This is a genomic window from Micromonospora xinjiangensis, from assembly GCF_056150165.1.
Window position 1 is genome coordinate 57,672 of sequence record NZ_JAXCFO010000010.1, and the last position, 111,261, is coordinate 168,932.

At 71.4% G+C, this 111,261-nt stretch carries 89 protein-coding genes, 1 tRNA gene, 1 rRNA gene and 3 pseudogenes (1 of these 94 cut by a window edge); 39 read left to right on the forward strand and 55 right to left on the reverse strand.

What is annotated here, in order from left to right:
- Positions 1–431: the 3' portion of a PfkB family carbohydrate kinase gene (locus SM573_RS27290; protein WP_474617366.1), read on the forward strand. Its footprint begins 508 nt before the window's first position; only the last 431 of its 939 coding nucleotides appear in the window; its start codon lies beyond the left edge, outside the window; it ends in the stop codon at positions 429–431.
- A 424-nt stretch (positions 432–855) separates the two neighbouring features.
- Here SM573_RS27290 and SM573_RS27295 read toward each other — a convergent pair whose 3' ends face one another.
- Both SM573_RS27295 and SM573_RS27300 read right to left on the reverse strand, forming a co-directional pair.
- Positions 856–1,014 (reverse strand): hypothetical protein, encoded by a 159-nt coding sequence (locus SM573_RS27295; protein WP_474617367.1) that lies wholly within the window; start codon positions 1,012–1,014, stop codon positions 856–858.
- Positions 1,015–1,214: 200 nt separating this feature from the next.
- On the reverse strand, positions 1,215–1,622 hold the full coding sequence (locus SM573_RS27300) for a hypothetical protein (RefSeq protein ID WP_474617368.1): 408 nt from the start codon (positions 1,620–1,622) through the stop codon (positions 1,215–1,217).
- A gap of 274 nt (positions 1,623–1,896) precedes the next feature.
- On the opposite strand from SM573_RS27300, the gene SM573_RS27305 reads away from it, so the two are divergent.
- Together SM573_RS27305 and SM573_RS27310 are read left to right on the forward strand one after the other, a co-directional pair.
- Positions 1,897–2,571 carry a cytidylate kinase family protein gene (locus tag SM573_RS27305; RefSeq protein ID WP_474617395.1) on the forward strand — a complete coding sequence of 225 codons (675 nt, stop codon included), beginning with the start codon at positions 1,897–1,899 and terminating at the stop codon, positions 2,569–2,571.
- Positions 2,572–2,787: 216 nt separating this feature from the next.
- Positions 2,788–3,267, forward strand: coding sequence for a GNAT family N-acetyltransferase (locus SM573_RS27310; protein WP_474617369.1), 480 nt, complete (start codon positions 2,788–2,790; stop codon positions 3,265–3,267).
- 101 nt (positions 3,268–3,368) lie between these two features.
- On the opposite strand, the gene SM573_RS27315 is transcribed toward SM573_RS27310, so the two are convergent.
- Positions 3,369–4,526 (reverse strand): carboxypeptidase-like regulatory domain-containing protein, encoded by a 1,158-nt coding sequence (locus SM573_RS27315; RefSeq protein ID WP_474617370.1) that lies wholly within the window; start codon positions 4,524–4,526, stop codon positions 3,369–3,371.
- A 385-nt stretch (positions 4,527–4,911) separates the two neighbouring features.
- On the opposite strand from SM573_RS27315, the gene SM573_RS27320 reads away from it, so the two are divergent.
- The 7 genes from SM573_RS27320 to SM573_RS27350 all read left to right on the forward strand — a co-directional run bounded on the left by SM573_RS27320 (position 4,912) and on the right by SM573_RS27350 (position 16,948).
- Positions 4,912–7,866, forward strand: coding sequence for an ATP-binding protein (locus tag SM573_RS27320; protein WP_474617371.1), 2,955 nt, complete (start codon positions 4,912–4,914; stop codon positions 7,864–7,866).
- An 81-nt stretch (positions 7,867–7,947) separates the two neighbouring features.
- Entirely contained in the window at positions 7,948–8,100 is a 153-nt protein-coding gene (locus SM573_RS27325; protein ID WP_474614114.1) for a hypothetical protein, read from the forward strand.
- Between the two features lie 15 nt (positions 8,101–8,115).
- Positions 8,116–14,301: a S8 family serine peptidase gene (locus SM573_RS27330; RefSeq protein ID WP_474617372.1), complete on the forward strand. Its 6,186-nt coding sequence runs from the start codon at positions 8,116–8,118 to the stop codon at positions 14,299–14,301.
- Positions 14,302–14,780: 479 nt separating this feature from the next.
- Positions 14,781–15,377 (forward strand): sulfite oxidase-like oxidoreductase, encoded by a 597-nt coding sequence (locus SM573_RS27335; protein ID WP_474614112.1) that lies wholly within the window; start codon positions 14,781–14,783, stop codon positions 15,375–15,377.
- Positions 15,347–16,087 carry an FAD-binding oxidoreductase gene (locus tag SM573_RS27340; RefSeq protein ID WP_474614111.1) on the forward strand — a complete coding sequence of 247 codons (741 nt, stop codon included), beginning with the start codon at positions 15,347–15,349 and terminating at the stop codon, positions 16,085–16,087. Before SM573_RS27335 ends, SM573_RS27340 begins: the two co-directional genes overlap by 31 nt.
- A 2-nt stretch (positions 16,088–16,089) precedes the next feature.
- A complete protein-coding gene (locus SM573_RS27345) occupies positions 16,090–16,383 on the forward strand; it encodes a DUF6510 family protein (protein WP_474617373.1) in 294 nt (97 codons plus the stop codon).
- Between the two features lie 154 nt (positions 16,384–16,537).
- Positions 16,538–16,948: a GNAT family N-acetyltransferase gene (locus SM573_RS27350; protein ID WP_474617374.1), complete on the forward strand. Its 411-nt coding sequence runs from the start codon at positions 16,538–16,540 to the stop codon at positions 16,946–16,948.
- A 209-nt stretch (positions 16,949–17,157) separates the two neighbouring features.
- Here SM573_RS27350 and SM573_RS27355 read toward each other — a convergent pair whose 3' ends face one another.
- Positions 17,158–18,075, reverse strand: a complete 918-nt coding sequence (locus SM573_RS27355) for an NADP-dependent oxidoreductase (protein ID WP_474614108.1) — start codon at positions 18,073–18,075, stop codon at positions 17,158–17,160.
- A 478-nt stretch (positions 18,076–18,553) separates the two neighbouring features.
- On the opposite strand from SM573_RS27355, the gene msrB reads away from it, so the two are divergent.
- From msrB to nhaA, 5 genes are all read left to right on the forward strand, one after another.
- Complete coding sequence (gene msrB, locus SM573_RS27360; protein WP_474617375.1) at positions 18,554–19,033, forward strand: peptide-methionine (R)-S-oxide reductase MsrB; 480 nt, start codon at positions 18,554–18,556, stop codon at positions 19,031–19,033.
- 9 nt (positions 19,034–19,042) lie between these two features.
- On the forward strand, positions 19,043–19,549 hold the full coding sequence (gene msrA / locus SM573_RS27365) for a peptide-methionine (S)-S-oxide reductase MsrA (protein WP_474614106.1): 507 nt from the start codon (positions 19,043–19,045) through the stop codon (positions 19,547–19,549).
- Positions 19,550–19,875: 326 nt separating this feature from the next.
- The gene (locus tag SM573_RS27370; RefSeq protein WP_474617376.1) at positions 19,876–20,532 is read left to right on the forward strand and encodes a TetR/AcrR family transcriptional regulator; all 657 of its coding nucleotides are present in this window, start codon (positions 19,876–19,878) and stop codon (positions 20,530–20,532) included.
- A gap of 446 nt (positions 20,533–20,978) precedes the next feature.
- Complete coding sequence (locus SM573_RS27375; protein ID WP_474614104.1) at positions 20,979–21,407, forward strand: OsmC family protein; 429 nt, start codon at positions 20,979–20,981, stop codon at positions 21,405–21,407.
- Positions 21,408–21,501: 94 nt separating this feature from the next.
- A complete protein-coding gene (gene nhaA, locus SM573_RS27380) occupies positions 21,502–23,391 on the forward strand; it encodes a Na+/H+ antiporter NhaA (RefSeq protein WP_474617377.1) in 1,890 nt (629 codons plus the stop codon).
- Positions 23,392–23,560: 169 nt separating this feature from the next.
- Here the strand turns inward: nhaA and SM573_RS27385 are convergent, their stop codons facing one another.
- Positions 23,561–24,211 (reverse strand): DUF4396 domain-containing protein, encoded by a 651-nt coding sequence (locus tag SM573_RS27385; RefSeq protein ID WP_474617378.1) that lies wholly within the window; start codon positions 24,209–24,211, stop codon positions 23,561–23,563.
- A 313-nt stretch (positions 24,212–24,524) separates the two neighbouring features.
- The gene (locus SM573_RS27390; RefSeq protein WP_474614101.1) at positions 24,525–25,067 is read right to left on the reverse strand and encodes a YkgB family protein; all 543 of its coding nucleotides are present in this window, start codon (positions 25,065–25,067) and stop codon (positions 24,525–24,527) included.
- 223 nt (positions 25,068–25,290) lie between these two features.
- Between SM573_RS27390 and SM573_RS27395 the strand changes: the two genes are divergently transcribed.
- Both SM573_RS27395 and SM573_RS27400 read left to right on the forward strand, forming a co-directional pair.
- The gene (locus SM573_RS27395; RefSeq protein WP_474614100.1) at positions 25,291–25,776 is read left to right on the forward strand and encodes a carboxymuconolactone decarboxylase family protein; all 486 of its coding nucleotides are present in this window, start codon (positions 25,291–25,293) and stop codon (positions 25,774–25,776) included.
- 356 nt (positions 25,777–26,132) lie between these two features.
- On the forward strand, positions 26,133–28,322 hold the full coding sequence (locus SM573_RS27400) for a HelD family protein (RefSeq protein ID WP_474617379.1): 2,190 nt from the start codon (positions 26,133–26,135) through the stop codon (positions 28,320–28,322).
- A gap of 212 nt (positions 28,323–28,534) precedes the next feature.
- On the opposite strand, the gene SM573_RS27405 is transcribed toward SM573_RS27400, so the two are convergent.
- From SM573_RS27405 to SM573_RS27415, 3 genes are all read right to left on the reverse strand, one after another.
- Positions 28,535–29,563 carry an aldo/keto reductase gene (locus SM573_RS27405; protein ID WP_474614213.1) on the reverse strand — a complete coding sequence of 343 codons (1,029 nt, stop codon included), beginning with the start codon at positions 29,561–29,563 and terminating at the stop codon, positions 28,535–28,537.
- 335 nt (positions 29,564–29,898) lie between these two features.
- The gene (locus tag SM573_RS27410) at positions 29,899–31,125 is read right to left on the reverse strand and encodes an RNA polymerase sigma factor (RefSeq protein ID WP_474614098.1); all 1,227 of its coding nucleotides are present in this window, start codon (positions 31,123–31,125) and stop codon (positions 29,899–29,901) included.
- Positions 31,122–31,475: a YciI family protein gene (locus SM573_RS27415; RefSeq protein ID WP_474617380.1), complete on the reverse strand. Its 354-nt coding sequence runs from the start codon at positions 31,473–31,475 to the stop codon at positions 31,122–31,124. The genes SM573_RS27410 and SM573_RS27415 overlap by 4 nt, the downstream gene beginning before the upstream one ends.
- Positions 31,476–31,777: 302 nt before the next feature.
- On the opposite strand from SM573_RS27415, the gene SM573_RS27420 reads away from it, so the two are divergent.
- Positions 31,778–32,188 (forward strand): DoxX family protein, encoded by a 411-nt coding sequence (locus SM573_RS27420; protein ID WP_474614096.1) that lies wholly within the window; start codon positions 31,778–31,780, stop codon positions 32,186–32,188.
- 40 nt (positions 32,189–32,228) lie between these two features.
- A complete protein-coding gene (locus SM573_RS27425; protein ID WP_474614095.1) occupies positions 32,229–32,669 on the forward strand; it encodes a hypothetical protein in 441 nt (146 codons plus the stop codon).
- A gap of 288 nt (positions 32,670–32,957) precedes the next feature.
- Here SM573_RS27425 and SM573_RS27430 read toward each other — a convergent pair whose 3' ends face one another.
- A complete protein-coding gene (locus tag SM573_RS27430) occupies positions 32,958–33,425 on the reverse strand; it encodes a GbsR/MarR family transcriptional regulator (protein WP_474617381.1) in 468 nt (155 codons plus the stop codon).
- 64 nt (positions 33,426–33,489) lie between these two features.
- On the opposite strand from SM573_RS27430, the pseudogene SM573_RS27435 reads away from it, so the two are divergent.
- The 11 genes and pseudogenes from SM573_RS27435 to SM573_RS27485 form a co-directional block, all read left to right on the forward strand.
- Positions 33,490–33,906: pseudogene (locus SM573_RS27435) on the forward strand (ATP-binding cassette domain-containing protein); the annotation flags it as partial.
- A 133-nt stretch (positions 33,907–34,039) separates the two neighbouring features.
- Positions 34,040–34,399: a hypothetical protein gene (locus SM573_RS27440; protein ID WP_474614219.1), complete on the forward strand. Its 360-nt coding sequence runs from the start codon at positions 34,040–34,042 to the stop codon at positions 34,397–34,399.
- Entirely contained in the window at positions 34,392–35,180 is a 789-nt protein-coding gene (locus tag SM573_RS27445) for an ABC transporter permease subunit (protein WP_474614093.1), read from the forward strand. Before SM573_RS27440 ends, SM573_RS27445 begins: the two co-directional genes overlap by 8 nt.
- A 307-nt stretch (positions 35,181–35,487) precedes the next feature.
- A complete protein-coding gene (locus SM573_RS27450) occupies positions 35,488–36,378 on the forward strand; it encodes an ABC transporter ATP-binding protein (protein WP_474614092.1) in 891 nt (296 codons plus the stop codon).
- Between the two features lie 65 nt (positions 36,379–36,443).
- Entirely contained in the window at positions 36,444–38,012 is a 1,569-nt protein-coding gene (locus SM573_RS27455; RefSeq protein WP_474617382.1) for an ABC transporter permease, read from the forward strand.
- Positions 38,013–38,266: 254 nt separating this feature from the next.
- The gene (locus SM573_RS27460) at positions 38,267–38,911 is read left to right on the forward strand and encodes a hypothetical protein (protein WP_474617383.1); all 645 of its coding nucleotides are present in this window, start codon (positions 38,267–38,269) and stop codon (positions 38,909–38,911) included.
- 266 nt (positions 38,912–39,177) lie between these two features.
- Positions 39,178–39,345, forward strand: a pseudogene (locus tag SM573_RS27465) (ATP-binding cassette domain-containing protein); the annotation flags it as partial.
- A gap of 224 nt (positions 39,346–39,569) precedes the next feature.
- The gene (locus tag SM573_RS27470; RefSeq protein ID WP_474617384.1) at positions 39,570–42,599 is read left to right on the forward strand and encodes a family 43 glycosylhydrolase; all 3,030 of its coding nucleotides are present in this window, start codon (positions 39,570–39,572) and stop codon (positions 42,597–42,599) included.
- An 86-nt stretch (positions 42,600–42,685) separates the two neighbouring features.
- Positions 42,686–45,097 (forward strand): family 43 glycosylhydrolase, encoded by a 2,412-nt coding sequence (locus SM573_RS27475; protein ID WP_474617385.1) that lies wholly within the window; start codon positions 42,686–42,688, stop codon positions 45,095–45,097.
- Positions 45,098–45,133: 36 nt separating this feature from the next.
- Complete coding sequence (locus SM573_RS27480; RefSeq protein ID WP_474617386.1) at positions 45,134–45,766, forward strand: hypothetical protein; 633 nt, start codon at positions 45,134–45,136, stop codon at positions 45,764–45,766.
- Positions 45,767–45,825: 59 nt separating this feature from the next.
- Positions 45,826–46,887: a hypothetical protein gene (locus tag SM573_RS27485; protein WP_474614085.1), complete on the forward strand. Its 1,062-nt coding sequence runs from the start codon at positions 45,826–45,828 to the stop codon at positions 46,885–46,887.
- Between the two features lie 60 nt (positions 46,888–46,947).
- Here the strand turns inward: SM573_RS27485 and SM573_RS27490 are convergent, their stop codons facing one another.
- The 8 genes from SM573_RS27490 to SM573_RS27525 form a co-directional block, all read right to left on the reverse strand.
- The gene (locus SM573_RS27490) at positions 46,948–47,937 is read right to left on the reverse strand and encodes a LacI family DNA-binding transcriptional regulator (RefSeq protein WP_474614212.1); all 990 of its coding nucleotides are present in this window, start codon (positions 47,935–47,937) and stop codon (positions 46,948–46,950) included.
- Positions 47,938–48,232: 295 nt separating this feature from the next.
- A complete protein-coding gene (locus SM573_RS27495) occupies positions 48,233–49,960 on the reverse strand; it encodes an IlvD/Edd family dehydratase (protein WP_474614084.1) in 1,728 nt (575 codons plus the stop codon).
- A gap of 78 nt (positions 49,961–50,038) precedes the next feature.
- Positions 50,039–50,923, reverse strand: coding sequence for a carbohydrate ABC transporter permease (locus tag SM573_RS27500; protein WP_474614083.1), 885 nt, complete (start codon positions 50,921–50,923; stop codon positions 50,039–50,041).
- Positions 50,923–51,864, reverse strand: coding sequence for a carbohydrate ABC transporter permease (locus SM573_RS27505; protein ID WP_474614082.1), 942 nt, complete (start codon positions 51,862–51,864; stop codon positions 50,923–50,925). Before SM573_RS27505 ends, SM573_RS27500 begins: the two co-directional genes overlap by 1 nt.
- A 78-nt stretch (positions 51,865–51,942) precedes the next feature.
- Positions 51,943–53,289, reverse strand: coding sequence for an ABC transporter substrate-binding protein (locus SM573_RS27510; RefSeq protein ID WP_474614081.1), 1,347 nt, complete (start codon positions 53,287–53,289; stop codon positions 51,943–51,945).
- Positions 53,290–53,499: 210 nt separating this feature from the next.
- Complete coding sequence (locus SM573_RS27515) at positions 53,500–55,677, reverse strand: alpha/beta hydrolase-fold protein (protein ID WP_474617387.1); 2,178 nt, start codon at positions 55,675–55,677, stop codon at positions 53,500–53,502.
- Between the two features lie 184 nt (positions 55,678–55,861).
- Positions 55,862–56,875 (reverse strand): LacI family DNA-binding transcriptional regulator, encoded by a 1,014-nt coding sequence (locus SM573_RS27520; protein WP_474614079.1) that lies wholly within the window; start codon positions 56,873–56,875, stop codon positions 55,862–55,864.
- 371 nt (positions 56,876–57,246) lie between these two features.
- Positions 57,247–59,652: a glycoside hydrolase family 3 N-terminal domain-containing protein gene (locus tag SM573_RS27525; RefSeq protein ID WP_474617388.1), complete on the reverse strand. Its 2,406-nt coding sequence runs from the start codon at positions 59,650–59,652 to the stop codon at positions 57,247–57,249.
- A gap of 659 nt (positions 59,653–60,311) precedes the next feature.
- Between SM573_RS27525 and arfA the strand changes: the two genes are divergently transcribed.
- Complete coding sequence (gene arfA / locus SM573_RS27530; protein ID WP_474614077.1) at positions 60,312–61,835, forward strand: arabinosylfuranosidase ArfA; 1,524 nt, start codon at positions 60,312–60,314, stop codon at positions 61,833–61,835.
- 218 nt (positions 61,836–62,053) lie between these two features.
- Here the strand turns inward: arfA and SM573_RS27535 are convergent, their stop codons facing one another.
- From SM573_RS27535 to SM573_RS27565, 7 genes are all read right to left on the reverse strand, one after another.
- A complete protein-coding gene (locus tag SM573_RS27535; protein WP_474614076.1) occupies positions 62,054–63,631 on the reverse strand; it encodes an alpha/beta hydrolase-fold protein in 1,578 nt (525 codons plus the stop codon).
- Positions 63,632–63,965: 334 nt separating this feature from the next.
- Positions 63,966–65,480 carry an aldehyde dehydrogenase (NADP(+)) gene (locus SM573_RS27540; protein WP_474617389.1) on the reverse strand — a complete coding sequence of 505 codons (1,515 nt, stop codon included), beginning with the start codon at positions 65,478–65,480 and terminating at the stop codon, positions 63,966–63,968.
- Positions 65,477–66,688, reverse strand: a complete 1,212-nt coding sequence (locus tag SM573_RS27545) for a fumarylacetoacetate hydrolase family protein (RefSeq protein WP_474614074.1) — start codon at positions 66,686–66,688, stop codon at positions 65,477–65,479. The genes SM573_RS27540 and SM573_RS27545 overlap by 4 nt, the downstream gene beginning before the upstream one ends.
- Positions 66,685–67,866 (reverse strand): mandelate racemase/muconate lactonizing enzyme family protein, encoded by a 1,182-nt coding sequence (locus SM573_RS27550; RefSeq protein ID WP_474614073.1) that lies wholly within the window; start codon positions 67,864–67,866, stop codon positions 66,685–66,687. Before SM573_RS27550 ends, SM573_RS27545 begins: the two co-directional genes overlap by 4 nt.
- An 8-nt stretch (positions 67,867–67,874) precedes the next feature.
- Positions 67,875–68,705, reverse strand: a complete 831-nt coding sequence (locus tag SM573_RS27555) for a carbohydrate ABC transporter permease (RefSeq protein WP_474614072.1) — start codon at positions 68,703–68,705, stop codon at positions 67,875–67,877.
- Entirely contained in the window at positions 68,702–69,655 is a 954-nt protein-coding gene (locus SM573_RS27560; protein WP_474614071.1) for a carbohydrate ABC transporter permease, read from the reverse strand. The genes SM573_RS27555 and SM573_RS27560 overlap by 4 nt, the downstream gene beginning before the upstream one ends.
- A 75-nt stretch (positions 69,656–69,730) precedes the next feature.
- Positions 69,731–70,978: an ABC transporter substrate-binding protein gene (locus tag SM573_RS27565; protein ID WP_474614070.1), complete on the reverse strand. Its 1,248-nt coding sequence runs from the start codon at positions 70,976–70,978 to the stop codon at positions 69,731–69,733.
- A 165-nt stretch (positions 70,979–71,143) separates the two neighbouring features.
- On the opposite strand from SM573_RS27565, the gene SM573_RS27570 reads away from it, so the two are divergent.
- On the forward strand, positions 71,144–71,986 hold the full coding sequence (locus tag SM573_RS27570; protein ID WP_474614069.1) for an IclR family transcriptional regulator: 843 nt from the start codon (positions 71,144–71,146) through the stop codon (positions 71,984–71,986).
- Between the two features lie 76 nt (positions 71,987–72,062).
- Here SM573_RS27570 and SM573_RS27575 read toward each other — a convergent pair whose 3' ends face one another.
- Complete coding sequence (locus tag SM573_RS27575; protein WP_474614068.1) at positions 72,063–73,097, reverse strand: LLM class flavin-dependent oxidoreductase; 1,035 nt, start codon at positions 73,095–73,097, stop codon at positions 72,063–72,065.
- A 319-nt stretch (positions 73,098–73,416) separates the two neighbouring features.
- On the opposite strand from SM573_RS27575, the gene SM573_RS27580 reads away from it, so the two are divergent.
- Positions 73,417–74,031: a dihydrofolate reductase family protein gene (locus SM573_RS27580; RefSeq protein ID WP_474614067.1), complete on the forward strand. Its 615-nt coding sequence runs from the start codon at positions 73,417–73,419 to the stop codon at positions 74,029–74,031.
- Between the two features lie 59 nt (positions 74,032–74,090).
- On the opposite strand, the gene SM573_RS27585 is transcribed toward SM573_RS27580, so the two are convergent.
- Both SM573_RS27585 and SM573_RS27590 read right to left on the reverse strand, forming a co-directional pair.
- The gene (locus SM573_RS27585) at positions 74,091–74,510 is read right to left on the reverse strand and encodes a hypothetical protein (RefSeq protein ID WP_474614066.1); all 420 of its coding nucleotides are present in this window, start codon (positions 74,508–74,510) and stop codon (positions 74,091–74,093) included.
- A 22-nt stretch (positions 74,511–74,532) separates the two neighbouring features.
- Positions 74,533–74,928 (reverse strand): VOC family protein, encoded by a 396-nt coding sequence (locus SM573_RS27590; protein ID WP_474614065.1) that lies wholly within the window; start codon positions 74,926–74,928, stop codon positions 74,533–74,535.
- A 249-nt stretch (positions 74,929–75,177) separates the two neighbouring features.
- Between SM573_RS27590 and SM573_RS27595 the strand changes: the two genes are divergently transcribed.
- Together SM573_RS27595 and SM573_RS27600 are read left to right on the forward strand one after the other, a co-directional pair.
- Positions 75,178–75,642 (forward strand): hypothetical protein, encoded by a 465-nt coding sequence (locus SM573_RS27595; RefSeq protein ID WP_474614064.1) that lies wholly within the window; start codon positions 75,178–75,180, stop codon positions 75,640–75,642.
- A gap of 102 nt (positions 75,643–75,744) precedes the next feature.
- A complete protein-coding gene (locus tag SM573_RS27600; protein ID WP_474614063.1) occupies positions 75,745–76,227 on the forward strand; it encodes a hypothetical protein in 483 nt (160 codons plus the stop codon).
- Positions 76,228–76,328: 101 nt separating this feature from the next.
- Here the strand turns inward: SM573_RS27600 and SM573_RS27605 are convergent, their stop codons facing one another.
- The 10 genes from SM573_RS27605 to ald all read right to left on the reverse strand — a co-directional run bounded on the left by SM573_RS27605 (position 76,329) and on the right by ald (position 85,632).
- Complete coding sequence (locus SM573_RS27605) at positions 76,329–76,733, reverse strand: hypothetical protein (RefSeq protein WP_474614062.1); 405 nt, start codon at positions 76,731–76,733, stop codon at positions 76,329–76,331.
- Between the two features lie 72 nt (positions 76,734–76,805).
- Positions 76,806–76,879 (reverse strand) — tRNA-Pro (locus SM573_RS27610).
- A 242-nt stretch (positions 76,880–77,121) separates the two neighbouring features.
- The gene (der, locus tag SM573_RS27615) at positions 77,122–78,528 is read right to left on the reverse strand and encodes a ribosome biogenesis GTPase Der (protein WP_474617390.1); all 1,407 of its coding nucleotides are present in this window, start codon (positions 78,526–78,528) and stop codon (positions 77,122–77,124) included.
- A 76-nt stretch (positions 78,529–78,604) separates the two neighbouring features.
- Positions 78,605–79,285: a (d)CMP kinase gene (gene cmk / locus SM573_RS27620; RefSeq protein WP_474614060.1), complete on the reverse strand. Its 681-nt coding sequence runs from the start codon at positions 79,283–79,285 to the stop codon at positions 78,605–78,607.
- Between the two features lie 191 nt (positions 79,286–79,476).
- On the reverse strand, positions 79,477–80,241 hold the full coding sequence (locus tag SM573_RS27625) for a pseudouridine synthase (protein ID WP_474614059.1): 765 nt from the start codon (positions 80,239–80,241) through the stop codon (positions 79,477–79,479).
- The gene (gene scpB, locus SM573_RS27630; RefSeq protein WP_474614058.1) at positions 80,228–81,190 is read right to left on the reverse strand and encodes an SMC-Scp complex subunit ScpB; all 963 of its coding nucleotides are present in this window, start codon (positions 81,188–81,190) and stop codon (positions 80,228–80,230) included. The genes SM573_RS27625 and scpB overlap by 14 nt, the downstream gene beginning before the upstream one ends.
- Before the next feature lie 5 nt (positions 81,191–81,195).
- On the reverse strand, positions 81,196–82,356 hold the full coding sequence (locus SM573_RS27635) for a segregation and condensation protein A (RefSeq protein WP_474614057.1): 1,161 nt from the start codon (positions 82,354–82,356) through the stop codon (positions 81,196–81,198).
- Between the two features lie 41 nt (positions 82,357–82,397).
- Positions 82,398–83,321: a ParA family protein gene (locus SM573_RS27640; RefSeq protein ID WP_474614056.1), complete on the reverse strand. Its 924-nt coding sequence runs from the start codon at positions 83,319–83,321 to the stop codon at positions 82,398–82,400.
- Between the two features lie 189 nt (positions 83,322–83,510).
- The gene (locus tag SM573_RS27645) at positions 83,511–84,503 is read right to left on the reverse strand and encodes a site-specific tyrosine recombinase XerD (RefSeq protein WP_474614211.1); all 993 of its coding nucleotides are present in this window, start codon (positions 84,501–84,503) and stop codon (positions 83,511–83,513) included.
- 13 nt (positions 84,504–84,516) lie between these two features.
- The gene (gene ald, locus SM573_RS27650) at positions 84,517–85,632 is read right to left on the reverse strand and encodes an alanine dehydrogenase (RefSeq protein WP_474614055.1); all 1,116 of its coding nucleotides are present in this window, start codon (positions 85,630–85,632) and stop codon (positions 84,517–84,519) included.
- A gap of 224 nt (positions 85,633–85,856) precedes the next feature.
- Here ald and SM573_RS27655 point away from each other — a divergent pair, with 224 nt between their 5' ends.
- The gene (locus SM573_RS27655) at positions 85,857–86,204 is read left to right on the forward strand and encodes a TM2 domain-containing protein (RefSeq protein ID WP_474614054.1); all 348 of its coding nucleotides are present in this window, start codon (positions 85,857–85,859) and stop codon (positions 86,202–86,204) included.
- 62 nt (positions 86,205–86,266) lie between these two features.
- On the opposite strand, the gene SM573_RS27660 is transcribed toward SM573_RS27655, so the two are convergent.
- The 9 genes from SM573_RS27660 to recN all read right to left on the reverse strand — a co-directional run bounded on the left by SM573_RS27660 (position 86,267) and on the right by recN (position 99,104).
- Positions 86,267–86,872 (reverse strand): NUDIX domain-containing protein, encoded by a 606-nt coding sequence (locus tag SM573_RS27660; RefSeq protein ID WP_474614053.1) that lies wholly within the window; start codon positions 86,870–86,872, stop codon positions 86,267–86,269.
- Complete coding sequence (locus SM573_RS27665; protein ID WP_474614052.1) at positions 86,869–88,608, reverse strand: CTP synthase; 1,740 nt, start codon at positions 88,606–88,608, stop codon at positions 86,869–86,871. The genes SM573_RS27660 and SM573_RS27665 overlap by 4 nt, the downstream gene beginning before the upstream one ends.
- Positions 88,609–88,768: 160 nt before the next feature.
- Complete coding sequence (locus SM573_RS27670; protein WP_474614051.1) at positions 88,769–91,285, reverse strand: hypothetical protein; 2,517 nt, start codon at positions 91,283–91,285, stop codon at positions 88,769–88,771.
- Positions 91,285–92,454, reverse strand: a complete 1,170-nt coding sequence (locus SM573_RS27675; protein ID WP_474614050.1) for a glycosyltransferase family 4 protein — start codon at positions 92,452–92,454, stop codon at positions 91,285–91,287. The genes SM573_RS27670 and SM573_RS27675 overlap by 1 nt, the downstream gene beginning before the upstream one ends.
- Positions 92,451–94,160, reverse strand: coding sequence for a murein biosynthesis integral membrane protein MurJ (gene murJ / locus SM573_RS27680; protein WP_474614049.1), 1,710 nt, complete (start codon positions 94,158–94,160; stop codon positions 92,451–92,453). Before murJ ends, SM573_RS27675 begins: the two co-directional genes overlap by 4 nt.
- Position 94,161: 1 nt before the next feature.
- Positions 94,162–95,028: a hypothetical protein gene (locus tag SM573_RS27685; RefSeq protein WP_474614048.1), complete on the reverse strand. Its 867-nt coding sequence runs from the start codon at positions 95,026–95,028 to the stop codon at positions 94,162–94,164.
- A 49-nt stretch (positions 95,029–95,077) separates the two neighbouring features.
- Positions 95,078–96,022 (reverse strand): copper transporter, encoded by a 945-nt coding sequence (locus SM573_RS27690; RefSeq protein WP_474614047.1) that lies wholly within the window; start codon positions 96,020–96,022, stop codon positions 95,078–95,080.
- Between the two features lie 26 nt (positions 96,023–96,048).
- On the reverse strand, positions 96,049–97,227 hold the full coding sequence (steA, locus tag SM573_RS27695) for a putative cytokinetic ring protein SteA (protein ID WP_474614046.1): 1,179 nt from the start codon (positions 97,225–97,227) through the stop codon (positions 96,049–96,051).
- A 119-nt stretch (positions 97,228–97,346) separates the two neighbouring features.
- Positions 97,347–99,104, reverse strand: coding sequence for a DNA repair protein RecN (recN, locus tag SM573_RS27700; RefSeq protein WP_474614045.1), 1,758 nt, complete (start codon positions 99,102–99,104; stop codon positions 97,347–97,349).
- Positions 99,105–99,194: 90 nt separating this feature from the next.
- On the opposite strand from recN, the gene SM573_RS27705 reads away from it, so the two are divergent.
- A complete protein-coding gene (locus SM573_RS27705) occupies positions 99,195–100,178 on the forward strand; it encodes a TrmB family transcriptional regulator (RefSeq protein ID WP_474614044.1) in 984 nt (327 codons plus the stop codon).
- An 85-nt stretch (positions 100,179–100,263) separates the two neighbouring features.
- Here SM573_RS27705 and SM573_RS27710 read toward each other — a convergent pair whose 3' ends face one another.
- From SM573_RS27710 to SM573_RS27730, 5 genes are all read right to left on the reverse strand, one after another.
- The gene (locus tag SM573_RS27710; RefSeq protein WP_474617391.1) at positions 100,264–103,989 is read right to left on the reverse strand and encodes a S8 family serine peptidase; all 3,726 of its coding nucleotides are present in this window, start codon (positions 103,987–103,989) and stop codon (positions 100,264–100,266) included.
- Positions 103,990–104,214: 225 nt separating this feature from the next.
- Positions 104,215–105,099, reverse strand: a complete 885-nt coding sequence (locus SM573_RS27715; RefSeq protein ID WP_474614042.1) for an NAD kinase — start codon at positions 105,097–105,099, stop codon at positions 104,215–104,217.
- 91 nt (positions 105,100–105,190) lie between these two features.
- Positions 105,191–106,045, reverse strand: a complete 855-nt coding sequence (locus SM573_RS27720) for a TlyA family RNA methyltransferase (RefSeq protein WP_474614041.1) — start codon at positions 106,043–106,045, stop codon at positions 105,191–105,193.
- A 17-nt stretch (positions 106,046–106,062) separates the two neighbouring features.
- The gene (locus tag SM573_RS27725) at positions 106,063–106,332 is read right to left on the reverse strand and encodes a hypothetical protein (RefSeq protein WP_474614040.1); all 270 of its coding nucleotides are present in this window, start codon (positions 106,330–106,332) and stop codon (positions 106,063–106,065) included.
- On the reverse strand, positions 106,329–107,021 hold the full coding sequence (locus SM573_RS27730; protein WP_474614039.1) for a phasin family protein: 693 nt from the start codon (positions 107,019–107,021) through the stop codon (positions 106,329–106,331). Before SM573_RS27730 ends, SM573_RS27725 begins: the two co-directional genes overlap by 4 nt.
- Before the next feature lie 118 nt (positions 107,022–107,139).
- Here SM573_RS27730 and SM573_RS27735 point away from each other — a divergent pair, with 118 nt between their 5' ends.
- The gene (locus SM573_RS27735) at positions 107,140–107,478 is read left to right on the forward strand and encodes an SCP2 sterol-binding domain-containing protein (RefSeq protein ID WP_474614038.1); all 339 of its coding nucleotides are present in this window, start codon (positions 107,140–107,142) and stop codon (positions 107,476–107,478) included.
- 84 nt (positions 107,479–107,562) lie between these two features.
- On the opposite strand, the gene SM573_RS27740 is transcribed toward SM573_RS27735, so the two are convergent.
- Complete coding sequence (locus SM573_RS27740; RefSeq protein ID WP_474614037.1) at positions 107,563–108,582, reverse strand: HAD-IIA family hydrolase; 1,020 nt, start codon at positions 108,580–108,582, stop codon at positions 107,563–107,565.
- 394 nt (positions 108,583–108,976) lie between these two features.
- Positions 108,977–109,712 (reverse strand): annotated as a pseudogene (locus tag SM573_RS27745) (tetratricopeptide repeat protein); the annotation flags it as partial.
- Between SM573_RS27745 and SM573_RS27750 the strand changes: the two are divergent.
- Positions 109,668–111,071: a hypothetical protein gene (locus tag SM573_RS27750; RefSeq protein WP_474617396.1), complete on the forward strand. Its 1,404-nt coding sequence runs from the start codon at positions 109,668–109,670 to the stop codon at positions 111,069–111,071. The pseudogene SM573_RS27745 and the gene SM573_RS27750 sit on opposite strands and share 45 nt — an antisense overlap.
- 92 nt (positions 111,072–111,163) lie before the next feature.
- On the opposite strand, the gene rrf is transcribed toward SM573_RS27750, so the two are convergent.
- Positions 111,164–111,261, reverse strand: a 5S ribosomal RNA gene (gene rrf / locus SM573_RS27755); the annotation flags it as partial.

The following is a 111,261-nucleotide window of genomic DNA, read 5'->3' on the forward strand; positions in this document are numbered from 1 at the left end:
CGCTGGTCGCCGAGATCCCCGCAACCGTCCTCGCGTCGGCCTGGGAACGCGCCGACTGGTGGAGTTGCAACGAACGGGAGGCGCGGATTCTCACCGACCACGCCGACCCGCAGGCAGCTGCCGCGTCGCTCGCGGCGCGCAGCGCGCGTGCCCGGGTGGTGGTCCGTACCGGGCCGCAGGGCGCCGTCCTCGCCACGGCCGGCCAAACCCTGCGTGTGCCGGCCTTCCCGGTGACCGTTGTGGACACCAACGGTGCCGGAGACGCCCACGTGGGCGCCTTCGTCGCGGCCCTCGTGCACGGTCTCGACCCGGTCCAGGCCACCCGTCGCGCGAACGCCGCCGCGGCGCTGGCCGTCACGCGGCAGGGACCGGCAACCGCGCCCACCGCCGTGGAGGTTGACGAGTTGCTGGCGAGAACCCCAAGCGGGTGACCGCACGCCTCGCGGGCTGAACGCCGAGCGACGCCTTGGTCCGCCGAGTCCAGTCGTCGGTCAGCACTTCGATCTCCCCTGCCGCCAGGCCATCGAGTGCAGCACGGGCGATGTCGGCCGGGTCGCTCGTGAAACCGTCGTACCCGCTGCCCATCTCGGTGTCGATCGCGCCGGCGCGGACGCCGACGACCCGCGTGCCGCTGGCGGCCAGCTCGAGCCGGATGCCGTTGGTCGTCGCCCACCCACGGCGCAGCGATCGCAGCACCAGCGGCAATCCCGCTTATGCGCACGACCGGCCACGCGAGGTCCTGTCACGCGGAAACGAACAAATTGATCATCGTGCGAGCTTCGCCTTCTATACCAGGTCTTGCGGGTTAGCGGCCCGCCTGACTCGGCGCACCCGCGCGCCTCGTCGGCCCCCACGTCAGAGGTCGTCGCGCCGGTCCTGCGGCGACTCTAGATCCTCCGACGGTGATTGCGGCTTCTTCTTCCGCATGAACCCGGACTGCACCAGCCAATAAACGATGGCCGCCGCGAGGAGGAGGACCAGGAAGACGCATGCTATGCCCCCGGTGATTCCCATACCGCGAAATTATCGTGTCGCGCACACCGGGGGACCCGGTTCTCGGGACTACTCGATCAGGTGAACAGCGCTCGAGCATCACCAGCTGGATCATGGGCATCCTCGCGTGGTGAGTGTGGCCCCGCACGGGTTGGTGCGGGCCACACTTCGTTCAGGTCGCCACTACTCCGACAGCCGCAGGTCCCGGGTGGGGTCGCCGACTACCAGGCAGAGCTCTCACATGCCCTGTCGTAAACGGGGTAGTCGTTCCCGAAGTCGTCTTCCCAGTAGCCGCTCACCACAGTGCACCACTGCTGGTTGCCGCTCTGATTCGTTCCGACAGCGGTGTCGCTGATGTGCGGTGCCGTGTAGCCAGTCGAGGAGTAACCCCGCTCGGCGCCGTTCATCGTAAGCGTCACTTCGATCTTGGCATAGGCGTACGGGCTGCAGTAGATGTGGCCGGTCGCGTAGACATTCGGGCTCCTGTACCAGGGCACGTCCGCGCTCGCGTAGCAAGAGGCTGCGACGGCCTCCTGGCTACCGACTTGCGCCTGGGCGGTGCCAGGCGCACCAACTATGGCGACCGCCGCCCCCATAGCGATGATGCCCGACGCTACTTTCTTGATCACTCGCTGTCTCCTCTCGATCAGCCGACGGTGATCAGCCTATCGGGCCGTGAGGAGTCTGTGGGCCCCGACTGTCTACTAGGGAGTCTCGGATGTCCTTTATGGATCGACAGGGTGGGGGCGCGACACGTCATCCGAGGCCGCCACGAAGGGCCGGGTTCTCGCGTCAACGCCCGGTCCGTAGGCGACCTGCTCCACGCGTACGCTCCACACGTCGTTGGCGACTCCGCCAGCGAGCGGCTCGATGCGAGCGACGCCCCCAACCCCTGGGAAGAACATGGAGCAAGGTACCCGTGACGAGATGATCGGCCGCCTGGCGGAGGCGATCGGGTCCGTCGCGGTCGCGCACCCGACACGGGTCGCCATCGACGGACCGCCCGCCGCCGGCAAGACCACCCTCGCCGACGAACTGGCCGCCGTCCTGCGCGAACAGGGCCGCCACACCATCCGGGCGACGATCGACGATTTCCTCTTCCCCCGCGCGCAGCGCTATCGACGCGGCGAGTTCTCGGCTGAAGGCTGCTACTTCGACACCCACGACCACGCGGCGCTGAACCGGGTCCTGCTCGATCCGCTCGGCCCGAGCGGCGACCGACGCTTCCAGCTCGCGGTCTACGACCGCACCGCGGACACCACGCTGTCCCCCGTGGTCACGACTGCCCCCGCCGACGCCGTGCTGCTCTTCGACGGCGTCTTCCTCATGCGCCCGGAACTGATCCATCGGTGGGACCTGCGCGTCTTCGTGTCGACCGCGCTCGAGAAGACCGTCGATCGCGCCGTCATCCGAGAGCACCGGGTAGCGTCTCGGGCCGACGTCGAACGGCGCTGGCGCGAGCGTTACATCCCCGCCCAACTGCTCTACTTCGCCACGGCCCACCCAACCGATCACGCCGACATCATCGTTTACCACGACGAACCCCGGCAGCCGGTCTGGCAGACGCGAACCCAGTGACCGGCCGGACGAGCACGCTCTTGACGCATGAGACGGTGGCAGCCCGGTCGAGCCGGGCCGCGCCCGTGGGGGGACGCCTCTCCGCTCACTGGCCGTCCCAAGCCACAGCCCCGAGCGGACGTCGGCAGAAGCGGACGTCGGCCGCTCACCCACTGTCCGACGACGCTGATATGTTCAGCGCCCTGACCGGTGCTGGAGAAGGCTTTGGGGGCACACGTGGCTGAGGTGGCACTGCGGCCGGTTGACGACTCCGACCTCGACGCCCTGTACGAACAGATGCGGGATCCCGAGTCGGTCCGGATGGCCGCCTTCGTGGCCGAGAATCCCGACGACCGGACCGCGTTCGACGTCCACATGGCGAAGATCAGGACGTCCCGCGACGTGACCATCCGCGCGGTCACCCTCGATGGACGGCTCGTCGGGAGTGTCGGCAGCTTCGTCGTTGACGGCGATACCGAGGTCACGTACTGGATCGACAGGTCCTTCTGGGGGCAGGGCATCGCCGGCCGAGCGCTCGCCCTGCTCCTGGAGTCGATTCACGTCCGGCCCCTGTTCGCCCGCGCCGCGAGCGACAACGTGAGATCGCTCAAGGTGCTGCACCGGGCAGGATTCACGACCATCGGCACAGAGACCTCGTTCGCCAATGGGCGGAATGCGCAGATCGAGGAAACCATCCTGCGTCTCGACCAGCCGTGAAGACCGCGCCCTCCCAGGTGTCGAGCGCAGAGAGACAGACGTGATCTCGGCAGAGCCGTGAGCGGCTGGGGGGGGGGAAGCGACGAACCGCCGCGGCGGCGTCAGCGGGCCGACCCGCCGTACGGGTCGTGGCTGAGCTGCTGGATGCCGCCCTGCGGGGGTCCGCTGTACGGGCCGGGGAACCCGTCGGCCGGCGGCCTCGCGTGCAGCACCGCGGTCGGTGCGTCGCTCATGCCCGCTCCGGCCGGCGCCGTCAGCTGAGTCGCCCCGTGCGGAGCCGGCATGTCCGGCGTGTTCCGGCGGCGGTGCACCAGCAGGGCCAGTGCGCCCAGGCCCACGGCGACCAGCAGGCCGCCCAGGATGAACGGCAGCGAACCGCTGCCTTCGTCGCTGACCGCGACGAGGGCGGGGGGTGCCGTCGCGGCCACGGTGGTCTCCGGCTCGGGAGCGTCGTCCGCCGCCACCGTCGCGATGGGCGACGGCGGGGTCGTGGCGGGCGCGGCCACGGCGGCCAACGTCAGCCGCACACTCACCGTGTCACCGGCGGAGCCCGGTACGGTCGTACGGGTGGTGCGGTAGCCGTCCAGGGCCGCGACGACCGTGATCCGGCCCTCGGCGATCGTCTTGCCGGCGCCCGACTTGATCGAGAACCGGCCGCTCCGGTCGCTCGTCGTACGGTATTCGTGCCCCGCGCTGTCCCGGACGGTCAGGGCCACGCCGCCGACCGCCTCGCCGTTGGTGTCGCGAACCTGGCCGGACACCCCGTCCACCTCGGACGATGGCTCTTCCGCACCGGGTCGCGGCGCGCCCGGTTGCGACGTGCCCCCGCCGGGCTGCGACGTGCCCGGGCCGTGGATGTAGACCATCTTGTAGTCGAAGCTGTTCTGCCCGTCGAGCCGTACGGCGACCGAGATGTTGAGACCGAGGGTCTCGCCCGCGTTCACCTGGGGCGCGACGACGGTGGCCTGGAAGTCCTGGCTCTGGCCGGGTTTGAGGTTCGGCTCCGCCCGGCAGCCGGTGGTGCACCGCAAACCGCCACTCACCACCACGATGGCCGTTTCGGCCCCGCTCCCGTTGTTCGTGACGCGGAACTGGACGCGAACCTTGTCGCCGGGCTTCACGTTCTCCGCCGACACGCTCAGGATGTTGATGGGTGCCGGGGCGCCCGCCACGGGCGCCGCGGACACCGCGAGGGTCCCCATGGCCAGCGCGGTCAAGGCAACAGCCCGGGCCCACCGGGCGCCTGAGCGCGTCGTCACTTCCTACCACCCTTTCCATGGGCAGGCGACATCGGCCGATGACGCCGCGGGACACTATGCCCTGTCGGCGCTGGGTTGCGCGACTCGCGGGCCCCTACGGGCCTCTCGCAGAAGGACCTCGCGCCGGGCGCCGCTTGATATCCGGCCTGGTGACCGCCGTACGTCTGCGGGCGGACGGCTACGTGCCGAGGAGGGTGAGCCTCGGCCTCGGCGGTCGCCCTTCTCGTCGCCGGCCTTGGGCTCCGGAACCTCTTGGCGTGGGTTCTGGTGACCACTCCGACCGCCGACGCCCCAACCAGGAGCCTCAGCCCGTCGTTGACCGGTCCGGGCTCGAGTCGCCGCGAGGGTACTTGCGCCCGCGCCGCGAGGAGCGAGATCATCACGCATGCTCGACCCCTCGCCCGAGGACGACAGAACTTCACCCAGGGTTTCCACGCCGCACTTCGTGGGCCGTGATCGGGAGATGGCGGCGCTCCGGGCCGCCCTGACCCGGCCACCGGCGATCGTGCTGGTGGAGGGCGAGGCGGGAATCGGGAAGAGCCGACTGCTGCGGGAGTGGTTGGCCGCGCCGGACCGCCGCACCGCCCTGGTCTCGGTGTGCCCACCGCTTCGCGAGTCGCTGACGTTGGGGCCGATCGTCGACGCGTTCCGTGGGATCGACCGCCCGGTGTCGCGATTGCCGCTCACCGCGCTTGCGGGTGCGTTACGGCCGCTGTTCCCTGAATGGTCCGCGGACCTGCCGCCCGCACTGCAGCCCTTGGACGACGCGAAGGCGGCACGGCATCGCCTGTTCCGCGCCCTGGAGGAGCTGCTGCGGGCTCTGCGTGTCGACGTTCTCGTGCTCGAAGACGCTCACTGGGCCGACGAGGTGACCTTGGAGTTCCTGCTGTTCGTCACCTCCCGGCAGCAATCGGACGGGCCAAGCCTCGTGATCTCCTATCGGCCGGAGGAGGTGGACACCGGGTCGCTGTTGCTGCGGCTGACGTCCCGCCTGCCCGCCGGCGTGACCCAGCTGAGGATCGCCCTGGCGCCGATGCGACCCGACGACACGGCAGCGCTGGTGTCCTCGATGCTGGACGGCAACCCGATCTCGCAGGAGTTCGCGACGTTCATGCACGAGCGGACCGGTGGCGTTCCGCTGGCGCTGGAGGAGTCGGTTCGCCTCATGTGCGACCGCGCCGACCTCGTCTTCCGCGACGGGCAGTGGGTCCGGCTGAAGCTGCGCGAGCTACGGGTGCCGCCGACGGTGCGCGACTCCACCAGAGAACGGGTGAGCCGTCTGTCGCCGACGGCGCAGCAGGTGCTACGAGCCGCGGCCACGTTGGCGCAGCGGTCGTCGGTGGCGACGATCGCGATGACCGCCGGCCTGTCACCCGCTGCGTGTCGAGACGCCATCGCGGAGGCCGCCGATGCCGGCGTTCTGGACACGGACGACCGCGGCCAGTGGCGATTCCGGCATGTGCTGGCCGCCACGGCCGTCTACGAAGCGATCCCCCTGACCGACCGCAGACACTTCCACCTGCTGGCCGGCCGGGCCCTGGAGAACATCCACCCGCCGCCTGTCGCGCGCCTCGCCCACCACTTCCGGGAGGCGGGCGAGACGCAGTCCTGGGCGCGCTACGCCGAGCAGGGTGCCGAGCTGGCCATCGCCTCGGGTGACCACACCAAGGCGGTCGACCTACTGGTCGATCTGTTGTCGTGGGCCGTGTTGCCGCCGGCGGACCGGGCGCGGGTCGCGCGCATCGCCGGAGTCGCCGCACTGGGCCGTCGTGAACCGGTCGACGAGGTCCACCACCGCGTGATCCGTACCCTGCGCGCGGTGCTGGAGACCCCCGGTCTCTCCGCCCGCCAGCAGGCCGAGATCCGCAACCCCCTGGGTCGGCTCCTGATCACCGCGGGCGAGGCGCAGGCCGCGCTCGGCGAGCTCGAGCAGGCGGTGGCCAGCCTCGACCACGACCCGGTCGAGGCGGCCCGGGCGATGACCTACCTCGGGTGGGCCTACGCGGGACCGTGGCCGGCGTCGACCCATCGGCGTTGGCTGGACCGCGCCGCTGAACTCGCCGCCGAGGTCGACTCTCCCGCAGAACGGCTGAACCTGGCCGGCAACCGGGCCGCCGCGTTGCTCATGCTCGGCGACGAGGAGGCCTGGGACGTCGTCGCCGCCCTGCCTGTCGACGGCAGGACCTCGGCGGAGCGTCTCGACGTGGCCCGTATCCACGCGAACGTCGGGACCGGCGCGCTGATCTGGGGTCGGTACGCCGACGCGGAGAAGCACCTCGCCGTGGCCATGCGCCTCGCCGAGGCCGAGCAGGCGTCCCGGTTGCACCACAACGTTCGACTCGAACAGGCCAACCTGGCGTGGCTCACCGGCCGGTGGGAGGGTCTGGCGGAGCGAAGCGCGGCCCTCGCCGACGCCGACCGGGACCGGCCGGCGCACTACCTCGGCAGCATTCGCCTCGCGGCCCGGCTGGCCGCCGCAGCCGGACGGCGGCGCGCTGCGGAGGAGCAGTTCCGGCTGGTCCTGGAGGAGTCCGCCCGTCTCGGCGCCGCCGACGACACGATGGAGGCCGCCGCGGCGCTGGCCAGGCTGTGGCTGACGGACGGAAACAGCGGCCGGGCGCTGCAGGTCACAAACGAGCCGATGGACACCGTCCGGAGAAAAGGCATCTGGGTCTGGGCGACGGACCTCGTCCCCGCCCGGATCGAGGCGCACCTCGCCGCAGGCGACCGTGCGGCCGCGACACGCCTGAGCGTTCAGTTCGCCAGAGGACTGCGTGGTCGTACGGCGCCTGCGCCTCGCGCCGCCCTCGCCGTGTGCCGTGCCCTGCTGCTGGCCGCGGCCGGAGACCACTCCCGCGCGGCGGCGGCATACGATCGGGCGGCGCGCGCCTGGAGCGCGTTGCCGCGCCCCTACGACGCCATGCTCGCCCGCGAGCGTCAAGCCGAGGCGCTCATCGCGGACGGCCAGGTCGAGCACGGCCGGGGGCTGCTGGCCACACAGTACGAGCACCTGTTCAGGCTCGGAGCCCGCGGCGACGCGGACCGGGTCGCACAGCGCCTTCGCGAACACGGCGCCGAGGTTCCCCGACTGTGGCGCGGCGGTCGACGGGGCTACGGTGACCAGCTCTCACCTCGTGAGCTCGATGTGGTCCAACTGGTTGTCGCCGGCAAGACGAACCGGGAGATCAGCCGGATCCTGGCCAAGTCGCCGGCCACCGTGGATCAGCAGCTGCGTGCGGCGATGCGCAAGTTGAAGGTGACCTCCCGCACCGCGCTCGCGGTCAAGGCGGTGGAGGCCGGGGTGTTCGCGGAAGAGGAAACGCTCGGCGACGCGTCGTGAAAATTGACGTATCCGCCGGATAGCGAGGATCCCTCGGTCCCGCCGAGCATGACCCCATGATCCATAGCCCTGGGGCGATGCATGCCTGAGCGTTCTGTCGCGCGCGACGACGCCGCCGTCGCGCACCCGCCACCACCCGAGCTGTCCCGCGAGCCGCGTGTCAACGCCCCCGACGCCCCCGACGCCGACGGTGCCGACGACCCCGAGAGCCACGACCCCTACCAACCCCTGTAGGCCGAAGGACCCCACATGAGACTCAAAGCCCTCGCGGCTTCGCTGGCCGTAGCGGTCGGCCTGAGCATGATCCAACCGCCACCGGCGTCCGCCGCTGAGCCGGATCCCGGCCCCACCGCCAGCAAGATCGCGTCGAACCTGAAGGACCGCTTCCGCACGCAGCCGGCGTCCGACTTCTGGATCAGGTTCGACACCAACGCCGACCTCGGGCCGGCCAAGAAGATCACCGACTGGGCCGCTCGCGGCCGGTTCGTCTACGACGCGCTGACCGCGGCGGCGCAGAAGTCCCTGGCCTCCGTGGCCACCGACCTCGACCGGGCGGGCGTCAAGTACACCTCCTACCCGATCGCCAACGCCGTGCTCGTCAAGGGGGGCACCGAGAAGCTCGCCCTGGACGTCGCCTCGAAGGTGCAGGTCGCCGAGATCCACGCGACGCCGCAGGTCGCGCTGGTGGAACCCGTGGACCAGCAGAGCCCCGCTGACAGGGCTGCCCGCCCCGCCGCCGCGAAGGCCGCCGAGGAAGGCCTCGTCTCGTGGGGTCTGGAGGCCATCCACGCCCCCGAGGCCTGGGCCATGGGCGCCACCGGTGCGGGCATCACCGTGTCGAACCTCGACTCGGGTGTCCAATTCGACCACCCCGCCCTGGCGCACCAGTACCGGGGCACGAAGCCCGACGGCACCGTCGACCACAACTACAACTGGATGGCCACCCGGGGCACGTGCGCGGGCGCGCCGTGCGACGACAACGGGCACGGCACGCACACCATGGGCACCATGGTCGGCGACGACGGCACCAACCACGTCGGCGTCGCCCCGGACGCGCAGTGGATCGCGACGAACGGCTGCTGCGACAGCACCGGCGTCGAGTCGCTGCTGCGGTCCGGCTGGTGGCTGCTCGCCCCGACCGACGTCCAGGGGAACAACCCCGACCCGTCCAAGCGCCCCCATGTCATCAACAACTCGTGGGGCCAGACCGCCGAGCACGCCTTCGACGACTTCTTCCGGGCCATCGACGAGGCCTGGAGCGCCGCCGGCATCTTCAGCGTCTGGTCGTCGGGCAACACCACGCCGTACGCGGCCTGCGACACCGTCTCCTCGCCCGGCTCCGCCGAGAGCGCCTACTCCGTCGGCGCCTACTCGTCGGACGGCACGCTCGCGTCGTTCTCCCGCAAGGGCGAGGGTGAGGGTGACCGGATCAAGCCCGAGATCTCCGCTCCGGGCGACGCCGTCCGTTCGTCCTACCCGAACGACAGCTACACCGAGATGTCCGGCACCTCGATGGCGGCCCCCCACGTCGCGGGCGCCGTCGCGGCGCTGTGGAGCTACGACCCGACCCTCATCGGGCAGGTCGAGCAGACCCGCCGCCTGCTCGCCGAGTCGGCCGTCGACGTCGACGACACCGAGTGCGGCGGCACCGCCGCGTTCAACAACAAGTACGGCGAGGGCCGGCTGGACCTCGTCCGCCTGCTCGAGCTCGCACCGCGGCAGGGCGGCACCCTCACCGGTGTCGTCACCGCCGACGGCGCCCCGGTCCCCGCCGCCGAGGTGACGATCAGCGGACCGTTCAGCCGGTCGATCGGCACCGACAAGGACGGCCGGTTCACCACGAACCTCCCGGTCGGCGACTACCAGCTCAGCACCAAGGTCTTCGGCTACCTGACCGCGACCGCCAACGTCACGATCTCCCTCGGCCAGGACACCTCCGTCACGCTGCCGCTCACGGCCGCCGCGAGGCACGACATCAGCGGCAGGGTCGTCGACGACAAGAAGCAGCCCGTGCCGAACGCCGACGTCTCCGTCAAGGACACGCCGCTGAAGCCGGTACGCACCGATGCCAACGGCGCGTTCACGATCACCGCTGTCCCCGAGGGCCGGTACGCGCTGAACGTCACGCCCAACGCCTGCTTCTCGCCCGCGACGGTCCCGCTGACCGTCGGCGCGCAGAACGAGTCGCCGGAGATCCCCGTCGGGCTCGTCGTCGACAAGGGCGGCTACAGCTGCGCCGTCTCCGACGGCGAGTACCTGCGCGGCACCGACCCGGTCGCGTTCACCAGCGGCGTGTGGGCGACGGTGAAGCTGCCGTTCCCGATCGCGCTCTACAACGGCAGCCACGACACGCTCGGTGTCGGCCTGCGCGGCGTGATCTCCCCTGACCCCAGCACCGGACCCGGCAGCGGCGGTGCGGGCATCTTCCCGTTCTACGTCCAGACCCCCGTCGAGTTCGCCCCCGGCGGAGGAGTCTTCACGGCGGCCACCAAGGTCAACGGCGAGGACGCCTTCGTCGTCGAGTACCGCAACGCCAAGCTCTGGGCCTATCCGACCCGGACGGAGTACACCGAACCGGTCAGCTTCTCGGCCACGCTCACCCGCTCCGGGACCGTCATCTTCGGCTACGGCGACGGCGTCGGAGCCGACGACCCGGTGACCGCCGGCGCCCACGCCGTCACCGGCATCCAGGGTTGGGCCGGCGTCGACGGCATCCGCTTCTCCGACAGCGCACCGGTGCTGCGCGACGGCATGATCGTCACCTACGACATGCCTGACTTCGGGTACCTCGACGCGACCGTCGTCGACCAGAACGACGGGCTGCCGGTGGCCGGGGCCAAGGTCTCGTTCTCGAACAAGACCGGGCTCGTCGAAACCGTCACGACCAACGGGACCGGCGTCGTGCATCGCCAACTTCCGGTCGGCGACTACACCATGACGGTGGACGCGCCGAACTACACGACCGCGGCATACCCCTTCTCCCTCGACAAGCTCTACGCGAACGCCAAGATCGACGCGCGGCTGACCACGGGGGTCGCCGGCCTGAAGGGCGACGGCCTCGACGCGCTGTTGGGCACCGACCAGAACGGTGTGGGCTCGCTGACGCTGACCAACACCGGCTCCGCCCCGCTCACGTACAACCTGGGTGAGGCCGCGCGCCACCCCGAGCTTGACGCCGCGGGCGCCACCGCGCGCACCGGGAAGGGTGCGGACAGCAGCATCGACCTCACCGCGTGGAAGACCGGTGCGAGCGGCATGAAGCCGTCGAACGTCGACGGCAAGGCGGCCACGGCGAGCGCCGCGGAGGCACAGGCGGCCGGCAAGGTCGGCCCGACCTCCGGCGGTGACGTCATCACCCGGATCGCCATCCCGGGCAAGATCGAGCAGAAGGAGCCCTCCGGCATCGGGTACGACGGCGACGTCTGGGTCCACGACTACAACGCGCGGACCAACACCGCGTACACGGTGACGGGCAAGCCGACCGGGAAGGTCTTCGACGCGTCGTGGAATCCCGCGTACCGGGCGTTCGACATGGCGCTCGACACCAGGACCGGTGACATGTGCCAGATGGAGGACAGCCCGGCCAGCTACATCCACTGCTTCGACCGCACGACCGGGAAGGAGACCCGGCAGATCAAGGGTGACTGGTCCACGCTGCAGCTGACCGGGCTCGCCTACAACCCGGCGGAGGATGTGTTCTACGTCGGCGGCCGGGCGAACGGCATGATCGGCACCGTCGCCGGGACGTCGCACGACAACCCGGGCGCGCTGCTGTCCTTCTGCGCCCCGCCACTGCCCGAGGTGATGGGCCTGGCCTACAACCAGGCGTCCGACACCATCTGGTACACCGACCTCACCTCGAACCGGCCCACCCGTCTGCTGCAGGTCGACCCCGACGACTGCTCGCTGGTGAACGCGTGGTGGTTCCCCGGCCAGAAGGCGGGCCAGGGCGGCGGCCTCGAGACCGACTCGACCGGGGCGCTGTGGGCGGCGGACCAGGTCGCCGACGACGTCGTGCTGGTCGACGTCGAAGACGACCTGCTCACCGACCTGCCCTGGTTGTCGCTCTCCTCGACCGGCGGCACCCTCGCCCCGGGTCAGTCGACGACCGTCAAGGTCTCGATCTCCTCGAAGGACGCCAAGCCCGGAGTCCTCGGCGCGAACATCGTGGTCAGGTCCGACTCCGGACGGCAGTCCAAGACCTACGTCCCGGTGACGCTCACGACCTCGAAGTACCAGGTCGGCGTCAACGCCGGTGGCCCGAAGGTCACCGACGGCTCCGGCTACACCTGGTCCGGCGACCAGGCCACCCGCGACGGGGCGTGGGGCTACGAGGGGAAGACGAAGGTCGCCACCACGAAGGCCGCGATCGCAGGCACGACGGACGACACCCTGTTCCAGTCACAGCGCACCACGGCGGACAAGCAGTTGTTCTACCGCTTCCCCGACGCACCCAAGGGCACCTACGCGATCGATCTCGGGTTCGCCGAGATCGAGAAGGTGGCCAAGGGCAAGCGGGTGTTCGACGTCGTCGTGGACGGATCGCTGACGGAGTACGCGTACGACACGGCCGCGGCCGTGGGGCCGGACACCGCCGACTGGCGCACCGCCGTCGTGACGCACGAGGGCGGCCCGCTGACGGTGGAGCTGCGCGGATCGAAGGGTCTGAAGCCGCCGAGCATTGCCGCGCTGCGTGTGACGCTCGACCCGCGGGCGGAAACGGCGGAGCCGGAGCCCCAGCCCGAGCAGCCGGACCCGGGCCCCGTGCCGGTGGCCCCCGCCGGTCGCTCGTACTCGGTGAAGGTGACCGACGGGCTCTACCGCCAGGGTACGGAGGAGTCCGGGTGGCACGGCGATGACGTCTGCGGCGTGCTGTGGTTCGACTCCAGCTTCCTGTTCCCGTTCTACGACACGGCCTGGGACGGCGTGTGCGTGACGACGAACGGCACGCTGGTCTTCGACCGCGCCAGCACGCTGGGGAACAACACGGCGCTGCCGTCGCCGTACCCGATCGACGCGATCTACCCGCTCTGGGACGACCTCGTCGTCGACGACGAGGCGGGCATCTACTTCGGCAGGACCGAGGTGGACGGCCTGACCGCTGAGGTCATCGAGTGGCGCGACGTCGCCTTCTACAGCGACCGGACGGCTCGCGTGAGCTTCTCGGTCACCCTGATCGCGGACGGACGGATCCAGATCGGGTACGGCGACGGCGTCGGCGGCGACAACCCGCTCACCCGGGGGTCCTCGGCGACTGTGGGAGTGGAGAGCCTGACGCGCAACCCCGCGAGCCAGCACTCCTTCAACCAGCCCGTCCTGAAGGCCGGACTGGGGCTGGAGTACACCCTCCCGGCCGCCGGCACGATCGAGGGCACGGTCACCGACGCCAACGACGGCAAGCCCGTCGAGGGCGCGATCGTCACGCTCGGGGGCCCGGCCGGTGAGCGGGTCATCACGACCGACGTGAAGGGTCGGTGGAAGGCTCAGGCGCTGGTCGGTGAGAACACCGTGCAGGTGTCGGCGCCGAACTACGTCACCGCCAGCCACCCCGTGACCATCGCGAAGAAGGATCAGGCCGAGGTGGTCGACACGGCGTTGACCACGGGCGTCGCCACCGTCACCGCCGGGGAGCTCGACTGGCTCGTCGGCCCGGACCAGAAGGCGACGGCCGACGTGACCGTGACCAACAGCGGCTCCGCCCCGCTCGAGGTGCGCGTCAGCGAGCAGAAGCGCACCAGCGACGGCGGGCACGAGGCCGCCGACCTTCCGTGGCTGGCCCTCACGGGCGCGGCCGCAACCGGCACGGTCACGCTCGCGGCCGGCGAGTCCACCACGGTCACCGCGACGGCGGACAACGCGGACGTCGAGCCCGGCGTGCTCGTCGGTGACCTGCTCGTGGCGTCGAACGCCGGCAAGGGCGAAGCCCAGCTCAAGCCGGTCCGCCTGGCGACCTCGGCCTACTGGAGGGGCGTCGACGTCGGCGGATCCGGGTACGTCGGTGCCGACGGCTTCGTGTGGTCTCCCGACCAGGAGCTCGGCAAGCGGCCGTGGGGCTACGTCGGCGGCAAGGCCCGTACCACCAAGGCCGACATCGCCGGTACCGAGGACGACGCGCTGTTCCGCACCCAGCGGACCGGCGAGACGTTCAGCTACGTGTTCAAGAACGCCCCCGCCGGGACGTACCGGATCGGCCTCGACTTCGCCGAGATCGAGAAGGTCAAGGCCGGCAAGCGTGCCTTCGATGTCCTGGTCGACGGCAAGGTCGTGCTCTACGACCACGACGTGCAGGCGAAGGTGGGTGCGCTGACCGCGGACATGAACACGGTCACCGTCGAGCACACCGGCGGCGATCTGAAGATCGAGCTCAGCCGCGAGAAGGGCGAGGGCGACCCGATCCTCAACGCCCTGAGGATTCAGGAGGACCCGCGCCGCTGAGCTGACCGCGCCGATCCGTTGACAGTGGTCAGAGCCTCCTCGGGAGACATCGCCGGGGAGGCTCTGACCACGACCACCAAACAGCACGCCCTCGGCGCCCGACCGGCGGCGGGTTGCGCGACGTCACCTCGACCGGCCGGGAATTCGTGGACGATACAGTCCATCGATCCGCAAAATCGGAGAAGGTCGCCGGAAGAGCACACGCCGTGACTGCCGCAGGGCACGCTGTCGCCGCCGAGGCCACCGCCGCCCGGCTAGGTTTGCCGGCAGGGGCCATGCCAGCATAGTGTGGACGCGATGGTCCAGTTAACGTATGCCGGAGTGCAGGCGACCACGCCCCCACCGAGGCGAATCTCATCACCAGGGCACCCGCTGACCACGACGCCGTGGGCGGGTGCCCCATCGACATCCACCGGCCGATCGGACGCACCGACGGCAGCGGGATCCCGGCCGTCCGGCCGCAACGGGAGCAGGGGCGCATGGCAGTGATCACACGCGGTTTCGGCGGCCGCAGACGCGACGACGCCGATCTCCCACCCGGCCAGTACCGCACGGACGACTTCCCGGTGCTGTCGGCGGGACCGACCCCGCGCATCGGACTCGACGAGTGGGAACTCGCCGTCGTCACCGAGACCGGCGAGCGGAGCACGTGGTCATGGGCGGAGTTCACCGCCCTTCCCGCCGACGAGCCGACCGTCGACATCCATTGCGTCACGCACTGGTCGAAGTTCGGCACGCGCTGGCGGGGCGTCTCGGTGGACACGCTGCTGGGCGACGTCGAGACCGCGGCCGAGTACGTCGTCGCCCACTGCTACGGCGGCTACACCACGAACCTCCCGCTCGAGGACCTTCTCGACGGCCGAGCCTGGGTGGCGTACGAGTTCGACGGCGAGCCGCTGGCACCGGTGCACGGCGGTCCGGCTCGTCTCCTCGTTCCCCACCTGTACTTCTGGAAGAGCGCGAAGTGGCTGCGCGCTCTGGAACTGCGTCTCGACGACGAGCCCGGGTTCTGGGAGACCGCCGGCTACCACAACTACGGTGACCCATGGCGCGAGCAGCGGTACCGGGCAGACTGACCTGGCAGCCGGCGACCGTCACGGCCACCCGGGCGGAGACGGCGACGGCACGGACCCTGGTCCTCGACGTCGAGGGCTGGACGGGTCACGTGCCGGGCCAGCACGTCGACGTCCGGCTGACAGCTCCCGACGGCTACACGGCGCATCGCAGCTACTCGATCTCGTCGGCCCCGAGGCCCGGCCGTCTTGAGGTGACCGTCCAAGCCGTGCCCGACGGGGAGGTCTCGCCGTACCTCGTCGACGTTGCCGAGCCGGGTGACCAGCTCGAGATCCGTGGGCCACTCGGCGGCTGGTTCGTACGCCCACCCGGCGATCCGCGCCCGGCGTTGCTGGTCGGCGGCGGGTCGGGAGTGGCGCCCCTGATGTCCATGGTGCGTGCGGCGACGGCGCCCACCAGGCTGCTCTACTCGACCCGATCCCCGTCGGACGCACTGTTTACGGCGGATCTCGCAACCGCAGCAGCCGGAGGCGACGGTCGCGTCGCCGTCACTCACGTCTACACCAGGGTCACCCCCGCCGGCTGGCCGGTGCCACCCCGACGACTGGACGCGGACGCCCTGGCCCGCGTCGCCTGGCCGCGCGATGCCGACGCCGTGGCGTTCGTCTGCGGGCCCACCGGATTCGTCGAGACCGTGGCCGACCTACTCGTCGGCGTCGGCCACAACCCCGCGAACATCCGCACCGAGCGTTTCGGACCCACCGGAGGATGACCATGTCGACCACCAACGTCGGAGCGGACGAGCCACCCTGGGTGGACGGTAACGCCCTCGCCGGACCGCTCGGCGAGATCCTGGGGACCGACCTCACCGTCGCCGAGCTCACCTGCGCCGGCTGCCGGACGACCCGTCCGCTGGCCGCGATGCGCGTGTTCAACCGGGCGCCCGGCCTCGTCGCCCGATGTCCCGGCTGCGAGCACGTCGTCATGTGCCTCGTGCGCACGGCGGGGCGGGCCCTGGTCGACCTGCGTGGGTCGCTCGTCATCAGCCTCTCGGTGCCGAATTCCTGATCACCGAGAATCCGGTCGACCGCGGTGAACCGGATGACGTCGACGTCTCCGACGTCGATCAGGCAACAGTTCTAGGCGGGACCTGCCTGCCACCTCATCCGACCCGACCGGGCACTGCCGGGTCGCTGACCAGACCCGAGATTCAGGAGGAAACGTGGCGGACAACGCCGAGGACATGATCACGCTGAGCAGCGTCGAGAAGGATGCGGATGGCTCGAACCTGTCGGTAGCCGCCCCGCCCGACGCAGGAGACTTCGTCATCACCAACAACAGCGCGCTCGGCATCTACGAGGCCGCGGTAGGGGGCCGGACAGCCGCAGGGCTGGTCTACAACACGGTCGGCAGCCGCGTCATCCTGTCGGCGACGTCCGTGTTCCCCGAGTTCCGGGGGAAGGGAGTAGCCACCAGGCTCATCGGTGGCGTCCTCGACGAGCTGCGCAGGCAGGGCAAGACCGCTACCGTGACGTGTCCGTTCGCGGCGGCATTCGTCGATGCCCATCCGGAGTATGCCGACGTCCTGGACCCGGCGTTCCCTCGGTCGCACACCGCCGGGCAGAGGCATTGAGCAGGCGTCGTCGCGTCTGAACACCGGTCCGGGCGAGCTTCCGCCGTCAGTGCGGGCGGGTCCCCCCGATGGCTGCGGGCTGCGGACGCGGACGGGCACGTCCGCAGCCTCACCGGCGTGACCCGGAAGTCGCGTGCCGAGGGCCAGCTGCCGCCGGCCACGACACCGGCCACGCCGTTGACGGTGATCCAGAACCGTTCACCGGATCATCACGAGCGAGCGCGGATGATCGTCTTCCCGGTGAGCCGCTCGGTCGGGTTGAGGGCGGCGACGGCGTCGTCGAGGTCCGCGACCTTGCCGATGTTCGTCCGCAGTCGCCCATCCCGCACCCGCTGGACGATTTCACCCAGTTGGGCGCGATCGGACGTCACGACGAAATCGACCGCCAGGCCGTTCGCGGGCCGCGCCTCGGGCGGCCCGACGACGGACACCAGGGTTCCTCCGGCTCGAATCAGGCCCGCGGACCGCTTCCCGATGGCGCCGCCGATGACGTCGAAAACCAGATCTACTCCACCGACAGCCTCGAGGTCGTCGTTCTCGAGGTCGACGAACTCCCGCGCGCCGAAGTCGAGCGCCTTCTGACGGTCGGCGGCGCGCCCGGTGCCGATGACGTAGGCACCGAACTCGCGTGCGAGCTGGGTCACCATCGAACCGACCGCGCCGGCGGCGCCGTGCACGAGGACGCTCTGCCCCGTCTGAAGGCGGCCGTGCTCGAACAGTCCCTGCCACGCGGTCAGGCCAGAGATCGGCAGGCTGGCGCCGACCGTGAAATCGACGTCGCCGGGCAGCGGCGCGAGGTTGCGTGCCTCGACGGCCACATACTCCGCGAGGGTGCCGTCGCGAGTCCAGTCGGTGAGGCCGAACACCCGCTGTCCCACCGACAGTCCCGTCGTGCCATACCCGAGAGCGGTGACCACTCCGGCCAGCTCGTGCCCGGGAATCGACGGCGTCCGGTCGCGGCCGAGGCGATCGGTCCAGGTCGAGGGCCATGCCATCTCGGTGGGGACGAATCCCGACGCATGAACCTCGACGACGACGTCGTTGATCGCCGGTTCCGGCTCAGGCCGCTCCACCAGCCTCATCCCGGCCGTCCCGGCAGCCTCGTCCGTCACCACGATCGCCTTCATCCGGTACCTCCTTGTATCCAGTCCTCGTCTGCACCTGTCAGGAGGAGCAAGTCCGTTTCCCCGGCATTGGCGGCGCCAGGCCTCCGCGTCCGGGCACGCTGATCGGTAGCGATTGGGGCGGGAGGATGTCACCGGAAGTGGCGGGACGTCCGTCGACATCGGCGCCGGGGACAAGTCGGACAGCTCGTCGCACCGGAGGCACCAGTCGGCGCTCCGAACCTAGTCGCGGAAAAACTGGTCTGTCAAGTCCACTCTTGAGGCGCCAATAGCCGCCGCTGAGTTGACTGGAACCCCAGCTCATCCCGCATGTTGAGACCTCCGACCGAGTCCGAACAGGCCCGCCTTCAGGGTCGTGGCGGTCCAGAAAAGGTGGAGCGTGCGGGAATACAACCGGCCCGGAGAGTGTCTGAATGTGCGTGTCCAGGTGCGCTTCACCTGGTTCCGCCACTTCGCGTCCCGAGGCCGTGATGGGAGAGCTGTGCCCCCGCAGACCCAGTACCACAAGAGCCAGGAAGCCGTTTCGCGGCTCGACCCAGAGCAGTACCGCGTGACCCAGCAGGACGGCACCGAGCGACCGTTCGCCAACGCCTACTGGGACAACCACGAGCCCGGCATTTACGTCGACGTCGTGTCCGGCGAGCCGCTGTTCGCGTCGGTCGACAAGTACGACAGCAACTCCGGCTGGCCGAGCTTCACGAAGCCGATCACGGCGACGAACGTCGTCGAACGCGCAGACGCCAGCCACGGGATGATCCGGACCGAGGCTCGCTCGCGGTACGGGGACAGCCACCTCGGCCACGTCTTCAACGACGGCCCCCGCGACAAGGGTGGGCTGCGCTACTGCATCAACTCCGCGTCGTTGCGCTTCATCCACCTGGACGACCTGGAGAACGCAGGGTACGGCGAATACCGCACGCTGTTCACGAGTGACACCAACACCGGCACCGACGACAAGTAGGGAGACGACGTGACCACCGAGAAGGCGATCCTCGCCGGCGGCTGTTTCTGGGGTATGGAGGAGTTGTTCCGCCGTCAGCCCGGCGTCGTGTCCACGCGCGTCGGCTACAGCGGCGGCGACGTCCCGAACGCCACCTACCGCAACCACGGCACCCACGCGGAGTCCATCGAGGTCGTCTACGACACCGAGAAGACCGACTTCCGCGCACTGCTCGAGTTCTTCTTCCAGATCCACGACCCCTCGACGAAGAACCGTCAGGGCAACGACATCGGCACCAGCTACCGCTCGGCGATCTTTTACACCAGCGACGAGCAGAAGCGGGTCGCCGAGGAGACGATCGCCGACGTCGACGCCTCGGGGCTGTGGCCCGGCAAGGTCGTCACCGAGGTCACCCCGGCAGGCGACTTCTGGGAGGCCGAGCCCGAGCACCAGAACTACCTGCAGACCTACCCCAACGGTTACACCTGCCACTTCCCCCGCCCCGGCTGGAAGCTTCCGAAGCGGGCGACGGCCTGACACCTCCGGCGCGCGGACCCCGGGTCCGCGCGCCGGCCCGGGCCCGAGGCGGTCGGCCTGGACGAGGAGTCGACCCCGAGCGGATGCGGCCCTCTCCGGCGGCGCTCACGACGCTGGCCGAGCGCTCCTGAAGCCCGATTCACGAATGGGACTAGACGGTCCAGGAAAGGCTCGCCCTAACGATGATCTGGCACGGGTTCGCACCACCGTCGACGAAGCTTATGGCGCATCCGTACGCCGTTCGGCACCGGACGCGACACGACCGAGAATGGACTGCACGGTCCCATTCTTCCGACATTATCTAGCGCGCTGGATACACTTGACAGATGAGCGACGAGCAGGTGGCCGCGCCGACGAATAGGCGGAGGATCAGTCAACGGGGCATTGCGACCCGAGAGCGGATCCTCGACGCAGCGAACCGGCTGATGCTCGTACGCGGAGTGAACGCGACAACGCTCGACGACATCCGCCAGGCAAGCCAGACGAGCAAGTCCCAGCTCTACCACCACTTCGCCGACAAGCAGGAGCTCGTCCGCGCGTTGGTCAAATATCGAGGCGCGCTCGTGCTTCAGCGCGAGCGCGCAGGGCTCGAACGACTGAGATCGTTCTCAGGGCTGGTCCGGTGGCGCAACGCGCTGGTCCAGGCCAACTCGCTGAACAACGGCAAGTACGGGTGCGGCCTCGGGTCGATGGCTCTCGAGCTGTCCGACCAAGACGAGCAGGCTCGAACGGTGCTGTCGGAGACGTTCGCGGCGTGGGAGAAGCTGATCAGTGATGGCCTGCACCGGATGCGCGACAGCGGCATACTGCGCCGGGACGCCGACCCGGAGAAGTTGGCCACGGGGTTGATGGCGGCGTTGCAGGGCGGCTACCTGCTGGCGAACGCCGCGCACGACGTCGCACCCATGGAAGTCGCCCTGGACATGGCGCTGGACCACATCAAATCGTTCCTCGTAGAGCCGCCCGGTGAGCCGACCCGCTGATCGGGACCTCCAGCCGTGATCAGCTACGGGTGCGTGCACAGCATCGACCCGCCGGCGGCGCCCGAACCCCGGCCGGCGACTCGTCGTGCGGTCCGTTTCGAGTCCACCCGAGCCGCGGTGGCGACGGGGCACGGACCCCGCGCCTCCGCCGTGATGGACTGTTTAGTCCATATAGCGGCTTGACGCATAACGAGTCCCATTGAGGACCACTTGGGCCTGATCGCTTTTCAGCGCTGACCAACCACCGGTCTGCCATGGCTCACCACGGCCAGAGCGACCCTGTCGGCGAGCGGCGAGTTGGACTATCTAGTCCGTGAAGGCTAGCCTGCGGGGGTACTCGGTCGTGAGGTGATTCGCCTGGCCACAGCCCCCGCTCAACCTGCGGCTCGGCTGCCGCTGGGTCCGTATACCTGGACCGCACTGCTGGATCTAGGAAGGCACAGCTGATGGAAACCGATCAGGATCATGTCGTCGCGTCCGCCCGCGTTGTCCTTCCGGCCACTGAGCGCCGACGCACGGACATGACCACCCGCGACTTCACGTTCGTCGCCGACGAACCGCACAACGGCGCACCCGGCGAAGGCCCGACGCCGACGGAGTACCTGCTGATGGCGCTCGCGTCGTGCACTGCTCAGACGCTGCGGCAGTATGTCGACTACAAGTTCGACACCGCCGGTGACATCACCGTTGAGATCGACTACCACGAGCCCGAGCAGGAAGGCGCGGAGCGTTACCTCCAGCGCACGATCACGCTCAGCGAGGACCCCGACCCCGACGACCTGAAGGTGATGCACGACATCGCCGAGAAATCCCCGGTGACCCTGCTGATTCAGTTCGCGTGGAGCGTGAGGACCGAGTTCGTCGGCCCGCGCTGACATCAGGCCGCTTGCTGCTCGGCGATCACGGCCGTGCAGCAGGCGGTTGCCGTCGCGTCCAAGGCGGCGACAGGGGTTCCGCGGAAGGTGACGTGTGACTGAAACCAGGACCGGCCGAACGATCTGGAGGCGGAACCTGCCGTCACCGCTGCGAGCATTTCTACGAATCGAGTCCGGCAGCGCCGGCGTGCTCGTGGCCGCCATCGTCGCCGCACTGATCTGGGCCAACATCGACATCGGCTCGTACGACGCCGTATGGCACACCCAGCTGTCCCTGGGGCTCGGGCACCTCGAACTCTCCCGCGACCTGCACACCTGGATCAACAGCGGCTTGATGACGCTGTTCTTCCTCGTCGTCGGCCTGGAGGCGCGGCGCGAGTTCGACCTCGGCGACCTACGCGACCGGCGACGTTTCGTGCTGCCCAGCGTGGCCGGCGTGATCGGCATGCTGATCCCGGTCCTGATCTTCCTGGCGATCAACCACGGCGGACCGGGCGCGCACGGCTGGGGCGTGGCCATGTCGACCGACACCGCGCTCGCGTTGGGCCTGCTCGCGCTGCTCGGCCGGGGTGTGCCCGACCGGGTCCGGATCTTCCTGCTCACCGTGTTCGTGGTCGACGACCTGATCGCACTCATCGTCATCGCCCTGGTCTACAGCGACGACATCAGCGTGATGCCCCTCGTGGTGGCGGTGGCGGCGTTCGCGGTCATGCTGGCCATCCGCGCGGGCGGCGTCCAACGGGGCTGGGCGTACGTGCCGGTCGCCATCGTGATGTGGGGCGCGCTGCTGGTCAGCGGAGTCGACCCGGTGGTGGCCGGACTGGCCATCGGGCTGACCGCCTTTGCCTACTCCCCCGGCCGAGCTGAGCTCGAGAAGGTCAGCGGGCTGTTCCGGTCGTTCCGTGAGCAGCCGACGCCCAAGCTCGCGCGTACGGCGTCGATCGGCCTGACGAACACGCTATCGCCCAACGACCGCCTTCAGCGCATCTACCACCCATGGTCCAGTTACGTCATCGTGCCGCTGTTCGGCCTGGCCAACGCCGGCATCAGCATCGACGGTCCGTTCCTGGGCCGGGCGTTCGCGTCACCTGTCACCTGGGGCGTGCTGCTCGGGTATGTCGTCGGCAAGCCGCTCGCCGTGGTCGGCACCTCGGCCGGGCTCACCTGGATCTCACACGGGCGCATCCGTCCGGCCGTGGGCTGGGCGGGCGTGCTCGGCAGCGGCACGATCGCCGGTGTCAGCTTCACGGTGTCGCTGCTGATCGCCAGCCTGGCCTTCAGCGGCGACCAACTGGCCGAGGCCAAGATCGGGGTGCTCAGCGCCGCGGTCGTCTCCTCGGCGCTGACCTGGATCGCGTTCCGCGTCACGAACACGCTGCCCCAGGACAAGCGCATCCGGGCGCTCTTCGGCGACATGACGGAGCTGACCGATCTCGCCCCAGCGGTTGACGAGCAGCGGGACCACATCCGCGGCCCAGTTGGCGCGTCGGTAACGCTGGTGCAGTACGGCGACTTCCAGTGCCCGTACTGCGGGAAGGCCGAGCCAGTCGTCCGGCAGTTGCTCGGCGACGCCGACCTGCGTTTCGTGTGGCGTCACCTGCCTCTGTCAGACGTGCATCCGCAAGCCCGGCTCGCAGCGGAGGCCGCCGAAGCAGCGGCCGCCCAGGGCAAGTTCTGGCAGATGCACGACCTGTTGCTCGCCCACCAGGACAAGCTGGACATCAGCGCTCTCATGACGTACGCCGACGACCTCGGTCTGGATCGGAAACGGTTCCAGGACGATCTGACGAGCCACGCCCACGCCGGCCGGATTGACAGCGACATCGACTCGGCCGACAACAGCGGAGTGTCCGGCACCCCGACGTTCTTCATCAACGGCCGCCGCCACTACGGCGCCTACGACATCACCGCCTTGACCGCGGCGATTCGTATGGCCCGAGCCCGGGCCCGCCTCGACCGCGAGGTACCAGCCAACCGCGCCTGACCGCGTTCTGTTGGCACGCCGGTCGGCCGTCAGAGCCGCCCGCGAGCACTCGTGCCGGACGCGAACCGATGGCAGCGTCGAGAGGCCCCCGGCACCTCATCGCGGCCGCGCGGAGGCCCCGGCGGGCCATGACCCGAGGCGCCGCCCACGGGCGTCAGCGCAGCACCGCCTACTGCGGCGTGCCCCCCAGCGGGTCCGCCTTGGCGCCGCGGCGGACCAGCCACAGGGTTGGCGGCCATGCGGCGAAGAAGCCGATGATGAACCCGACCTGGACAATGAACCAGAACACCGGGCTACCAGGCTGCAGGGTCTCGTGGAAAACCATGAGCTCCATCAGCGCCAGCCAGGCCAACAGGGCGAACTCGAAAACGGACACGCTCAGCAGGTCTCCCCTGAGGAATCTGCGTACGGCCGCCCACGCCCTTCGACCGCCGGTGCCAGCCTGGGTGAAGTAGCGGAACGCAAGTCCCACCACTACCGCGGCTAGGTAGTCACCGATGAATTCCGGCCACATTCTCTTGTCGAAGATTTCGAGGCTCAAGCCGAAGACGAAAAGAGTCGCGATTATGGCGCCCATGACGCAGTGCGTCGCGCAGTGCAGGGTTTCAATGATCGTAGCGGCATGTCGCGGCTTCCTGGGCGGGGCGGAGTGCCGCTTCAACCACCGGGGAGACTGGGGTCTCCCCCACTGCCGGTAGGCCAGGAGAGCTGCCGGGCCGAAGTAGAGGGCGGTTGCCGGCCAGACGATCTCCATGAGCCTGGTCGGCTGACGGTACCGCAACACGAAGTGGTCGACAACGATGACGACGGTGCTGGCCAAGCCCACAAGAAGCACAGCCCACGAGAGCGCTACGAGCCATGTCGGTTGCAGAACCGTCTCCTTCGCATCAGGCGACTCAGAGCGATGCCGGTGGGGAAGCGGTGAAAGCTTCGCCTGCGCGCGCGGAACGTGAGAGCCTCACCGGGTCACGCGGCGTCCCTTACCGTGCGACGGCTGCGGGGCGCGACCCGGTACGCCGCCAGAAAGCAGCGACGACCACGACCAAGCGTGCGACGGTGGCGCCCCCTTCGCCCCCGCCGATCCCGGCCAGCAGTGACAACGACGAAAACTCCTTCGGGTGGGCCCAGGCGGCCTACCGTCGTGTCCACAGGGAGCGGGAAGCCGCGTCAAGCCAGGCCAGGCCTCTGGAGTGACACCGTGGCGGGCGTGTCCCCGGGCCGGCCGCGTGCAGCGACTCGGCAGCTGTCAGGAGAGCGGCGCCGAGAAGCACCGTGTCTTTCAACAGGAACTGCCCCAGCTGAGAAAGGCTCCATACTCCCTGCCCTCGCTGCCGAGCCTCAGGCGTCGTGGGCAGGAAGCTGAGCGTGGTGAGGAACATCCCGATCGCCCCGACGCTACCGATCGCCGACGCTCTGGGCACAAACGGCTTCGCGGCAATCAGAGAGCCCAGGCTGATCTCCGTGACGCCGATGAGTCGGTTGAGCTTCTGTGCGCCCAGCTTCGCGCGCAGCCGCGAGAACAGCGGACTCGAGGTGAGCAGTGGCTCGTCGTTCTCGACCTCGTACTGCTGGAACTTGAGCGCACCGATCCACAGGATGTTCGTCGCCAACGCGCAACGCAGGACCGAGAAGCCTACGAAGGCGAGGTTATCGGCGCAGTCGTGTCGTGTGCCCATCGCTCGCTCCCAGTTCGCTGTGTCGGCGGTCGGCACGTGCTGGGGGCCATTACCCGCTAGGAGCAGCCACACGCACCGGGGGCGCGGTCCGCCGGCTCGACGGAGCACGAGCGTTCGTCCCGGATGCCGCGCCTATGCCCGCCGGGAGTCCCGACACGGCTGTCCACCGAGGTGGACGTCCCCACCACCGGTCTTGTCGTTGTGCCCCACAGGAGGTCATCTCTTGGACACCAGGATCCAGAACGCCAGGCTGGACGCGACGGCAAACGAGCAGCTCATGGCGCTGGCAAATGCCGGGGCAGCCGCCTTCGGCCACACCGCCACACTCCAGGTGGACCAGGCCCTGGCCCAGCTTCTGCGGTTACGCGTCGCACAGATCAACAATTGCAGCTACTGCCTTCTGGTGCACCACGCCGCCGCGCGCAGCGCCGGCATCCCACCGGCCAAGGTCGAGACCCTCACCGCGTGGTGGGAGACACACCTGTTCAGCGAAGCGGAGCAGGCCGCGCTGGCCTATGCCGAGGCGTTGACCCGAGCCGCCGACACCACCGTCAACAACCGGCTCCAGGAGGCACACGACCGGATCTCCGCGCACTTCACGGACGACGAGATCCTGGAGATCGTGGCCGTTGTCATCAACATGAACATCTGGACGCGACTCAAGCTCGCCGAGGGGGCCATGCCCACGACGGCGCCTCCGAGTGAGTGATACCCGGTCCTGTCATCGCAGCAGGCATCGCGGCCGTCCGGCCGTCCTATTGGCGACCTCCACCTCGTCGTCGAGGCGCTCGGAGTGCCCACCCCCGGTGCGGTGGTCGTAAATCCGCCGGCATGGGCGACGTGTGGCTGGTCACGACGCACCCGCGGATCAGACAAGGGTCGAGCTGTCAATAAGCGAATCACGATTGGGTGCGGCCACACGCGACCCGGAACCTCAAGGAATTGAGAGTCCCATCTCTGCCGGCAGAACTCCTGGCCGATGAGGAGAAACCAGCTCTATGCTTGCCGCCGGAATACGCTGCGGCGTATCCGGTCCGAACGGCACACCAATACAAGGATTTGCGAATGCGCCGAAATTCTGCTCTGAGCAACGGCACTGCTGACGGCAGCGAAGCAGCACCGAACGGCGCACGGCCGACCGCCACCGCGCAGGGCGCCGCGCTCCGCTCCGCGGTCGCCGAAGAACAGGCGTTTCTCGACTTGGCCGCGGCCCGGCGCGACGGGTTGGCCGACCACCTCGAGGCCGAGCTGTCGTCAGAGGCCCGGGACGCGTTGGAGCGGGCCCGGCAGCGCATGCTCCGCCAGCAGTACGAGGAGCTACGGCGAGCCCGGGAAGGGTTGGTCTTCGGCCGCCTCGACAGCCTTGACGGCACCGTGCGACACATCGGCCGCATCGGTCTCCGCACCGACGGCGAGGACGGTGAGCCACTGCTGGTGGACTGGCGCGCTCCGGCAGCTCGGCCGTTCTACACCGCGACCGCTGTCGACCCACAGGGTCAGGCGCGGCGCCGTCACATACGCACGAGCGGGTCAACAGTCGTCGGTGTGGACGACGAGCCACTGGACGGGACCATAACGGCGGAACTCGTCGGTGAGGCGGCTCTCCTGGCCGCCCTCGACCAGCGGCGTACCGGCCGCATGTCGACGGCGATCGCCACGCTGCAACGCGAACAGGACGACATTATCCGCGCCGAGGCGACCGGACCGCTGATCGTTCAGGGCGGTCCCGGCACCGGCAAGACCGTGGTTGCCCTGCACCGCGTCGCCTACCTGCTGTTCGCCCACCCCGCGATGGCCGACCAGGCGGTCCTGGTCCTCGGCCCCTCGCCGCGGTTCCTTCAGTACATCTCCCAGGTCCTGCCCGCGCTCGGCGAGACCGCCGTCGTCTCGGCGACCTGCGACACTCTGCTGCCCGGGATCCGCGTGGGCCGCGACGAGAGCCGGGTGCTCGCCGAGATCAAGGGCCGCGCCCTCTGGCAAGCCGCGCTCGAAAACTACGTCACCTCGCTGCTCCCCCGGCCCCGCGAGCTGAAGCTGCGCTGGGAGGGCGAGTTCTACCTCATCCCCGCCGCAACAGTCGCGCAGGCGCTCGCCTCGGCGGTGCAGGGACGCCCGTACCACCGCGCCCGCACCGCGTTCGCCGAGCAGCTGCACCACATCCTTGCCGAGGCCGTCGCCGACCAGCGCGAGGCGTTGATGAACGAGATGGAGGAGGGCTTCGAGGAGATCCTCGCCCGCGTCGACAGGGACATGCGGCATGACCACCACTCGGGCAGGAGGCCCACCGGCAGTGACGTCGACGGAATGCTCTCCGAGGACGAGATAGAGAGCCTTCGTGATCGTATCGCCGAGAACGCCACCATCGCCCGGTTCATCGAGGCATGGTGGCCGACCCTCGACGCCGGAACCCTGCTGGGTGACCTCCTGACCGACCGCACCCTGCTGGCCCGGTTCGCCCCGCGGCTGTCCCCAGAGGAGATCACCGCCGTCTCGGCCGAGCCCGCCCTGTGGGCGTCGAGTGACATTCCTTTGCTCGACGCCCTCGCCGACCTGCTGGGCGAGGGCGACGCCCCGCAGCCACAGGGCGAGTTCGTCGCCGACCGCGCTCGCCGGCAGCGCGACTGGGTGTACGGCCACGTCGTCATCGACGAGGCGCAAGAGCTGTCCGAGATGCAGTGGCACATGGTCCTCCGGCGCTGTCCCAGCCGCTCCATCACCGCGGTCGGTGACATCGACCAGGCGGAGGCAGCGCACCGGCACACCAGCTGGGCACAAGCGGTGCAGGCTGTACTGGGAGACCGTTGGACCGCCGCGGAGCTGACCATCTGCTACCGCACCCCGCGCGAGGTCATGGACCTCACCGAACCCGTCCTGAGAAGGGCCGGCAGCCACAACACGCCGCCGCGGGCCGTACGTTCCTCCGGCATCGTCCCCTGGGAGCTCACCGTCACGCCCGCCGAACTCGTCGACGCCGCCACCCGAGCGGTGCGACAGCTGCGGCAACGGTGGCATGGCGGCACGGTCGGCGTCATCGCCCCCGCCGACCGCGTCGCCGAACTCCAAGCCGGGCTGAGCGACGTGCCGGTGCTCACCCCGGCCCAGGCCAAAGGGCTGGAATGGGACGCGACGCTCCTCGTCGACCCCCACCGCATCGCCGCCGAACCGCGCGGCTGGAACGGCCTCTACGTCGCGCTCACCCGATGCACCCAGGAACTCGGGCAGGTGATACTCACGCGGCAATCGCCGCACCCATGACAACCCGCCGCCGGCAGCCGGATGTGCTTCTGGAACTGGATGGGGGCTGTGCGAAAACCCACAGATCCCGGCGTCGTGAAATCCCGACCTGCCCGCCAGCGGGGGACGGCGCCGGACAGCCGGCCGGAACCTCCACGTACGCCGACGAATTCTCGTGGCCCGGCCGCCTGGTTGCGCCGGGAGCTGGTGTTCCCGGCGCAACCGAGGCCATCTCAGGCCGCGGAGCGCTCGGCGAGCGGCCGGCGGCGCAGGTTCACGTCCGAGACGGCCGGCGGTATGTAGGCAGCCTGGTTGGGGCCGGCGTCGGTACCGGGCGGGGCGATCTCGTCGATCCGGTCGAGGATCTCGTCATCCAGGGTGACATCGGCGCCGGCGAGCAGGTCGTCGAGCTGTTCCATGGTGCGTGGCCCGAGGATCGCCGAGGTCACGCCCGGGTGGGCGATCGCGAACGCCATCGCGAGGTGGGCCATCGGCAGGCCGGCCTTCTCGGCGAGCGGAACGAGCTGTTCGACCACCTCGAGCTTGCGTTCGTCGCTGAAGTACTGCGGCGTATAGCCGGACCGGTGGGTGCCGGTCTGCTTGCCCTTGCGGTGTCGGCCGGTGAGCAGGCCCTGGCCGAGCGGGCTCCACACAAGGGTGCCCATCCCGTAGCGCTGAGTGGTCGGCAGGACCTCGCGTTCGATGCCCCGGTTGACGATGGAGTACGGCGGCTGCTCGGTGTGGAAGCGCTCGAGGCCGCGCCGCTCGGCGACCCACTGCGCCTCGACGATCTCCGAGGCCGGGAAGGTCGACGTGCCGATTGCCCGGACCTTGCCGCTGCGGATCAGGTCGGACAGCGCCGACAGTGTCTCTTCGATGTCCACCGTCGGGTCGGGGCGGTGGATTTGGTAGAGGTCGAGGTGATCGGTCTGCAGGCGGCGCAGGGAGTTCTCGACGGCGGTGATGATCCAGCGTCGTGAGTTGCCCCGGTGGTTCGGGTCCTCGCCCATCGGGTAGTGCACCTTGCTGGCGAGGACAACGCCGTCGCGGCGGCCCTTGAGTGCCTTGCCCACGATCTCCTCGGACTCGCCCTGCGAGTACACGTCGGCGGTGTCGATGAAGTTGATCCCCGCGTCCAGCGCCCGGTGGATGATCCGGATCGAGTCGTCGTGGTCGGGGTTCCCCAGGGCACCGAACATCATGGTGCCGAGGGCATAAGGGCTGACCCGGATTCCGGTCCGGCCCAACGAGCGGTATTTCATGGTTGTTTTCTCCCGTAGAGGCGAGGGTGAGTGGCCAGCGCTGGCGCTCGGCGCAGAAGAACCCGACGCCGAGGACGGAAAGCCGACCAGACGACGGACGAGACGATGAGACCGTTCCCTCAGGCCCGGGCTGCCCAGGGGCATTCTTTCCCCTCGGCGCGGTGGTGGAGTGCCCACCGACCGGCATTCCTTGCCTCCCGTTTTGCCAGCACCGGTCCGGATCCCCGTGTCCGTTCCGGTTAGTTATTCCAGCAAAACAAAGCCGCAGACCCCGTGCTAGTAGAATCGTCTTGGGTGATTGCACGATCCTCTTCGCTACGGCGTTTCCCTCCGGGTTACCGGGATGCGAGTCGCGCCTGGCGGAGTAGGTATTCCCGCTCCGGGATGCTCGCCGTCTGCTGCGCGGCGGCGTGGTACTGGGCGGCGGCTGCGTGGTGGTCACCAGCTTGGTGGAGCAGGTGGGCTCGTACGGCGGCGAGGCGGTGGTTGCTCGTCATCCGGGAGTCGGATTCGAGCGTTTCCAGCAGTGTCAGGCCGGCCTCGGGTCCGTGGACCATGGCGGTGGCGACGGCACGGTTGAGGGTGATGACGGGGTTGTCGTCGAGAAGCTCGAGCATGTCGTACAGATCGAGGATGTGCGGCCAGTCGGTGTCCTCGGCGCGGGCGGCTTGGTTGTGCGCCGCGGCGATCGCCGCCTGAATCTGATAGGGGCCCGGCCGGCGGAGTGCCAGCGCGGCGGTGAGCAGCGTGACGCCTTGGTGGATCATCCGGCGATCCCAGCGGCTGCGGTCCTGCTCTGCCAACGGCACCAGTTCACCTCCAGGACCGGTGCGCGCCGCCCGGCGGGCGTCGGTGAGTAGCAGCAGGGCGAGCAGGCCGGCGGCCTCGGCGTCGTCAGTGCGGGCCTCGTGGAGGGTACGGGCGAGCCGGATCGCCTCGGTGGCCAGGTCCGTGCGCTGCAGGGCGGTGCCGGAGCTCGCCGTGTGTCCTTCGTTGAAGATGAGGTAGAGCACGTGGAGTACCGCCCGCAACCGACCGTCGTAATCGTTCGGGGTGGGGGGTTCGAACCTGCCGCCGGCGTCCTTGATGCGCTGCTTGGCGCGGCTGATTCGCTGTGCCAGCGTCGCCTCGGGTACGAGCAGCGCACGGGCGATCTCCGCCGTGGTCAGCCCGCCCACCGCTCGCAGGGTCAGCGCGATCTGCGAGGGTGCGGTGAGCGCGGGATGGCAGCACAGGAACAGCAGCGTCAGGGTGTCGTCGGACGGTGTGGCGCCGATGTCGGCCGCCGGAGCCAGCCAGTCGGCGGACGGTACCTGCGCCGCGAGTGTCGCCTCGCGGCGCGCCCGGGACTGCTCGCTGCGCAGGTGGTCGATCAGGCGGCGGGAGGCGACGCGGATCAGCCAGCCCCGCGGGTTGTCTGGTACGCCTTCGGCGGGCCATTGCGTCGCCGCGGCCAGCAGTGCCTCCTGAGTGGCGTCCTCGGCCTCGTCGAAGTGGCCGTAGCGGCGCGTCACCGCCGCCAGGACCTGTGGCGCCAGTTCGCGCAGCAGGTCGGCGCTCATCCGTGCACGGGTCGTAGTTCGACGCGGGTGGACACAACGCCGGCGAACCGGGCCGCCAGCTCCACGGCCCGTTCGTGGGTCGCCACATCGATGATGCCGAACCCGGCGAGGAACTCCTTCGTTTCGGCGTAGGGCCCGTCGGAGACCACCGGCGTGCCACCGTGGACGTCGACCGTCTGCGCGGATGCCGGTTCGGACAGCCCGAAGGCGGTAACCAGCTCGCCGGTGGCGGCCAGTTCCTTCTGCAACGCCCGCATCGCTTCGAAGTGGGCGGCGATCTCCGCGGGTGACATCGCATTCGGGCCGGTACCGGCCAACGCTTCCCAGGCCGACGGGCCGCCGTAGGTCATCACCATGTACTTCACCGTCACCTCCGCGTTCGCCCGATCGGACATTGATATCAGATAGCGGCCGGCTATAGCCCCTGGTCGCGGGCCTACGGGGTGCGGTGTGCCTCCGTCACGGGCCACAAGCCCGATTTGGTGGCGCGAGGCTCACCATGAGGCCCACCGGTCGCATCCGCCCTCCCAGCGCCGCCGTCGCGCGGCCCGGCGAAAAGATCTTCAAAAGAATCTCCACCGGCGTGTAGAGAACCGGTGGCCGGCTCCGACGTCCCGGGCACAAGAACGACGATCCGACGAGGAGAGCCCCGATGACCGCCACCGCCACCACCCGTTCCACCAGCCGCTCGACCGCACTGCGCCGCACCGGATCGATCGCCCGATGGGTCGTGCAGGTGTTCCTCGCCGTGCAGTTCGCCTCGGGCGGGGTACTCAAGCTCATCGGCGACGCGCGGATGGTCGACCTGTTCACCGATGTCGGGGCGGGGCAGTGGCTGCGCTATCTGGTCGGCGTCTGCGAAGTGACCGCCGGCATCAGCCTGCTGGTTCCGCGGTTGGCCGCGCTGGCCGCCCTCGGCCTCACCGGGCTCATGGGCGGGGCCGTGGTCACCAACCTGCTGATCGGCGCGAACCCCGCGATGCCAGCCGCCTTCCTGCTGGCCGCGGCCGTCATCGTCTACAGCCGCACCCGGCCGCGCCGCCCCACCGCCCCCACCCGCTGACACCCCGACCGCGCACCCACTCGGTGAAAGGACCACCGCCATGACCGACGAGATCCTCGACGACACCCCGTCCGCCAACACTCCGCACCCGACGCTGAAGACCCTCGACGTGCTGGTCGGCACCTGGCACGTGTCCGGGCCCGGGCACCACGGCACCGTCACCTACGAGTGGATGCCCGGCGGTCACTTCCTGGTCCAGCACGTCGACCTGGTCCAAGACGGCCGTTCCACCACCGGCGTCGAGTACATCGGATACGACGCCGAGAGCGGCACCCTGAAATCGCACTTCTTCGGCGGCGACGGGGACATCCTGGAGTACGTGTACGAGATGACCGGCCGGGAGCTGACCATCTGGTTCGGCCAGCCGGGCTCGCCGGCACGCTACCGCGGGACCTTCGACGCGGAGGGCACCAGCGCCACCGGAGCGTGGGCCTGGCCCGGCGGCGGCTACGCGTCCGCCATGACCCGCGTCCTCCCCTGAACCGGCACCCACGGAATTCCCGAACTTCGATCCCGCGCCTCCCGCCCCGGTGGGGCTAGGCCGGATCGAGGCGGGCCAGGTGAGCGCGGACGACTTCAGCCGGTCTGCTCGTCCTCGGTTTGGTCGACCCCGAGCGCATGATCTGCCGCCGCACCCGCCAGCACGTCGGCGCCCGCCCCTCGGTGGTCTGGGGGGATTATGGCGAGTGGTCGACGGCGAGTATCTTGCCGTCAGGTGTGACGGGGGTCGCCCGCTTGAGTCGGGGTGGCGGCCCGGAGCCTTATGGCCCTACCTCTGGGCCTTCCACCGGTCGATCAGGGCCGGTAGCTCCCGCCACAGGTAGTCGTAGAAGTCCCGCATCTCGGCGAGGCGGCGACCAGCCGGGCTGTCCTCACCGGTGGCCGCGATGCCCTGCTCAGCGGCCTCGCGCATCACCTTGACCAACTGATTCTGCTCGGACATCAGGGTGGCCCAGGCGCCTTCACGGAAGCGGAAGTGTTCCCGGCGGCTGCCGGGGGCGGGCACCTTCTCGATCAACCCGACAGAGGTGAGTGACTTCAACGCGGTCGAGACGCTGCCCGAGCTGATGGTGAGCAACTCGGTGATCTCGCCCGCTGTGAGCGTGTCCCGTTCCGTGAAGAGCAAGGCTGCCAGCACTCGTGCGGTCATCCGTTGCATGCCCCCTTGGGTGAGGGTCAAGGCGAGTCGCTCGGCCGGATCGCGCAGTGCCGACACTTCGGTTCTCCTGTCACTCATTTTGACGAAATCTTAACAGCTCCGAATCTTCAGAGATCTCTGAAAGCTCGATACTGTGGCAGCCATGGCAGATGTCATCCAGCTGGAGAAGCTGACCAAGACGTACGGAACCCGCCGAGGGTTGGTCGAGCTGGACCTCGCGGTGGCCGAGGGTGAGGTGTTCGGCTACCTCGGCCCGAACGGTGCCGGGAAGTCCACCACCATCCGGCTGCTGCTGGACCTCATCCGCCCGACGAGTGGTCGGGCCCGGTTGTTCGGCCGTGACCCCCGCGAACACGCCGTCGAACTCCACCGCCGGATCGGGTACCTCGCCGGCGACTTCGTGGTCAACCCCCGTCAGCGGGTCGGCGAGTGCCTGGCGTTCCTTGCCGACCTGCGCGGCGACGTACCGCGGGCACGGATCGAGGAACTGGCCGCCCGCCTCGATCTCGACCTGGCCGCCCGGATCAAGGCCCTCTCCAAGGGCAACCGGCAGAAGGTCGGTCTGGTCCAGGCGTTCATGCACCGACCTGAACTCCTGATCCTCGACGAGCCGACCTCCGGGCTCGACCCGCTCGTCCAACAGACCTTCCTTCACCTCGTCCGAGGCCAAGTCCGCCGGACAGACCGTCTTCATGTCCTCGCACATCATGGCCGAGGTCGAAGCCGTCGCCGACCGGGTCGGGATCATCCGCGAGGGCCGGCTCGTCGCCCTCGACACCGTCGCCCGGCTCCGCGACCACGCCCTACACCGGTTCGAGATCACCTTCACCGGCCCGGTCGACCAGGCCGACCTCGCCACGCTTTCCGGCATCTCCGACCTGACCGTTGACGGTTCGACCGCCCGGTTCGCCCTGGCCAGCGACCCGAACGAGTTGATCCAGCTCCTCGCCCGACACCGGATCGCCAGCCTGCGGGCCACCGAGCCCGACCTCGAAGAACTCTTCTTCGCCTACTACCAGCCCAGCGGCGCCAAGGAGCCCAGCCGTGCCTAACGTCCTGACCAAAACCCTCTGGGACTCCCGCCGCAGCCTCGTCGGCTTCGCCGCCGGCACCGCGCTAGTCGGCACGATGTACGCCGGCTTCTACCCGCAGGTCTCCGGCGGGGCCATGGGCGAGGCCGTCGAAGGCTTCTCCCCCGCCCTGCGCGAAGCCCTCAACATGGAGGACATCGCCAGCGCCGCCGGCTACCTCGGCTCCAGCGTCTTCGGCATCATCGTGCCGCTGATCGCCGTCATCTACGGCATCGCCACCGGTACCCGCGCCATCGCCGGTGACGAGGAGGCCGGCTACCTCGATCTCCTCCTGGCCCACCCGGTCAGCCGGACGCGACTCCTGCTGCACCGCAGCGCCGCGCTCGCCATCGGTGCCTTCATCCTCGCCGGCCTCGTCCTGCTCGCCATGCTCGCCGTCCGTCCCAGCGCCCAACTCGACACCATCAGCGTCGGCCAGTTCGCCGCCCAGTGCGTGGCGCTGGCACTGCTGTCCACCGTCTTCGGTACCATCGCGATCACCATCGGCGCCGCCAGCGGCAGCCGCGCCGCCGCGCTCGGCGGCAGCGCCGCCGCCGGCGTCCTCGCCTACGCCGCAAACACCTTCGCCACCCAGATCGGCGCCGACGCCGCCCGCTACGCCTCCCCGTTCCACTACTACATCGGCCACGAGCCGCTGCGAAACGGCTTCCAGTGGGCCGACCTCGGCGTCCTCACCGCGGCCGTCGGCGTACTCGTCCTCATCGCCAACGCCGTCTTCAACCGCCGCGACCTGACCAGCTGAACCACGCCCCGACCCGCCGACCCACGCGCAGGCGGGTCGGTGACATCCTCCGCACCCCGACAGCCGGCGACGTACCGCTACTCGCCGCAGCGGTCCTCACTCTGATCTGGGCCAACTTTCCAGGGGTGGCGCGAACCGCGCCTGGACAGCATGGGGTTCGCCCCGCCTCGCCGCATCTGAATGCGCTGACGGCCCTGCGTCTGCCTGACACGCTTCCTACCGGTGGCCTTCGGGCGTACGCTCCGCTGTGGAGCGCCGGGAAGTCTGGTCGGCAGTCGTCACGTCACGTCGACCGAAGAAGGCTTCCGTGGATACATTCGCTGTTCGCACCGAAGGCCTCACCAAGCGCTACGGGCGGCTCCTCGCGCTCGACGCACTCGACCTCGCGGTGCCCACCGGTTCGGTATTCGGGTTCCTCGGCCCGAACGGTGCCGGCAAATCCACCACCATCCGCCTGCTGCTCGGCATGGCCCGACCGACAGCGGGACATGCTTGGATCTTCGACACCGACGCCCGGAATGTGCGTGCCGCCCACCGGTCGTTGGCGTATGTGCCGGCCGACGTCGCGCTGTGGCCGCAACTGACCGGCGCCGAGACCCTGGAGCTGCTGGGCCGAACCGGGCCCGGTGTCGACCGGGTGTACCGGGACGAGCTGGTCGAGCGGTTCGCGCTGGACGTGTCGAAACCGGGCCGGACGTATTCGACGGGGAACCGGCAGAAGGTGGCCCTGGTGGCGGCATTCGCCACCCGCGCCCCGCTGCTGGTGTTCGACGAGCCGACCAGCGGCCTGGACCCGCTGATGGAGCGGGAGTTCCAGCGGGCGGTGGCGTTGGCCCGCGAGCGGGGGCAGACGGTGTTCCTCAGCTCTCACCAACTCGCCGAGGTCGAAGCCGTGTGCGACCGCGTCGCGATCCTGCGCGCCGGCAAGCTCGTGGAGATCGCCGACGTCGCGGACCTCCGGCGGCTGCACCGCGGCCAGGTCGAGGTCACCTTCTCCGGCACCGCACCACAACTGGACGGGGTGCCCGGTGTCGAGGCGGTTGAGCGGGTCGGGCCCGCGCGTCTGCGCTTCACCCTCACCGGCCCGCCCGCACCGGCACTGCGGGCCCTGGCCACCGCAGACGTGACCGCGCTGGCGATCCACGAGCCGACACTGGAAGAGATCTTCCTCGACTACTACAGCGAGGTGTCCCGGTGACCGCCGTTGACGCGCCGGCACCGCGGGTCGCCCGAGTAACGGGCGACGCCGGCGCGAGGCACGCGGTGACCCAGCTGGCGGTCCGCCAGGTCCGGCGCGGGGCGACCATCGTCATCGTCCTCGCCGGCGGCATGTCGGCGACGGTCGCCGCCACGTACGCCAGCACCGTCGGTGACACCATGGACGCCGCCGCCCTCACCGTACTGGCCGAGAACCCGGCGATCCGTACCCTGTTCGGGCAGCCGGTCGCCCTCGACTCCGCAGGCGGGTTCACCGTCTGGCGCACCGGTACGGTCCTCGCCGTCCTGGTCGGGATCTGGGCCCTGCTCGCCGCCACCCGGATCACCCGCGGCGCGGAAGAGGCCGGACACTGGGAGCTGCTGCTGGCCGGCAAAGTCCCCTTGCCGACCGTCGTCATACGCCACGCCGCGGCGGTCGTCATCGCCGCACTGCTCGCCGGGCTCGCCACCGCGACCGCCCTCACCGCCGCCGGCACCCCACCCGCCGGCGCCGCCCTGCACGGCGCCGGTGTCGCGCTGGTCGGCGTGTTCTTCGCCGCCGCCGGAATCCTCGCAGCGCAGATCTTCCCGAGCCGCCCCGGCGCGAGCGGGGCCGCCATGGCGCTGCTCGGCGCCGGGCTGCTGATCCGCATGATCGGTGACGGCGTCGACGCACTCGGGTGGCTGCGCTGGCTGTCCCCGTTCGGACTCACCGCGCTCTCCCGGCCCTACCACGACAACCGGACGCTGCCGCTGGTGGTTCTGGCCCTGGCCGTGTCCGCCCTGCTCGCCGCCATCCCCGCCGCCGCCACGCGCCGCGACGCTCGGGGTGGTTGGCTCAGAGCCCGCACTGAACGCCCGCCACGGCTACACCTGCTCGGCTCGATCCCCGCGTTCGCCCTCCGGCGCCTGCTGCGCCCTCTCGCCGGCTGGACCGCGGGCGTCGGCGCCTACTACCTGCTCATCGGACTTCTCGCGGTCTCCATGACCGACTTCCTCGCCGACAACCCCCGGTTCGCCGACCTCGCCGCGCAGGCCGGGTTCGCCGGGCTCGGCTCAGTCGAGGGCTACGCGGCGGCCATGTTCGCGCTGCTCGCCATCCCCGCCGGCATCTTCACCGCGGTACACGTCGCCGCCACCGCCGCCGCCGAAACCGACCGCCGGCTCACCCTCATCTACGCCGGCCCCGCCACCCGGATCCGACTCCTCGCGGCCGAAGCCGCCATCACCGCAGCCGGTGCCGTGACACTCACGACCGCGGCCGGGCTGGTCACCTGGATCGGGGCGCAGAGCGTAGGCGCGCCCCTCCATCTGGGCGCGGCGCTCACGGGCGCGGTGAACGTCCTGCCGGTCGCGGCTCTCTGCCTCGGTGCCGCGATCCTCGCCCTCGGTTGGCTCCCCCGCGCTGTCGCGCTCGTCGGTGCCCTTCCCGCCGCTGGCGGTTTCCTCCTCCAGGTCATCGCCGACAGCACCGGCGCCCCACACTGGGTCGGCACGCTATCCCCATTCGCACACCTCGCCTCCGTGCCAGACGTCGCGCCCGACTGGCCCGGAGCCATCGGCATGATCATCATCGCCGCCACCCTCGCCGTCGTTGGCGCCATCGGATACCAACGCCGCGACCTGCGCACCTGAGCAGGCACACCACAGGCCGCTCCGATCCGGGCGGTGTCACCGATCACCGCGCGGGCTCTTCTGAACCAGCATCGACAGCCGGGCCTGCGGCATCAGCCCGCCCGTGGCCGTACCAGCACGGCCGGATGCGCGAGCACCTTCACCGGGTGCGCCGACGTGGATTGCACCTTGCCCGCCGGGCGCGCGTGATGCGCGGCTCTGGTCCCTAGATCGTCTTGTTGTAGCGTGTGCAAGCTCATGGGAGGGGGCGACGCATGTCGGCAAAAGGTTTGACCGCTCGATCACGGCCCGTCGTGACTGCCGGCGTGCTGGCCTTGGTCGGCTTGCTGGCGACGGCCGGCTGCTCGGGACTTGCCGAAGGCATCGACGCCACCGTCCCTGAACTGCCGGCCTCCTCCACACCGATGCGCCTCGACCGACCAGACAAGCTTCTCGGCAGCTGGCATGAGTCGGTCGACCGACGGCTACGAACGGCCGCCCAGAAGAACATGGGCGCCTTCAAGGAACTCGTCGAAGGAGAACCGACCAGCGCGGTGGGCACCGCCTACGTGCCCGTCGAGGAGAAATACTCCCGGGAGCTCGGGATGTACCGCCCTGGTGACCAACGCGTCATCCTGATCAGCGGGGTGTCAGGCAAGACCACTGACCCGAGCACGACACTGGGCACCGTGTTCAGCGGGCTGCCGTCCGTCTCCGACGTCGAGCCGATCGAACCAGGACCGCTCGGCGGCCTCGCCCGATGCGGTATCAGCCAGGACGACGCGGTACATGTGGATGTCTGCGCCTGGGCCGACGACCACACCATCGGCATGGCTACTTTCGTCGGTTTCCCCCAGACCGAGAATCCGCCAGACCTGTTCCAGCAGATCCGCGCGCAGCTCGAACACCCCGCCGAGTGACAACTACACAAGGCACTCCAACACCGGGCTGACGCGGCCGACGGAGGCGTCCGCCGTAGGCCTGCGACGTCAGGCGCCTCCGGCGGCAGGGCGGGGATCGGCGCGTCCGTGAGTGGATGTGCCGGTTGACGGATCGAGACGATGGATGGTCTCGCTACTACGATCCGTGACGGACCGCGATCGGACCGTACCCTGACTCGACCGGTGGCGCCTGACGCACCACACCGTGGCGCCACGCCCCATGAGCCTGCCCGAGACCGCACGGTGTGCACTTCGACGTGGCCCGGGACAGCATCTTCGCCCTGCTCGGCTCCAACGGGGCGGGCAAGACCACGCTGGTGAGGATCCTGTCGTTGTCGAAGGCGGACGCGGGGACGGCCAGGGTACGACGGTGCTACTCACGGAGCCGCGCCGCCCGGCGCCGACGACCGGTTCAGGAAGGCGTGCGGTTGCCGTGGCCAGGTTCCACCCCTCCGCCGGGAGAGTGTCGAGGGCCGTCGCGAGCGTCGGACATCACCGGCACAGATCGACCGGTGACACTTCATTCCCCAACGGAACGGCTGTTTCGTGGGTGTTTCGTACCTGTGGCGTCCCGCTCTTGACTCGGGTTGTTAGCGCTAACAAAATGGGTCTCCCCACTCTCGCGCCTGGAGCTGCCATGCCAAGTTCCACCGGCTCGTCCCTGCCCGATCTCCGATCCGCCCGGCCGGCCGCCGTCCGGGATGGACTCCCGCGCCTCGCCCCCTCCCGGGGGCCGGCGAGGCGACGCCCCGCCACGTCGGGCCGGCGGCGTGCCCTGTCGCTGGCGACCACCGTCGTCCTCCTGTGCGCCGGCCTCGTCGCCACCGGCGGCCCGGCGCACGCCGACGAGGAGTGGTCGCCCCCGTCGTCGTACACATCGACCGATCGTGGTGACGGCACCTACTCCGTGCCGCTGCTGCGATCGGACGTGCCCGACATCAGTGTGGAGCGGGTCCCGGCCGCCGAGAACGACGAGGGTCGGGACATCTACTACATGATCAGCACGACCATGCACCTGAGCCCGGGCGCGCCCATCATGAAGTCCTACGACCTCGTGAACTGGGAGATCGTCAACTACGTCTTCGACCGGGCCAGCATCGGCGACTCGTTCTCCCTGCGCAACGGCCAGAACTCGTACGGTCAGGGCCAGTGGGCGTCGTCGCTGCGCTACCACGACGGCATGTTCTACGTCGCTTTCAACACCAACAACCTCGGCGGCGCCTACATCTACCGCACCGACGACATCGAGAACGGCGCCTGGCAGCGCACGGCACTCGGTCGAGGGTTGCACGACCCGTCGCTCTTCTTCGACGTGGACGGCACGCCGTACATCTTCTACGGCTCCGGCGGCACGAGCGCGGTGCGGCTCAACTCCGAGCTGACCGCCATCACGCAGGACTATCCGAACATCTTCACCGCCGGTGACTACGCCGGGCAGCCCTTCATCGGCGGCCTGTTCGAGGGCGCGCAGTTCTACCACATCGACGGCTGGTACTACGCGGTCATCATCACCTGGCCCTCCGGCCAGGGGCGGCAGGTCGTGATGTTCCGGTCCCGGGAACTGCTCGGCCGCTACACGGCCGAAGGCGGTGTGAACACCTACGAGGCCCGCGGCGTGCTCAACTCCAACGGCTTCGCGCAGGGCAGCCTCGTCCCGATCTCCCGCGAGACAGGTGCGACCGACTGGTACGGCATGTTCTTCCGGGACACGTTCCCGATCGGGCGCATCCCCGCCCTCATCCCCGCCACCTGGAACGACGGCTGGCCGACCTTCGGCGACGACGGCGTCGTGCCGGTCGACGGCGGGTTCGCCAAGCCGATCTCCCTGAGCCCGCAGGAGCAGCTGTTCGAGCGGCAGAAGAGCATCGTCGCCTCGGACGACTTCGCCAACGACGCCCCGCACAAGGCGTACCAGGACGAGGAGTGGACGATCCCACCGCCACCCGACATCGACGAGTCGTTGATCGGCGTGCAGCTGCTGGAGAACGCCGGATTCGAGTCGGGGGATGTCTCACCCTGGTCCGCTCAGTACGGCGCGACGCTCACGCTCGACTCGACCGACCCCGCCACCGGATCCTCGGCGTTGAAGGTCGGCAACCGTACGCTCAACGGCTCCGGCCCGAACCAGCTCCTCACCGGCAAGATGCAGCACGGGGTGACCTACACCGTGTCGGCGAGGGTCAAGTACACCTCCGGTCCGAGCAGCGTACGGTTCAACCTCGCCGCCGACTGGGGCTCCGGGGTACAGGTGATGACCTCCGGCACCGTCCCGATCGGGCAGTGGACGACCGTCACCGGCCAGTACACCGTGCCGGCGTCAGCCAACCTGAACAACTTTAAGTTCGCCGTGGAGACACCGTGGGCCAACCCGCAGCCCCCGTCGTCGAGCGTGGAGTACCTGATCGACGACGTGTCGATCGTCGGGCAGCCGTCGACCGCCGAGCACCCGACCGAGGCCGAGATCAGGCCCAACGGGTCACGGCTGGACGTGGCCTGGGAGTGGAACCACGCGCCGGACAACCGGTACTGGTCGCTCACCGACCGGGACGGCTGGCTGCGGCTGACCACCGGCAAGGTCGTGACAGGCGGCTACGTCTACACCAAGCTCTCCAACCGGGCGGAGCTGGCCTGGTTCGAGGAGGCCCGGAACACCCTCTCGCAGCGCACCTTCGGTCCCCGGCAGTCCGTCGAGACCAAGATGGACATCACCGGGATGAAGGACGGTGACGTCGCGGGCCTCGCCGCCTACAACCGCGGCTTCTCGTACGTGGCGGTCAAGCGAGCCGGCGGTGTGAACACCCTCGGCGTGGTCAACCGGGGCCAGCCGTTCGCGGTCGACCTCGACCAGGCGACGCTGGAGAGCTTCCTCCCCGGCACGACCGTCGACCTCGGTGACGCGACCGAGATCCACGTGAAGGCGGACCTCGACTTCGCGTCGCAGACCGGCCAACTGTGGACCACCTTCTTCTACAGCCTCGACGGGTTGTCCTGGACACAGCTGGGCAGCCGCGTCGGCCCGCAGACCCTGGACGGCAGCCTCGCTCACTTCATGGGGCACCGGGTCGGGCTGTTCAACTACGCCACGCAACAGACCGGCGGGCACGTGGACTTCGACCACTACCTGCTCAGCGACACGCTCACCGCCCAGAACCGGCCGCTGGAGACCGGCCGGCTCGACGCCGCCATCGCGTACGCGGCGACCCTCGACGAGTCGGACTATCCGGCGGACGCGTGGGCCGCGATGCGGGCCGCGCTCGCCGCGGCGACGACGGCGCGGGCCGGCGTGTTCGGCACGCAGAACCAGATCGACGCGCCGGAGCGGGCGCTCAGCTACCAGTTGGCGCGGCTCGGTGTGCTCCGCACCGCGGAACCGCAGCTGCCGGTGACGGTGAGCGCGCAGACCCGCTGCGTGGCCGGAACGGCGTACGTGGCCGTACAGGCACGCAACGACCACGACGCACCCGTCGACATCGTGCTCGAAAGCCCGTACGGCCACCGCTCGGTGACCGACGTCGCCCCCGGCGCGAACGCCTACCAGCAGTTCACCACCCGCGCCACCACCGTCACCGCCGGCACCGCCACCGTCCGGGCCACCGCAACCGTCGACGGCAGGACCGTCACCACCACCCGCACCGCGGACTACACCGCCACCACCTGCGGCGGCTGACGCCCACGGATCCGGCCCGGCACGCCACACCCCGGCGGCGCCGGGCCGGACGCAACCCATCGCCCGCCAGCGCCAAGGAGGAACTCGTGACACAGCGTCTGCGAAGGGCGCCCCGACGACGGGTCGCCGCGATCGCAACGATCGGCGCCATGCTCGCCGCGGGACTCGTCGCGGCAGCACCCGTCCAGGCCGCCGAGACCAATCTCATCGTGAACGGAGGATTCGAGGACGGCCTGACCGGCTGGTTCGTCAACAACGGCAACTCCACCGACCGGGCCACGCTCTCACCCACGACCGACGCCTACTCCGGATCGAGCGCGGTACTGGTCAGTGACCGGGCCACCACCGGCTCCGGACCAATGCAGGACCTCTCCGGCAAGGTACAGGCCGGGCAGACCTACTCGCTCACCGCCCGGATCAAGTACGAGAACCCGGACGGCCCCGCCACGAAGCAGTTCTTCGCCACGATGCACTACGGTGCGGCCACCTACACCAACCTGGTCAGCGTGGTGGCGACGAAGGGCCAGTGGGCACAGTTCAACGGCCAGTTCACGATCCCGACGGGGCAGAACGTCTCGACCGCCCGTCTCTTCTTCGAGACACCGTGGACCAGCAACCCGTCCTCCGACCCCAGCCTGCACCTGATGGACTTCACGCTGGACGACGTGTCGGTGGTCGGTGCCCCGCCGCCCCCACCGCCGTCGAAGACCATCGAGGTCGTCGGGAAGCTGCCCGGCGAACACAACCCGTTGATCGGGCACAAGTTCGGCGCCGATGGCTTCGGCTTCGTGCACGACGGCCGGGTGTACATGTACATGACCAACGACACCCAGGGCTACGCCCCCGACCCGGTCACCGGGGTGTCCCCCGGCATCAACTACGGCCAGATCAACCAGATCACGGTGATCTCCTCCGAGGACCTGGTGAACTGGACCGACCACGGCGAGATCCAGGTCGCGGGTCCGAACGGCGTCGCGCCGTTCACCGGCAACTCCTGGGCACCGGGCATGGCCCGGAAGGTGGTGAACGGCCAGGAGAAGTTCTTCCTCTACTACGCCAACGGTGGCGGGTCGAGCAACGTGATCACGGGCGCGTCGCCGCTCGGCCCGTGGACCAGCGAGCGGACGAGCACGCTCATCGACGGCCGCACCCCGGGCGCCGAAGCCGTCGCGTGGAAGTTCGACCCTGCTCCGCTGGTGGACTCCGACGGTGAGGCGTACCTCTACTTCGGTGGCGGTCCGGCCTCGACGAGCATGCCGCCGGCGGAGCGCTTCAACAACCCCAAGAACCTGCGGGCCATCAAACTGGGCGACGACATGGTGTCGACCGAGGGCACGGCGGAGGTCGTCGACGCCCCGGTGGCGTTCGAGGCGGGCCACGTCTTCAAGCGGGGTGACAAGTACTACCTCTCGTACTCCTCGCACTTCGGTGGCAGCGACTTCGGCGGCCCGCAGACGCCGCTTCCGGGCTACCCCGGCGGCGGCCAGATCGGCTACCTCATCTCCGACGACCCGATGTCGTGGCCGAAGGAGACCTACGCGGGTGTCCTGTTCCCGAACCAGTCGCAGTTCTTCGGCGCCGGCACCGGGGGCAACAACCACCAGTCGGTCTTCGAGTTCCAGGGCAAGTACTACTTCACCTACCACGCCCCGACGTTGAACAAGCGCATCAACGGCAACACCACCCAGGGCTACCGCAGCCCGCACATCCAGGAGCTGACGTTCAACCCAGACGGCACCATCCAGCAGGTCGTCGGCACCTACGCCGGTGTGGAGCAGGTCCGGGACTTCGATCCGTACCGGGTGTTCGAGGCGGAGACATTCGGCTGGAGCAAGGGCGTTGCCACCGCCAAGGTCGACGGGGCGTCCGCGCAGTTCGGCGACGGGGCGCCGAACCTGGTGGTGCGTGACATCGACAACTCCGACTGGACGGCGCTGTCGGCGGTGGACTTCGGCGCCGGCGCCGGCACCGTGACGGCGAAGGTCCGCCCGCTCGTGTCCGGTGGCCAGATCCAGATCCGGCTCGACGAGGCCACCGCGCCCGTGGTGGCGACCATCCCGGTCGACGGGCCGGTCGGCGAGTGGACCGAACTCTCCGCCGAGTTGGACGGGGTGACCGGGGTGCACGACGTGTACTTCAGCTACGCCGGCCCTGCCGGTGCCGACCTGTTCGAGCTGGACACCTGGGCTTTCGAGACCGCCGCCGAGCTGCCGGTGTCGGTGAGCGCGCAGACCCGCTGCGTGGCCGGAACGGCGTACGTGGCCGTACAGGCACGCAACGACCACGACGCACCCGTCGACATCGTGCTCGAAAGCCCGTACGGCCACCGCTCGGTGACCGACGTCGCCCCCGGCGCGAACGCCTACCAGCAGTTCACCACCCGCGCCACCACCGTCACCGCCGGCACCGCCACCGTCCGGGCCACCGCAACCGTCGACGGCAGGACCGTCACCACCACCCGCACCGCGGACTACACCGCCACCACCTGCGGCGGCTGATCTGTTCACGCCATCACCAACGACACGGAGATTCACATGAGCACATACAGTCGTGGTCGCCTGCTCGCCGCGGGCGCCGCTGGAGCCCTGCTGGTCGGGTCGGTGGCCGTGCCGTCGCCGGCTCTCGCCGAGCCGGGAGGCAGCGCCGACGTCGAGGTCACCGTCGACATCGAGGAGATCCGCGAGCCGGGGGTGCTGGCCATGTCGGTCGCCGCCGACTCGGTGGCGCTGTCCGAGGACGGCTCGACGCTGCTGATGCGTCAGTTCGTCGGCACCCTGCCGACGGTCACGGTGACCGACACCCGCACGGCGGACGAGGTGCCGCCGGGCGCGGCGTGGGCCGTGCTGGGCAGCGCGACCGACTTCGTCGGCAGCGCCGGTCAGGCGCCGATCAGCGCCGGGCACCTCGGCTGGAAGCCGCGCTTGATCGACGGTGGCGACACGGGCCTGGTCAGTGAGGGCGAGGAAGTCGTGACGGTCCTGGACGAGCCGACCCAGCCGGGCAACAACGTGGGTCTGGTCGACCAGGAACTGCTGGTGTCGACGTTCGACTCGGGGGCGGTCGCCGGTGACGCGTACACCGTGGACGCGGACCTGTTCCTGCGTACCCCGGCGGACGTCGCCGCCGGCGAGTACACCTCGACGCTGACCCTGTCCCTGTTCGAGTAGCGCACGGCGGGGGCCGAGCCTTCTCGGCCCCCGCCACCCCTCACCCGGAGGTCGACGTCATGACCCGAACCTGGTCCCGAGCGTGCCGGCGGGGGCTCGCCGCGCTGGCCGTGGTGCTTCTCACCCTGCCGGCGGCGCCCGGCAGCGCCCGGGCGCAACCGGCGACTCCGACCGTGACCTGGGCGGTCCAGCCGGCGAAGCAGGACGGCCCGGACGGCCGCCGGTGGGTGGAGCACACTCTGGATCCGGGGCAGCGTGTGACCGAGCACCTGGCGGTGCGGAACTTCAGCGACTCCCCCGTGGTGTTCTCGCTGAAGGCGGCCGACGGCTATCTGACCGACAAGGGGCGGTTCAACATGCTGCCGTCCGATCGGGCGTCGGTGGACGGAGGCACCTGGATCGCGGTGCAGGAGAAGGTGACCGTCGGGGCGAAGGCCACGAAGGTGGTGCCGTTCACCATCACCGCGCCGCGGGATGCCACCCCGGGCGACCATCCGGCCGGAATCGCGGCCACGGTGACCAGCAGCGGAGGCACCGTGGCGGTGGAGAGCCGGGTGGGGTTCCGGGTGATGCTGCGGGCCAGCGGCACCGTCACCGCGGCCGTGTCGGTCACCGGGCTGGCCGCCACCTACCGCCAGTCGTGGAACCCGTTCTCGGCCGGAAGCGTCCGCGTGCGGTACACGGCCGGGAACGACGGCAACGTCGCGGTGACCGCCGCCGGCCGGGCGAGCGTGGCCGAGCTCTTCGGCGTTCTCGACAGGCGCGCGCTGACCGACGTCGAAGAGCTGTTGCCGGGCGGCGACCACGAGGCAGAGGCCCGCGTGGACGGCGTCTGGGGCCTGGGGCGGCTGAAGACCACCGTCGAGCTGACGCCGTCCGTCCTCGGCGGTGACCCGTCGAGCGCCGAGATCCGGCCGGCGCGGGCGACCGTGACCGTGTGGGCGGTGCCCTGGGCGCGGCTGGCCCTCGCGGTCGTCCTCGCCGTGCTCGTCCTCGGGTTCCGCACGGTCATCCGGCGACGCCGGCGGCGGCTGGCGGCCCTGCTCGACCGCGCACGGAACGAGGGCCGGGCCGAGGGCCGCGAGTCCGCCCTCGCCGGCGGCTCACCCGGGCGAGGATGACAGCGCGCGCCGTCGTCCCGGCGCGGTGGCCGCACTCGCGCCACGCCCGCTCCCGGCGGCTCAGCGCCGCGGCGGCGGGCCCACACTGTCGCGGGAGACCAGAACCGGCGCGATCGTCTCCCGCAACGGGCTGGTGACCTGCGACTCGATCTGGGCGAGCAGCAGGTCCAGGCTCGTCCGCGCCACGGCGGCGAAGTCCGGCCGGACGGTCGTCAACGGCGGGATGAAGAACGCGGCCTCCGGCACGTCGTCGAAGCCCACCACGCTGACGTCGTCCGGCACCCGGCGGCCGTGCTCGTGCAGCGCCCGGAGCACACCCAGCGCCAGATGGTCGTTGGCGGTGAAGATCGCGGTCACCTCGGGCATCCGGGCCAGCATCTGCCCGCACCGGTAGCCGGAGGCCGCGGACCAGTCCGCCGGGACCACCGGGTGCACCTCGGCGCCCGCCGCCAGCAGCGCCTCCCGCCACCCGTCGATCCGACCGGCGCTGTCGAACCAGTCCGGCGGGCCGGACACGTGCCACACCGTCGCGTGCCCGGCGTCGAGGAGGTGCTGCGTGGCGGCGCGGGCGCCGGCGACCTGGTCGATGGTCACCAGGGAGACCGGCCTGCGCGGGTCCCCGTCGACGGTCACCAGCGGTACGTCCTGGGGCAGCCGATCGAGGGCCTCGCCGGCCGACTCGACCGGCGCGATGACCACGATCCCCGCGACCCGGTGCGCCAGATGCCGCTCCACGGCGGCGGAGATGGAGTGGTGGTCCAGGTCGTTCACGCTGCCGACGCTCACCGCGAAGCCCGCCTCCGCGGCCGCCTGCTCCAGCGCCGCGAGCAGCGACGCCGGGCCGTAGAGAGTCGTGTTCTGCGCGACGACCCCGATCGCCTGGGAGCGGCCGGTGACCAGCGCCCGGGCCGCCCGGTTGGGCCGGTAGCCCAGTTCGGCGATCGCCGCCTGGACCCGGAGGCGGGTCTTCTCGCGCACGTTCGGATGCCCGTTGAGAACCCGGGACACCGTCTGATGGGAGACGCCCGCGACACGAGCCACGTCCGTCATCGCCGGAGCACGCATGGCCATCCCACTCCCCGCTGCCCGTCGGCGGCTCCGGCGGTCGACCTCACCGCCGCGACCGCATTGCGCGAAATCCGTCCTCCGGCCGCCGGCCCGGTGGCCGGGCCGTGGCGGAGATCAGAATGCTAGACAGTCTATGCGGAGCGCCATTGGGACATCGGGCATGGTTTCCCTGCCAACCGGGCGGAGCGTGACGGTCAGGACATCTCCGTGACCGGATCGGGTCTCGCCTCGCACACCGTGCCGGGCCCGGACCCACCTCCGTCATCGGTGATCCCGTTCAGTGGGAGTGGCGGGGCACCGCACCGCCGCTGCCCCCGACGAGGAAGTCCAGGTCCGCGCCGGCGTCGGCCTGCAGGACGTGCTCGCTGTACAGCCGTACCCAACCCCGGTCGGCGACCGGGGGCGGCGGCTGCCAGGCGGCCCGGCGTCGTTCGAGTTCCGGCTCCTCCACCAGGAGGTCCAGGCGCCGCGCCGGCACGTCGACCCGGACCAGGTCGCCCGTACGCACCAGGGCCAACGGGCCCCCCACCGACGCCTCCGGAGCCACGTGCAGGATGCAGGTCCCGTACCCGGTGCCGCTCATGCGGGCATCGGAGATCCGCACCATGTCGGTGACCCCGTCGGTGAGCAGCCGCCGCGGCATGGGCACGTTGCCCACCTCCGGGAAGCCGGGGTAACCGCGGGGGCCGGCGTTGCGGACCACGATGACCGTGTCGGGGGTGACGTCCAGGTCCGGATCGTCGGCGGCGACGACGTAGTCCTCGATCCGGTCGAAGACGAGCGCCGGCCCGGTGTGCGCGAGCAAGTGGGCGGAGGCGGCGGAGACCTTCAGCACCGCCCCGGACGGCGCGAGCGACCCACGCAGCACGACGGTGCCCGAGCCGGCGGGCTGGAACGGCTCCGCCAGCGTGCCGATCACCTCACGGTTCCAGCACCGGACACCGCCGATGTTGTCGGCCACGCTCTTCCCGCTGACGGTGACATGATCGAGGTGCAGCAGTGGCGCGATCTCCTTCATCACCGCCGGAACCCCTCCCGCGTAGGCGAAGTCCTCCATGAGGTACGCCCCGGAAGGCATCAGGTTGACCAGTACCGGCACGTCGGCGGTGAGGGTGTCGAAGTCCTCCAGGGACAGCGTGACGCCGAGACGCCCCGCGATCGCGAGCAGGTGCACCACGGCGTTCGTGGAGCCGCCGATCGCGGCGTTGACCCGGATGGCGTTCTCGAACGCCTGCCGGGTGAGCACGGAGGACAGCCGCTGGTCCTGCTCGACCATGGCAACGATGCGGCGCCCGGCGGCGTGCGCCAGCGCGTACCTGCGCGAGTCGACCGCCGGCACGGCGGCGGCCCCCGGCAGTTGCACGCCCAGCGCCTCGGTCACGCAGGCCATCGTGGAGGCGGTGCCCATGGTCATGCAGTGCCCTCGGCTGCGGGACATGCACACCTCCGCCTCCGCGCAGTCGGCCGCGGTCATCCGGCCGGCGCGCACCTCCTCGGTGAAGCGCCAGACGTCGGTGCCCGACCCGATGTCCCGGCCGCGGAACTTGCCGTTGAGCATCGGACCGCCGGTGATCATCAAGGTCGGCAGGTCGACGCTGGCCGCCCCCATCAACATCCCCGGAGTGGTCTTGTCGCAGCCGGAGAGCAGCACCACCCCGTCGAGCGGGTTGGCCCGGACGAGCTCCTCGAGCTCCATCGCCAGCAGGTTGCGGTAGAGCATGGTCGTCGGTCGCATGAGCGGCTCACCGAGGCTCATCGCCGGGAACTCCAGCGGCAGGCCGCCGCTCTCCCACACCCCCCGCTTCACCGACTCGGCCAGGTCACTGAGGTGCGCGTTGCACGGGGTCAGCTCCGACCAGGTGGTGGCGACGCCGATCACCGGGCGACCGTCGAAGACGTCGTCCGCGAACCCCTGGTTTCGCATCCAGGAGCGATGGATGAAGCCGTTGCGCCCCTCAGCGCCGAACCACTGCCCACTGCGCAGCGGCCGATCGGTCGTGGACACGAGCACACCTCCGTCATCTACCCGGCCGCGGGAGCGCGGCGATCGAAGTGGTTGTCGGCCGACGGCGCGGGCGGGGGGCTACCGGAGGCCTCCCACCGACAGGCCGCCGCGCCAGTGCCGTTGAAGGGTGAAGAACGCGATCACGAGCGGGATCACCGACACGAGCGAGCCGAGGATGATGAGGCTCCAGAGAGAGGTACTCCCCGAGTTGTTCGCGGAGGCGATCCCCTGCCAGAGGCCGAGGCCGACAGTGACCGGGAAGAGGCGGTTGTCGGAGAGCATGGCCAGGGGCAGGAAGTAGTTGTTCCAGGACGCCACCGCCGACAGCAGCAGCACGGTGACCACCGCGGGTCGCATCAGCGGAAGGGCGATCCGCAGGAACGTGCGTAGCTCCCCCGCACCGTCGACCCGCGCCGCGTCCAGCAGTTCGTCGGGGACCGCGTCGCGCGCGTACACGTGCATCAGATAGACGCCGAAGGGGTTGAGCAGTGACGGGAGGATCACCGCCCAGATCGTGTTCGTCAGCCCCAGCCGGGAGAACATGATGAAGGTCGGGATGACCAGTGCGGTCGCGGGCACCATCAGCGCGCCGAGGACGACGGCGAAGCTGAATCGCCGCGCGGCGAAGCGGTACTTGGCGAATCCGTAGCCGGCCATGACGGCCAGGACCGTCGCCCCGATTCCGCCCGCCAGCGCGTACAGGGTCGAGTTGAGGATCCACCGGCCGTAGATGCCACCGTCGTAGGTGAACAGCTGCTGGAGGTTCCCGAGGTAGTCGATCCGGTCGGAGAACCACAGGGTGTTACCACCGCCGAACAGGCCCGGTGCGTCCTTGGAGCTGTTGACGATGACCCACCAGAAGGGCACGAGGAAGTAGACGACCAGGAAACCGAGGAGTATCTGCAGGGGGAGGAAGCGTTGCGGGCGGCGAGGGCCGGCACCGGCGCTGGCGCGGTCGGTCATCAGAGGAAGCTCCTCCGCTTGCGGGTGAGGAACAGGAACGCGTACACGCAGATGAAGACGACCCCGCCGAGGGCGAAGGAGATCGCTGAGCCGTAGTTGAAGTTGGCGAGTGAGAACGCCTGCTGGTACGCGTACATGTTGGGGGTGAAGTCCGCCCCGATCGTGCCCGCGGCGAGGTACCGCAGGATCTGGGGTTCGTTGAAGAACTGCAGGGTGCCGATGAGTGAGAAGACCAGGATCAGGATCAGCGCCGGCGCGATCAGCGGGATCTTGATCCGGAGCGCGATCTGCCACCTCCCGGCGCCGTCCATGCGGGCGGCCTCGTAGAGGGTCGGGTCGATTCCCTGCAGCGCCGCGTACAGAATGATCATGTAGTAGCCGGCCCACTGCCAGGTGACGACGTTGAGCAGGCCGTAGAAGATCAGGTTGCTGCTCAGGAAGTCGGGCGCGGTGGCCCCGAACAGGCCGAAGACGTCGGAGAGCGGCCCGAAACTCCTGCTGTAGAGGAACCCCCACATCACGGCCCCGATGACCGTCGGGATCGCGTACGGGAGAAAGATCATCAAGCGGGAGAAGCGGGTGAACAGGGAGGTCACCGCATCCAGGATCAGCGCCATCGCGAGCGCGACGACGATCTGCAGCGGAATGGCGACGAGCGAGAAGCGGATGACGAACCACGCCCCGGACAGGAAACTCGGATCGGTGAACGCCTTCACGTAGTTGTCGAACAGGACGAAGCTGGTGCCGCCGATCAGCTTCTTCTGGAAGAGACTGAGATAGAGCGCGTACGCCAACGGTGCGATGAGGAAGGCGAGGAAGACGACCGCGAAGGGCCCGACGAAGAGCCACCCCATCAGGTGCTCACGCAGGTGCACCTTTCCGCGGATCGTACGTCTCTCGTCGTGAGCGCGCGGCGCGCGCTTCTCGGTCAGGAGTGTCATCTTGGGCTCCGGGACGTGGGCACGGGGTCGACGGGTGGGCCGGCCGGCGACGGGCGGCGACGCGGCCCACCCTCGCGGTCACTGAACGGTGAAGCCTTGCTCCTCGGCGTACTTCGCCACGTCCTCCTGAAGCCGGTCGGCCGCCTGCGAACCGGTGACGGAGCCCTTGATGATCTCGCTGACCTGCTTCGTCATGGCATCGAAGTAGTACTGGCCGAAGGGGCTGTAGGCGACGCCCTTGTAGGCGTTGGCGGCGGGGACGTAGACCTCCTTGTTCGCCTGCTGGCCGTTGAAGAACGCCACCTTCAGGTCGACGAACGCGGGGTCGTTGAGCGCCGTGAGGTTGAGCGGGAAGATGATCTGGTTGGTCCAGCCGTCGGTGAGCGACTCCTTGTCGGCGTACAGGCCGTAGGCGACCTTCGCCGCGAGCTCCGGCTTCTTGGCCTGGCTGGTCACCGAGAAGGCCGAGCCGCCCCAGTTCACCTGCACCGGATTGTTCGGGTCCCACTGCGGCAGCGGGGCCACCGCGAACTTGCCGGTGTCCTGACCCTTGCCGACGCCCGCTCCGGTGAGGTAGCCGGGCGCCCAGGCCGCGGAGATGTACGTCGCGTAGTTCCCGTTGATCACGCCGGAGATGTACTCCGGGGTGAACTGGTCCTGCGTACCGACGAGGCCCTTGCGCGCGAGGCCGCCCCAGTAGTCGAGCACGTCCTTGGAGGCCTGGTCGTTGAGCTTCACACCGATCGACTTCGGCTGCGCGGGGTCGTAGGTGAACGGAGTGGCGCCCTTCTGGATCTGCAAGGCCATCGTGAGCGCGGACACGTTCGCGCCGAAGTCACCGAACTGCGGGCCGCCGGCGTCCTTCACCTTCTGCGCCGCCTGCTCGTACTCGGCCCACGTCTTCGGCGGCGTGATGCCGTACTTGTCGAAGATGTCCTTCCGGTAGATCATCGCCACCGGTCCACCGTCGACCGGTACGCCGTAGATCGCGTCACCGACCGAGACGTCCTTCCAGGCGCCCTCGCCGTAGTTGTCCTTGACCGCGTCGAAGCCGTACTTCCTGATGTCGACGAGCGCATTCTGGATCTGGAAGGTCGGGATCCGGTCCATCTCAATCATGATCACGTCGGGCGCGCCGGTGCCCGCCGAGATGGCCGTCTGGAACTTGTCGTACTCGTCGCTGCCCTGCCCGACGTTGGTCCAGCACACCTGCACCTCGTCGTTCTGCTTGTTGAAGTTGTCGACGACGAGCTGCATGTTGGGGTACCAGCCCCACATCGTCACGACCGGCAGGTTCTGCTTCGTGATCGTGTTCGTACAGTTGCTGGCGTCGCTTCCGCCGCCGTCCCCGCCGGAGGAGCAGGCGGCGAGCCCGCTCCCCGCCGCGAGCATGGCTACCGTGGCGAGTATTCGTTTCCTCTTCATCGACGAGATTCCCTTCGGGGATCGCGGTGCACAAGGGTCCGTGCGCCGTCAGTGAAGGCCGGCGATCGGCGGGGACGGGCAGGGGTGGAACACCCAGGAGCCCGTCCTCCCGCCGACCCCCTTCCGGAGTCGCGACACACGCCCGCGTCTGGTGAGCGCCACCGGGGCAGGGGACCCCTGCTCCGGTGGCGCCGCCCCCGCAACGGGCTCCTAGCGCTTGAACAGACGCGGCGCCAGGTCGATCAGGTTCTTCTGCCACACGTCCCAGCCGTGCGGCCCGGGGGTCACCCCGTCGAACTCGTAGCGGATACCGAGGTTGTCCAGCGTGGTCAGGGACGCCATGAAGCTCGGGTACACGAAGTCGGTCTGGTCACCGACGTACAGGCGCAACATCCTGGTCCCGTTGTTGATCGCCTCCACGTCGACGCCGGTGCCGCTGCCGAACCCGGCCGAGAAGGCCGCGACGTAGGCGAACTGGCCCGGGTACGCCTTGAGCACTCCGAACGCGTGCCCGCCGCCCATCGACAGGCCGGCGATGGCCTGCTGCGACGGCGCACTGGAGATGTGGTAGCGGGCACGGGCCGTCGGCACGATGTTCTCCAGCAGTTCCCTGTTGAAGTCGGACACGTTGCCGTTGCCCATCACGACCACCATGGGGACCAACTCGCCGTCGAGGAACTGGTGGTCGAGGATCTGCTTGGCACGCCCCATCTCGACCCAGTCCGTATAGCTCTGCCCGCCTCCGTGCTGCAGGTAGAGGACGGGGTACGGCTGGGCCCGGTCGGGGTCGTAGCCCGGCGGGGTCCACACCAGCGCGGTGCGGTCCTGGCCCACGACGGTGCTGCGGTAGGTCATGCTCTCGACCGTCCCGCCCTGCCCGGCCGGCACGTCCGACAGCAGGCGGGCGCCCGGCCCCGGGATGAGGAAGGTGCTCCACGTCGGCTCGGTGGTCACCCTCGTCGGATTCGAGGCGTCCTTCACCGCCACCCGGTCCACGATCAACCGGTAGTAGTAGAACCAGGGGTCCAGCGGGCCGACGGTCGCTCGCCACCGGTCACCGTCCCGCACGAGCGGCACGCGCAGCCAGCTCCCACCCGGGGCCACGTTGGCCCACACCGTGACGTGCTGGGCAGCGGCGAAGTCCGTGGTCGTCTCGAAGGTGACGAACCCGTCCTCGGTCACGAACGGAGTCGGCGTGGTCCCGCTCGGCGGTGGGGTGAACTCTCCCTTCAGCGGCTGGTGACCGGGGCTCGGGCCACGGTCGGACACGTCACGGAAGAGCCGCGGCACGAAGTCGACCAGGTTCTCCTGCCAGGTGGTCCAGTTCCCGCCGCCGTCCGGGTTGACCCCGTCGAACTCGAACGTGACTCCGGCACGGCCCAACGCCTTCGTCAGCCGGTAGGTGGCGTTGTGCGCGGGATCCGTGACATTCCCCGTGTACAACCGCAGCGTTTTCACGTTGCGATTGGTCTCCCGGGTGTTCTTCCGGTCGACGTCCGCGCCCAGGAGGCCGGAGAAGGAGCCGGCGTAGGCGAACCGGCTCGGGTTGGCGAGCGCCGCCTTCACCGCCTGCGATCCACCGTCTCCCACACCCGCGATCGCCTGGTGCGCCGGGTCGCGCAGGACCCGGTAGGCGCCGTGGACCGCCTTGCGGAGGTCCCTCAGCTCCTGGTCGTCCGCACCGCCGTCACTGATCACGACCACCATCGGCCTCATGGCGCCCTCGGCCGAGAGGTTGTCGAGGATCTGCCTGGCTCGTCCGAGGTCGAGCCAGTCGGTGGCGGTCCGACCCTCGTCCGACCGCAGGAAGAGAACGGGGTAACCCTTCCGGCCCGTCGCCGGGTAGCCCGGCGGCGTCCAGACCAGGGCCGAGCGCTGCTCCTTCCTGACCCGGTAGGTCAACGTCTCGATCTGGCCGCCGGTCCCCTGGGGTACGTCCGCCAGCCGACGCGCCTCGGCACCGGGGACGAGGAAGGTGCTCCAGAGGGGCTGGGACGCCACACCGGTGCTGTTCGTCGGGTCCTTGAAGCTCTTGGTGTCGTCGCCGGTGACCTGGTACTGGTACAGCCCCGGCTTGAGCGGGCCGAGGACCCCGGACCACACGTTACCGCGGCGGGTCAGGCCGAACTCGGCCCAGGTGGCGGAGGGTCCGAAGTTTCCCTCGACGACGATCTGCGACACCGTGCCCACGTGCTCCTGCACGTAGTCGGCCGGAACGCTGAACGACGCGTAGCGGTCCTCGGAGACGTTCAACCACGGCGTCTCCGCCGCGGCCGGGTGCGGCCCGAGGAGTACCGCCGCGGCCGCCACGACTCCGGCGGTGAGTGCCGCCGAGAGCCGGCGCACGCCGGTACCGCGTAACCGCCCGTGGTACGATTCAGTTGTCACGCTCCACTCCTTTCATGTGCCGGCAGCGGATGCGACCCGACTGCCGGCTCAACTCATCGGTGGATGCCCCCGTAGGTTCTGCGCCCTCACCTCCCTCTTGGATCTCGACCGGCGCGCCCGCGGTGATCGCCCGGCGCAGCTGGGTGGTCGGCGCGATCGCCCGGTCGCACCGACGGGTGTGCGGTCACGGTCCGGCCGGCGGCGCGGTGGAGCCCCGGACCACGAGGCTGGTCGGAAGCACTATCTGTCGAGGCCCCTCCCAGTCGTCGGTCACCAGTGACTTCAGCATCCGTGCGGCCTCGTATCCGAGCTGGTACATCGACTGGTCCACGGTGGTCAGCCCCGGCTCGGTCAGGGCCGACTCCGGAATGTTGTCGAAGCCGACGACCGACAGGTCACCGGGCACGGAGATCCCCAGCTCCGCCGCGACCTCCAGGACCTTGAGGGCCATGCCGTCGCTCGCCGCGAAGATCGCCGTGGGCCGGTCCGCCCGTTGCAGCAGGGCGCGCGCCAACGGAACCGCGGACTCGGGGTTGAAATCGCCCCTGCCGATCAGCGTCGGGTCGACCGGAACGCCCGCTCCGGTCAGCGCCGTCCGGTATCCCTCCTCCCGGGACCAGGCCGCCGCCAGGCTGGAACGACCCGCGATGAAACCGATGCGCCGGTGGCCCAGGTCGAGCAGGTGCTCGACCGCGGTGGTGGCGCCCGCGAGATTGTCGGCCGTCACCGAGGGCGCGGTGGAGTCCCTCGCGGGGTCGATCGCCACGACCGGCGTCCGGCTCCGCACCTCGCCCCAGGGCGTGACCACGATGCACCCGTCGGTGAGGGTGCCGGACAGACGTGTCAGGTGCCGCTGCTCCCAGCCCTCCGAATAGGAGCCGTAGAGGTCGCTGTTGGCGTAGATGATCAGGTCGAAGCCCGAACGACTCAACGCCTTCATCACCCCCTTGAGCACCTCGGCGGTGTACGACTGGAAACTGTGGGTCACGAGGCCCAGAACGTTGGTGCGGCTTCGCCTGAGGCTCGTGGCCACCAGGCTCGATTCGTAGCCGAGCTGCTCGATGGCGGAACGGACCTGGGCGACCGTCCGCGCGCTGACGCCGTAGTGCCCGTTGACCACGCGCGAGACGGTGGCGGTGGAGACGCCGGCCGCACGGGCGACATCACTCATCGTCACCGGCGCATTGACCTCAGTCATGCCGCTCCCTCTGGACTGCAATCGTTATCGGTTACGTTTCCAGGGTGTTGTCAACGTAACCGATAACGATTACAAACACAAGGCCTCATCGTCCTCACACGACTGCCGGGAACGTCCCGACCGGACACTCGCGCAGCCACCCCGAACCACCGCACGACGGCTGCCGAAAGGCCAAAGGGCGGGCGCACTGCCGCCGTACCGGCGGCCCGTTCCCCGACGGGTTAATCAGCCCGCCGACGACAAGAGGCCGCCGTCCGGCAAACGAATTCCGCGCAGCCTCGGACCCGGCGCGTGCGGCGATATGCGCTCACCCGGCGACCGATCATGCTCACACGCGTCGCAGCCCGCCACCGACCCAATTGCCGTCATTCTCAGTCGAGCGTCGGCACGAGGCTCTCTTCGGACAGGGCCCGGACCTCCGCCGTCCCCGAATAGGCCTTCTGCGCCAGCGCCCCGTCGGGACCCGCATTGATGACGAACGTGCCGGCCGCGATGGTGTCCCGGGAGGAGAAGCCGACGTACACCTCGATGTGTCCGGGCTCGACGACGTAGGTCATGCTCCGGTCGTGGAAGCCGAGCTGCCCCGTCGGCAGCTCGAACCGCACGGCCACCCGCTGCCCCGGACCGGCCGAGACCCGGGCGAAGTTCTTCAGTTCGAGCACGGGTCGGGTGACCGTCGCCTGCGGGTCACGGATGTAGAGCTGGACGACCTCCTCGCCGGCTCGCTCACCCGTGTTGGTGACCGTCACCTCGACGCCGACGCTGTCTCCGGCACCGACCTCGGCGCGGTCGAGGACGGCCGCGTCGATCGTGAACGGCGCGTATCCGAGGCCGTGCCCGAAGCAGTATCGCGGCGTCACCGGCGAATCCACGTAGTCGCCGTGCCAGTGCGACCGCCCTCCGGAGACCTTGTGCCCGTAGAAGACGGGAATCTGGCCCACCGTGCGGGGATAGGAGATCGGCAGCTTCCCGCTCGGGTTCACCTCGCCGAGGAGCACCTCGGTGATCGCCCGCGCCCCGGTCTGCCCGGGCAGCCAGGCCATCAGCACCGCGGCGCACTCCTCGTGCAGGAAGTCGCTGCCGACCGGCCGACCGGCGACGAGCACCGCGACGACGGGAGTGCCGGTGGCGACGACGGCACGGACCAGGTCCTCCTGCACGCCGGGAAGGTCGAGACTGGACCGGTCCCGTGACTCGCCCGTGGTGGCCCCCGGCGTCAACCCCGAGCGATCGCCCAGGACCAGCACGGCGACATCGGCCTCGGCGGCGACCGCCACCGCCTCGTCGAACCCGTCCCTCGACGGATCGACCACGTCGCATCCCGGCGCGTAACGCAACCGGTCGCCCAGGCGGGCGGTGAGCTCGTCACGCACGGTGGGCACCCCGTCCGTGCTCTCGTCGATCTCCAGGTCGTCCGGGATCGTCATCATCTGGCCGAGCAGGCCCCGCCGCTCGCGTGCCTCCGTCAACGCCTCGATGTGCGCCGCGAAGGAGTAGTCCCCGAGCAGGTGCCGGGCATCGTCGGCGTTCGGCCCGATGAGGGCGACCGTCGCGGCCTCCGAAGCCAGGGGCAGCACGCCGTCGTTCTTGAGCAGGACGAGGCTGCGGCGGGCGATCTCGAGCGCCACGTCCCGGTGCCGCGGGGAGTTGACCGTCACCACGACCGCGTCCTCGTCGACGTAGGGGTTCTCGAAGAGCCCGAGTTCGATCTTGTGCCGGAGGACCCGCGCGACCGCCTCGTCGAGGCGACCCTCGCTGACCTCCCCGGCATCCAGCGCGTCGGCGAGAGCCCCCGCGTACGCGTCCGTGGCCGGAAGCTCGACGTCCACGCCGGCGCTGAGCGCCAGTGCCGCCGCCTGCTGCTTGTCCGGCGCGAACCGGTGGTACGAGTGGAGGTCGTCGACGGCGAAGTAGTCGGAGACCACGCTGCCCGTGAAGCCCCACTGCCGGCGAAGGACGTCGGCCAGCAGCTCCCCGTTGGCGTGACACGGAATCCCGTCCAGCTCGTGGTAGCCGGCCATCACCGACTGGAGGCCGGCCTCGCGGACCGCGACCTCGAACGGATACAGGTACACCTCGCGCAGCAGTCGGGGCGGGAGGTGGGCCGGCGCCCAGTTCAGCCCGCCCTCGGATGCCCCGTAACCGACGAAGTGCTTGGCCGTCGCGATGACGCCGGTCCGCAGGTCGGCGCCCTGGAGGCCTCGGACGAACGCCGCACCCATGCGCGAGACCAGATACGGGTCCTCGCCGTAGGTCTCCTCCGTCCGGCCCCACCGCGGGTCGCGCACCACATCCAGGACCGGTGAGAGTCCCTGGTGGCTGCCCATGGCGCGCATCTGCGCGCGTACGGCGTCCGCCAACCGTTCGTTGAGAGCCGGCGCCCAGGTGCTCGCGACGCCGATCGCCTGGGGGAAGATGGTCGCCTCTCGCGCCATCACCCCGGAGCAGACCTCCTCGTGCACGATCGCCGGGATCCCCAGCCGGGTCTCGGTCACCAGGAATCGCTGGACCGCGTTGGCGACCCGCGCCACCTGCCCCGGCTTCAGGCTGGTGGAACCCGCGACTCGGGTCACATGCCCCAGGCCGTGCCGAAGGACCGTCCGCGCCCGCTGCGCCGAGAACCGTCCGGCCTCCAGCAACGCGAACGCCCACGTGCTGCCGAGTTGCGCGAGCTTCTCCTCCCGGGTCATCCGCGCCAACAGGTCCGACACCCGTTCCCCGACGGGCGCGTCCGTGTCCGCGTAGATCGCCCTGGTCTCCGGCTTCACACTGGTCATCCGGTCACCCCAATCACCGTCACCAACCTGCCCTCCGGCCTCGTCGGACACGAGGCCGTGTCGTCCCTGGACCCCCGAGTGGGGATCACTCCGGGGCGCCGACCGCTGCCTCCGCCTCCCTGCCCCGCGACGCCGTCGGGCCCCCCGCGACGACGGTGTCTCACCCACTGTCGACCGACGGTCGCCAGGACCAGAACCGGGCCCGGCCCAGACCGGGCTCACGAACGGGTTCCGGCCCCGGCTCTCCACCCGTCGGCCGCCCGACACCGGGTACGGCCACTCCACCGCCCGGCGATCGGGCCGCAGCGCCGCGGGCGAGGGCCGGGATCAGTCGGGGGCGGCACTGGAGGGCCCGGCGAAGACATTGATCATCGGCAACCTGTCCCCTATCGTAAACGTAATCGGTAACGTTTACATAGATCGTTGGCCCACATCGGTGGCGATCGTCCTGTCCAGACTCGCACCGACCCCCACCACCCCTCGGCTCCGGGCGTCGCGGCGGCATCCCGACGACCGGGCCACGCACGAAGGGAGCCAGCCCTGAACACCCACCTTCACGGGACGCCGCGGCACCTGGCCGACACCCAGAAGCCCCTGCCCCACCGCGGGCCGCCGGCCCGCTCGCGGCGAGCCGAGGCGGCGACCAGCGGGGAGGCGTCGTGAACACGGCCCGCCTGATCGTGGATCCACGCCGGCGGGTCGCGCCGGTGCCGCGACGACTCTTCGGCTCGTTCGTGGAGCATCTGGGCCGCTGCGTGTACGGAGGCATCTACGAGCCCGGGCACCCGACGGCCGACCCGGACGGGTTCCGGAGCGACGTCCTGGCGCTCGTGCGCGAACTGGGCGTCACCGTGGTCCGCTACCCCGGCGGCAACTTCGTCTCCTCCTACCGTTGGGAGGACGGCGTCGGCCCGGTCGACCAACGACCCGCCCGGCTCGACCTCGCCTGGCACAGCCTGGAGCCCAACGCGTTCGGGCTCGACGAGTTCATGCGCTGGGTCACCAGGGCGGGAGTCGAACCGATCATGGCGGTCAACCTCGGCACCCGCGGCACCGCCGAAGCGGTGGACCTGCTGGAGTACGCCAACCACCGCGGCGGCAGTCACCTCGCCGACCGGCGCCGCGCCAACGGCGCGCCCGACCCGTACGGGATCAGGCTGTGGTGCCTCGGCAACGAGATGGACGGACCGTGGCAGGTGGGCGGGCGGACGGCACCCGAGTACGGACGCCTCGCCGCGCAGACCGCGAAGGCGATGCGCCGCTTCGATCCCGACCTGGAGCTCATCGCCTGCGGCTCGTCACACTCCGGCATGCCCACCTTCGGCAGCTGGGAGCGCGACGTCCTCACCGCGGCGTACGAGGACGTCGACCTGATCTCGCTGCACGCCTACTACCACCCGGTCGACGACGATCTGCCCAGCTTCCTCGCCTCCGCCGAGGACATGGACCGGTACATCGACGACGTCACCGCCATCGCCGACTCCGTCGGCGCGATCCGCAGGTCGACCAAGAAGATCATGATCGCATTCGACGAGTGGAATGTCTGGTACCAGTCGGCCGCCCCGTCCACGCCACCCAGCGGGGACGACTGGCCCGTCGCGCCGCGGCTGCTGGAGGACCACTACAACGTCGCCGACGCCGTGGTCGTCGGTGGCCTGCTCATCAGCCTGCTGCGGCACAGCGACCGGGTGACGGCGGCCTGCCAGGCCCAACTGGTCAACGTCATCGCCCCGATCATGACCGAACCGGGCGGCCCGGCCTGGCGCCAGACGATCTTCCACCCCTTCGCCCGCACCGCCCGGCACGCCCGGGGGACCGTCCTCGACGTGCTCCGCGACAGCAGCACCACGACCACCGACCGCTACGGCGAGGTCGCCACGGTCGACGCGGTCGCCACCTGGGACGACACCACCGGCGGGATGACGGTGTTCCTCGTCAACCGCGTCACCACCGCGCCCGCCGAGGTGACCATCGACATCAGTGGCGCCCGGTTGACCGGGATCGTCGAGTGCCTCACCATCGGCGGCACCGACCTCGGCGCCAGGAACTCGCCCGACGGCCCGGACCACGCCACTCCACGCCCCAACGACACGGCACGTCAGGCGGGATCGGCGCTCCGGCTGGCGCTTCCACCGGCGTCCTGGACCATGGTGCGGCTGAAGGCCACGGCAGAGGTCCCGTGAGCGTCCGCTGAGCCATCGGCCGGTGCCGTCCTCCTCGGACGGTGCCGGGCCGGCCGCCGCGAGACCGTCCGCTGCCGCGCGGGGCGCCCTGGGGCGCGCGTCCGGCCAGCCGCACCGCAGGTGCCGACGCGGAGGCGCCCCGGCCGCTCGCTCCTGGGTCACCAGGGCGGGCGGCCGGGGCTCCCGCCACACCTAGCGAGGTGGCGGCGGGCCTGGTCTCACCGGGCGTCGACCGGCGCGCTGCGCGAGCCGTTGAAGAGCCGGTCGCCCTGGTAGTGGGCGACCACCGGCGCGTCCAGTCCGCCGTGGACGGTCTTCTTCAGCCGGGCGACCCCGTTGTGCACCGGGGCGGAGCCGAGGTACGTGTCGCCGGCGTAGAAGTCGACCTTGCCGGAGGGAGCGGAGGTGCTGGTGCTGACCGCGTCCACCGTCGCGGTCGCGGTGACCTTGGTGTTGTCCGAGGTGCCCGCGGGTGCGGCCGCCACGTCGAGGCCGGTCGTGGTGGCCCGGAACGCCAGGGCGCGCAGGTAGTGGTTCAGCAGCGGGCGCCAGACGTGCCAGGTGTGCACACCGGGCACGTTGTACTCGTCCAGCTCCACGCCGGCCGCACGGAGAGCGGCGGCGTTGCGTTGCGAGTTCTCGGCGATGTTGCCCAGGCGGTCCTGGAGCCCGGTGCCGATCATGATGCCGCCGGCCACCGCCTTCATGCGGTCGATCTGCGCCGGGGTGGCGGTCGGTCCGCCCGCGCTCCAGGCGGCGTGGTAGCCGAACAGACCGGTGTGGTTGTACATGATGGTGTACGCCCGGCTGCCACCGGCGGAGAAGCCGCCGAACGCGCGGTCCTCCGGGCGGGTGGAGACGTGGTAGTTCTGCTCGACGAACGGGAAGATGTTGTTCCGCAGCTCGTTGACGTAGCCCTCGTTGCCGCCCGGCAGGCCGTTGAAGTCGGTGGACACGATCACCATGGGCTCCACGGACCGATCCTTGATCGCGTTCTCCAGGATGAGGTGTGCCACGCCCTGCATCGTCCAGGCGGTCGAGTGGTCACCGCCGCCGTGGCTCAGGTACAGGGTCGGGTACGGCGTGGCCCGGTGGGGGTCGTAGCCGTGCGGCAGGTACACGACGATGTCGTGCACGCCCGGCGGGTTGGTCGACAGCGGCGAGGTGTACCGCCGGGACTCCAGCGTGCCGAGCTTGGCGACCGGCGCCTGGTAACCGGTGTCGTACGTCGGGAACTTCTTGCTGGCCGGTACGTAGATCGTGCTGCGGACCGCACCGGGGGCGCCCGGGTACTGCGGCTGGATCTGCCAGGGGTTCGCCGGGTCGTCGTGCAGGGTGCAGCCGGTGGCGAGCTCGTTGGTGCAGTCGTGGGTGAACGCGTAGCGGAAGGTGCCCGCGGGCAGCGGTGTGGTGAACGTCCACACGCCGTCGGAGCCCTTCTGCATGGCCTGGATGTGCCACGGCGTCGCCGCGACGTCGCCGGGCTGCCACTGGGCGGGCGGCCGGGCGTCGCCGCAGTCCTGGCACGGGATGTTCTCCGGCCGCGAGTAGAACCAGTCGCCGTAGATGTGGACCTGCTGGACGTCCTCGGGTGCCCGGTACCTGAAGGTGACCGAGTACCCCGTCGGCGGCTGGTCGGTGCGGATGACGGTCGGGCCCAGAGGCGCGGGCGGAGCGGCCGACGCCGCCGGGGCCGCGGTCGCCGCGACCACGACGGTGGCGACAGCCAGCAGTGCGAGCATCAGCCGCCGCCTCGGCGCCGGCGTCAGTTGGGGACGGGGAATTGCAACAGGCATGTTCCTGCTCCCTCTTCGGCACGCGGTCAGACCGAATCGAGCGGTCCGACCGACCATTCGATGGTGAGGTGAACGGATACCAGCAATGAGCGATGTCCTCGCATTGTGAGCGCTAACATCGTTCCCTGTCGAAAATGGAACCATGAACTGCGATGAGGGTCAAGACACGACCGTAAATATATTCGACAAATCGCGATCGAAAACAATTTATGGCAGGATTGAGCGGCGCCAGAAGTTTCTGGCGCGCGAATCCATCTGGGGTCAGCCGCAAAAGCGATCACGAATTACTACGAATACGGACCGCCCGTGACCAGCGGCGCTACGGCCGTGACATCTACTCCCCTGGTTGCAACCTCCCATCGACCCGCCGGGGGATAGCCGTGAATTCGTCTCGCAGCTCCTCGGGCAGAATCCATTCCGGAGCGTCCTGCCACGCCAGCGGGCGAAGGAATCGGCGGATCGACGTGGCGCCCACCGAGGTGTGCAGGGCATTGGTCGACGGCCAGGGCCCACCGTGGTGCTGGGCCCACGAGACGCGGACCCCGGTGGGATAACCGTCGAAGACGATGCGACCCGACCGGGCCGACAGCGCGTCGACCAGCCCGCGCACCACGGTGACATCGTCAGCCGGTCCGCGGTGGACGGAACCGGTCAGCGACGGCGGCACGACCGCGAGCGCGGCGTCGAGCTCGGCTACCTCGCGGTACCGGACGACGACCATGAGCGGGCCGAAGCACTCGTCAGTGATCTCGCCGGTGAGCTCCGGCAACCCGACCTCCAGGAGAGTCGGCGGGACCGTGAATCCCGCACCGGGCTGCACCCGCGGCCGCGCGGACACGCGCGCGCCGGCGCGCTCGAACGCCGCGGCACGGCTCTCGAACGAATCCCGGATGCGCTCGTTCAGCAGCACCGCGCCGCCCGCGGAGCCCACTCTCGCTCGCAACCCCTCGACGAGGCGGTCGCCGCCCGGATCCGACGGGATGAACGCCAGCCCGGGCTTCGTGCACAGCTGGCCCCCGGAACCGGTGAAGGAGGCGAACAAGCCGTCGGCGATCTGCTCAGCCCGATCGGCGGCCGCCCCGGGCAGGACCACGATCGGATTCACGCTACTCAGTTCGGCGTAGAGAGGGATGGGATCGGGTCGTTCGTCGATCGCCGCCTGGATCGCCCGGGCAGCACCGACGGATCCCGTCAGGGCGGCCGCGCGGACCGCGGGGTGGCGCACCAGCCCCAGGCCGGCCGCCTCCCCGTACACGAGCGCGATCACACCGTCGGGCCCACCCGTGTCGCGGATGGCCGACGCGATCGCCTCCCCGGAGGCGTACGACGTCAGCGGATGGGAGGGGTGAGCCTTCACGATCACCGGAGAGCCGGCGGCGAGAGCGGAGGCGGTGTCGCCGCCCGCGACCGAGAAGGCGAACGGGAAGTTGCTGGCCCCGAAGACGGCGACCGGCCCGAGGGGGACGAGCATCCGCCGCAGGTCCGGGCCGCGCCCGAGCGGCGTGTCGGCGGCGTGATCGATGGCCGCCTCGAGGTAGCCGCCGTCGCGCAGCACGTCCCCGAACATCCGGAACTGGACCGCCGCCCGGGTGAGTTCCTGGTCCAGTCGCGCGCGGCTCAGCCCTGTCTCCGCCTCCGCGGCCCCGACCAGATCCCCGCGACGGGACTCCAGTGACGTGGCGATGGCATCCAGCATCCGGGCTCTGCCGAGCCTGCCCAGACCGGCCAGCCACTGCGCAGCTCGGGAAGCCCCGGCGGCGATCGCCGCCAGCCGCGACTCGTCCGTCTCGATGAGATCGGTCGGGCGAGTCCGGCCATCGCGCGGATCGACCGTGGTGACCACGTTCACAACAGTCCCCTCCTGACCAGGTTGCCCATGAGATCGCGGACGCCGAACTGCCAGGGCTCGCACTCCTCCGCGTGCCGCACCCGGTTGACCAGGGTGCCCAGCGCCGGGCAGCTGATCCGCACCACGTCGTCGACCTTGTGGGTGAATCCCTCACCGGGGTGGTCCCGGTCCTGAATGGGCGCGAACATGGTCCCGAGCATCAGCACGGCCCCGTCGGGATAGTGGTGGTGCGGGCCGATGAGCTGCCGCACCAGCGCCTCCGGGTCCCGCGACATCCGGGTCATCTCCGAGATCGCCTCCAGCTGGAAGCCGTCGACGCCGCGGACCTGCAGGCACACCTCCAGCTCGCGCACCCGCTCCAGGCCGAACCGCTCGTCGAAGAGCCGGATCAGGGGACCCAGCGCACACGACGCGTTGTTGTCCTTCGCGCGGGGAAGCAGGAGCGCCGAGCGTCCCTCGACATCCCGCAGGTTCACGTCGTTGCCGAGTGTGGCGCCGACGATCCGGCCGCTGGACTGGACGATGAGCGCGACCTCGGGTTCGGGGTTGTTCCAGGTCGACGCGGCAAGCACGCCGACCGGGACGGCGGTGCCGACGGCGGAGAGGATCTGCCCCTTGGTGAAGATCTCGGCGTCCGGTCCGATCCCCACCTCCAGGTACTGGCTCCAGACACCCTCGGCGACGAGCAGATCTTTGAGCCGCTCCGCCTCCGCCGATCCGGGTGCGAGGCTGTGCAGGTCAGCGCCGATGTCGGCGAGCATCCGGTGACGGATGTCCGCCGCCAGCGAGAGATCTCCCCGGGCCCGCTCCTCGATGACGCGCTCGATCATCGACACGGGGAAGGTCACACCGGCGGCCTTGAGTGCCTGCAGGTCGACCGGGGCGAGCAACCAGGGACGGCTCCGGTCGCGGGGCTCGGCGCCCGTGTTGGCCAGGATCTCCCCGAAACGGCCCACCCGCGGCCCGTCGATCCCGGCCACGGCGGCGGCGGGGTCGGGCAGCTCACAGATGTCCCGTACGGTCGGGAAGTGGCGGCTGAGGTCGAAGACCTCGCCGTCCCGGACGACCACGGGTGACGGGCCGTCGACGGACGGGTCCCAGATCCGGCCGATGAGCACGCTGTGCTCGGCGTCGTCCGGGAGCGCCTCGGTGGCGGTCCCGAACCAGCGTGGATCGCCGGCCAGCGCCCGTGGATGTGGCACCGTCATGAACCGCTCTCCAGGTTGAAGAAGGACCGCTCGTCGCGGGGACGGATGTCGTAGACAGCGTCCTGGAACATGCGCATCGGGTGCGGTGTGAACGGGTGGCGCTCGATCGCCGCGAGGTCCAGCTCGATGCCCAGCCCGACGCCGGACGGGATGAGCACGTCACCGTCGTCTGTGAGGACCAGCCGTTCGTTGGTGATCTCCGGACGCCACGGCACGTCGGTCGCCATGATCTCGAGGTACCGGAAGTTCGGCAGCGTCGCCCCGAGCTGGAGCGTCGCGGCCGTGCTCAGCGGACCACTCGGGTTGTGCGGCGCGAATCCCACGTAGTTCGTGGCCGCGAGCGTCGAGATGAAGACGAGCTCCCCGATCCCTCCGGCGTGCGTCACATCCGGCTGGACGAAGTCCACCGCCTGGCGCGCGAGCGCCGGCGCGAAGCCCTGCCGCCCGAACCACCGCTCTCCCGCCGCGATGGGCACGGGCGACGCGCGACGGACGTCGACCAGCGCGTCGAGGTTGTCCGGCGGGCACGGCTCCTCGAACCACACCGGGTCGAACTGCGCGATCTCCTTCGCGACCTTGATCGCGTGGCGGACGTCGAACCGCCCGTGCCCCTCGATGAACAGCTCCACCTCGCGACCCACCGCGCCACGGACGGCGTCCACCTGTGCCAGCACCCGGTCGAGCTGCCTGGTCGTGATGGTGAGGTCGTAGTTCTCGAACGGATCCCACTTGAGGCCACGGAAGCCCGTCTCCACCGTCTTGCGCGCGGCGGCCGCGTAGTCCTCCGGGGTGACGGCCCCGGAGAACCAGCCGTTCGCGTACGCGCGGACGCGGTCGCGGGTCGCACCGCCGAGCAGCCGCGAGACCGGGACGCCGAGGTCCCGCGCCGAGATGTCCCACAGCGCCATCTCCAGCGCGCTCAGCGCGGTCATGATGACCGGGCCGCCACGCCAGTACCAGTCCCGCGCCAGTTCGTAGAGGATCTTCGAGATCCGGGTGGGGTCCAGGCCCTCGACCGCTTCGGCGAGCTCCGCGATCGCACCCTGGACGGCCCGCTCCTTGCCCTCCAGGGTGGCCTCACCGAGCCCGACGATCCCCTCGTCGGTGTGGACGCGCACGATGACGAGGTTCGTACGGTAGAAGTCGACGACCAGTGTGTCGACGGAGACAATCTTCATTCCTCGGGTCAACCCTTCACCGCACCGGCGGTCATGCCGGAGACGACGTACTTCTGTGCCAACAGGTAGAAGGCCACGGCCGGCAGCGTGAACAGGAAGGCGACGGCCATCACCGTCTGGATCGGCGTGCCCAGTTCGCCGATGAAGTTCGCGATGCCGACGGAGGCCGGCTGCAGCTCGGGATTGAAGATGAACGTCACCGCGAACACGTACTCGTTCCACGCGTGGAAGAAGGCGATGACCGCCGTCGCCGCGATCGACGGGGCGATCAGCGGCACGTTGATGCGAGTCAGAACGGTGAACGGCCGTGCCCCGTCGGCGCGCCCCGCCTCCTCCAGTTCTCGGGGGATGCCGTCGATCGCGCCCTTGAGGATCAGCGCGACGATCGGCAGGACGAAGGCCGAGTTCACAAGCACGAGCCCGGTCAGCGAGTCGAGCAGGTCGAAGCGGCGGAAGAGCGCGAACAGCGGTACGACCATCAGCGCCTCGGGGAGCATCTGGGTGAACAGCAGCACGACGGTCAGCAGGGCCTTGCCCCGGAACGAGAACCGGGACAACGCGTAACCGAGCGGGATACCCAGACCGACGGAGAGCACCATGGTGCCCACGGCGATGACCAGGCTGTTGAGCAGCCAGCCGGCCGCCTTGCCCTCGGCCAGCGCCTCGACGAACACCCCGAACCGGCCGATGTCCGGGGTGAGCCGGGGCCGCTCCGCGAACAGGTCGCCGTTGCTGGACAACGCCGTGACGAGCATCCAGTACAGCGGAAAGACGGCGACGCCCAGCACGACGAGCACGGCCACGATCCGCGCGGTGAGACCGAGACGGAACCGCCTCATCGGACGTCCTCCTTCTCCACGGCACGGGCGACCAGCCGGCTGCCGGTGATGACGATGAGCGAGATGACGACGCCGACCATCCCGATGGCCGCCGCCGAACCGAGTTCCTTCGAGTCGAAGGCCTGCGAGTAGAGATCGATGACGAGCGTCTCGGTGGCGCCGACCGGCCCGCCCTTGGTCATGAGCCAGATGAGCTCGAACCGCCGCAGCGACCAGATCGTCATGAGCAGCGCCAGCAGCCCCACGGTCGGCTTGATGACCTGCCAGGTGACGGCTCGGAAGGTCGCCCACCGCCCCGCGCCGTCCACCGTCGCTGCCTCGTGGAGGTCCTGCGGCACAGCCTGCAACGCGGAGAGCAGCACCACGGAGGTGAACGGGAACAGTTGCCAGATGGTCGTCGCGAGCACCGCCGGAAGCGCGTAGCGCGGGCTGTCCAGGATCGCGCCGCCCGGGACGCCGAGACCGATCGCGTGGAGGAGCCGGTTCACGATCCCGTACTGCGCGTTGAGCATCCACGTCGCGATGAGCGCGACCGCGATGCCGGGGGCCGCCCAGGGAACGGTCACCAGCGCCCGCGCCACGCCGCGACCCCGGAACCCCTTGTTGAGCAGGAGCGCGACGACCAACCCGGTACCGACCGCGCCGACGACACACGCGATCACGTAGACGAACGTGGTCAGCAGGGTCCGGTGGAAGTCGGGGTCGCCGAAGATCCGGTTGAAGTTCTCGAGCCCCACCCACTGGCTACGGGTGGGATTGAGAAGAGTCGTCCGGGTGAAGCTGAGGTAGACCTCCTGGGCGAGGGGCACCGCCTGGAAGACGAGGATGAACACCGCGGCGGGAAACAGGAACAGGTACGGGGTCCACTTGCTGCCCAACGGGCTGGGTCGGCGCCGTCCCCCGGATCGGGGGGTTGTCTTCGGTGCTCCGGTCTGCTCGAGCACAGTCATCGGGTTCGATCCTTCTGAGGTAGGACGCCGCCGGCGCACGGACCGTCGCGCCGGCAGCGTCGCCGTGTCGAGCTGTCAGCCGACCAGTTCGGTCGCCTGCTGCTGGGCGCGATCCAGCGCGGACTTGAGGTCCGCCTTGCCCTGCAACGCCGCGATGACGTTCTGCACGACCACCTTGCGGATGTCCGGCGTCTTGGCCTCGAAGCCCAAGACGATCTGCGGCAGGCTGCTCTCGGTGAGCTCGTCGAAGACGGTCAGGAACGGGGTCTCCTTGAGCGACTCCGCGCTACGCTGCGTGGTCGTGGCGACGCTGCTCGCGCCGAGGATCTCCTGCAGCTTGACCTGGTTCTGCGGCTCGAGCGCCCAGCGGATGAAGGTCGCCGCCTCCTCCTTGGCCGGGCTCGACTCGTTGATCACGATCGGTGCGAGGATGGCACCCTGCTTGCGCACCGGGAACGGGATCGGCGCGACGCTGAACTTCAGGTTCGGGTTCTGGCCGCGGGTGGCGGTCACGTACCCCCCGTTGTTGAGCTCCATCCCGACCTTGCCCTCGGCGAACATCCGCCGGAACGTCGCGGCGTCCGCGCCGCGCGGGATCACGTTCGCGTCGTACAGGTCCTTGTACGCCTGCAGGCCCTTGAGGTTCTCCGGCGAGTTGATCGTCAGGTTCTTGCCGTCGGACCAGGCACCACCGAAGCCGTAGACGTAGTTGAAGATGTCCTGCCAGACGCCGGCCTCCTCGGCCTCGGTCTGCCGGAACGCCAGGCCGTAGACGTCACCCTTGGTCAGCGACTTCGCCGTGGAGACGAACTGCTCGTAGGTGGTCGGCGGCGTCGGGATCAGGTCCGCGTTGTAGAACATCGCGTAGTTGGACGCTTCGAAGATGATCCCGTGCCGGGTGCCGTCGTGGACCATGAACTGGTCGGGCTGCTTGATGAGTTCGTACTTGCTGACATCGATCAGTTTGTCCAGCGGCGCGATGAGGCCGGCGTCCGCGGCGGCCTCGAACTCGGGCATGTCGAATCGGACCAGGTCCGGCCCCTTGCCGCTGCCCATCTGTGTGAGCACCGTCTGACCGAAGGTCGGGTACGGCACCGCGGCGGCGGAGACCTGCACCTTGTCCTGGCTCTTGTTGAACTCCTCGAGCCACGCGGTCAGTTTGGGGCCCCGGCCCGGGTCCCCGAATGTCGAGGCGGCGAAGGTCAGTTTGGTGACGCCGTCACCGGAGCCACTGTCGGAGCCGCAGCCGGTCAGGAGGGTGGCGACCAGGCCGAGGGCGCATGCCGCCCCGACGACGCCAAGGCGGGAGGGCTTCTTACTCATCGTTGCTCCCCTGTAACAGGTCAGAGTCGTCCAGATGAAATTTGCAACGATCGTAGCGTCATGCGCAACGGTGTCAAGTGGCGGTTGCACGGGCAACGCACTACCATTGCAGATGGTGCAATTCGCGGACGGCCCAGCGGCCCCCGCACGAGGGGAGACATCAACTTGTCGCAATCGATTCGCCGCGCCATCGACCTCATCCGTCGATCCGCGGAGCATCCGCTGTCCCTCACCGAGGCGGCCGAGGTGCTCGGCGTCCACAAGTCCACCGCGCTGCGGATCCTGCAGACGCTCGAATCGGCACGCTTCGTCCGCCGCACAGGCGCCGGCACCTACGTACTCGGCAGCGGGCTCATCGAACTGTCGGAACTCGCCCTCGGCTCGATGGACCTGCGCCAGTTCGCCGCCGCACACCTGCGCGCGCTGCAACGCGAGACCGGCCACACCGTGCACCTGGCGCAGCTGACCGGCGATGAGATCGTCTACATCGACAAGGTCGACAGCCCGGCTTTCGACGCCGTCAAGCTGCCGTCGCGGGTGGGGCGGGCGGTATCGATCTACGCGAGCGCCGTCGGCAAGATCATCCTGGCGTACCTGCCTCCCGAGGAACGCGACCGGCTGCTCTCCCACGTCGTCTTCGAACGGTTCACCGACACCACGTTCGCCGACCGCGAGTCCCTCGAAGCCGAACTCGTCCACATCCGAGAGCAGGGCTGGGCCACCGACAACGGCGAGCACGACGCGTACGTCATGTGCGTGGCGGCACCGATCCGGGACTCACGGGGGCGCGTCATCGCCGCCGCCTCGATCACGGCGATCGAGGTCATCGCGAACCTCGACCGGTTGAAGAGCAACCTTCCGCTCCTCATGGAGACCGCCAACCAGATCTCCTACGAACTCGGCTACACCCCACCGCCCACCGGCCGGGAGGACGAGGCGGCTGACGCCCCGTCGAACGAGCGGGGCGGACGGGATCGGGAACCGTCCGCGGACCACAGCCCCGCCTGACGGACCCGCGCGACGGCTCGCGCCGTCGGTACGGCCGAACCCACCGACGGCGCGCCGCTCACACGAACAGCCGAGGTCACTCGGCCAGCAACTCCCGGACCCGGGGAACCACCTTCGTGGCGTACAGCTCGATGGTGTTCATCAGGTGCTCGTGCGCCATCGAGCCGTTGGCGTACTTGATGTCGATGCGCCGCAGGTCAAGGGCTCGCACCGTCTTCGCGATCTTGCGCGCCACCGTCTCCGGTGAGCCGACGTGCCACGCCCCCTCGGCGATGTCGTCCTCGAACCGAGCCCGGGTCATCGGCGCCCAGCCGCGCTCCCGGCCGAGTCGGTTGAGCACGTCCCGGGCGTGCGGCCAGAGCAGGTCGACCGCCTCCTGATCGGTGTCGGCGACGAAGCCGGGGACGTGCGCGGTGACCGGAAGCCGGTCGTGCCCGAACTGAGTGAGGGCGCGGTGGTACAGGTCGACGTACGGGGCGAACCGGGCCGGGTCGCCACCGATCACCGCCAGCGCCAACGGGAACCCCAGCCGAGCGGCCCGCACCACCGACTGGGGACTGCCGCCGACGCCGACCCACGTCCGGATGCGTCCCGACTCCGTCTTCGGGTAGACGTGCTGCTGCGTCAACGGAGCACGCACGCTGCCCTGCCAGGTCACCGGCTCCTCGGTCAGCAGCCGCGCCATCAGCTCCAGCTTCTCCTCGAAGAGCCGCTCGTAGTCGGTCAGGTCGTAGCCGAACAGCGGGAACGACTCGGTGAACGACCCCCGACCCAGCATGATCTCGGCGCGACCGCCGGAGACCGCGTCGAGGGTGGCGAACCGCTCGAAGACGCGCACCGGATCGTCGGAGCTGAGCACCGTCACCGCGGTGCCGAGCCGGATCCGCTCCGTCCGGCCGGCGATCGTGGCGAGCACGATCTCCGGGGCCGTGATGGCGTAGTCGTCGCGGTGGTGCTCGCCGAGGCCGATCGCGTCGACGCCGAGCCGGTCGGCGAGCACCGCCTGCTCGACCACGTTCCGGATCACCTGCGCGTACGGCAGACGCTTCCGGTCCGCACCGACGGTGACATCGCCGAAACTGTCCAGCCCGAATTCCACCCCGGTCACCATGTCGTCTCCCCTGACCTCGACGCGCCCACCGCTGCCGTACCTGCGCGGCATCCGGCCGGATAACCGCGACACCACCGTCTGGCATTCCCGGATAGGACGTGGGAAACCACACCCGCCGAAGCGCCACGCTCCTCCCCCGGTGTCCCCGGTGTGCAGCCCACCGCGGGCCGGGAGGCGCCACGGCCTCCGTCCGCCGAATCCACCCCGAAGCGACCGATGAGTTCGGGGTGCTGCGCCGGTCTACCCACCGACAGCACCACTGATGCTCCGGCTGCACGCCGACCGCGTCGTAGCCGGCCACCTCGAAAGGAGCACCCGGATGGCAAAGGTCATCTCCACCCTGTTCGTCTCCGCCGACGGCGTCGCCGAGATCGACCCGGACTGGCACCTCCCGTACTTCGACGAGAACATGGCCCGCGCCGTCGGCGAGGACTACGACGCCGCCGACGTGCTGCTCATCGGCCGAAAGACGTACGACAGCTTCACCGGCGCCTGGCCCGACCGCGAGGCCGCCGGCGGCGACGACGCCCCGTTCGCCAAGCAACTCGGCGACATGCGCAAGGTGGTCGTCTCGCACCGACCGCTGACGTTCTCCTGGCGCAACTCCGAACTGATCGACGGCGACCTCCTCGACGCCGTCGCCTCGCTGCGGGCCGACGCCGGGATCAGGGGGATCCTCATTCCCGGCTCGATCGCCGTGGTGCAGCAACTGCTCGCCGCGGGACTGGTAGACGAGCTGCGGTTGCTCGTGCACCCGGTCGCGGCGCGCAAGGGCCGCAGGCTCTTCGACGACGGCGACGCGCCGTACCACCTCAGCGTGACGGCGACGGAGGTGTTCCCCACCGGCGTGATCCGGGTGATCTACGCGCCGACCGCCGCACCCGGCACGGTCGGCTACGACGACGTCAAGGACCAGGTGCCCGCAGGGAGGTAACGGCCGCCCGGGGATGACTCCAGCGGCCGGCGCGGTGACGGCGAGGCGCGGCGGGCCGGTCAGCGGCCGCTCCGCCGGGCCGTGAGCGGCACGAGCACGAGCACGGCGACGCCGAGTGCGCCCGCGCCGACAACCCACCACCAGAAGAATCCCGAGAAGACCGAGGCGACCAGGAGCCCCAGACCGAGACCGGCCAGCAGGCCGAGCCCGAACAGGGCACGCGGGGGCAAGCCGAGGTACGGGAGGCGCCGCGCCACGAGCACCTCCAGCCAGGTACCACCCACCGTCAGCAGCGCCGCGCCGACTGCGTCCACAGCGGACAAACCGTGGCCCTCGCTGATCGGCACCAGGACGTCGCCCTCGCTCCCGGCGGGAACGAGCAGGACGAGCACGCCGGCGAGGATCAGCAGCCCGGTGATCGCCACCTGGGCGCGAGGCGCGCCGCCGACATGGTGGGGGCTCGCTCCGGTCCTGGTCATCCGCGGTCGCGTCCGGCGTCGGCTATGTCTGCGGTGCCAGGGTGCGTAGGACGCAGAACTCGTTGCCCTCGGGGTCCGCCATGACCACCCAGTTCCCCTCCGCGCCCTGGCCGACATCCGTCCTGGTGGCACCGAGGCCGAGCAGTCTGGTCACCTCGTCCTCGGTGCTCCCGTCGATCGGGCTCACGTCGAGGTGGAGCCGGTTCTTCACGGTCCTGCCCTCGGGCACCCGGATGAACAGGAGGGTGGGTGGCATCTGACGGGCCCGCACATCCTCGACGGTCGGCACCCAGGAACCGATCTCGACCTTGCCCTCGCCCCGGTCGATCACCTCGAGGTCCAGGACCTCGCACCAGAAGGCCGCGAGCGCCTCCGGATCGTGGCAGTCGACGACCAACTCGGTGAACCGACTCGTCATGGCTCTCCCGGATAGCGCGGACGGGCGCTCAGCGTATCGGCGAGGGCGCCCCTGCCGCACGTCGCCGCTACACAGGATCGAAAGGGATGGACCCGGCGACTGCGAACGGACGGGCGCTGAGCTCCGTCGGGACGCCCGCACGGGGAACCGACGACCCCTCGCCGCCCGGGACGCCTTCCGCACGTGCACGCACGTGACGCACGACCCGGTCATCGGACCCGCAGGCCACCATGTGAAAGCGTGGGTCTCATGCAACCGCCCGAACCAGCCACCGAGGCGGCGCTGACAGCGGCCTCATCGCCCGACCAAGCTGTCCGGGCGCGAGCCGGTGAACAACTGGCCCGCTGGGCCGACCGGCCCGCCGTCGCCGACGTCCTGCTACGCCTCCTGCTCGACCCGCAAGACACGGCCGTCACCGTCACCACCTGCGGAGCTCTCCTCAAGCGCAACGACGACCACGCCCTGCGCCCGATCGCCAAAGCCTTCGCCACTGCCGACCCCGCACACCTCGACCACCTGTACTCGACGTTGGTGGGCGAACTCATCGGCCCCGGCGGCACACCCCTCGCCCGGTTCATCGACAACTGCAGCAAGCTGAGCGACGACCCCGACCCCACGACCAGAGCCGGAGCCGTCGAGCTACTGAAGTCCGCAGTCCGCCCGTCGACCAGTCGACGGTCACGACAACCGAAGCGACCCCACCCAACCCCGTGACCATGGCCGTCCAACCGGACGTGGTCTCCCCCGCGCTGCGCCGTAGGTGCGATGATGCCCCCGCCCGCACCAGCTGCGGGCGGGGGGATCGGAGGGGCGGCAGTGAGGTACGTCAGCGTCGAGCGGACCCGCGACGGCATGGCGCTGGATCCCGAGACGTACCTGCGGCAGTTGCCGTCGCTTGCTGACTCGCTGCCCCAAGGAGCCCGCAGGTTCGCCACGGACCCCGGCCACTACGACTTCTTCGGTCAGCGGTGCGTCAAGGACCTGAAGCCCGCGCGACTGACGTCCGGTGGGACGGGCGCGAGCCGCTGGCTTGAGCTGTGCCTGCGACACAACTGTTGGAAGCACGAGGAAGACCTGACGATCCGCTACCGCGGTGTGCAGAGCCTGATGATCCAGCCAGCCGGCGAAGGCCTGGACGTGGCCCACCTCCAGGACGTCATGCTGGACGAAGTGTTGCCACACGCACACGGATGCCGGCACGAGATCGTCTGCCTCTCCGGAACGCTGGTGGTCACGAGCCAGGACCTGACCGCCGCCTGGCGGCACGCGGACTGCCCGGAGCGCGCGCCGAGGCAGTGAGCCGGCGGCGATGAGCACCGCTACGGGGACTCCAGGACCAAGAACGTGCGCGCGGAGGGCCCGACCCGCTCTGGGCAGGCAAGACGGTCGGGTTCTCCGGGTCAGGCGTCCGCAGCGTGCGTATAACGCAATTCTCGTCCGCACCCGTCCGCTTGATCCCAGGCCCACTGTTCCACTTCGGAGGGCACGCGACCGACCAGCGCCACGCCGTTGAGCGTGACCTGTGGTCCATTGAGTGCGTCAACGGCGATGCAGTACAGCAGCCTGTCCGTGTAGTAGGCGTTGACGCCCACCTCGGTGAACGTCTCATACGACTCTTCACGACCCGGACCGCAGCCCCTGCTGGCTGGCTCACCACCGCCGAGCGCCGCAGCCACCTCGTCGGAGCTCATCCCGAGCTGGAGCGGTCCCACGCTGGCTGTCGGGATGAATCTCCAGTGATCGCGCTCCTCATCACCCTTGACACGGGTAGACGCCCGAAACTCGACCAGCGGAGCGCCGGCCACGCCTACGTGACCGATCTTGCCAGAACGCCGAAGAGGACCGATCCGAATGCCGGATCAGCCCTCTGAGCTGCGTCGGGACGGCCGGATTTGAACCGACGACCCCTTGACCCCCAGTCAAGTGCGCTACCAAACTGCGCCACGTCCCGATGCTGCCGCGTGGTCTCCCCTGCGGCAGCCGGTACAGCTTAGCGCAGCTTCTTTCCGCCGTCCGCACAGGCCCCACCCGTACCGTGGCCCTCTCGACGGCGACCCGCCTCACCTCCCGTAAAGCGTCCTAGGAGGGTGGGGCGCAGGAGCTCGCCGGCGGAACGGAGCGCCGACAAGCCGCCGGAACGGGGCGGGCCGGGTCGAGGAGAACACCGACCCGGCCCGCCGTCGACTCTGTCGATCAGCCGTGCGCCTTGCCCCGGCCGCCCGGGCCGACCTTCTTCCGCGGGCGTACCGAAATCTCGATCGGGCTGCCCTCGAAGCCGAACTCCTCACGCAGCTTGCGCTCCACGAAGCGCTGGTAGCCGGCGTCCAGCGGCCCGGTGGTGAAGAGCACGAACCGCGGCGGCGCCACCCCGGCCTGGGTGGCGAACAGGACGCGCGGCGCCCGCCCGCCCCGCACCGGGTGCGGGGTGGCCTGCACCAGCGCCGTCAGCCACTGGTTGAGCCGCGACGTGGGGATCCGCGTCTCCCAGCTCGCCAGGGCCTTGCGCAGCGCCGGGGCGAGCTTGTCGACCGCCCGGCCCGTCGCCGCCGACAGGTTCAGCCGGATCGCCCACGGGATGCGGCGCAGCTCCCGCTCGATCTCCTTGTCGAGGTAGTACCGCCGGTCCGCGTCGACCAGGTCCCACTTGTTGAACGCGATGACCAGGGCCCGGCCCGCGTCGGTGACCATGGACAGGATCCGCTGGTCCTGCTCGCTGATCGGCTCACTGGCGTCGAGCAGCACCACCGCCACCTCGGCCGCCTCAATGGCGGACGCGGTGCGCAGGCTCGCGTAGTACTCGGTGCCGCTGGCCTTGCCGACCCGCTTCCGCAGGCCGGCCGTGTCGACCAGGTGCCAGGTCTCGCCGCCGATCTGCACGAGGCTGTCCACCGGGTCGACGGTCGTGCCGGCCACCGAGTCGACCACCGCCCGCTCCTCGCCGGAGAAGCGGTTGAGCAGACTGGACTTGCCCACGTTCGGACGACCCACCAGCGCCACCCGGCGCGGCCCGCGCGGGCCGTACTCGACGATCGCCGGGGCGTCCGGCAGCGCGTCCATGATGGCGTCGAGCAGCTCACCCGAACCCCGGCCATGCAGGGCGGAGACCGGGTGCGGCTCCCCCAGGCCGAGCGACCAGAGCGACGTCGCCTCCATCTCGATGGACGCGTTGTCGGCCTTGTTCGCCACCAGGATGACCGGCTTGGCACTGCGCCGCAGCATCTTCACCGCGGCCTCGTCCACATCGGTCGAACCGACCACCGCGTCGACCACGAAGAGCACCACGTCGGCGGTGGCCACGGCCGTCTCGGCCTGCGCGGCGATCGCCGCCGCGCGGTCCTTCGCGTCCGGCTCCCACCCACCGGTGTCCACCACGGTGAACGCCCGGCCGGCCCACTGCGCGTCGTACGGCACCCGGTCCCGGGTCACCCCGGGGACGTCCTCGACGACCGCCTGCCGGCGGCCGATGATGCGGTTGACCAGCGTCGACTTGCCCACGTTGGGCCGGCCGACCACGGCCACGACCGGCTGCGGGCCGGTGCGCTCCTCGGTGTCGAGGTCCGGCTCCCGCAGCTCGACCCAACCGCCGCCCTCGTCGCTCATGCCGCCGCCTCCCTGCGGTCGGCGTCGCCACGAGGCTCCACCGCGCTGCACCAGATGATTCGCTCGCTCCGCTCGCTCATGCCACGCCCCGCTCGGTGAGCAGCGCGTGCAGCCGCTGCACGACCTCGTCGATGCCCAGCTCGGTGGTGTCGAGCACGACCGCGTCCGGCGCCTGCTGCAACGGCGAGGTCTTGCGGGTCGAGTCGAGCCGGTCCCGGCGGGCCAGGTCCGCGGCGGTGGCCACCGCGTCGGTGGCGTCCTCGGCGCTGCGCCGCGCCGCGCGGGCCGCCTCCGAGGCGGTCAGGTAGACCTTCAGGTCCGCGTCGGGCGCCACCACGGCGCCGATGTCACGGCCCTCGACCACGATCCGACCGGCGTTGGTGATCATCTCCTGCTGGCGGGCGACCAGCAGCGCGCGTACGGCCGGCACGGCGGCCACGGCCGACACCGCCCCGGTCACCTCGGGCCCGCGGATCTCCTTGTCGACGCTGACGCCGTCGGCGGTCACGCCGTACCCCTGCGGGTCGGTGCCGATGCGCAGGTCGACCTCGCCCGCGACCTTGGCGACGGCCTCGGCGTCGTTGAGGTCGACCCCGGAGCGCAGCACCGCCCAGGTGATCGCCCGGTACATCGCCCCCGTGTCCAGGTAGCGGGCACCGAGGCCGGCGGCGAGCCGCCGCGAGACGGTGGACTTCCCCGAACCGGACGGCCCGTCCACAGCGACCACACATCGCCCGGTCCGTGCGTTTTCCTCCACCGTTGTCCTCCTCAGCCCGTACCCCACGGGTCGCCGGCCTTCCGGCGCCGTGAGCGGATGTTCCTCGTCCATGATGCCCGCCGCCCCCGACCGGGGCGCGCGCGATGCCGCCGGGCGCGACCCGCGCCACCGCGCGACCGTCGCCCGGCCGCCACGGAGCCTACCCGCAGCCGTACCCGCGGCCGGCGGGGTCAGTCACCCACGGCCTTGAACAGCGCGGCGACCTCGGCGTTGGTGAGCCGCCGGGTGCGCCCCGCGCGCAGGTCACCCAGCCGGATCGGCCCGATGGCGGTACGCACCAGCCGGGACACCGGGTGCCCCACCTCGGCGAGCAGCCGCCGGACGATGTGTTTGCGCCCTTCGTGCAGGCTCAGCTCCACCTGGGCGGTGCGTCCCAGCGTGTCCACCACGCGGAACGAGTCGACCTTCGCCGGCCCGTCCTCCAACTCCACCCCGGCCATCAACCGCCGGCCGAGGTTACGCGGGATCGGCCCGGACACCTCACAGAGGTACGTCTTCTGCACCCCGTATGACGGGTGCATGAGCCGGTGTGCCAGCGTGCCGTCGTTGGTGAGCAGCAGCAGCCCCTCGCTGTCCGCGTCGAGCCGCCCGACGTGGTAGACCCGCTGCTCCACCCGGTTGCCGAGGAAGTCGGCCAGGGCGGTGCGCCCCTTCTCGTCCGCCATGGTGGAGACCACGCCGCGGGGCTTGTTCATGGCCAGGTAGACCAGGCGGGTGTCGGTGACCACCCGCTCGCCGTCGACGTGGATCACGGCGGTCGCCGGGTCGACCTTGTCGCCGAGCTGCGCGACCCGCCCGTTCACGGTCACCCGCCGCCGGAAGATCAGGTCCTCGCAGGCGCGTCGGGAGCCCACGCCGGCGGCGGCGAGCACCTTCTGCAGGCGCTCGGCGCCCTCCGGGGCGTCGGTTCGGGTGGTGCGGTCATCGCGTGGCATCGGTCAGCTCTTCCACATCGTCGGGCAGGAACGGGGCGAGCGGCGGCAGCTCGTCCACCGTGTTCAGGCCCAGCTTCTCCAGGAACAGGGGGGTGGTGCGGTAAAGGAACGCGCCGCTCTCCGGCTCGGTGCCGCACTCCTCCACCAGGCCGCGGGTCACCAGGGTACGGATCACCCCGTCGCAGTTGACCCCCCGGATCGCGGAGATCCGCGAGCGGGTGACCGGCTGCTTGTAGGCGACCACGGCGAGGGTCTCCAACGCGGCCTGCGTGAGGCGCACCGACTGCCCGTCCAACACGAACCGCTCCACGTAGGTGGCGTATTCCGGCCGGGTGTAGAGGCGCCACCCGCCGGCGGCGCGGCGCAGCTCGAAACCGTGCCCGGAGGCGGTGTAGCCGGCGGCGATCTGGTCGAGCATCGCGCCGATGCGTGGGGCCGGTTGCTCCAGCACGTCGGCCAGCGTCGCCTCGCTGACCGGCTCGTCCACCACGAGCAGGATCGCCTCCAGCGCGCCGCGCAGCTCGGCGTCGTCGAGCTGCGGCGCGGGCGCCGGCTCCGGCTGCCGCCGCGAGGCGCGCCGCCGCCCCACCGCTCCCGTGCTTGCCTGCGCCGCCGCCTGCACGCTCCCCGCGGCCGCTTCCCCAAGCTCTACCGCCGCAGCCGCCTCCCCAGTCCCCACCGCCCCCGCCGCCTCCGCGGCCAGTCCCGGCTCCCCCGCGAGCGCCGGTTCGGTTTCCTCCCCGATCTTGGTACGGTCCGGCCCCTCGGCCGGCGCATCCGTACCAAGATCTGCGGTGGGTTCGGGAGCGGGTCGCTCGGGCTCGGAGAGGGGTTGCTCGGGTGGGCTGTCCGCGGCGTCCTTCTCGCGGGGCGGGGTGGGGCGCTCCCACGGGGGGATCCAGGCGGCGGCCTGCTCGGCCAGGGAGTCGCGGCGCTCCTCGTCGTTCATGGAAGTCACTCCTCGTTCGTCCCCTGGTCCTGCACGTCAGTCGGCGCCGCCTCCGGCCCGTCAGCCGCGACCGCCGGCCCATCCGGCTCGGCCGCCGGGCTCGTGTCCGCCCCGGGCGGGGCGCCGGGCGGCGGTCCGGCGGCCGGCTCGGCGGGGGTGCCGGCGTACTCGTCGATCTGGAGGTCGGGGCCGCCGTCGGCCGGCCCGGTCCAGCGGATGGTCAGCTCGTCGAGCGCCTGCTCCTGGACGAACACCACCAGCCCCTCCCGGTAGAGCTCCAGCAGGGCCAGGAACCGGGCCACCACCTCCAGGGTGACCTCGCAGTCGGCGCAGAGCGTCGAGAAGGTGGCGGTGCCGGCCCGGCGCAGCCGGTCGGTGATGATCGCCGCGTGCTCCCGCACGCTGACCCGGACCATGTGCACGTGCGCGATCGACACCTCGGGCGCCGGCTTCGGGGTCAGCGCCCTGATCGCGAGCGCACGCAGCCGCTCCGGGCCGATGCCGAGCACCAGGTCGGGCAGCGCCTCGGCGTACCGGGGCTCCAGGGCCACCGCGCGCGGATACCGCCGACCGCCGACCGCCTCCAGCTCGGCGATGTGCGCCGCCGCCTCCTTGTACGCCTTGTACTGCAGCAACCGGGCGAAGAGCAGGTCCCGCGCCTCCAGCAGGGCGAGGTCCTCCTCGTCCTCCACCTCGGCGGCGGGCAGCAGCCGGGCCGCCTTCAGGTCCAGCAGGGTCGCGGCGATGAGCAGGAACTCGCTCGCCTCGTCCAGGTCCCACTGGTCGCCCATGGCCCGGATGTACGCGATGAACTCGTCGGTGACCTGGTGCAGCGCCACCTCGGTGACGTCGAGCTTGTGCTTGCCGATGAGCTGGAGCAGCAGGTCGAACGGGCCGGTGAAGTTCTTCAGCCGGACGGTGAAGCCGCTGCCCTCGGTCGACCCCTCGTCCGCCGTGCCGGCGTCGGAGGCCGCCTCCGCCGGGTCGGTGGACCCGCGCTGCGCCGGCCCGGTAGGCGTGGCCTCGGCCGGCACCCCGGCAGCAGTGGCCGACGCCCCACCGGTCACGTCCGCCGGCGGCTCGTTCGCCACACCGCGGGCGCCCGCGTCCTCCGGGGACGACGGCTGCTCGGGCACGGTGGGCGGGTCGAGGGGCGGGGCGGTCACCCGACGACCGTAGTGGACGGGGCGCGACGGGGCACCGGCACCTACCGCTCGGCCTGCGCGGCGATCACCTCGCGGGCCAGCTGGCGGTAGTTGCGCGCTCCCGACGAGGCCGGGTCGAGGGTGGTGATCGGTGCGCCCGCGACGGTCGACTCGGGGAACTTCACCGTCTTGGTGATCACCGTCTGGTAGACCTTGTCGCCGAACGCCTCCACGACCCGCTGCAGCACCTGCCGGCAGTGGGTGGTGCGGCTGTCGTACATGGTGGCGAGGATGCCCTCGAGCTCCAGGTCGAAGTTGAGCCGCTCACGGACCTTGTCGATCGTGTCGAGCAGCAGCGCCACACCGCGCAGGCTGAAGAACTCGCACTCCAGCGGGATCAGCACGCCGTGGGCGACGGTCAGCGCGTTGATGGCCAGCAGGCCGAGCGACGGCTGGCAGTCGATCAGGATGTAGTCGTACTCCTTGCGGATCGACTTGAGCACCCGCGCCAGGGCCATCTCCCGGGCGACCTCGTTGACCAGCTGGATCTCGGCCGCGGACAGGTCGATATTGGCCGGCAGCAGGTGCAGCCCCGCCACGTCCGTCTTGATCAGGACGTCCTCGGCGGTGATGTCGTCCTGCATGAGCAGGTTGTAGACCGACAGGTCGAGGTTGTGCGGGTTGACGCCCAGCCCGACCGAGAGCGCGCCCTGCGGGTCGAAGTCGACGAGCAGCACCCGGCGGCCGTACTCGGCGAGCGCCGCGCCCAGGTTGATCGTCGTGGTGGTCTTGCCGACGCCGCCCTTCTGGTTGGCCATCGCGATGATCCGGGCCGGGCCGTGCCGGTCGGTCGGCATCGGCTCGGGGATCGGCTTGCGCATCGTGTAGGCGGCCGGATCCGCCGGACCGAGGTCGGCGCCGAGCGTCGCCTGCTGCTCACGGAGCTCCGACGTCCACGTCTCGGCACGGTCCTCGTTGCCAGCCATGTCCTCGTTGCCCCCTCCCGACGACCACCCGGCGTCGGAGCCGTCCGACGTCCTTCGCGGCGCCGCTGCGCACCCCGGCCCGACCACTCCAGGGGATTCGCGCCGATGCCGACTGTACGCCACTGACCAGCAGGCCGTTCATTACCCATTCGGCGTGTCGGCCGGGGCCCCCTTCCCGCCGGTGGCCGCTCAGCCCCGGGCGCGCGGGTGCGCGGTGGCGTACACCTCACGCAGCCGCTCGACGGTGACCAGTGTGTACACCTGGGTGGTGGTCACCGACGCGTGGCCGAGCAGCTCCTGCACCACACGGACATCCGCGCCGCCGTCCAGCAGGTGGGTGGCGTACGAGTGGCGCAGCGTGTGCGGGGACACGGCGGCCGGCCCGTCGACCGGCAGGCCGGCCCGCTCGGCGGCCCGGCGCAGGATCGTCCAGGCGCCCTGCCGGGACAGCGCGCCGCCGCGCGCGTTGAGGAACACCGCCGGGGTACCGCGGCCGGCGGCGGCCAGCGGGGGACGGCCGCGCACCAGGTAGGCCCGCAGCGCCCGGACGGCGTAGCCGCCCATCGGTACGAGCCGGCTGCGCCCGCCCTTGCCGCGCAGCAGCACCGTCCCCTCGTCCGCGTCGACGTCGTCGACGGCCGCGCCGACCGCCTCGGAGATCCGCGCGCCGGTGCCGTACAGGAACTCCAGCAGCGCCCGGTCACGCAGCGCGAGCGGCGCGCCCTCCCCGGTCACGGTGACCGGCCCGGCGGTGTCCAGCAGCCGGACCACGTCGTCGACCGGCAGCGCGCGCGGCAGCCGGCGCGGTGGCGTGGGTGGGCGCACGTCCCGGCTCGGGTCGGCGCCGGCCAGCCCTTCGCGCAGCGCGAAGCGGTGCAGCCCGCGCACGGCGCTGGCGGCGCGGGCCGCGGAGGAGACGGCCAGCGGCGGGTGGCCGTCCTCGCCGGCGCGCAGCCGGGCCAGGTGCGTCTCCACCAGGCCGGCGCCGACGTCGGCGAGGTCGGTGACCCCGGCGGCGGCGAGCGTGGCCAGGTAGCGGTCCAGGTCCCGGCGGTACGACGCGAGCGTGTTCGCCGAGAGCCCCCGCTCGACGGTGAGGTGGTCGAGGTAGCCGCGCACGGCACGGCGAAGGCCCGGCGCGGGCTCCACACCCGCGCCGGGCCGCTCCGCCGTTGCGCTCAGCCCGCCGCCCCGGTCAGGACAGCACGTCGGCCAGCGGGAGGACGGTCATGCCGTGCGCCTCGGCGACCGGGCCGTAGGTGACGCGACCGTCGTGGGTGTTCAGGCCCAGGGCGAGGGCCGGGTCGCGGCGCAGCGCCTCGCGCCAGCCGTGGTTGGCCAGCTCCAGGGCGTACGGGAGGGTGACGTTGGTCAGCGCGTAGGTGCTGGTGTGCGGCACCGCGCCGGGCATGTTCGCCACGCAGTAGAAGATCGAGTTGTGCACCCGGTAGGTGGGCTCGGCGTGGGTGGTGGGGCGGGAGTCCTCGAAGCAGCCGCCCTGGTCGATGGAGATGTCCACCAGCACGCTGCCGGGCTTCATCCGGGAGACCAGCTCGTTGGAGATCAGGGTCGGGGCCTTGGCGCCGGGCACCAGCACCGCGCCGATGACCAGGTCCGCGTCGAGGACGGCGCGCTCGATCTCGTACGCGTTGGAGGCGACCGTCTGCAGGTGGCCCCGGTAGATGGCGTCGGCCTGCCGCAGCCGCCCGACGTTCTTGTCCAGCAGCAGCACCTCGGCCTGCAGGCCCAGCGCGATCGCGGCGGCGTTCATGCCGGACACGCCGGCGCCGATGACCACGGTCTTGGCCGCGTACACGCCGGAGACGCCACCCATCAGGATGCCGCGCCCGCCGCCCTGCGCCTGCAGGTGGTACGCGCCGACCTGCGGGGCGAGGCGACCGGCCACCTCGGACATCGGGGCGAGCAGCGGCAGTGACCGGTCGGGCAGCTCCACCGTCTCGTACGCGATGCCGGTGACCTTGCGGTCGACCAGCGCGTCGGTGCACTCCTTGGACGCGGCCAGGTGCAGGTAGGTGAAGAGCACCTGCCCCTCGCGCATGCGGTGGTACTCCTCGGCCACCGGCTCCTTGACCTTGAGCACCAGCTCGGCGGTCTCCCACACCTCGTCGGCGGTGGAGAGGATCTTCGCGCCGGCCGCGGCGAAGTCGTCGTCGCTGATGCTGGACCCGACGCCCGCGCCAGACTCGACGAAGACCTGGTGACCGCTGCGGACGAACTCGTTGACGCCCGCCGGCGTGATCGCCACGCGGTACTCGTGGTTCTTGACCTCGCGTGGGATTCCGACCTTCACGATGCAGACACCTCTCTCCGGGGGGTGGCGCTCTCCCCCGACCTGCGCGGTGCGCGACGGCCCCTTTGCCGCCGCGGTCCACCGGTCCCGCCGGCGGCAGTCTAGGCGCGCCGCGGCCCCGCGAGAGCCAGCAGAGTGACATCCGGTGACCGCACACCCTGACGGGTTGTCAGGTGTCGGGCTGGGCTCGCGGGGGACGTCCCCCTCAGCCGTCAGGACAGTGTTTGTCCTTCATCGTCCCACTATCGGGGTGCCGCTGCGGACAGGACGCCAGTGGATCTATATGGTGTCGCGTCATGACCACTCCTCCTTACCAGCCTGGGTACCCCCAGGGCCCTGGGTATCCCCAGGGTGTTTCTGACAAGAGCAAAGTCGTCGCGGGCATCCTGGGCATCGTGCTCGGCTCGTTCGGCGTCGGCCGGTTCTACATGGGCCACACGAAGATCGGCGTGCTGCAGCTCGTCGTGACCCTGGTGACCTGCGGCATCGGCGGCATCTGGGGCTTCATCGACGGCATCCTGATCCTCGTCAACGGTGGCGTCGACGGGCAGGGCCGCCCGCTGCGGGACTGACCTGCGGCGACACGAAAGGGGCCGTGCGGCGCGCCGCACGGCCCCTTCTGTCGTACCCGACCTCAGCGCACCAGCGGCGCGTCCGCCCGGCGCAGCACCGACCAGCCGACGTCACGGGCGCGGGCGGCGGCCAGCAGCCCGGCCACGCAGGACGCGTTGGTGATCTCGCCGGCCAGCACCATGGCGACCGCCTCGTCGAGGTCGATCCGGACGACCTGCAGGTCGGCCTCCTCGTCGCGGCGCTCGTGCCGCTGCTCCGCCGGCACCTCGCCCAGGTCGCGGGCGAGGAAGACGCGCACCACCTCGTCGGTGAACCCCGGCGAGCTGTGCAGGTCCACCAGGACGTCCAGGCGCCCGGCGGTCAGGTCCGCCTCCTCGGCCAGCTCCCGTGCCGCCGCGGCGGCCAGGTCCTCACCGGAGACGTCCATGAGCCCCGCCGGCAGCTCCCACAGGTGCCGGCCCACCGGATGGCGGTACTGACGGATCAGCACCACCTGCCCGGCGTCGTCCAACGCCACCACGGCCACCGCGCCGACGTGCCGGACGACGTCACGCAGCCCCGTCCCGCCGCCGGGCATGGTCACCTCCTCGGTGACCACGTCGAAGATCCGGCCCGACCAGCGCTGCTCGCGGGACCGGACCTCGTAGCGGTGCTCGACGGCGCTCACGACGCGGAGGCCGCCTTCGCCGCGGCCCCGTTGCGGGCGGCCTGCTCGGCGTCGGGCGCGTCCAGGTCCACCGGAAGCTGGTCGGCCTGCGAGTACACGACGGCCGCGCGGACGAAGGAGGCGAAGAGCGGGTGCGGCCGCGTGGGCCGGCTCTTCAGCTCCGGGTGCGCCTGGGTGGCCACGAAGTACGGGTGCAGGCTGCGGTCCAGCTCGACGAACTCGACCAGCCGCCCGTCCGGGGACGTGCCCGAGATGTGCAGCCCGGCCTTGGTCAGCGCGTCGCGGTAGGCGTTGTTCACCTCGTACCGGTGCCGGTGCCGCTCGCTGACCTCGGTGCTGCCGTACGCCTCGGCGACCAGCGAGCCCTCGGCGAGCTTCGCCGGGTACGCCCCGAGCCGCATGGTGCCGCCCAGGTCGCCCTTGCCGGCGACGATGTCCTGCTGGTCGGCCATCGTGGCGATGACCGGGTGCCGGGCCCCCTCGTCGAACTCCAGCGAGTTGGCGCCCTCCAGGCCGCCCAGGTGCCGGGCCACGTCGATGGTCATGCACTGCAGGCCGAGGCAGAGGCCGAGCAGCGGGATGCGGTTCTCCCGGGCGTACCGGGACGCACCGATCTTGCCCTCGATGCCGCGCACCCCGAAGCCGCCGGGAATGACGATCCCGTCGACACCGGCCAGGGCGGCCGCCGCCCCGGCGGGGGTGACGCACTCGTCGCTGGGCACCCAGCGCAGCTGCACGCGCGCGCGGTGACCGAACCCGGCCGCCCGGATCGCCTCGCTGACCGACAGGTAGGCGTCCGGCAGGTCGACGTACTTGCCGACCACCGCGACAGTCACCGTGTGCCGGGGCTGGTGCACCCGGTCCAGCAGGTCGTCCCAGCTGCTCCAGTCCACGTCCCGGAAGGAGAGGCCGAGCCGGCGCACCACGTACGCGTCGAGCCCCTCGCGGTGCAGCACCTTGGGGATGTCGTAGATGCTCGGCGCGTCCGGGGCGGCGGTGACCGCCTCGCGGTCCACGTCGCAGTAGAGCGACAGCTTCTCCTTGACCTTGTCCGGGATGTCCCGGTCGCAGCGGAGCACCAGCGCGTCGGGCTGGATGCCGATGCTGCGCAGCTGCGCCACGGAGTGCTGGGTCGGCTTGGTCTTGAGCTCGCCCGACGGCGCCAGGTAGGGCACCAGCGAGACGTGCAGGTAGAAGCAGTTGTCCCGGCCCAGGTCGTGACGGACCTGCCGGATCGCCTCCAGGAACGGCAGCGACTCGATGTCGCCGACCGTGCCGCCCACCTCGGTGATCACCACGTCCGGGACCTGGCCGTCGGCGTCCGGGTCGGCCATGCCGAGGATCCGCGACTTGATCTCGTTGGTGATGTGCGGGATGACCTGCACCGTGTCGCCCAGGTACTCGCCGCGCCGCTCCTTGGCGATCACGTCGGAGTAGATCTGGCCGGTGGTGACGTTCGCCTTGCCGGACAGCGCCCGGTCCAGGAAACGCTCGTAGTGCCCGACGTCGAGGTCGGTCTCGGCGCCGTCCTCGGTGACGAAGACCTCACCGTGCTGGAAGGGGTTCATCGTCCCGGGGTCGACGTTCAGGTACGGGTCGAGCTTCTGCATGACCACGCGGAGCCCGCGCGCGGTGAGCAGATTGCCGAGGCTGGAGGCGGTGAGCCCCTTACCCAGCGAGGAGGCAACGCCCCCGGTGACGAAGATGTGCCTGGTCGTCCGTGCTGAAGGGGCCAAGGCCTGCTCCCGTGTCGTCCGTCGCGGTCGTGCAGACCGCCGAGCCGATCAGCAAAGTGATCACGCGATCCACGGGATTCCACGGTAACACCTCGACGGCGGTGGGACGCAGGCCGCACCGAGGTCAGGCCCGGCGTGCCGGACGGCCGACGACCGCCTGTCAGCGGGTGGTGACCGGACGCGACGACCCGGCGGACGAACGCGGCTCCGGCACGGCCGTCCGGCCGTCCGAGCCGGGCGCGGACGTGGCGGAGCGCGGCTCCCCGGACGGGTCCGGCGGTGTGCCGCCGGCGGTCCGGGAGCCGGGGCGGGACCGCTCCGGCGCCGCGGTGCCGGGAGCCTCGGTCTCGCGGCCGCCGGCCGTCCGGGTCTCCGCGCCGGACGGGTCCGGTGCCGCGGTGGCCGGGGCCGCGGTCGAGCGGGCCGGCGGAGTGTCCGTGCCCTCCGCCGCGACGCCGGCGCCACCCGGCCCGCCCCCACCGGGCGGACCGTCGCCGCCGACGCCGCCGCTGCCCCCGGCGGAGCCCGGCCCGTCCTCGCCACCGACACCGGCGCCCGGTCCCATCGGCCGCCCCGGCGTCGGCACCGTGCGGTCGGTGGAGTGGTCCAGCACCCGCAGCGACGCCAGCGCGGCCATCGGCACCACCAGCGCCGCCGCGGCGCCCGCCACGTCCAGGGCCACCCCGCCGGCCAAACCGCCGATGACGGCCGCCACGGCGGTGCCGGCCATCGCGGCCCGCATCGCGGGGTAGATGCCGAACAGCCGCATGAGCCCACCCCAGGGCTGCAGCAGCGCGAACCAGACCAGCAGCGCACCGGCCAGGGCCAGCACGGTCAGCGGACTGTTCACCAGGGTCTCGACGTTGGCCGTGCTGGACCGGTGCAGGGCGAGCCCGCCGGTGCCGTCGCCGATCTCGGACAGGAACCGGCCCAGGCTGCTGCGCTCCACCGGGGGACGGCGCAGGTCCAGCACCGCGAAGCCGATGGTGACCGCGAGCGCCGCCATCACCGCCCAGGCCAGCCGGCTGACCGTGAGCCAGCCACCCGCGCTGATCGCCGCCGCGACGCTGAGCCCGGCGGTCAGCGCGATGGCGCCGGCCGGGTCCGCGCCCAGGTACGGGCTGCCCACGATCACCACGGCGAGGCCACCGACGGCCACCATCACCGCCGGCCGCCACGCCCGCGGCGCCTGCTGGGCGAGCCAGCCCGCGCTCAGCAGCGCACCGGCCAGGAACACCCCGAGCGCGACGCTGCCCAGCCCGGCGTACCGGCCGCCCTCCTGGGCCGAGTAGCCGACCACCCCGTTGAGCTGCAGCCGCGCCCCGGTCACCGCGTCCAAGCCCACGACCAGCGCGGTCAGCCCGGCGACCGCGCCGAGCGGCCCGAGGGTGCTGCGGTGCCCGGGCGTGAACCGGACCGCCGCGGTGCCGGCGACCACCAGCAGGGCGGCCACCGCCGCGAAGGTCAGGCCGGGCCGTTCGCTGCGCCACCACGGCACCGCGTCGGTGAGCAGGGCGGCCGGCACCGCCAGCGCCGCACCGACGAGGAGCAGCTCCACGACCGCCACCACCCGCCGGGAGACCGGCTGCGGGCCGTACGGGCCGGCGTGGCGGCGGGCCCGGCGCAGCAGCGGCAGCACCGCGACGGCCAGCAGCACCTGGGCCACGGCGAGCACGGTGTAGAACCAGCCGGCGATGCCCCGCTGGTGCACGGCCTCCTGTTCGGCGTTCAGCGGCTGGGCGATCGCGTCGGCGAGGTCGGCGGGCCGGCCGTCGACCGCCACCGCCGGCCGGCCGAGGAAGATCCGCTCCGGCATGGGCCGGCCGAGCGCCGCGAGCGCGGTCGGGGCAAGGTCGACCAGTTGCAGGTACCCGTCCCGGCCGGTGCTCGCCGAGGTGAGCCAGCCCTTCTCCCAGCCGGGCCCGTCGGCGACGGCCACGTGCAGCCGGGCCGACCGGTCGGTGTCCGAGATCCCGGCCACCAGCACCAGCGAGCGCGGCGGCCGGGCCGCGAGCACCCGGGCCAGCTGGGCGTCGGCCGCCCGCGCCGCCGCCGCCCGCTGCGCCTTGGTGGTGCCGTCCACGGTCCCCAGGTCGACGATGCTGAGCACGCAGGAGCCGAGCAGCCGTGCGGGGTCGCGCGGCAGCGTCGGCGCGTACCGGTCGACCCGGCCGAACGGCCGGGCGGCGGCCACCGCGGCGCCCGGGCCGACCGCCACGGAACAGCGCACCGACTCGGAGAGGGACCCCGGCACCGTCCCCCAGGGCAGCTGCTCCTGGTTGTGGTGCACCACGCCCTCCTGGTCGGGCAGGTTCGCCCCGATGCCGTCGGGCTGCTCCACGGTCGCCGCCTCGGGAGGGCAACCGTCCGGCCCCCGGGTCCCGCTCCAGGCCGCGTAGCTGCCCGCCCCGAGGGTCAGCCAGCCGTCCACCGGGCAGGTGGGGCGGTGCGCGGAGCGCACCGACAGCGAGCCGATGGCACCGCGCTCGGCCATCCGCCACAGCGTCGGGGTGGTCCGCGGGTCCACGTCCTCCCAACGCAGCCCGGCCACCCCGGCCACCACCACGAAGTCGGCGGTGCGGTGCGGTGCGCCGCGCGGCGGCCGGGCCGCCAGCGCCGTCACGCCGAGGACCACCACCATGAGGGTCAGCACGACGGGCACGAGTCGGCGAAGCATCAGTGGTGTCCCGTCCCCGACGCGCCGGTGTCCGGGGTTGGCGTGCCGGCCGGGTGCGGGGCCAGCTCGGCGTAGAGCCGCGACAGCGCGGCGACGGTGTCCGCCTCGGTGGGCCAGGTGGCCGCCCGCTCCGCACCCCGCCGGCCCAGCTCGGCCCGGCGGTCCGGGTCGTCGAGCAGCGCGCGCACCGCGGCGTCGACCGCGGCCACGTCGCCCGGGGGCACCAGCACCGCCGCGTCGCCGACCAGCTCGGGCAGGCCACCGACCGCGGTCGCCACGAGCGGCACCCCGGCGCGCAGCGCCTCCTGGGCGAAGAGCTGGCGGGCCTCCCAATCGCTGGTCACCACCGCGAGGTCCGCGCCGGCGAGCAGGTCGGCGACGTCGGTGCGGTGGCCGAGCAGGGTCACCGGCGCGCGGGCGGCGGAGATCCGCGCGGCCAGCGGCAGGTAGGCCGGGCCGCTGCCGGCGATCACCACGACCGGCGCGGGCCGGCGCGTACGCCACTGCGCGGCGGCGTCGACGAGCACGTCGTACCGCTTCTGCGGGTGCAGCCGGCCGACCGAGACGATCAGCGGCTGCTCGCCCTCGACCCCGAACTCGGCGCGGACCGCGGCCCGGCGGCGACGAGGTGCCGGCAGGGTCGGCGCGGCGACCGGCGCGAGGCGGGCGTCGGCGGCGCCCAGCGCGGCCGCCCGGTCGACGAGGTCGGTGGAGGCGCCGAGCGCGACCCGGGCGCCGCGGGCGACCACTCGCTCGGCGAACCGGGACAGGGTGCCGCGCAGCCCACCGGCGAGCACCGCGTTGTGCCAGGTGACCACGAGGGGCACGGCCGGCCGGGCGAGCACCGCCACCAGCCCGGCCCGCAGGCCGTGCGCGTGGAGCACGTCCACCGGGTCGTCGGCCAGCGCGCGGCGCAGCGCGGCGACCGCGCGGGCGTCCGCCGGGGTGGGGCTGGCGGGAATCTCGACCGCGCGGAACCGTGCCCCGACGCCGGTGAAGTCGAACTGCTCCTGGGTGGCGGCCGGCCCGCAGACCAGCACGGACGCGCCGGCGTCGGTGAGCCCGCGGGCCACCGACCGGACGTGCTGCCCCACGCCGCCGGTGCTGGAGGCGAGCAGCAGCGCCACGCCGCCCCGCCAGCCGGGTGTCGGTTCCGTCGCCGCGCTCACCCGGACACCCTCTCCTTCCCGTCACCCCGCTCCGGGGGGCCGCCGTCCCGCCTGCGGGTCGCGCCCGCGTCCCCCGCGCCCCGGCCACCGCCCCGGCCCAGGCGCCGCAGCACCCCGGCGAGCAGCGGCCGGACGTCCCGCCGGTCGACGAGCCACACCACGGCGAGGAACACGGCGCCGACCAGAACTCCGGACAGCATGCCCTGACCGAGTGCCGCCCACATCGTCGGGGTGCCCCCGTCCGGCGTGTCGAGCAGACGTACGACCGCCACGCCGGCCAACGCACCCGCCACAGCGCCGAGCAGCCCGGCCGCCGCGGCGCGGGGCGCGCCGGCCAGCGCCGCGGACCCGGCGGAGCGCCGCACGGCGGCGACCAGGAGCCCACCGAGCAGCAGCATGCCGGCCGAGTTGGCCAGGGCCACCGCCAACACCCGGTCGGCGAGCGGCAGCAGGTGCCCGAGCCCGATCGCGAGCACCGGCACGGCCAGCCAACCGACGGCGGTGGCCAGGGTCGCCGACCGGGTCGCGCCGCGCGCGTAGAGGGCCCGGGTGAGCACGGCGAAGAGGCCGTAGCCGAGCAGGCCGGGCGCGAACCCTGTGATCGCCGCGGCGGTGACCGCGGCGGTGTGCGGGGAATGGGCGAAGAAGAGCGCTCCCACCGACTGCGCCGTGCCGACCAGCGCCGCGGCGCCGAGCAGGCTGAACAGCACCACCCCGCGCACGGCGGGCGCCAGCGTCGCCCGGTAGGCCCGCTCGTCGCCGGCCGCCCGGGCCGCCACCAGCGTCGGGTACGCGGCCACGGCCAGCGGCACGGCCAGCACCGCCCAGGGCAGGAAGTAGACGGTCTGCGCGATGTTGTAGGCACCCGGGTTGGACCGGGCCCCGTAGGTCACCTGGTTGAGGGTGACGGCCACGGCGATCTGCTGCGCGGTGACGGCCACGATCCCGGCCACGGCCAGCCCACCGACCCGGGCACGCACGTCGGCGGGGAACCGGTAACCCGGCCGCAGGTGCAGGCCGAGCCGGCGCAGCGGAATCAGCAGCGACAGGGAGAGCACCACCACGCCGAGCGTGGTGCCACCGGCGAGCAGCAGCTCACCGCCCCGGCTCACCGACCCGACCGTGGCGAGCCGCCCCTGCCAGGCGGTGAAACCCAGGTAGACGGCGATCACGGTGAGGCTCGAGAGCAGCGGGGCGAGGACCGGCCAGGCGAACCGTCGATGCGCCTGGAGCACCCCGGTGAGCACGATACCGACGCCGTAGAGCGGCAACTGGGGCGCGAAGAGCAGCAGCATCCGCGCCCCCACCCGCTGCTGCTCGGGGTCGAGGCCGCCGCCGAGCAGGCCGATCAGCGGGTGGGCGAGCAGCGCCACCGCGAGGGCCAGCGGCACGAGCAGACTGAGCGTCCAGGTCAGCAGCGCGCCGGTGGTGGCGTTCACCGCCCGCCGGTCGCCCGCCTCCACCGCACCGGCCAGCAGCGGTACGACGAGGCTGGCCAACGCCCCGCCGGCCACGATCTCGAAGACGATGTTCGGCAGGTTGTTCGCCACCACGTAGGTGCCGCCGAGGTCCGTGTCGGCCAGCGTCCAGGTGAACACCGACGTGCGGCCGAAGCCGGCGAGGCGGCTGACCACGGTGAGCACGGCGATGAGCGCGGCAGCTCCGGCCACCCGGCCGGCGCCGGCGAGGGGTGCCGGTCTGGTCACGTCAGTCGGCGCGTCGGCCCAGCGCGTCGAGCTCCCGCAGCCCCGGGGTCCGCTGGATCACCTGGGTGAAGCTGACCTTCTCGCTGGCCGCGGTGAGGCCGGCCAGCACGGCGAGGACGCCGGCGCGGCCCAGCGGGCCGGTGCGGGCGGCCAGCGCGACGCCGATCAGCGCACCCAGGGCGTTCGCGCCGCTGTCGCCGAGCATGACCTCCTCACCCAGGTCGTCGGGGAGCAGCCCGGCGGCGGCGCCGGCGGCGCCGGCCGCGATGCCACCGTGCGGGCCGCCGGTCAGCGGCGCGCCGAGCAGCAGGCCGGACTTGATCGCCCGGCCGGGGCGCAGGTCGAGCAGGTTGAGCAGGTTCGCGGTGCCGGCGACCACGCCCGCGCCGAGCAGCACGTCCACGCCGCGACCGACGGCGCCCAGCCGCTGCCGGCGGCGGTGCCCGGCGACCCGGGGGTCGGCGGCGAGCAGCGCGGCCGCGCCGAGCCCGGCCGCGCCCACCCCGACGATCTTGACGAGGCCGGCGGTGACCCGCCCCTCGCGCAGCGCGGCCAGGTGCCCGGCGAAGCCCTTCGCCGTCTTCTGCTCCGGCCGGCCCCCGACCACGTCGTCGTAGAGCCCCACCGCGCCGGCGCCCAGCCCGGCGACGAGCGCCGCCGCCCCGGAGGCGCCGCTGCGCGCGCCGAGGGCAGCCGCGCCGGAGGCGCCCGCGGCGAGCGCCGGACCGGCGGCGAGGCTCACCGTGCGGCCGCGGAAGTTGGTCCGCTCCAGCGCGGGCGCCGCCGGAGAGGTACGCAGCTCCCGCAGCGCGTACCGGGCGGCGACCACCCCGGCGCCGGCGGTCAGCAGCCGGCCCAGCATGCTCACGCGGTCACTCCGATCGGGTCGGCGGCGGACGTCCGGGTACGCGGTTCGCTCACTGGGGCAGTTTAGGCACCAGCGACTCGGCGTTGTCGCCCACGCCGTACTGGCCGGCCTTCTTCTCGGTGATCTGCTGCACCAGCGCCAGCGTGGTGACCAGCTGCCCCTGGATGGTGTTGGCGTTGTCGACGGTGGAGATCGACTGGGCGAGCACCGGGTCGCCCCGCACGACCGACACCAGGTTGCCGCCCGCGGAGCCACTGCCGCCGACCACTGTCGCGCCGGTGCGGTCGAACTGCTCGGCGACCTTCACCACCGACTCGTCCTTCTTGCCGGAGTCCTTGTCGACGTACGGCTGGCCGCTGACCACCACGACCGCCTCCGCCGGCCCGCTGACCCGGTCCTCCATGGTCAGGTAGCCGTTGTTGGTGTACGCGGCCAGCACCGCCCGCCGGTCGGCGTCGCTGACCGGCGCGGCCCCCGCCCCCCGGTCGAGCAGCACACTGGCCAGCAGGGCGCTGGAGGTCTCCACACCGTGCCCGTTGCCGGGCAGGCTGCCGGTGGTCTGCGTACCCGTGGGCTGGGCCGCGGTGACCGCCAGTTCGAGAAGGTTGTTGTTGTTGTCCGGGTTGATGAACTTGTCCTGCACGTCGACCCGGCCGGTGATGTTCGCCCCGGCCATCTGCAGCATCTTCAGCACACCCTCGGTGTGGTCCCGCCCACTGGGCAGGCTGAGCACCAGCACCCGGCGGCCGGCGAGCTTGCCGGGCAGCACGACCTGCGCGATCTCCGCCGCGAAGCCCTCCTCGGACTCCAGCTCCTTCTCCATGTTGTTGACCGTCTGGCGCCACTGCTGGTTGTCCTTGCGCAGCGCGGTCACCTGCTCCTTGAGCGAGTCGGCCACCGGGCCGTTGAGGGCGGCCGTGCCGACCACCAGGCCGATGGCCAACGCCAGGAACACCGCGGTCAGCGACACCACGTGGTAGCGGAAATTGATCACGCCTACAGCCTCTTGATCGTCGGGAGCTAGAAGAGCTGGCCCAGCTGGAACACGAAATTGTCCCACCACTCGGAGGCCACGCCCAGGTACGCCTTCCCGACGGTGGAGACCGCCACCGCGGAGGCCATCGCGGCGACCGCCGAGAGCACCAACAGCAGCAGGGACGAACCGGAGATGCTCTGCCGGTAGAGCCGGCTCACCCCCTTCGCGTCGACCAGCTTGCCGCCGACCTTCAGCCGGGTGAGGAACGTCGAGGCCATGCCGCCCCGGCCCTTGTCGAGGAACTCCACCAGCGTGGCGTGCGTGCCGACCGCGACCAGCAGCGACGCGCCCTTCTCGTCGGCGAGCAGCATGGCCAGGTCCTCGCTGGTGGCGGCGGCCGGGAACGTCACGGCCGGTACGCCGAGCTCGGTCACCCGGGGCAGGCCGGGTGCCCGCCCGTCCGGGTAGGCGTGCACGATCACCTCGGCGCCACACCGCAGCACGTCGTCGGTGACCGAATCCATGTCACCGATGATCATGTCTGGGGTGTAGCCGGCCTCGACCAGCGCGTCCGCGCCACCGTCGACCCCGATCAGCACCGGCTTGAACTCCCGGATGTAGGGGCGCAGCACGTCGAGGTCGGCCTTGTAGTCGTAGCCGCGGACCACGATGAGGCAGTGCCGCCCCTGGATCTGGGTCTGGATCTCCGGCACGCCGACACCGTCGAGCAGCAGGTCCCGCTCCTGCTTCAGGTAGTCCATGGTGTTGGCGGCGAACGCCTCCAGCTGCACCGAGAGGCCCTCCCGGGCGTCGGCCATCGCCTTGGCCACCGTCTCCGCGTCCTGGAGCGTGCCGTGCGCCACCGGCTCGTCGCCGACGAAGACCGTGTTGCCCTCGATGCGGACGGTGTCGCCCTCGCGGATCCGCTCGAAGATGCCCTCACCCAGGTCGTCCAACAGCGGGATGCCCGCCCCGATCAGCACCTCCGGCCCGAGGTTCGGGTAGCGCCCGGAGACCGACGGCTTGGCGTTGAGCACCGCCGCGACACCGACGGCGACCAGCGAGTCGGCCGCCACCCGGTCGAGGTCGACGTGGTCGATCACCGCGATGTCGCCGGGGCGGAGCCGGCCGACCAGCCGCTTGGTGCGGCGGTCCAGGCGTGCGGTGCCGAGGACGACGCCCGGTTCCGCGTTCCGGGTCCGGCGCAACGTGGGTAGACGCATCGTGACCATCCTGGCATGTGAGGCAGGGTTTGCTGTCGCGACATGCCTGAGCAGGGCCGCCTACCCAGGGAAGCACACCAGAGCGCAGGCTGGTGTGCTTGCGCTCACAATACCGGCGGTCACGACCGCCTTTCCTTCGCGGCCACGGCCAGAAGCTCCTCGGCGTGCGCGATACCCAGATCCGAGTCCGGTAAACCTGCCAGCATCCGGGCCAGCTCCCGCGCCCGGTCGGTGTCCTCCACCACCCGCACCCCACTGGTGGTCACCGCGCCACCGGTGTCCTTCGCGACCACGAGGTGCCGGTCGGCGAACGCGGCGACCTGCGGAAGGTGGGTCACCACCAGCACCTGGTGGCTGCGGGCCAACCGGGCCAGCCGACGGCCGATCTCCACCGCCGCCCGGCCGCCCACGCCGGCGTCGACCTCGTCGAAGACCAGGGTGGGCGGGCCACCGGAGCCGGCGAAGACCACCTCGATGGCCAGCATCACCCGGGACAGCTCACCGCCGGAGGCACCCCGCTGCAACGGCAGCGCCGGGGCACCCGGGTGCGCCAGCAACCGCAGCTCCACCTCGTCGCCGCCGTCCGGGCCGACACCCACCTCGGCGCCGTTGACCGTCAACGTCGGCTCGGCCCGGCCCGCCGGTCGTGGCAGCACCGCCACCTCGATCCGGGCGTGCGGCATGGCCAGGCCGGCCAGCTCGACGGTCACCTGCTCCGCGAACCGGGCCGCCGCCTCCTGCCGGGACGCCGACACGCGACCGGCCAGCTCCGCCACCTCGGCGGCGAGCCGCTGCCCTTCCCGCTCCAGCTCGTCGAGGAACTCGTCGGAGGTGTCCAGCTCGGACAGGCGGGTGCGGGCCCGCTCGGCCCACGCGATGACCCCGTCGACGTCGTCGGCGTACTTGCGGGTGAGGGCCCGCAGCGCCGCCCGCCGCTCGTAGACGGCCTGCAACCGCGCCGGGTCGGCGTCGAGCGCCGCCAGGTAGCCCGACAGCTCGGCGGAGACGTCGGTGACCAGCGTGGCCGCCTCCTCCAGCCGGGCCGCCAGCTCACCCAGGGCTGCGTCGGTGCCCGCCTGCGCCTCCAGCGCCCGCCGCGCCGTGCCGAGCAGGGCCGTCGCGTCCGGGGTGTCGTCGGCCGCCTCCGCGCCGCCGGCCACGCACTGCTGGGCGATCTGCGCCGCCGTGCGCAGACCCTCGGCGTGCTCCAGCCGCTGCGCCTCGGCCTTCAACTCGTCGTCCTCGCCGGGCTGCGGGTCGACCCGGGTGATCTCGTCGAGACCCAACCGCAGCAGGTCGGCCTCCTGGTGACGCTCGCGCGCGTTGCGCCGCCGGTCGGCCAGGTCGTCCACCACCCGCCGCCAGCCGGTGTAGGCCTCCCGCAGCGCGTCGAGCAGCTTCTCGTGCTCCGGCCCGGCGAACCGGTCGAGCGCGGCCCGCTGCTCGGCCGGGCGCAGCAACCGCAGCTGGTCGGACTGACCGTGCACGGCCACCACCTGCTCGCCGACCTCACCGAGCATCGACACCGGCATGCTGCGGCCACCCACGTGGGCGCGGGAGCGGCCCTCCACCGTCACCGTGCGGCTCAGCAGCAGCGAGCCGTCGTCGTCGGGCTCACCACCGGCGTCGGTGACACGGGCGTGCACCGTCTCGGCGACCCGGCCGGCCAGCCGCAGCCGCCCCTCGACCACGGCGCGGCCGGGCTCGGCCCGCACCCGCCCGGCGTCGGCCCGCCCACCGAAGAGCAGACCGAGACCGGTCACCACCATCGTCTTGCCCGCACCGGTCTCGCCGGTGATGACGTTCATCCCGCCGGTCAGCGGCAGCGTGGTGTCCTCGATGACGCCCAGTCCGGTGATGCGAAGCTCCTCCAGCACAGCACCCGACAGTAGACGCGCAGTCCGACAGTTGACCAGCCGGCGACGCCGCGTCGCAACGACGAATGCCACCGTCGTACAGTTCGCCGCGTGTTGGAGGTGATCGGCCTGCCCCCGGGCGAGGAGGAGCTCTACCGCTGCCTGGTGCAGCTCACCACCGCCCGGGTCGACGAGTTGGTCGAGCGGCTGCGCCGCCCGCGCGACGAGGTGCTGACGCTGCTCGACGCCCTGCGCGGCAAGGGCCTCGTGCCGCCGGCCGGGCCGGACCCGGACGGGCCGCTGCGGCCACTCGCGCCCGACATCCCCCTCGGCGCGGCGCTCGTCCGCCGGCAGGAGGCCCTGGAGGAGGCCCGCGCGGCGGTCAACCAACTCACCGAGGAGTACCGCGCCGGGATGCGCCGGCACGACGCCGCCCACCTCGTGGAGGTCATCCGAGGCGGCGGCGCCCTCCGTGAGCGCCTGCGCGACCTGCAGAACGGCGCCCGCAGCGAGGTGCTCTGGTTCTGCCGGGCCAACCCCCTCGCGATGCCCGGCCAGGAGAACGTGGAGGAGTTCGACGCGCTCGCCCGCGGAGTGCGCTACCGGGCCATCTACGAACGCGACATGCTCCTGGAGCCGGGCGCGCTGGAGGACGTCGAACAGGGCGTACGCGCCGGCGAGCAGGCCCGGGTGATCGACCGCCTGCCGGTGCGGCTGGCCATCGTGGACGCCCGCACGGCGGTCTGCCCGCTGGTGCCGGACCGCGACAGCGGCGAGACCAGCGCCGCCGTGATCGGCCGCAGCCAGCTGCTCGACGCGCTGCTGGCCCTCTTCGAGAGCCACTGGCGCATCGCCACGCCCCTGCGCTCGTCCGCCCGCGACGACCGGACGGCCGCCGACGGCCACCAGCCGGACGCCGACGAGGTCCGGCTGCTCTCCCTCTTCGTGGCCGGCGTGCCGGACAAGTCCATCGCCTCCCAGCTCGGGGTGAGCCGCCGCACCGTGCAGCGGCGCCTGGCCGACCTGATGACGGCCGCCGGGGTGGACACCCGGCCCGGCCTGGCGTTCCAGGCCGCCCGCCGGGGCTGGATCTGAGACCGCGCCGCCCGCCGGGGTCGGATCCGAGACCGCCCGACGTGGTGGGGCGGGACGTGCACCCGCCCCGCCCCACCACGGCCGCTCAGCGCAGCCCGTACGCGTCGACCACGGTCTGGTCGACGGTGTTGCCGGCACGGTCACGGGCGTGCACCCGCAGCGACACCGTGCCGCGCCCGGCCGGCACCGTCGCGGTGAACCGGGTGCCCGAGCCCTTCACCGGGGCCGCCCGCCAGCTGCGACCGCCGTCGAACGACACCTCCACCCGCACGCTGGTGCCCTTCGGCGCGGCCACCCCGGCCGGCTGCCGCAGGGTCAGCCCGAGCGTGTGCGCCTTGCGGCCCGACACCTCGCCGAGCAGGTCGGCGGGGACGTCGTAGTCCACCTGGAGCAGCGACAGCGGCCGGGCCGCGTCCCCGGCCGGTCGGGCCGAGGTGAACTGCCAGGCCGTCTCCGTCCGGGTCGCCCACTTCCACTCCGCCGAGGAGCGCTGCGTGCTGACGTCCAGCCGGTAGCGGGCCGACTCCGGGGTGGTGGGCACCGGCGCCCAGCCGTCCGAGAGGTCCGCGATCTGCTCGCCGTCACGGCTGAGCCGGGCCCGCACCGTGTCCTGCTCCTCGCCGCGCCCCGCCGGGGCGTAGTGGCCGTCGGCGTCGACGAACTCGGCGACCCGCAGGTCCAGCGTGTCACCGGTGCGCGTCGGCACCGGGGCACCCTCCCGGGCCGGGACGGCCGGCCGGACCACCGGGGCGTGCCAGGTCTCGGTCTCCCGGTCGTCGGCGTCGTACCGCCGGGGCGCCTCGGTCAGACCGTCGCGCATCTGCCCCCACTGCATGAACATGAGCTTGTGCAGCACCCGGTGCTGCCACCAGTTGTCCCCGGCGCTGACGAACTCCTGCCGGGTGGTGCCGTTGCGCACCATCCGCTGGTCGTCGTTCCAGGAGACGTCCTGCCACGGCCGCCAGCCGAACCGCTGCTCGGTGGCCCAGCCCGCGCCGGTGTCGCCGTAGCGCGCGGTCACCTCGGCGGTGTTCGCCGCGGTCACCTTGTGCACGACCCGCTCCGGCACCCGGCCCTTCGAGACCTGCCACACGTCGTACAGGTAGGGGCTGTCCACGGTGAGCGTCAGGTCCAGCGTCGTGCGCCCCTTGCGGGCCGCCGCGATCATCCGCTGGCCGTCGTCGTACGCCACGACCATCGACGGGATCGGCAGCCGGTCTCCGCCCGGACGCCACACGGTCCACGCGCTGATGTCGGCCGGCCGGACGATCAGCACGGCGGCGACACCGGCGGCCGCGGCCGCGGCGACCTGCTCCTCCTCCGAACGCTGCGGGTCGGTGGTGAGCAGCGCGGCGGCGCCGCGCGCCCGGGCCAGCTCGGCGGGGGTCCCGGTGCCGGCCCAGACCAGCGGCAGCTTCCGTCGGTCGGCGGGCGCCGGCGACTGGCCGAGCAGGTTGATGTCCAGCGGACCGGACACCCCGCTGATCCTCGCGTCGACCATGGGCGCGACCAGCTGCCAGCGCGAGGCGAACTCGAACTCGCCGGTGCTGACCGGCCGGGTCGGCGTCACGTTGATCTGCTGGACGGTGCTGAAGGCCATCACGCCGTGGTCGACCTGCCGGCCGTTACCGAAGACGCGGTGCATGTAGTAGCTGAGCGTGGCCCGCTGCTCGGCCGGCTTCGGCGTCTCGATCCGCACGGGCGTGCCCTTGCGCGGGTCGAGCACCACGGTCATGTCCCGGTCGACGGTGACCTCCGGGTCGATGACCTCGGTCATCTGCTCGTCCAACGGCGCCCCGTGCTCGACCAGCGCGGTCACCAGGTACGGGCCCTCCTCGACCTGGAAGGTGGCCTCGCCCGGGAGCCAGCCCCAGTAGTCCGACTCGGGCTGGGCACCGAAGAGGGTCACCGCCGGGGAGACGGTCAGCTGGCCGTTCAGGTCCAGCACCCGCAGGGTGACGTTGTGCACCGGGCCGCTGAGGGTGAGCCCGACGGCCGTCCGCACGCTCACGCCGTCCGCGCCCGTCGCCACGAGCCAGCCACCGTGCACCCCCCGGTCCAGCTTCGCCGGGTCGGCGCGCAGCGGCACGGCCACGCTGCCGCCCGCCGGCACCGTCACCTCACCGGACCCGACGGCCACGCCGTCGGTCTCGGCGGCGCCGGTGTCCAGGTTGCGCAGCTCCAGCGCGAGCCGCAGGGTCTGCGGGGCCGACGTGCCGTTGGTGTACGTCACGCTCCGCTCGACCGCCGCGCCACCGGTGGCCAGCCGGCCGAACCCGGCGGTGGCCGACCCGTACACCCGCTGACCGAGCGCGCGCGGCACGTCGACGCGGCCGCCGCCCTGCTCGTAGACGCTCAGCGCGGAGTTCGCCTTCGCGGTGCTGACCAGCGCGTCCTTCAGCTTCCCGGCGGTCCAGTCGGGGTGCTCCTGGGCGAGGATCGCGGCCGCGCCCGCCACGTGCGGCGTGGCCATCGAGGTGCCCGACGCCGCCGTGTACGCGTCGTCCACCGGGTTGCCCATGGCGGTGCCGGCCGCCCGGGCGGCGACGATGCCCACGCCCGGCGCGGTGATCTCCGGCTTGAGGCCGTTGTCACCGACGCGCGGACCCCGGCTGGAGAAGTCGGCCAGGTTGTCCTGCCGGTCCACGGCGCCCACGGTGAGCGCCGCGTCGGCCGCGCCGGGCGAGCCGACGGTCCGGGGCGCGCCCTCGTTGCCGGCCGCGATCACGAACAGCGCACCGGTCTCGGCGGTCAGGTCGTTCACCGCCTGGCTCATCGGGTCGGTGCCGTCGGTGGCGGCCCCGCCGAGGCTCATGCTGACCACCTTCGCGCCGGAGCGGGCGGCCCACTCCATGCCGGCGATGATGCCCGAGTCGTAGCCGGACCCGCCGTCGTCGAGCACCTTGCCGACGAGCAGCCGCGCGCCCGGCGCGACGCCCTTGCGCAGCCCGTCGGAGGCGGCGCCGCTGCCGGCGATGGTGGCCGCCACGTGGGTGCCGTGGCCGTGCCCGTCACGGGCGCTGCCGGTGCCGGTGAAGTCCTGCGCCTCGCTGATCCGACCCGCGAGATCCGGGTGGGTCGCGTCGACGCCGGTGTCGAGCACCGCGACGGTCACGCCGCTGCCGTCGCGGCCGGCCGCCCAGGCGGCCGGCGCGCCGATCTGCGGCACGCTGTGCTCCAGGTCCGCGTGGACCCGACCGTCCAGCCAGACCCGGGCGATGCCGGCGCCGAGCCGCACCGGCCCGTTCGCGGTGGTACGCGCCGCCGGCGCGCTCCGCAGCGCGCCCCACAGCTCGTCCAGCTCACCCTTGCCGACCCGCAGGGCAGCGCCGTTGATGCTCTCCAGCGGCCGCGCGTCGGTGGCGCCCGCCAGCGCGCGGACGCGGCCGCCCGCCGGCTCCTGGTAGCGGACGATCAGCGGCAGCGTGTCCCGCGCCGCGTCGCCGTACCCCTGCGCGGCCAACTCCTCCACATCGAACAGGTTCGCGTCGAGCAGCCCCGCGGAGACGTACGGCATGACGTCGCTGGGCAGCACCCGCAGCCCGCCGTCGACCGACAGGGTGTGGAAGGTGATCCGCTCCCGGCCGGGGGCGGCCTGGACGGTGGCCGCGACCCGTCCCGGCGCGGCCTGGACGAGCTCGACCCGGTCGCCGGTGATCAGGGTGATTCGGGCCGGCTCGGCGTCCGGGGCGGACGCGACCGGGCTCGAGCCGGTGGGCGGGGCGGGCGGGGCGGCGGACGCCGGTGCGGCGAGTCCGACCGCCAGCGCGCCGGCCGCGCCGGCGGCGAGCCAGCGTGGGGGCCAGTGCATGAGATGAGCTCCTCTACTCCAGATCGACGCCCCTCAGGGCGACCGATCGGAGTCTGCGACGGTGATCATCTGCAGGTCACTAGGTGAGGCACGCCGCACTGGCGACATGTCGCCAGGTGGACACGACGCGACGGCACGTCGACGGGGGTGTTGCCGGCAGGTTGCCGGCGGCACGGGACGCCGCGGCACCGGCGGCACGGAGGGCCGCGGCGCCGGTCGCGCGGGTCAGCTGCGGGAGCCGCGCCAGCCCTGCACGGGCAACGCGAACTTGGCCACCAGGCGGTCGGTGAACGGCCGGTCGCGCAGCCGGACGATCCGCACGGGCAGCGCCCCCCGGCGCACCGTCACCCGCGCGCCCGGCGGCAGGTCGTACACCCGCCGGCCGTCACAGCTCATCACCGCGAGGGTGGTGAACGGGTCCACGGTGATCGCGAAGGTCGACGTGGGCGCGGTGACCAGCGGCCGGCTGAACAGCGCGTGGGCGCTGATCGGCACCAGCAGCAGCGCCTCCACCTCCGGCCAGACCACCGGGCCGCCCCCGGAGAAGGCGTACGCGGTCGAGCCCGTCGGGGTCGCGCAGACCACCCCGTCGCAGCCGTAGCGGGACAGCGGCCGGCCGTCCACGTCGACGAGGAGTTCGAGCATCTGGGCCCGCTCCCCCTTCTCGACGCTGATCTCGTTGAGTGCCCACGACTCGATCGTCGGCCCGCCGTCGAACTCGGCCGTGACGTCGAGGGTGAGCCGTTCGTCCACCGTGTAGTTGCGCGCCACGACGTCACGGACCGCACTGTCGAGGTCACCGATCTCGGCCTCGGCGAGGAAGCCGACCTTGCCGAGGTTGATGCCGAGCAACGGCACCTTCGCCGGCCGCGCCAGCTCCGCCGCACGCAGGAAGGTGCCGTCCCCACCGAGCGCGAACACGATCTCGGCGCCCTCCGCGGCCTTCAGGCCGCTGACCGGCACCACGCCGGGCAGGTCGAGGTCGTCGGCCTCCTCGGCCACCACGCGCACCTCGAAGCCGGCGGCGATCAGGTCGGCGGCCACGGCACGGGCGTGCTCGGTGCTGCGCCGCCGCCCGGTGTGGGTGACCAGCAGAGCCGTCCGGGTCACCGGGCCCGCCTCACGCTCACGCGACGACCACCGGCCGCCCCCGCCGTCGCGCGCGCCGACCGGCCCGCCGTGACCATCCCGCTTCTCGCGCTCACCCTGCGACCTCCTCCGCCGCCGCACCCGGCACGTCGCCGGCCACGGCCGGACCCTGCGGTCCGGCCGCGACCACCGCCCGCACCCGCTCCGGGTCGGCCGGTGGCGCGCCCCGGCGTAACCATACGAAGAACTCCACGTTGCCGCTCGGCCCGGGCAGCGGGCTGGCGGCCACGTCGGCCAGGCCCAGCCCGAGCCGCGCCGCGGCGGCCGCCACGTCGAGCACCGCCTCGGCGCGCAGCTCCGGGTCGCGCACCACACCGCCGGCGCCGACCCGCTCCTTGCCGACCTCGAACTGCGGCTTCACCATCAGCGCCAGGTCACCGTCGGGACGGGTGCAGCCGGCCAGCGCCGGAAGCACCAACCGCAGCGAGATGAACGACAGGTCCGCCACGGTCAGGTCCACCGGCCCGCCGATGACCTCCGGCGTGAGCGAGCGGACATTGGTCCGTTCGAAGACGCGCACCCGTTCGTCGTTGCGCAGCGGCCAGGCGAGCTGGCCGTAGCCGACGTCCACGGCCACCACCTCCGCGGCACCGGCGCGCAGCAGCACGTCGGTGAAGCCACCGGTCGACGCCCCGGCGTCGAGGCAGCGGCGGCCGGCGACGGCCAGCCCGGCGAACGCGTCCAGCGCCCCGGCCAGCTTGTGCCCGCCCCGCGAGACGTACTCGGCGGCGGGATCCTCGCCGGTGACGAGCAGCGCGTCGGCGGGGTCGACCATCGCCGCGGGCTTGCGGGCCGGGACCCCGCGCAGCTGGACCCGGCCGGCCTCGACCAGCGCGGCGGCCTGCTCGCGGGAGCGGGCCAGGCCACGGCGGACCAGTTCGGCGTCCAGCCGGTTGCGACGTGCCACTGCGGTTCTCTCCGGTCTCAGGCCTGGTCGATGCTGGCGAGGGTCTCGCGCAGCGTCTCGTACGCCGCCTCGTACTGGGCGATCTGGTCGGCCGGCGACAGCGACGAGGCGTTGATCATCGCCTGCACCGCCGCGTCGACCGCGGGGTGCCCCTCCCCCTCCGGCCCGACCAGCGTCGGCGGCGGCACCGGGCGCGGGGTCGGCGGCGGGCCGGGGCGCGCCCCGGGCGGCGGGCCCGGACGCGGCGCGCCGCCGGGCGGCGGGCCCGGTCGGTACGGGCCGGTCACTCCTCGTCCTCCGGTCGCGGCCGGCGGGCCGCCTTCTTTGGCGGCCGGGCCGGCTCGCTCGCGCCGTCGGCGGGGAGCACCGTGCCCGGCGCGCGGCGCATGACGGCCTTGCCGGGCTCGGCCTTCTTCGCCACCGCCTTCTTGGCGACCGCCTTCTTCGCCACGGCCTTCTTCACCGCCTTCTTCGCCGGCGGGCTGGCGACCGGGGCGGAGAGCGACCCGGTGGACGGCACCTGCCCGGCGGGCGGCGGCGTGGGCGCCTGCGCCTCCCCGGCGTCGCCGGTCTGGGCGGCGGTGATCGGGGCGGGCGTCGACGGCGGACCGGCCGGCGGGGACACCGGCCGGCTCGTGGCGGCCCCCGGCGCGGCGCCGGCCGGGCCGGCGGCCGACCGCGCCTCGCGCAGCTGCCGCTCCAGCTCCTGCACCCGCCGGGTCAGCTCGGCGACCTCCTCGGCGGTGGCGAGGCCGACCCGCCCGAGCGCCCGGTCGACCTCGAAACGCACCAGCTTGGTCAGCGCGTCACGGTTCGCCATGCCGGTGGAGACCAGCTCCTCGCCGAGCGTCTGGAGCTGGGCCGCGGTCGCGCCGCCCGAGCCGACGAGCCGGCGCACCACGTCCTGGGCCTTCTTCCGGGGCGCCTCCGTCAGGCCCATGGCCAGCTCGAGGTAGGCGCGCCACGCGTCCTGCATGCCTGAAGTCCTTCCGCGGGGCGGGGGGTGTGCAGGTGTCACGCTACCGGGCACCCGGGACGGTGCTGTGCGGTACGGTGCCGAGGACGGCGTGGCATGTGCGGCGAGGAGGCGACGGGTGGCCAGCGTGGACGAGTGTCGGCAGGCGTTGCAGGAGCTCGCCGCCCGGCTGGACCGCAACGCCGAGACGGTGCGTGAGCGGGTCGACCTCGACCGCACGCTCGCCTGCCGGATCACCGACCTGGACACGGCGTTCCACGGCCGCCTGACCGACGGCCGTCTTATCGACCTGACCGACGGCGACGACCCCAAGGCCAAGATCGCCCTGAGCACGAGCAGCGACGACCTCGTCGCGCTCGTCCGCGGCGACCTCGACATCGCCCGGGCCGTGGCCTCCCGCCGGGTGTCGATCAAGGCGAACCCGTTCGACCTGATGAAGCTCCGCAAGCTGCTCTGACCGCCCGCGGTCCGTCGGCTCGGCGCCTGCGCGGGTCGCTCAGGCCGACCTGCGGGCCGCGCTGGACTTCGCGCGCCAGCACGCTCAGGTTGGGAGGCCGAGCGCGGCCAGCGCGCGGGCGGCCTCGGGCGATCCGGCGTGCACCGCCGGCACCTCCGGCGTGGACCAGGCCGCGGCGCAGAGCGCGGCGAGCGCGTCCAACGCCGTCCCGGCACCGCCGAGCCACAGGCCACCGTCCCGCGCGGTCACCGTCCAGCCACCGGAGTCCGGCGTGCCGGGCACCCGCACCACCGCCGCCGGATCGAAGAGCCCGGCCAGGTCGTGCGAGACGTACGTGGGTCGGCGCGCCGGCTCGGCCGCGAGCAGCTCGGGCACGTCGCTCACGCCGGTGAGCACGAGCAGGCTGTCCAGCCCGGCCCGGCGGGCGCCCTCGATGTCGGTGTCCAGCCGGTCGCCGACCACCAGCGTCCGCCCCCCGTCGACGCGGCGCGCGGCGGTGGCGAACAGCGCCGGCTCGGGCTTGCCCACCACGACGTCCGGGTCACGGCCGAGCGCGGTCCGCAGCACCGCCACCAGCGAGCCGTTGCCGGGCAGCGGGCCACGGCCACTGGGCAGGGTGCGGTCGGTGTTGGTGGCGATCCAGGTCGCCCCGGCGCGCACCGCCACCGTCGCCTCGGCCAGGTCCGCCCAGCCGACCTGCGGCCCGTACCCCTGCACCACGGCCCGCGGCGAGTCGTCCGCCCCGTCGACCGGGGTGAGCCCGACCGCGGCGATCTCGGCGCGCAGCGCCTCGGCGCCCACCACGAGCACGGGAGCACCGGCCGGCAGGCGGTCGCGCAGCAGCTCGGCCGAGGCGGCGGCGCTGGTGAGCACCTCCTCGGGTCGCGCCGGCACGCCCATGCCGCTGAGCAGGTCGGCCACCTGGCTCGACCGGCGGGAGGCGTTGTTCGTGGCGTAGGCGACCGCCCGCCCCTCGGCGTGCAGCCGGGCGACCGCCTCCACCGCGCCGGGGATCGGCCGGTCGATCAGGTAGATCACGCCGTCGAGGTCGAAGACGACCTGGGCGTACCCGTCGACCAGCCGCGCCCCGGCCTCTTCCGTCACCGGGCGACCGGACCGGTCTCGTCGTCGCCGGCCGGCGCCTGCGCACCGGCACGCGGTCCCAGGTCGGGGTCGTCAGCACCGCCGCGCCCGACCACGTCGTCACGGGTCACGAGGTCGGTGTCGCCCGGCTGCGAGTCGTCGTCGGCCGTGACGTCCTCGTCGTCGGCGGCGTCGTCCGCGTCGGCGGCGTCGTCCTCGTCGTCCTCGTCGTGGTCCGCGTCAGCGTCGTCGTCGGCCTCGTCGTCGTAGTCCTCGTCGTGGTCCGCGTCGGCGTCGTCGTCGGCCTCGTCGTCGTAGTCCTCGTCGTGGTCCGCGTCGGCGTCGTCGTCGGCCTCGTCGTCGTAGTCCTCGTCGTCCTCGTCGTGGTCCGCGTCGGCGTCCTCGTCGTCCTCGTCGTGGTCCGCGTCGGCGTCGTCGTCGGCCTCGTCGCTGACCAGGTCGGTGTCCGGGCGGGCCGGCACGGCGCCGGGCGTGCCCGGGCCGGTGGCGATCTCCTCGGCCTCCGCGTCCTCGTCGTCGCCCTCGATGACCACGCCGTCGAGCTCCAGCAGCCGCTCGGCCGCGTCGGTCTCACCCTCGGTGTCGACGTCGGCCGCACGGGAGAACCACTCCCGCGCCTCCTCGCGCCGGCCCACCGCGAGCAGCGCGTCGGCGTACGCGTAGCGCAGCCGGGCCGCCCACGGCTCGGTGACGTCGCTCGTCAGCTCGCGCACCTGGAGCATCGCGACCGCCGCGTCCTTCTGGCCGAGGTCGCCCCGCGCCCCGGCGGCGACGATGAGCAGCTCGATGGCCGTGGCCGGGTCGAGCGCATCCCGGTCGGCGCCGCGGAACAGGTCGATCGCCCGCTCCGGGCGGCCGAGAGCCCGCTCGCAGTCGGCCAGCACCGCGATGTGGCTCTGCAGACCGCTCATCCGGTGGTACGTCCGCAGCTCGGCGATCGCGGTCTGCCACTCCCCCGCGTGGTACGCGGCCAGACCGACCGCCTCCCGCACCGCCGCGATCCGCGACGCGAGCCGGCGGGCGGCCAGCGCGTGCGCCAACGCCTCGGCCGGGTCCTCGTCGATCAGCTGGCCGGTCGCGACCAGGTGCCGGGCGACGGTCTCCGCCACCGGCTTGGCCAGCGAGAGCAGCTCGGCGCGAACATCCTTGTCGAGGTCCGTCGCGACGACCTCGTCGGGCAGCGCCGGAGCCTCGGCGCGCTCGACGCGCTCAGGACGCGGGCCGCGCTCGGTGCGTCGCTCGTCGCCCTCGCGACGCTCGCCACGGAACCCGCCCTCGCGGCGGTCGCCGCCGCGGAAGCCGCCCTCGCGGCGCTCGCCGCCACGGAAGCCACCCTCACGGTCCCCACCGCGGAAGCCGCCCTCACGGCGGTCGCCGCCCCGGAAGCCCTCGCGGTCCCCACCGCGGAAGCCGCCCTCACGACGGTCGCCGCCCCGGAAGCCCTCACGGTCCCCACCGCGGAAGCCGCCCTCACGACGGTCACCGCCGCGGAAGCCGCCCTCACGAGGGTCACCACCGCGGAAACCCTCGCGGCGCTCGCCGCCGCGGAAGCCACCCTCACGGCGCTCGCCGCCACGGAAGCCACCCTCACGGTCCCCACCGCGGAAGCCACCCTCGCGACGGTCGCCGCCCCGGAAGCCCTGGTCGCGGTCACCACCGCGGAAGCCACCCTCGCGACGGTCGCCGCCCCGGAAGCCCTGGTCGCGGTCCCCACCGCGGAAGCCACCCTCGCGACGGTCACCGCCACGGAAACCCTCACGGTCCCCACCGCGGAAGCCACCCTCGCGACGGTCACCGCCACGGAAACCCTCACGGTCACCGCTACGGAAACCACCCTCGCGACGGTCACCGCCACGGAAACCCTCACGGTCACCGCTACGGAAACCACCCTCGCGACGGTCACCGCCACGGAAGCCCTGGTCGCGGTCACCACCGCGGAAACCGCCCTCGCGACGGTCACCACCGCGGAAACCACCCTCACGGCGCTCGCCGCCCCGGAAACCACCCTCACGACGGTCACCACCGCGGAAGCCCTCGCGGTCACCACCGCGGAAATCGGCGTCCCGGTCAGCTGGGCGGAACCCGCCCTGACGGTCACCGGCCCGGAACCCTCCGGCGCGGTCGCCACCCCGGTAGCCGCGCTCACGGTCTCCGCTGCGGAACCCGCCCTCACGGCGGTCACCGCCACGGAAACCGCCGTCCCGGTCGCCGCCGCGGGAGCCACCCTCACGACGGTCGCCACCACGGAAGCCCCGGTCACGGTCGCCGCCGAAGCCGCCCTGGCCACGGTCACCGCCGCGGAAGCCGCCCTCGCGGCGCTCGCCGCCCTCGCGGTCTCCGGAGTACCCGCGCGGCCCGCCACGGTTGTCCCGGTCGCCACGGTACGGCGGCCGGTCGCGATCGTCGCGGCGCGGCGCCCGGTCTCGCCCGCCCGACCGGTCGGTGCGGTCGTCGTTACGACGGGGGCGGTCGCCGCCCTGCGGTCCTGAACTCACGGGGTACATCCTTCCTGATTGCGCCACCTGTGGCGCTACGCAGTCGAGGGCCGACCCGGATTGGGGCGGCCCTCGACTGGAAGATTGTCCGGCGGTGTCCTACTCTCCCACACCCTCACGAGTGCAGTACCATCGGCGCTGGAGGGCTTAGCTTCCGGGTTCGGAATGTAACCGGGCGTTTCCC

What these genes read in the sequence shown, in the direction of transcription:
- SM573_RS27295 (WP_474617367.1), bottom strand. Translation starts at nt 1,014, where the DNA reads ATGGGAATCACCGGGGGCATAGCATGCGTCTTCCTGGTCCTCCTCCTC.
- SM573_RS27305 (WP_474617395.1), top strand. Translation starts at nt 1,897, where the DNA reads ATGGAGCAAGGTACCCGTGACGAGATGATCGGCCGCCTGGCGGAGGCG.
- SM573_RS27320 (WP_474617371.1), top strand. Translation starts at nt 4,912, where the DNA reads ATGCTCGACCCCTCGCCCGAGGACGACAGAACTTCACCCAGGGTTTCC.
- SM573_RS27325 (WP_474614114.1), top strand. Translation starts at nt 7,948, where the DNA reads ATGCCTGAGCGTTCTGTCGCGCGCGACGACGCCGCCGTCGCGCACCCG.
- SM573_RS27330 (WP_474617372.1), top strand. Translation starts at nt 8,116, where the DNA reads ATGAGACTCAAAGCCCTCGCGGCTTCGCTGGCCGTAGCGGTCGGCCTG.
- SM573_RS27335 (WP_474614112.1), top strand. Translation starts at nt 14,781, where the DNA reads ATGGCAGTGATCACACGCGGTTTCGGCGGCCGCAGACGCGACGACGCC.
- SM573_RS27340 (WP_474614111.1), top strand. Translation starts at nt 15,347, where the DNA reads ATGGCGCGAGCAGCGGTACCGGGCAGACTGACCTGGCAGCCGGCGACC.
- SM573_RS27345 (WP_474617373.1), top strand. Translation starts at nt 16,090, where the DNA reads ATGTCGACCACCAACGTCGGAGCGGACGAGCCACCCTGGGTGGACGGT.
- SM573_RS27355 (WP_474614108.1), bottom strand. Translation starts at nt 18,075, where the DNA reads ATGAAGGCGATCGTGGTGACGGACGAGGCTGCCGGGACGGCCGGGATG.
- SM573_RS27370 (WP_474617376.1), top strand. Translation starts at nt 19,876, where the DNA reads ATGAGCGACGAGCAGGTGGCCGCGCCGACGAATAGGCGGAGGATCAGT.
- SM573_RS27375 (WP_474614104.1), top strand. Translation starts at nt 20,979, where the DNA reads ATGGAAACCGATCAGGATCATGTCGTCGCGTCCGCCCGCGTTGTCCTT.
- SM573_RS27390 (WP_474614101.1), bottom strand. Translation starts at nt 25,067, where the DNA reads ATGGGCACACGACACGACTGCGCCGATAACCTCGCCTTCGTAGGCTTC.
- SM573_RS27400 (WP_474617379.1), top strand. Translation starts at nt 26,133, where the DNA reads ATGCGCCGAAATTCTGCTCTGAGCAACGGCACTGCTGACGGCAGCGAA.
- SM573_RS27405 (WP_474614213.1), bottom strand. Translation starts at nt 29,563, where the DNA reads ATGAAATACCGCTCGTTGGGCCGGACCGGAATCCGGGTCAGCCCTTAT.
- SM573_RS27410 (WP_474614098.1), bottom strand. Translation starts at nt 31,125, where the DNA reads ATGAGCGCCGACCTGCTGCGCGAACTGGCGCCACAGGTCCTGGCGGCG.
- SM573_RS27415 (WP_474617380.1), bottom strand. Translation starts at nt 31,475, where the DNA reads ATGACCTACGGCGGCCCGTCGGCCTGGGAAGCGTTGGCCGGTACCGGC.
- SM573_RS27420 (WP_474614096.1), top strand. Translation starts at nt 31,778, where the DNA reads ATGACCGCCACCGCCACCACCCGTTCCACCAGCCGCTCGACCGCACTG.
- SM573_RS27425 (WP_474614095.1), top strand. Translation starts at nt 32,229, where the DNA reads ATGACCGACGAGATCCTCGACGACACCCCGTCCGCCAACACTCCGCAC.
- SM573_RS27430 (WP_474617381.1), bottom strand. Translation starts at nt 33,425, where the DNA reads ATGAGTGACAGGAGAACCGAAGTGTCGGCACTGCGCGATCCGGCCGAG.
- SM573_RS27440 (WP_474614219.1), top strand. Translation starts at nt 34,040, where the DNA reads ATGTCCTCGCACATCATGGCCGAGGTCGAAGCCGTCGCCGACCGGGTC.
- SM573_RS27460 (WP_474617383.1), top strand. Translation starts at nt 38,267, where the DNA reads ATGTCGGCAAAAGGTTTGACCGCTCGATCACGGCCCGTCGTGACTGCC.
- SM573_RS27470 (WP_474617384.1), top strand. Translation starts at nt 39,570, where the DNA reads ATGCCAAGTTCCACCGGCTCGTCCCTGCCCGATCTCCGATCCGCCCGG.
- SM573_RS27480 (WP_474617386.1), top strand. Translation starts at nt 45,134, where the DNA reads ATGAGCACATACAGTCGTGGTCGCCTGCTCGCCGCGGGCGCCGCTGGA.
- SM573_RS27485 (WP_474614085.1), top strand. Translation starts at nt 45,826, where the DNA reads ATGACCCGAACCTGGTCCCGAGCGTGCCGGCGGGGGCTCGCCGCGCTG.
- SM573_RS27490 (WP_474614212.1), bottom strand. Translation starts at nt 47,937, where the DNA reads ATGACGGACGTGGCTCGTGTCGCGGGCGTCTCCCATCAGACGGTGTCC.
- SM573_RS27500 (WP_474614083.1), bottom strand. Translation starts at nt 50,923, where the DNA reads ATGACCGACCGCGCCAGCGCCGGTGCCGGCCCTCGCCGCCCGCAACGC.
- SM573_RS27505 (WP_474614082.1), bottom strand. Translation starts at nt 51,864, where the DNA reads ATGACACTCCTGACCGAGAAGCGCGCGCCGCGCGCTCACGACGAGAGA.
- SM573_RS27510 (WP_474614081.1), bottom strand. Translation starts at nt 53,289, where the DNA reads ATGAAGAGGAAACGAATACTCGCCACGGTAGCCATGCTCGCGGCGGGG.
- SM573_RS27520 (WP_474614079.1), bottom strand. Translation starts at nt 56,875, where the DNA reads ATGACTGAGGTCAATGCGCCGGTGACGATGAGTGATGTCGCCCGTGCG.
- SM573_RS27525 (WP_474617388.1), bottom strand. Translation starts at nt 59,652, where the DNA reads ATGACCAGTGTGAAGCCGGAGACCAGGGCGATCTACGCGGACACGGAC.
- SM573_RS27535 (WP_474614076.1), bottom strand. Translation starts at nt 63,631, where the DNA reads ATGCCTGTTGCAATTCCCCGTCCCCAACTGACGCCGGCGCCGAGGCGG.
- SM573_RS27545 (WP_474614074.1), bottom strand. Translation starts at nt 66,688, where the DNA reads ATGACGGTGCCACATCCACGGGCGCTGGCCGGCGATCCACGCTGGTTC.
- SM573_RS27550 (WP_474614073.1), bottom strand. Translation starts at nt 67,866, where the DNA reads ATGAAGATTGTCTCCGTCGACACACTGGTCGTCGACTTCTACCGTACG.
- SM573_RS27555 (WP_474614072.1), bottom strand. Translation starts at nt 68,705, where the DNA reads ATGAGGCGGTTCCGTCTCGGTCTCACCGCGCGGATCGTGGCCGTGCTC.
- SM573_RS27560 (WP_474614071.1), bottom strand. Translation starts at nt 69,655, where the DNA reads ATGACTGTGCTCGAGCAGACCGGAGCACCGAAGACAACCCCCCGATCC.
- SM573_RS27565 (WP_474614070.1), bottom strand. Translation starts at nt 70,978, where the DNA reads ATGAGTAAGAAGCCCTCCCGCCTTGGCGTCGTCGGGGCGGCATGCGCC.
- SM573_RS27575 (WP_474614068.1), bottom strand. Translation starts at nt 73,097, where the DNA reads ATGGTGACCGGGGTGGAATTCGGGCTGGACAGTTTCGGCGATGTCACC.
- SM573_RS27580 (WP_474614067.1), top strand. Translation starts at nt 73,417, where the DNA reads ATGGCAAAGGTCATCTCCACCCTGTTCGTCTCCGCCGACGGCGTCGCC.
- SM573_RS27585 (WP_474614066.1), bottom strand. Translation starts at nt 74,510, where the DNA reads ATGACCAGGACCGGAGCGAGCCCCCACCATGTCGGCGGCGCGCCTCGC.
- SM573_RS27590 (WP_474614065.1), bottom strand. Translation starts at nt 74,928, where the DNA reads ATGACGAGTCGGTTCACCGAGTTGGTCGTCGACTGCCACGATCCGGAG.
- SM573_RS27595 (WP_474614064.1), top strand. Translation starts at nt 75,178, where the DNA reads ATGCAACCGCCCGAACCAGCCACCGAGGCGGCGCTGACAGCGGCCTCA.
- der (WP_474617390.1), bottom strand. Translation starts at nt 78,528, where the DNA reads ATGAGCGACGAGGGCGGCGGTTGGGTCGAGCTGCGGGAGCCGGACCTC.
- SM573_RS27625 (WP_474614059.1), bottom strand. Translation starts at nt 80,241, where the DNA reads ATGCCACGCGATGACCGCACCACCCGAACCGACGCCCCGGAGGGCGCC.
- scpB (WP_474614058.1), bottom strand. Translation starts at nt 81,190, where the DNA reads ATGAACGACGAGGAGCGCCGCGACTCCCTGGCCGAGCAGGCCGCCGCC.
- SM573_RS27640 (WP_474614056.1), bottom strand. Translation starts at nt 83,321, where the DNA reads ATGGCTGGCAACGAGGACCGTGCCGAGACGTGGACGTCGGAGCTCCGT.
- SM573_RS27670 (WP_474614051.1), bottom strand. Translation starts at nt 91,285, where the DNA reads ATGCTTCGCCGACTCGTGCCCGTCGTGCTGACCCTCATGGTGGTGGTC.
- steA (WP_474614046.1), bottom strand. Translation starts at nt 97,227, where the DNA reads ATGCGTCTACCCACGTTGCGCCGGACCCGGAACGCGGAACCGGGCGTC.
- SM573_RS27710 (WP_474617391.1), bottom strand. Translation starts at nt 103,989, where the DNA reads ATGCACTGGCCCCCACGCTGGCTCGCCGCCGGCGCGGCCGGCGCGCTG.
- SM573_RS27730 (WP_474614039.1), bottom strand. Translation starts at nt 107,021, where the DNA reads ATGCAGGACGCGTGGCGCGCCTACCTCGAGCTGGCCATGGGCCTGACG.